At 40.2% G+C, this 91,529-nt stretch carries 86 protein-coding genes and 1 tRNA gene (1 of these 87 running past the window's edge); 57 read left to right on the forward strand and 30 right to left on the reverse strand.

From position 1 onward, the window contains the following. Positions 1-685: the 5' portion of an aspartyl protease family protein gene (locus ABJF11_RS09945; RefSeq protein WP_348119683.1), read on the reverse strand. 482 nt of this gene lie to the left of the window's left edge; 685 of the gene's 1,167 nt are visible here — the first part of the coding sequence; it begins with the start codon at positions 683-685; its stop codon lies beyond the left edge, outside the window. Between the two features lie 78 nt (positions 686-763). Further along, a complete protein-coding gene (locus ABJF11_RS09950; RefSeq protein ID WP_348119684.1) occupies positions 764-1,363 on the reverse strand; it encodes a sigma-70 family RNA polymerase sigma factor in 600 nt (199 codons plus the stop codon). A gap of 287 nt (positions 1,364-1,650) precedes the next feature. Between ABJF11_RS09950 and gldJ the strand changes: the two genes are divergently transcribed. Beyond that, complete coding sequence (gene gldJ / locus ABJF11_RS09955) at positions 1,651-2,880, forward strand: gliding motility lipoprotein GldJ (RefSeq protein WP_348119685.1); 1,230 nt, start codon at positions 1,651-1,653, stop codon at positions 2,878-2,880. Positions 2,881-3,998: 1,118 nt separating this feature from the next. Here gldJ and ABJF11_RS09960 read toward each other — a convergent pair. The 11 genes from ABJF11_RS09960 to ABJF11_RS10010 form a co-directional block, all read right to left on the reverse strand. Next, positions 3,999-4,535 carry an OmpH family outer membrane protein gene (locus ABJF11_RS09960; RefSeq protein ID WP_348119687.1) on the reverse strand — a complete coding sequence of 179 codons (537 nt, stop codon included), beginning with the start codon at positions 4,533-4,535 and terminating at the stop codon, positions 3,999-4,001. A 13-nt stretch (positions 4,536-4,548) separates the two neighbouring features. Continuing rightward, positions 4,549-5,100: an OmpH family outer membrane protein gene (locus ABJF11_RS09965; RefSeq protein ID WP_348119688.1), complete on the reverse strand. Its 552-nt coding sequence runs from the start codon at positions 5,098-5,100 to the stop codon at positions 4,549-4,551. Positions 5,101-5,158: 58 nt separating this feature from the next. Continuing rightward, positions 5,159-7,813 carry a POTRA domain-containing protein gene (locus tag ABJF11_RS09970; protein ID WP_348119689.1) on the reverse strand — a complete coding sequence of 885 codons (2,655 nt, stop codon included), beginning with the start codon at positions 7,811-7,813 and terminating at the stop codon, positions 5,159-5,161. 31 nt (positions 7,814-7,844) lie between these two features. Beyond that, entirely contained in the window at positions 7,845-8,609 is a 765-nt protein-coding gene (locus ABJF11_RS09975) for an isoprenyl transferase (RefSeq protein ID WP_348119690.1), read from the reverse strand. Between the two features lie 57 nt (positions 8,610-8,666). Next, the gene (locus tag ABJF11_RS09980) at positions 8,667-9,392 is read right to left on the reverse strand and encodes a DUF6089 family protein (RefSeq protein WP_348119691.1); all 726 of its coding nucleotides are present in this window, start codon (positions 9,390-9,392) and stop codon (positions 8,667-8,669) included. Positions 9,393-9,403: 11 nt separating this feature from the next. Then, the gene (locus ABJF11_RS09985; protein WP_348119693.1) at positions 9,404-10,471 is read right to left on the reverse strand and encodes a DUF6089 family protein; all 1,068 of its coding nucleotides are present in this window, start codon (positions 10,469-10,471) and stop codon (positions 9,404-9,406) included. An 84-nt stretch (positions 10,472-10,555) separates the two neighbouring features. Further along, positions 10,556-11,434 (reverse strand): NAD kinase, encoded by an 879-nt coding sequence (locus ABJF11_RS09990; RefSeq protein WP_348119695.1) that lies wholly within the window; start codon positions 11,432-11,434, stop codon positions 10,556-10,558. Between the two features lie 11 nt (positions 11,435-11,445). Next, on the reverse strand, positions 11,446-12,111 hold the full coding sequence (locus ABJF11_RS09995) for a CBS domain-containing protein (RefSeq protein ID WP_348119697.1): 666 nt from the start codon (positions 12,109-12,111) through the stop codon (positions 11,446-11,448). Then, entirely contained in the window at positions 12,108-12,878 is a 771-nt protein-coding gene (locus tag ABJF11_RS10000; protein ID WP_348119698.1) for an alpha/beta hydrolase, read from the reverse strand. The genes ABJF11_RS09995 and ABJF11_RS10000 overlap by 4 nt, the downstream gene beginning before the upstream one ends. A 53-nt stretch (positions 12,879-12,931) precedes the next feature. Then, positions 12,932-13,471, reverse strand: coding sequence for a CvpA family protein (locus ABJF11_RS10005; RefSeq protein ID WP_348119699.1), 540 nt, complete (start codon positions 13,469-13,471; stop codon positions 12,932-12,934). Beyond that, positions 13,472-13,921: a GatB/YqeY domain-containing protein gene (locus ABJF11_RS10010; RefSeq protein ID WP_348119700.1), complete on the reverse strand. Its 450-nt coding sequence runs from the start codon at positions 13,919-13,921 to the stop codon at positions 13,472-13,474. A 108-nt stretch (positions 13,922-14,029) separates the two neighbouring features. Here ABJF11_RS10010 and ABJF11_RS10015 point away from each other — a divergent pair, with 108 nt between their 5' ends. From ABJF11_RS10015 to ABJF11_RS10045, 7 genes are all read left to right on the forward strand, one after another. Then, entirely contained in the window at positions 14,030-14,743 is a 714-nt protein-coding gene (locus tag ABJF11_RS10015) for a pyridoxine 5'-phosphate synthase (RefSeq protein ID WP_348119701.1), read from the forward strand. Beyond that, the gene (locus ABJF11_RS10020; RefSeq protein WP_348119702.1) at positions 14,744-15,505 is read left to right on the forward strand and encodes an alpha/beta fold hydrolase; all 762 of its coding nucleotides are present in this window, start codon (positions 14,744-14,746) and stop codon (positions 15,503-15,505) included. After that, a complete protein-coding gene (locus ABJF11_RS10025; RefSeq protein ID WP_348119703.1) occupies positions 15,502-16,206 on the forward strand; it encodes an SAM-dependent methyltransferase in 705 nt (234 codons plus the stop codon). The genes ABJF11_RS10020 and ABJF11_RS10025 overlap by 4 nt, the downstream gene beginning before the upstream one ends. Positions 16,207-16,282: 76 nt before the next feature. Beyond that, positions 16,283-17,533, forward strand: coding sequence for a methionine adenosyltransferase (gene metK, locus ABJF11_RS10030; protein WP_348119704.1), 1,251 nt, complete (start codon positions 16,283-16,285; stop codon positions 17,531-17,533). A gap of 62 nt (positions 17,534-17,595) precedes the next feature. Continuing rightward, positions 17,596-19,569, forward strand: coding sequence for a thioredoxin family protein (locus ABJF11_RS10035; protein WP_348119705.1), 1,974 nt, complete (start codon positions 17,596-17,598; stop codon positions 19,567-19,569). A gap of 10 nt (positions 19,570-19,579) precedes the next feature. Continuing rightward, complete coding sequence (locus tag ABJF11_RS10040) at positions 19,580-20,881, forward strand: peptidoglycan DD-metalloendopeptidase family protein (RefSeq protein WP_348119706.1); 1,302 nt, start codon at positions 19,580-19,582, stop codon at positions 20,879-20,881. Between the two features lie 12 nt (positions 20,882-20,893). Then, complete coding sequence (locus ABJF11_RS10045) at positions 20,894-21,475, forward strand: nitroreductase (protein WP_348119707.1); 582 nt, start codon at positions 20,894-20,896, stop codon at positions 21,473-21,475. A gap of 1 nt (position 21,476) precedes the next feature. On the opposite strand, the gene ABJF11_RS10050 is transcribed toward ABJF11_RS10045, so the two are convergent. Further along, entirely contained in the window at positions 21,477-22,184 is a 708-nt protein-coding gene (locus ABJF11_RS10050; protein ID WP_348119708.1) for a methyltransferase domain-containing protein, read from the reverse strand. 1 nt (position 22,185) lies between these two features. Further along, positions 22,186-23,325, reverse strand: a complete 1,140-nt coding sequence (locus ABJF11_RS10055) for a type III polyketide synthase (RefSeq protein WP_348119709.1) — start codon at positions 23,323-23,325, stop codon at positions 22,186-22,188. A gap of 69 nt (positions 23,326-23,394) precedes the next feature. Between ABJF11_RS10055 and ABJF11_RS10060 the strand changes: the two genes are divergently transcribed. The 7 genes from ABJF11_RS10060 (at position 23,395) to ABJF11_RS10090 (ending at position 30,370) form a co-directional block, all read left to right on the forward strand. Continuing rightward, on the forward strand, positions 23,395-24,261 hold the full coding sequence (locus ABJF11_RS10060) for a UbiA family prenyltransferase (protein WP_348119710.1): 867 nt from the start codon (positions 23,395-23,397) through the stop codon (positions 24,259-24,261). A gap of 4 nt (positions 24,262-24,265) precedes the next feature. Further along, on the forward strand, positions 24,266-24,847 hold the full coding sequence (locus ABJF11_RS10065; protein ID WP_348119711.1) for an RNA polymerase sigma-70 factor: 582 nt from the start codon (positions 24,266-24,268) through the stop codon (positions 24,845-24,847). 55 nt (positions 24,848-24,902) lie between these two features. Then, on the forward strand, positions 24,903-25,883 hold the full coding sequence (locus tag ABJF11_RS10070; RefSeq protein ID WP_348119712.1) for a FecR domain-containing protein: 981 nt from the start codon (positions 24,903-24,905) through the stop codon (positions 25,881-25,883). Between the two features lie 30 nt (positions 25,884-25,913). Then, positions 25,914-28,502 (forward strand): TonB-dependent receptor, encoded by a 2,589-nt coding sequence (locus ABJF11_RS10075; protein ID WP_348119713.1) that lies wholly within the window; start codon positions 25,914-25,916, stop codon positions 28,500-28,502. Positions 28,503-28,571: 69 nt separating this feature from the next. Further along, a tRNA-Pro gene (locus ABJF11_RS10080) sits at positions 28,572-28,648 on the forward strand. A 218-nt stretch (positions 28,649-28,866) separates the two neighbouring features. Next, on the forward strand, positions 28,867-29,454 hold the full coding sequence (locus ABJF11_RS10085) for a hypothetical protein (protein WP_348119714.1): 588 nt from the start codon (positions 28,867-28,869) through the stop codon (positions 29,452-29,454). A gap of 58 nt (positions 29,455-29,512) precedes the next feature. Then, a complete protein-coding gene (locus ABJF11_RS10090) occupies positions 29,513-30,370 on the forward strand; it encodes a bestrophin family protein (RefSeq protein ID WP_348119715.1) in 858 nt (285 codons plus the stop codon). 4 nt (positions 30,371-30,374) lie between these two features. On the opposite strand, the gene ABJF11_RS10095 is transcribed toward ABJF11_RS10090, so the two are convergent. Together ABJF11_RS10095 and ABJF11_RS10100 are read right to left on the reverse strand one after the other, a co-directional pair. Next, a complete protein-coding gene (locus ABJF11_RS10095) occupies positions 30,375-31,358 on the reverse strand; it encodes a glycosyltransferase family 2 protein (protein ID WP_348119717.1) in 984 nt (327 codons plus the stop codon). Between the two features lie 84 nt (positions 31,359-31,442). Next, the gene (locus tag ABJF11_RS10100; RefSeq protein ID WP_348119718.1) at positions 31,443-32,114 is read right to left on the reverse strand and encodes a hypothetical protein; all 672 of its coding nucleotides are present in this window, start codon (positions 32,112-32,114) and stop codon (positions 31,443-31,445) included. Positions 32,115-32,226: 112 nt separating this feature from the next. Here ABJF11_RS10100 and ABJF11_RS10105 point away from each other — a divergent pair, with 112 nt between their 5' ends. Beyond that, positions 32,227-32,778: a hypothetical protein gene (locus ABJF11_RS10105; RefSeq protein ID WP_348119720.1), complete on the forward strand. Its 552-nt coding sequence runs from the start codon at positions 32,227-32,229 to the stop codon at positions 32,776-32,778. A 25-nt stretch (positions 32,779-32,803) separates the two neighbouring features. Here ABJF11_RS10105 and ABJF11_RS10110 read toward each other — a convergent pair whose 3' ends face one another. Continuing rightward, positions 32,804-33,592, reverse strand: coding sequence for a class I SAM-dependent methyltransferase (locus tag ABJF11_RS10110; RefSeq protein ID WP_348119722.1), 789 nt, complete (start codon positions 33,590-33,592; stop codon positions 32,804-32,806). A 266-nt stretch (positions 33,593-33,858) separates the two neighbouring features. Between ABJF11_RS10110 and ABJF11_RS10115 the strand changes: the two genes are divergently transcribed. The 3 genes from ABJF11_RS10115 to ABJF11_RS10125 all read left to right on the forward strand — a co-directional run bounded on the left by ABJF11_RS10115 (position 33,859) and on the right by ABJF11_RS10125 (position 37,551). After that, a complete protein-coding gene (locus tag ABJF11_RS10115) occupies positions 33,859-34,260 on the forward strand; it encodes a hypothetical protein (RefSeq protein WP_348119724.1) in 402 nt (133 codons plus the stop codon). Then, positions 34,257-36,983 (forward strand): outer membrane beta-barrel protein, encoded by a 2,727-nt coding sequence (locus ABJF11_RS10120; RefSeq protein ID WP_348119725.1) that lies wholly within the window; start codon positions 34,257-34,259, stop codon positions 36,981-36,983. Before ABJF11_RS10115 ends, ABJF11_RS10120 begins: the two co-directional genes overlap by 4 nt. A gap of 136 nt (positions 36,984-37,119) precedes the next feature. Beyond that, entirely contained in the window at positions 37,120-37,551 is a 432-nt protein-coding gene (locus ABJF11_RS10125) for a lipocalin family protein (protein WP_348119726.1), read from the forward strand. Positions 37,552-37,670: 119 nt separating this feature from the next. Here ABJF11_RS10125 and ABJF11_RS10130 read toward each other — a convergent pair whose 3' ends face one another. Then, a complete protein-coding gene (locus tag ABJF11_RS10130; RefSeq protein ID WP_348119727.1) occupies positions 37,671-38,030 on the reverse strand; it encodes a hypothetical protein in 360 nt (119 codons plus the stop codon). Between the two features lie 217 nt (positions 38,031-38,247). Between ABJF11_RS10130 and ABJF11_RS10135 the strand changes: the two genes are divergently transcribed. The 3 genes from ABJF11_RS10135 (at position 38,248) to ABJF11_RS10145 (ending at position 40,860) form a co-directional block, all read left to right on the forward strand. Further along, positions 38,248-39,327 (forward strand): sensor histidine kinase, encoded by a 1,080-nt coding sequence (locus ABJF11_RS10135; RefSeq protein WP_348119728.1) that lies wholly within the window; start codon positions 38,248-38,250, stop codon positions 39,325-39,327. After that, complete coding sequence (locus tag ABJF11_RS10140; RefSeq protein ID WP_348119729.1) at positions 39,324-40,037, forward strand: response regulator transcription factor; 714 nt, start codon at positions 39,324-39,326, stop codon at positions 40,035-40,037. Before ABJF11_RS10135 ends, ABJF11_RS10140 begins: the two co-directional genes overlap by 4 nt. 88 nt (positions 40,038-40,125) lie before the next feature. Further along, complete coding sequence (locus ABJF11_RS10145; protein ID WP_348119730.1) at positions 40,126-40,860, forward strand: DUF6503 family protein; 735 nt, start codon at positions 40,126-40,128, stop codon at positions 40,858-40,860. Positions 40,861-40,875: 15 nt separating this feature from the next. Here the strand turns inward: ABJF11_RS10145 and lipA are convergent, their stop codons facing one another. Together lipA and ABJF11_RS10155 are read right to left on the reverse strand one after the other, a co-directional pair. Beyond that, a complete protein-coding gene (lipA, locus tag ABJF11_RS10150) occupies positions 40,876-41,763 on the reverse strand; it encodes a lipoyl synthase (RefSeq protein WP_348119731.1) in 888 nt (295 codons plus the stop codon). Positions 41,764-41,853: 90 nt separating this feature from the next. Further along, positions 41,854-42,591 (reverse strand): hypothetical protein, encoded by a 738-nt coding sequence (locus ABJF11_RS10155; protein WP_348119732.1) that lies wholly within the window; start codon positions 42,589-42,591, stop codon positions 41,854-41,856. Positions 42,592-42,721: 130 nt separating this feature from the next. Between ABJF11_RS10155 and ABJF11_RS10160 the strand changes: the two genes are divergently transcribed. Next, complete coding sequence (locus ABJF11_RS10160) at positions 42,722-43,129, forward strand: OsmC family protein (protein ID WP_348119733.1); 408 nt, start codon at positions 42,722-42,724, stop codon at positions 43,127-43,129. A 59-nt stretch (positions 43,130-43,188) separates the two neighbouring features. Continuing rightward, positions 43,189-44,679: a cysteine--tRNA ligase gene (gene cysS / locus ABJF11_RS10165; RefSeq protein WP_348119734.1), complete on the forward strand. Its 1,491-nt coding sequence runs from the start codon at positions 43,189-43,191 to the stop codon at positions 44,677-44,679. A gap of 71 nt (positions 44,680-44,750) precedes the next feature. Here cysS and ABJF11_RS10170 read toward each other — a convergent pair whose 3' ends face one another. Beyond that, positions 44,751-46,682 carry a cation:proton antiporter gene (locus ABJF11_RS10170; RefSeq protein ID WP_348119735.1) on the reverse strand — a complete coding sequence of 644 codons (1,932 nt, stop codon included), beginning with the start codon at positions 46,680-46,682 and terminating at the stop codon, positions 44,751-44,753. 93 nt (positions 46,683-46,775) lie between these two features. Between ABJF11_RS10170 and ABJF11_RS10175 the strand changes: the two genes are divergently transcribed. The 8 genes from ABJF11_RS10175 to ABJF11_RS10210 all read left to right on the forward strand — a co-directional run bounded on the left by ABJF11_RS10175 (position 46,776) and on the right by ABJF11_RS10210 (position 56,401). Beyond that, positions 46,776-47,684, forward strand: coding sequence for a TIGR01777 family oxidoreductase (locus ABJF11_RS10175; protein ID WP_348119736.1), 909 nt, complete (start codon positions 46,776-46,778; stop codon positions 47,682-47,684). An 84-nt stretch (positions 47,685-47,768) separates the two neighbouring features. Beyond that, positions 47,769-48,494 carry a TIGR00730 family Rossman fold protein gene (locus ABJF11_RS10180; RefSeq protein WP_348119737.1) on the forward strand — a complete coding sequence of 242 codons (726 nt, stop codon included), beginning with the start codon at positions 47,769-47,771 and terminating at the stop codon, positions 48,492-48,494. Positions 48,495-48,501: 7 nt separating this feature from the next. Next, positions 48,502-49,428, forward strand: a complete 927-nt coding sequence (locus tag ABJF11_RS10185) for a lytic transglycosylase domain-containing protein (RefSeq protein WP_348119738.1) — start codon at positions 48,502-48,504, stop codon at positions 49,426-49,428. Then, positions 49,428-52,304 carry an excinuclease ABC subunit UvrA gene (uvrA, locus tag ABJF11_RS10190; RefSeq protein ID WP_348119739.1) on the forward strand — a complete coding sequence of 959 codons (2,877 nt, stop codon included), beginning with the start codon at positions 49,428-49,430 and terminating at the stop codon, positions 52,302-52,304. The genes ABJF11_RS10185 and uvrA overlap by 1 nt, the downstream gene beginning before the upstream one ends. 37 nt (positions 52,305-52,341) lie before the next feature. Further along, complete coding sequence (locus tag ABJF11_RS10195; protein ID WP_348119740.1) at positions 52,342-53,088, forward strand: rhomboid family intramembrane serine protease; 747 nt, start codon at positions 52,342-52,344, stop codon at positions 53,086-53,088. Positions 53,089-53,187: 99 nt separating this feature from the next. Further along, positions 53,188-54,531 carry an NAD(P)/FAD-dependent oxidoreductase gene (locus ABJF11_RS10200; RefSeq protein ID WP_348119741.1) on the forward strand — a complete coding sequence of 448 codons (1,344 nt, stop codon included), beginning with the start codon at positions 53,188-53,190 and terminating at the stop codon, positions 54,529-54,531. A 110-nt stretch (positions 54,532-54,641) separates the two neighbouring features. Next, complete coding sequence (locus tag ABJF11_RS10205) at positions 54,642-55,679, forward strand: histidine kinase (protein ID WP_348119742.1); 1,038 nt, start codon at positions 54,642-54,644, stop codon at positions 55,677-55,679. A 2-nt stretch (positions 55,680-55,681) separates the two neighbouring features. Further along, positions 55,682-56,401 carry a LytTR family transcriptional regulator DNA-binding domain-containing protein gene (locus ABJF11_RS10210; RefSeq protein WP_348119743.1) on the forward strand — a complete coding sequence of 240 codons (720 nt, stop codon included), beginning with the start codon at positions 55,682-55,684 and terminating at the stop codon, positions 56,399-56,401. Here ABJF11_RS10210 and ABJF11_RS10215 read toward each other — a convergent pair. Further along, entirely contained in the window at positions 56,398-56,739 is a 342-nt protein-coding gene (locus ABJF11_RS10215; protein ID WP_348119744.1) for a hypothetical protein, read from the reverse strand. The genes ABJF11_RS10210 and ABJF11_RS10215 overlap by 4 nt on opposite strands. Positions 56,740-56,874: 135 nt before the next feature. Beyond that, complete coding sequence (gene hemW, locus ABJF11_RS10220; RefSeq protein WP_348119745.1) at positions 56,875-57,999, reverse strand: radical SAM family heme chaperone HemW; 1,125 nt, start codon at positions 57,997-57,999, stop codon at positions 56,875-56,877. Positions 58,000-58,025: 26 nt separating this feature from the next. Between hemW and ABJF11_RS10225 the strand changes: the two genes are divergently transcribed. From ABJF11_RS10225 to gldN, 9 genes are all read left to right on the forward strand, one after another. After that, a complete protein-coding gene (locus tag ABJF11_RS10225; RefSeq protein WP_348119746.1) occupies positions 58,026-59,711 on the forward strand; it encodes a BamA/TamA family outer membrane protein in 1,686 nt (561 codons plus the stop codon). A gap of 47 nt (positions 59,712-59,758) precedes the next feature. Further along, positions 59,759-60,784, forward strand: a complete 1,026-nt coding sequence (locus tag ABJF11_RS10230) for an MraY family glycosyltransferase (protein WP_348119747.1) — start codon at positions 59,759-59,761, stop codon at positions 60,782-60,784. Beyond that, positions 60,777-61,907: a DUF4271 domain-containing protein gene (locus ABJF11_RS10235; RefSeq protein WP_348119748.1), complete on the forward strand. Its 1,131-nt coding sequence runs from the start codon at positions 60,777-60,779 to the stop codon at positions 61,905-61,907. Before ABJF11_RS10230 ends, ABJF11_RS10235 begins: the two co-directional genes overlap by 8 nt. Before the next feature lie 32 nt (positions 61,908-61,939). Beyond that, positions 61,940-62,725, forward strand: a complete 786-nt coding sequence (locus tag ABJF11_RS10240) for a uroporphyrinogen-III synthase (protein WP_348119749.1) — start codon at positions 61,940-61,942, stop codon at positions 62,723-62,725. Between the two features lie 115 nt (positions 62,726-62,840). After that, the gene (locus tag ABJF11_RS10245; RefSeq protein WP_348119750.1) at positions 62,841-63,809 is read left to right on the forward strand and encodes a type IX secretion system membrane protein PorP/SprF; all 969 of its coding nucleotides are present in this window, start codon (positions 62,841-62,843) and stop codon (positions 63,807-63,809) included. A gap of 297 nt (positions 63,810-64,106) precedes the next feature. Continuing rightward, positions 64,107-65,051: an SUMF1/EgtB/PvdO family nonheme iron enzyme gene (locus ABJF11_RS10250; protein WP_348119779.1), complete on the forward strand. Its 945-nt coding sequence runs from the start codon at positions 64,107-64,109 to the stop codon at positions 65,049-65,051. Positions 65,052-65,091: 40 nt separating this feature from the next. Further along, positions 65,092-65,925, forward strand: coding sequence for a gliding motility protein GldL (gene gldL / locus ABJF11_RS10255; RefSeq protein WP_348119751.1), 834 nt, complete (start codon positions 65,092-65,094; stop codon positions 65,923-65,925). 35 nt (positions 65,926-65,960) lie between these two features. Next, complete coding sequence (gene gldM, locus ABJF11_RS10260) at positions 65,961-67,547, forward strand: gliding motility protein GldM (protein ID WP_348119752.1); 1,587 nt, start codon at positions 65,961-65,963, stop codon at positions 67,545-67,547. A gap of 11 nt (positions 67,548-67,558) precedes the next feature. Further along, a complete protein-coding gene (gene gldN, locus ABJF11_RS10265; RefSeq protein ID WP_348119753.1) occupies positions 67,559-68,425 on the forward strand; it encodes a gliding motility protein GldN in 867 nt (288 codons plus the stop codon). 30 nt (positions 68,426-68,455) lie between these two features. Here gldN and uvrC read toward each other — a convergent pair whose 3' ends face one another. From uvrC to ABJF11_RS10280, 3 genes are read right to left on the reverse strand one after another with little or no spacing between them, the layout of a single operon-like run. Further along, positions 68,456-70,255, reverse strand: a complete 1,800-nt coding sequence (gene uvrC / locus ABJF11_RS10270; protein ID WP_348119754.1) for an excinuclease ABC subunit UvrC — start codon at positions 70,253-70,255, stop codon at positions 68,456-68,458. A 16-nt stretch (positions 70,256-70,271) separates the two neighbouring features. Beyond that, positions 70,272-72,533 carry a transglycosylase domain-containing protein gene (locus ABJF11_RS10275; RefSeq protein WP_348119755.1) on the reverse strand — a complete coding sequence of 754 codons (2,262 nt, stop codon included), beginning with the start codon at positions 72,531-72,533 and terminating at the stop codon, positions 70,272-70,274. Then, positions 72,530-75,046 (reverse strand): methyltransferase, encoded by a 2,517-nt coding sequence (locus tag ABJF11_RS10280; protein WP_348119756.1) that lies wholly within the window; start codon positions 75,044-75,046, stop codon positions 72,530-72,532. The genes ABJF11_RS10275 and ABJF11_RS10280 overlap by 4 nt, the downstream gene beginning before the upstream one ends. 183 nt (positions 75,047-75,229) lie before the next feature. Between ABJF11_RS10280 and ABJF11_RS10285 the strand changes: the two genes are divergently transcribed. The 16 genes from ABJF11_RS10285 (at position 75,230) to ABJF11_RS10360 (ending at position 87,084) form a co-directional block, all read left to right on the forward strand. Next, positions 75,230-76,096, forward strand: coding sequence for a M23 family metallopeptidase (locus tag ABJF11_RS10285; RefSeq protein WP_348119757.1), 867 nt, complete (start codon positions 75,230-75,232; stop codon positions 76,094-76,096). A 24-nt stretch (positions 76,097-76,120) separates the two neighbouring features. Further along, entirely contained in the window at positions 76,121-76,543 is a 423-nt protein-coding gene (locus tag ABJF11_RS10290) for a polymer-forming cytoskeletal protein (RefSeq protein WP_348119758.1), read from the forward strand. 202 nt (positions 76,544-76,745) lie between these two features. Next, positions 76,746-77,135, forward strand: a complete 390-nt coding sequence (locus tag ABJF11_RS10295) for a hypothetical protein (protein ID WP_348119759.1) — start codon at positions 76,746-76,748, stop codon at positions 77,133-77,135. Between the two features lie 14 nt (positions 77,136-77,149). Beyond that, positions 77,150-78,169, forward strand: a complete 1,020-nt coding sequence (gene atpB / locus ABJF11_RS10300; protein ID WP_348119760.1) for a F0F1 ATP synthase subunit A — start codon at positions 77,150-77,152, stop codon at positions 78,167-78,169. A 36-nt stretch (positions 78,170-78,205) separates the two neighbouring features. Continuing rightward, a complete protein-coding gene (gene atpE / locus ABJF11_RS10305) occupies positions 78,206-78,412 on the forward strand; it encodes an ATP synthase F0 subunit C (protein ID WP_348119761.1) in 207 nt (68 codons plus the stop codon). Positions 78,413-78,483: 71 nt separating this feature from the next. Beyond that, positions 78,484-78,978, forward strand: coding sequence for a F0F1 ATP synthase subunit B (gene atpF, locus ABJF11_RS10310; protein WP_348119762.1), 495 nt, complete (start codon positions 78,484-78,486; stop codon positions 78,976-78,978). A 1-nt stretch (position 78,979) separates the two neighbouring features. Further along, positions 78,980-79,537 (forward strand): ATP synthase F1 subunit delta, encoded by a 558-nt coding sequence (gene atpH / locus ABJF11_RS10315; RefSeq protein WP_348119763.1) that lies wholly within the window; start codon positions 78,980-78,982, stop codon positions 79,535-79,537. Positions 79,538-79,591: 54 nt separating this feature from the next. Next, the gene (gene atpA / locus ABJF11_RS10320) at positions 79,592-81,172 is read left to right on the forward strand and encodes a F0F1 ATP synthase subunit alpha (protein WP_348119764.1); all 1,581 of its coding nucleotides are present in this window, start codon (positions 79,592-79,594) and stop codon (positions 81,170-81,172) included. A gap of 8 nt (positions 81,173-81,180) precedes the next feature. Then, entirely contained in the window at positions 81,181-82,080 is a 900-nt protein-coding gene (atpG, locus tag ABJF11_RS10325; protein ID WP_348119765.1) for an ATP synthase F1 subunit gamma, read from the forward strand. 70 nt (positions 82,081-82,150) lie between these two features. Continuing rightward, the gene (locus ABJF11_RS10330; RefSeq protein WP_348119766.1) at positions 82,151-82,981 is read left to right on the forward strand and encodes a hypothetical protein; all 831 of its coding nucleotides are present in this window, start codon (positions 82,151-82,153) and stop codon (positions 82,979-82,981) included. Beyond that, positions 82,978-83,604, forward strand: a complete 627-nt coding sequence (locus tag ABJF11_RS10335) for a methyltransferase (RefSeq protein WP_348119767.1) — start codon at positions 82,978-82,980, stop codon at positions 83,602-83,604. Before ABJF11_RS10330 ends, ABJF11_RS10335 begins: the two co-directional genes overlap by 4 nt. Before the next feature lie 27 nt (positions 83,605-83,631). Then, positions 83,632-84,228 carry a sigma-70 family RNA polymerase sigma factor gene (locus ABJF11_RS10340; RefSeq protein WP_348119768.1) on the forward strand — a complete coding sequence of 199 codons (597 nt, stop codon included), beginning with the start codon at positions 83,632-83,634 and terminating at the stop codon, positions 84,226-84,228. Continuing rightward, positions 84,221-84,727: a hypothetical protein gene (locus ABJF11_RS10345; RefSeq protein WP_348119769.1), complete on the forward strand. Its 507-nt coding sequence runs from the start codon at positions 84,221-84,223 to the stop codon at positions 84,725-84,727. The genes ABJF11_RS10340 and ABJF11_RS10345 overlap by 8 nt, the downstream gene beginning before the upstream one ends. Before the next feature lie 26 nt (positions 84,728-84,753). After that, entirely contained in the window at positions 84,754-85,875 is a 1,122-nt protein-coding gene (locus tag ABJF11_RS10350) for a hypothetical protein (protein ID WP_348119770.1), read from the forward strand. A gap of 14 nt (positions 85,876-85,889) precedes the next feature. Then, a complete protein-coding gene (locus tag ABJF11_RS10355; protein ID WP_348119771.1) occupies positions 85,890-86,420 on the forward strand; it encodes a hypothetical protein in 531 nt (176 codons plus the stop codon). After that, positions 86,410-87,084 (forward strand): hypothetical protein, encoded by a 675-nt coding sequence (locus ABJF11_RS10360; RefSeq protein ID WP_348119772.1) that lies wholly within the window; start codon positions 86,410-86,412, stop codon positions 87,082-87,084. The genes ABJF11_RS10355 and ABJF11_RS10360 overlap by 11 nt, the downstream gene beginning before the upstream one ends. A 29-nt stretch (positions 87,085-87,113) precedes the next feature. Here the strand turns inward: ABJF11_RS10360 and ABJF11_RS10365 are convergent, their stop codons facing one another. The 3 genes from ABJF11_RS10365 to recJ are packed head-to-tail and all read right to left on the reverse strand — an operon-like array spanning position 87,114 to position 91,125. Next, positions 87,114-88,604, reverse strand: a complete 1,491-nt coding sequence (locus tag ABJF11_RS10365; RefSeq protein ID WP_348119773.1) for a GH3 auxin-responsive promoter family protein — start codon at positions 88,602-88,604, stop codon at positions 87,114-87,116. Between the two features lie 38 nt (positions 88,605-88,642). Continuing rightward, positions 88,643-89,374 carry an LPS export ABC transporter ATP-binding protein gene (lptB, locus tag ABJF11_RS10370; RefSeq protein ID WP_348119774.1) on the reverse strand — a complete coding sequence of 244 codons (732 nt, stop codon included), beginning with the start codon at positions 89,372-89,374 and terminating at the stop codon, positions 88,643-88,645. 59 nt (positions 89,375-89,433) lie between these two features. Further along, on the reverse strand, positions 89,434-91,125 hold the full coding sequence (gene recJ, locus ABJF11_RS10375) for a single-stranded-DNA-specific exonuclease RecJ (RefSeq protein ID WP_348119775.1): 1,692 nt from the start codon (positions 91,123-91,125) through the stop codon (positions 89,434-89,436). Between the last annotated feature and the right edge of the window lie 404 nt (positions 91,126-91,529).

Here is a 91,529-nt window from a genome sequence, read left to right on the forward strand (position 1 = left end):
GTTTTGTTTCATCTTGCGATATACTTTTCACATAGTAAGAATAATGTTTCCCTGTTTTGTGAATTACATCATATTGCTCGGCATATGGTGAATTAAAATCCAATGTTGTACCTGCACCAGTCATTACAAAAAAAGTGCCCGGGTGTGGTTCGCCGTTATTTAGCACGACATTGCCCTGAATAGTGGGTATCGCAGTGTTTAGTTTGAAAGGAATTGCTTCGCCTTTTTTTGGATGTTGACCATGATCATAAATTTCAAAGGTACGATTGTCATAGTCAATACGCACTGCATGGTGATACAAAAGGTCATACCCAATAATTCCGTCGAAGTCTCTGCCTAAACTGATTTCTAAATGATCTAAATCAGTAGAATATACTTTGATGTTTTTTTCTAAAAGATAATCTCCTATTTCGAGCTTGTTATGCTTAATCAAGGAACCCGTAACTGTCCCTTGATTCAAGATTACTTTTTGTTTTACCAAATGTAGCTGCTCAGCTATATCTTCATCAATTACAGTAATCCCATCTCCAGAGTCAAAAATAAAATCTAATGGTTCCGAGCCATCTACGCTCAGTTGGATGATAATATGATCCCCGAATAGTTCAAAGGGAATACTTTTTACAGGTTTTTGTCCAAAAGCAACGGACGTACTGATGCATAAAAAAATTAAGACAAGATTCTTCATGATAGTTGGGAATTGATTTTTAACGATAATTTAAAGACTCTTGCTAAGGAAATAAAATTATTGGCGAGATATCAGACTCTAATCTTGCTGATTTTCACCACTCATATCCTCTTTTAGGTTTTTTATCAAACCTTCAAATTCACCCAGAGTGGCTTTCTTAAAATTATTTAAGAGAGCCTTAAGCTTATGTGGCTCTAGACTAAAACGTTCTTTTTCTTGCGACAACTTTTGTTGTGCTCGACTTAAAAGCTGACGGCAGTTATCAGATTTTTTTCCTAAAATCTCAGGTAGGTCAGAATATTCGAAGTTAAATATCTCTTTCAACACAAAAACTGCGCGTTCCGCCGGAGCAAGTTTTTTAAGCAAAATAGCCATAGAATCAGAAATATCCTGTTTTATGTCGAGGTAGGATATATCTGTACTAATAGAAAAGGAAGGTAAATTTGGAGTCAGATTTTCAAAAAGCTCATCTTTCTTCTTTTTCAAGTGATTGATACTCAAATTTCTCACAGAGGAGATCAAATAGGCTTTTGCGTCATTTACCTCCTTGCGCTCATATTTGAACCAGTTGAAGAACGTGTCTTGAACCAAATCTTCAGCAATAACCGAGCACCCTACTATTTTTTGGGCGATATGGTGTAACAATGGGCGATATAGTGTTGCTTCTGCTTGTGACATGATTTAAGTGCAAATTTAAGTAAAATATTTTAGGGTGATTAGCGACTGTCTTTCAGAATTAAATCGAATTCCAATTTCATTATTACTTAAAAGGTGTGTAGATGAACAATAAATTAAATATTTTTGAATTCTATATGTATATGTAAAAAAGTGTTAGTCTCCTAAGACACAGCAATCGTAGATTACATGGAATAAATTGTGATTATTTTCCTTGTAGTCATTTTACTATGTTTGTTTTAAGTAAAATTGTCTTTATTTTAGGAGCTTGAATAAAATTTAAGTGTGTTATGAAAAAATTTGTTCCTTACTTAAACGCGTCAGCCATTCTTATTGGTTTCACATTGGGTATATCCTCTTGTGGATCTCTCGGAGGAGGGGGGCATGCCACCAGTAGTGATCCAGGAGGATACAGTACTGCTACAGGCCTTGCCTACAATGAAGAAGAGGGTGATTTTCAGGTCAATGACTTTAGAGGTCAGCCAGAAGGACCCAACCTTAGGTTTATAGAAGGTGGAAGAACCATACTCGGTAGCTTCGAAGAAGATATAGCAAACACAAGTGACAATCACGAAAGAACAGTTACCGTTGCTTCTTTCTACATGGACGAAACTGAAGTAGCCAACATCCATTGGTTGGAATACTTGCACTATGTAAGATTGGATTCATCAAGAGAATTCTATGAATCAGCCTTGCCAGATACTACAGTATGGGCTAAAAACCTAGCATACAATGATCCCTATGTAGATCATTACCTTAGATATCCTGGTTTCAGATTTTTCCCTGTGGTAGGTGTGACTTGGCAACAAGCACAAGACTATTGTCTGTGGAGGTCTATTGTAGTCAATCAGAAATTGGCTGAAGAAGCAGGGTACTATGACGAAGCCATAGAAGCAGAAAGTGACTTGCCATCTGCAGGCAGAATTCCTTTGGAATCTGGCTTTGTTCTACCCAACTACCGTCTTCCAACTGAAGCAGAATGGGAGTATGCAGCACAAGCTTTAATTGGCACGCAGTGGTTAGATGAAAATCAAACTCACAGAAGATTATATCCGTGGGATGGTCATGCGCTTCGAAATCCATATGGAAAACAACTCGGTACATTCCTTGCCAACTTCAAAAGAGGTAGAGGTGATTATGCAGGTATCGCTGGTAAGTTGAATGATGGAGCAATGATAACTACGTATATATATGATTATCCTCCAAACGATTTCGGTCTATACAATATGGCTGGAAATGTAAATGAATGGGTACAAGATGTATATCGTCCATTATCATTCCAAGACTTTGACGATTTGAATCCTGTAAGAAGAGATGGATTTCTTGATGAAGAGGATGGTTACGATTTTTCTAACTACAACTCTTTAATTAATGACAGAGTTAGAGTCTACAAAGGCGGATCTTGGGCAGATGTAGCGTACTGGATGTCGCCAGGTACAAGAAGATACTTGGAAGAAGATTCAGCAACATCTACAATTGGTTTCAGATGTGCAATGATCAGAGCTGGTACTAACTACTAGTATTTGCTGCAAAAAAAAGCCTTGTCCTGAATAGGTTGACATAAATGTAACTTATTTATGAAAAAGGAAACTCCTTGGAAAAACTGAGCTCAAAGAGATTCATTTTGGTTTAAATGAGCCTTTGATCAAGCAGGCTCAAAAGGTCTATGGTATTCGTAAGCCAATGGTTCATTTGATTGTAGTCCAAAACGTAAGGAAACACCTGTCCAAAAGATTAGAGCGTCAAGCTAACGGATGAGAAACTAAAGGAGATATTGATTACCATGATTGATATCTCCAATCAACAACACGGCACCCAATCAGAATTTTTTTTACCCAAACAATTTGACGCATTCGGTCAACAAATCCATTAAGTCTCCCGCATAGTTGTTGTTTGTTTGGGATCAGCAGACAATCCATATATCAACAAAAATCTAAATCGACCTCGACAAATGGGTATAAAAATAGGAAGGATGCCCTCTTTTGACTACCTACGCTCAGAACATTTGCTGATATACCCTAAGAAGAATTACACTGAAACCACCTACAGCAATCATCGGTTGAGCAAGTATCCCACCTTGATGAAAGACCATTAAGCCTCAGCTCCGGAATAAGTCATTTTTAGCGACATCACCAGAAAAGACTCATTGCCTATCCCTGGTCACGGAGACCTTTAGTTGAAGTTTCATGGCCCTCAGTACGATATGGCCCCGAGCAGGTAGTCAAGGCACTCAAAATGCCATCTTTCAAAGAGTAAGTAGTGATGAAGCCTATCCATCATTCTGATAGAGGATTGCAATATTGCTCATCGCTATATCAGAATCAACTCAGTAAAACAAAATCACTCTGTCAGTGACCTATGAATAAGATTGCTATCAGAATGTATTAGCTGAAAGAATCAATGGAATACTCAAAAAAGAATTCCTGCTACACAATTCCAACACTGGCAAGGAGCAGGAAGAGTTGATCCAAGAATCCATTGATAACTACAACATCAAAAGATCCCATTGGAGTCCCAATCTAAAAACACCCAATTTTGTGCATGAAAAAAGCCTGCGAAAAGCATTCCACAGGCTTTAAATAATTACTTATAAAAACCGTCAACCTATTTTAGGACGAGTCATTAATTCTGCTAACTATTACTTCACAGGAGGTGTGATACCCATTTTCTTGAAGATCAAATCAGAAATATCATATTTCTCATCAGCATCCAATAAAATATCAACACCTGGCACGCCAGTGCTAAAAATCATGTCATACCCATTCTCGATTCTGACAGCTTTTACCGCTGTACCTACTTTTTCAAAAAGTGGGGCGTATAGCTCACCTTGTTTCTTTTGCAATGAAGATTGAGCTTCTCTTTGGAAAGCTTCGAATCTTTGATTTAAAGATTGCAATTCAGCTTCCTTATCGGCTCTTACCAAGTCAGTCATAGTAGATGACCCCTGCTGATATTCTTGCAACTTAGTTTGCAATTCAGTGCCTTTTGCTTGCAATTGATTCTGTAGTTGAGCCTCATAAGCTTTGAATTCAGAATCTACTTGTTTAGCCTCTGGCATCTGGCTAAGAATGTACTCTACATTGGTATAGCCTATCTTCATAACTACACCCTGCGCACTTGCAGTCAGGCTAAATGCAGACAATACAACTGCAAAAATTATCGATTTAATTTTCATAATTCAGTTCTAATTAGTTGTTACTTATTACATCGTTTTTATCACCGAGACCGAGCTCTTCCAGCACATAGTCTGTATAGTCATGAACCGGATCGGTATAAATCATTACCAAATCACCAGACTTGTCAAACACTATTTGCAAGCGATGGTTTTTGGCTATCCGTTCAACCGCATCAAACACTTGATCCTGAACGGGTTTTATTAATTCTTTCTTTTTTAGGAAAAACAGGCCCTCAAATCCAAATACTTTTTTCTGATATGCCTTCACTTCATCCCATTTTAGATCGATTTCTTTTAATCGATCATCTTTCATTTCCTTGGTCAATAGTACCTCTTCAGCTTTTAAGGAGGCTTCCATTTCTTCAATGGATTTATACATGTCCTGTATTTCCTGCTCCCAGGCTTTGGAGATTTTCTCAATCTCACTCTTGGCCTCGCTGTATTCAGGCATCTGGCTTAGGATATAATCTGTATCCACGTAGCCAAATTTCTGTGCAAATGTATCATTTAAAATGAAAACAAAAAGCAACAAAGTTAGGGTTGTGTATCGATTTACAATTTTCATACCATAAAATTAGCTCCTGCCTTCTATTCTATCTACTAATATCATGCAATATTCTTCATTATCTCAATTGCTGACCAATAGAGAAGTGAATTTGGCCACCTGGATTAGAAGTTTGTCCTGGCAGCTTATCATATCCGTATCCCCAATCTATTCCTAGCAGACCAAAAGCAGGCATGAATATTCGAACGCCAAATCCTGAAGATTTGTACAATTTGTTTGGGTTAAAAGTTTCAAAACCATTCCAATTATTACCAGCTTCAGAAAAGGCCAATAAGTAGATAGTAGCCGATGGATTTAATGATATTGGATACCTCAGCTCCATTACAAATTTGTTGAAAATATTACCTCCCGTAATGTTGGTGAGAGGGTCATATGGTGTAATTGAGTTGTTGTCATAGCCCCTAAGCCCAATGACATCGTTACCCAAGAGGAAGTTAGTTCCTGTAAGTCCGTCACCACCTAATTGAAATCTTTCAAAAGGGCCTACACCTACGTGCTTTTGATAGTGACCCATAAAACCCATATGAGCTCTCGCTTCGATAACTAAATCACCCACCAATTGCATATAGTATTTAGCATCAAACATCCATTTGTGATATTCTACATACCTATACTTCTCACTGTTTTCAGCGTTTTCGTAGTCTACATCATTCCAAAGAGACCAAGGCGGTGTAAGGGCGAGACTGAGCGACACAGAAGACCCACTTCTTGGATACATTGGATTATCAATACTGTTTCTAGCAATTGTCGTGTTGAAGGTAAAGTTGTTGGCAGCACCAGTACTAAACCCAAGGGTGTTTCCATAATTGAATAAATTATATCTCAGATACGACAGAGAATTGCTTACTGTAAAATAATCATCGGGCCACCTTACTCTTCTACCCAAACTCACAGTAGTACCAAATACCTGGAGCGACCCTGTAGTTCTATCAGTGAAGAAATCGATACTTCTTTGTACAGAATAATTAAAACTAACTCCGAACGAGTTAGGTTTTTTGCCTCCCAACCAAGGCTCTGAAAAGCTTACAGAGTAGCTTTGAAATCTTTTGCCATTTGCCTGCAGTCTTAATGATAGCTTCTGTCCGTCACCTACAGGTAATGGTCTCCATTTATCAAAATGGGGGATGTTTCTAAGCGAGAAGTTGTTGAAGGTAAGTCCCAAAGTCCCTACAAATCCAAAAGCACCTCCCCATCCACCAGACAGCTCGATCTGATCACTTGGTCTTTCTACAAGCTCCCATTCAATATCAACCGTCTCATCTATTGGATTTGGTAAAGGCTTGGGATTGACTTGCTCCGGATCAAAATAACCTAACTGTGATAGTTCTCGCTGGGTACGTATTAATTCCGCTCGACTAAATTTCTGTCCTGGTAGCGTTCTAAGTTCTCTCATGATCACATGATCATTTGTACGATCGTTTCCGGTTACAAAAACTTTTCGGATGGTGGCTTGAGCACCTTCATAAATTCGCATTTCAACATCGACCGAATCTCCATCAATTTTCACTTCGACTGGAGTTACACTAAAAAACAAATAACCATTGTCCATGTACAATGAGCTGATATCTGGCCCATTCGGGTTGAAGTTCAATTTTTTATCTACTAATTCTAGATTGTAGATATCGCCTTTTTCTATAGCGAGAATCCTATCGAGTGTTTTATCGTCATGGATAAAGTTGCCTACCCAAGTGACATCTCGAAAGTAGTATTGTCTTCCTGGGTTTACTTTTAAGTTGAGATCTACAGATCTTCGATCTGCAAATACTATCGTATCAGAAATAACCTCAGCATCGCGGTATCCTTTGGAGTTATAAAATGCAATCAGAGTTTCTTTGTCTTCTTCGTATTTTTCCTTTACAAACTTTGATGATTTAAAAACATTCAATTTTACGTTTTCATTGATAATCTCAATGACTGATTTTGACACATTGTGAGAAACTTCATCGTCGAGCATTTTTACTCTCTCTTGCTTAGGACCCACTACTTTTGCCCCAATTGCGACGATCGCACTGACAAGCTTAAACCTTGGCCGCTCTCCAGAGTTTTTCATTTTGCTTTTCAGCTTGGTAGCAGAGTAATTTTGATTTCCTACAAAATTCACATCTCTGATTTTGACCTTACGATTTCTTTCAATTTGCACATTAAGAAGCACGCTATTATGAATAGTTGTATCTTTTTTATAGGTAATGTCTACTTCGGTATTCAGAAAGCCCTTTTCATAGAAATATTTCTTCACGGTGAGTTCGGCATTTTTTCGTATGGCGTCTGTCATGACTCGGCCTCGAATCAGATTTATTTTTTCTCTTATGTCTGATTCTTGACTCTTAGAAATACCGCTAAATTCGAAACGGCTTAGTCGAGGCCTTTCGGCTAGTGAAATGGTTAGATAAATATCTTCCCCAACTACTTTTGAAGCATAAATTTGAATGTCGCCAATGAGGCCTTGTTTCCAGAGTTTTTTTATGGCAGAGGTGATCCCGTCTCCAGGTACTTTTATTTTGTCACCTACTTTTAGTCCTGAGATGGAAATGAGTGCAATCTTATCTAAGAATTCCGCACCTTCTACTTCAATATCGGCAATTGTAAATTCTTGAGGATTAGAGTAACTGATATTTACATTATTAGCATCGGTTCTTCCCTGATTCCCATATCTAATCTGACCAACAGCTGCTGTTGTAATGCATAGAAGAATTAAAAGTAATTTGGATCTCATTGTTTTCCTGACCTAATATATGTGCTCTAGTCTATTTTTGAATTAATTGTTCACTGGTCTTTCCAAGTCTTCTTTCCCGATTTTGGAAGTCCAAGATGGCATTGTATAAGTGTTCTTTTCTAAAATCTGGCCAAAGCGTTTCTGTAAAATGCAGCTCTGCATATGCAGCCTGCCACAATAAAAAATTGCTAATGCGATGTTCTCCACTAGTGCGAATCATTAATTCTACATCCGGACTGGTATGCTCATCTATATATTTGTTAATGGAGTCGACACTTATAGTATCAACTTCAGTATTGTTTTCCTCTATTTCGTTGATCAGCTTTTTCACCGCATAACTTATTTCCCATCTCCCACCATAGTTCAATGCCAATGATAAAACCATACCGGTATTGTCCTCTGTCTGCTTGATGCCAAGGTCGAGATTTTTTTGTGCGTCTATTGGTAAATGCTCTATATCTCCTATTGGTTGCAAGCGAATATTGTTTTTCACCAGAGTAGGAATTTCTTTTTTGATGGTAGAGATCAACAATGACATCAAACCATCCACTTCTAGCTTTGGTCGGTTCCAGTTTTCGGTAGAGAAAGCATATAAGGTAAGATGCTCGACTCCCAATTCTGCACAACCTTCTGTCACATCACGAACAGCCTGGATGGCATTCTTATGACCAAACAGTCTGGCTGCTCCGCGCTTCTTAGCCCATCGCCCATTGCCGTCCATTATTACGGCGATATGTGCAGGAATTTTTGCTGGATCAATCTTCTCTTTCATGCCCTCTTGTTGGCCCTTAGCCAAAACCAAACCGCAAATTTGTGCTTTTTTTTAGTCAAAAGGAATTTATGATGGATTTAATTATTTGTACAGAGAATTGTTTGGAACGTACTTATACTGGCAAGGGATTTTATAAATGAGATAGGAGATTGATATCCCGAAAAAATGATACCAATCTTTGTCGTTGGGATTACCAAATTGGGTGTTTGTTTTGTCGAAAACGTCTCCATCTGAAATGCCATCCAGCTGGTCAAAAAAGGTCTTTCGAGCCCCAAATTCTACTGCCATACTAAATTGTTTACCGATCAGATGTTTGATACCACCACCAAAAGGCAATACGGGTTGCAGGCTGCTAAAACTGTCGTTTTGTGCGTCCAAATTCAAAAATTTGGTGAGTCCGAAACCGGCAAAGAAGTAGGGAGACCACTTAATCGTTGAGTTTTTATTTTTGTAGTCAAGGAAATGATATTCAAAAGAGGCTGATGCTTCTAGAAAAGTTCTGCTGAAAGATGCGTTTCGGATTTCACCCAGTGCATCAAATGGATTGTCATCATCACCTGATACTTTCCCATAGAGCAAGGCGATTTTAAAGCTGACATCTTTTTCAATGTTGATTCTGTATATTCCCTGAATTCCCGGACTTTGATTGAGAAATTCATACCCTCTGTACAAATCACCTGCATAACTTACCCCACCTATGCCTAATCCAAATTCAGTTTTTTGACCTAAACTTATCATATGTATCAAAAGAAAAGCCGATAAAATCGGCAATTTTTTTTGAATCGTATGATGGATGAATTTCTTCAAATAGGAAATGATTATCTAAACTTCCCCCTGGTCACGCCTTTTTGATCAAATATGTAGACCAATCTAAGTTGAGTAACAAGGTACATGTCGTTGTCGGAAGATCCACCACGCGGGCTTTCGCCAGTCGGACTGTAATTCTCACCCACGTAGTAGCCGGCCCAATCGGCGGCATTGTAATATTGAGTATCTCGAGTCTCACCTTCCATAGCAGCAATCGCTTCGCCTCCTCTTTCAGACATCGCTCTGGCCAATGGGTCATCGAACAAGGCCAAGTCAACATAGTTACCACTTACATCGTCGATATAGTCGGTGAACAGCTTTCTCAATCCTACTTCTACATTTAAATCAAAGTTGCCAGGCAGTCTGACTTTGACGCCCAGACCAACCGGAATTGCAAAACTGAATTTACCATAAGGGGATAAGCCCGTAGTGTCCAGTTGTTGACCTTCGGTGCCCAAATCCCTTAAGTCGACCCACTCTCCGGCTTGTTCAAGAACAGTACCGGCCTGATCGGTTGCAGGGGCAATAGCTTTTGGAGCGTGCGAAAATACAGCTACGCCTACAAACATGTATGGGTTGATTGGAAATCTACCTCTGGCTCCACCATTGTTTGGAATCAAATCAGCCTCAAACCCTATAGATAGTTCGTGAATGTTGTTTTTGAAATGCAGGTTTCTAGCATATCTCCCTCGTGAACTATTGTCGCCTGTCGGATCTGCAGCTGAGAAGTCATCGCCCTTAATCGAGCCAAAATTATAACCAAGTCTTAAGAAAATCCCAGGATATACCATTCTGGAACCAGTGACGCCAAATCCGGCTCGAGTGAAACTCAAATCGGTACTGAGTTTCTTAGGCGTAGGTGATAAATCACCAAAGTAGTTCATGGCATTGAGACTAAAGCCTACTGTCCAATATTTGGTATTTCCTACTCCTTTATAACTGGTCCTACCACCACTATAATTGGAATATTTTTTGTTCTTGCTTTTGTTATAACCATAGCGTCGCTTCTGACCATAGGAATCAGTAGTGCAGGATATTACTAGCAGCAGAATAAATGTGATTAATAAATTTTTACGCATTTCCAATAATCAAACGACCAAAAATCTCTTTAATGTATAATTAGGCGCAATTTAATTCAACGCTAAAATTATTGCTTTTAACTTCTAATTCCTAACGTCTTGTCCCCAATTTAGCTTATTCCGCAGCGTATCAAAAAAATTGGAACCTGATATTTTAACAAGTTTAGCTGAAAAAGGTGCTTTTGTTAGTGAAATTTTAACCGCACTATTCACGGTATGAGACCGTGAGTCTAAGGAAATTAAAAAGGATCGGCCTTTACCTTCGATTTCAAGAGTTATTTCGCTTGAGTCAGAGACTACTAAAGGCCTCACGTTTAAATTGTGTGGGCTTACGGGCGTAATGATAAAACTGGCAGATTGCGAGTGCATTAATGGCCCTCCACAGCTTAATGAGTATCCAGTAGAGCCCGTAGGAGTGGACACCATCAATCCGTCGGCCCAGTAGGTGTTCACAAATTCACCATCTATATAGCATCGAACGATAATCATAGAAGAGGTATCCCGTTTGATAATGGCGACTTCATTCAGTGCAAATTTCTTTCCTTTGAACAAATTTGCCTCACTGGTCAAATTGATCAATGTACGCTGTTCTAACTCGTATTTCCCATCGAAAAAAAGATTCAATGCATTTTCGATATCATTTTTTGCTGTTGTAGCCAGGAATCCCATTGTGCCCAGATTGATCCCTAGTATGGGTATTTCCAGAGCGCCTACTATAGATACTGTTTCCAGCAGTGTGCCATCTCCACCTAGGCTAAAGAAGAAATCAACGGAGTCGAGGGTCTCTAATACTTTTACTTCTGGGTGTGAATTCAGGTAAGCTTGCGCTTCTGGTTTGTTTTCTTTTGCGCAGATATCAGTGATGAAAACTTCATGATTGTTATCGAGCAATTTTTTGGCGATAGTTTCAACGTATGGGAAAGATTCTTTGGAGAATCTTCTTCCATGAAGTGCTATTCTCATTAATTTAATTTTTAAACCTTGAGGTATCTCATCAGCGTATCAAGCCTTTCTTTTTCGATCAGCTCTTCATCACCTTTGCCAAAGATAGAACTTATAGTATAGCCAAAACGCTCAAGAGAGGATATTACCACAGATCCATTTTCCAAATTGAGCTTGATGGTCACCCGGATTTTTCCAGGTTGTTGCTCATTATCCTCAACAAAACTACTGAGTATTTTCCCTCCCTCAGATTCTATTATTCGGCTAAGTTCGGTCATCGAATAGTCAGCTTGCATCATCGACAAAACGATGATAGTACCTGGACTATGGATGGATGACATTTTGGAGAAGGCCTCTACCACATCTTGTATGGTGACAGCGCCCAGATATTTTTCATTTTCGTCGAGTACCGCGACCAAATTTGAGCTTGCCTCATAGGCCTTCTTAAGTAGTTCGTAGTAGTGCTCGTTTTGATCTACGTAAAGACTGGTTCCTATATACTGATAGTCTTCTATTTTTTCTGCACCCGTAAAATGATCAAATAGCAAATTTTCATTAAAAAACCCCAAGAAGTCTCCATCGGTGACAATGGGGAGCTCATGAACGTGAAATTCGCTCATCCAATCCTGAGCCTTCTCTATGCTGTCAGAAGGCTTAAGAGGTGGGATTGTATAATTTATTAAGTCTTTCGCTCTCATGCAGGTACCTTTACGCTCAAAAATTCTGCCACAATATCATTGAATTTTTCTGGCTGCTCCATCATGGGGGCATGACAGCACTCATCTATGAATCGTAAGGTTGAATTTTTAATGAGACGGTTGAAGTCGTGTCCGACCCGTGGAGGGGTAATGGTATCGTTGAGACCCCAAATTAGAAGCGTTTCGTTTTCGATTTTATGAAGTTCGTCTGCCAAGTTATTGCGCTGTGCTGATTTAGCCATTGCGATGATGCGCAAGCATTTAGGTACATCATTGGTGGTTTCAAAAATCTCATCAATATATTCCTTAGTGGCGGTATTCGGATCATAGAAGGTGTATCTAACTTTTTCTTCTATATAAGCATAATTGCCTCGCTTGGGGTAAGAACCTCCCATGGAGTTTTCAAATAATCCTGAGCTACCTGTCAGAATCATTCTGTCTACTTTATCTGGATGTTTAAGTGCATACATAAGTGCGACATGCCCACCAAGCGAGTTTCCCATGATATCAAAATTGTCATAACCCCTGTAATCGATAAACGATTCACAAAACTCGGTCAGTTTTGTTAATCCCGTTTCTCTAACTGGAAGCTCATAAATAGGCAACATGGGAATTACGACTTTAAACTCACTAGAAAATCTATTGACTACCGCTTCCCAGTTACTAAGTGCACCAAATAATCCATGTAGCAATAGCAATACTTTGCCTTCGCCTTCTTCGATGTAGGTAAACTCGCCTTCCTCTTTGATCTTGGGTAATGATAGCATTCTCAAATTATTGTTTTACTAATATTAGGTATAATATATTAAATTCTAATGAATCAGGCATTAAGTTCTTGTTGTTTTACCAATTCTTTCGATTGTTCGAAAAAGTCCATAAAATACGGAAAGAAGGCCGAGAGCATGTCGAATAACTTCGGAGCTAAAACTGCTACAGGATCAAATAGCATACTGCCCTGAGTGGCTTCTTCGCTGATTCTTCCTCCAAATGATTCAAATATCCAGATAAAAATACTGATAAACAATGCCCATTTCACTATTCCGATGATACTGCCAATTATATCATCCACACTTCCAAGTAAGGTAAGATCAAGTATTTTCTTGACCATTTTACCAAGTAAATTCAGGGCTATTATTATACCAATAAAAATAATACTGAATGCTATAATCGGTAAGAGTGAATCATACCCTTCAATGTAGTTCTCCAATATTGCTATTCCCCAATCCAGCAACTTGATGCCTGCAATTAGAGCAATAAAAAAAGCGATTAGAGAGATTAATTCCATCAACATCCCCTTCCTGAACCCCGTATAGGCTCCGATGAGTAAGAAAATTAATATGGCAATGTCAATGGTATTCACCTATGATAAGAGCTTCTTGATAATCGTTGAGATGGTTTTTCCATCTGATTTTCCATCCAGCGCTTTGGTAGCGACTCCCATTACTTTTCCCATGTCCTGTGGTCCTGATGCGCCGACTTGATCTATTACTTTTTGCAATTCTACGGTCAACTCCTCTTCCGAAAGCTGTTTTGGTAAGTATTGGCTAATTACGTCTAATTCACCCTGTTCCTTATCTGCAAGGTCGTCTCGTCCCTGTTCACGAAATAAGTCAACCGAATCCTTGCGCTGCTTGGCAGCTTTCATCAAAAGCTTCAGCTCAGCATCATTTGTGAGTTCTTCAGACGCTCCTTTTTCCGTTTCGGCTAGAAGAATCATTGATTTGATTGCTCTCAATGCTGTCAGTTTCTCTTTTTCTTTGGCCAGCATGGCAGTTTTTATATCGGCATTTATTTGGTTTTTCAAGCTCATCTTCTTGGTTTCTTTAATCCGTGAATTGATTATTTTTGCGGCAAATTTAATCAGAAAGAATTCTAACCCAACGATCGGCCTAAGTTACAATAGGCTCGTATATCTAGTATGACAAAACTGAGCGTGAACGTAAACAAATTCGCGACCCTTCGTAATGCGCGAGGCGGGAATAACCCTGATCTGGAGCAGGTAGTAAGGGATTGCGAAAAATTTGGAGCAGAAGGTATTACCGTACATCCGAGACCGGATGAACGTCATATTACCACTGACGATGTGTTTAATCTAAAAAAGGTGGTGACCACAGAGTACAATATAGAGGGATACCCAGATGAGCGATTTCTAAAAATAATAGAAGAAGTGAAGCCTGCCCAGGCAACACTGGTGCCTGACCCACCGGAGGTACTCACGTCCAATGCGGGATGGGATACCATCGAGCATGAAGAATTTCTCAAAGAGGTGATTGCCAGGATAAAACTGGCAGGAGTGAGAGTTTCAATATTCATTGATCCAATACCGGAAAGAATCGAAGGAGCAGCCAAAGTAGGAGCGGATCGGATAGAATTGTACACTGAGGCTTATGCCAGTCAATATCATTCGGATCGAGAAGATGCTATACGTTCATATGCCAATACAGCAAGATTGGCTAAAGATTTAGGCATGGGTGTCAATGCTGGTCATGACCTTGATCTGAAAAATCTACATTACCTAAAGCAACAAATTCCATTTTTGGATGAGGTTTCTATTGGTCATGCCCTAGTTTGCGACGCTCTTTATCTTGGGTTGGAAAATTCAATTCAGCGCTATAAAAGACAACTGGTCTAGATGGAAAGCTTAAACTATAAAAGGTTCGGGGCTGGTCAACCGCTTGTGATTCTACATGGCTTTCTTGGTTCTCTAGATAATTGGCAGACTTTGGGCAAGCAATTCGCAAAATCTTATGATGTCATATTAGTTGATCAAAGAAATCATGGGAAATCGTTTCACTCTGCAGCATTTAACTATGATGAGATGGTGAGCGATCTTGAAAACCTTATCGATCAGCTTGAGTTGAATGATCCCATCTTGTTGGGTCACTCGATGGGGGGTAAAACTGTAATGCAATATGCAGCATACCATCCTCAAAAGATTGACAAACTCATAGTGGCCGACATTGGCCCGAAGGCTTATCCTGTGCACCATGATCAGATACTGGAAGGCTTACAATCAATTCCTGTAAACGATATAGAATCCAGACAGGCGGCGGACGAGATTCTCTCGAAATATGTTGCTGTTGAAAGCACCCGAGTATTTCTATTGAAAAACTTGAAAAGAACAAACAGCGGATTTGCCTGGAAAATGAATTTACCTGTCCTCGCAGACAAAATAGAGGAGGTTGGCCAGGCACTTTCTTATCATTTACCAATTGAAACAGATACACTATTTATAAGAGGTGGAGCTTCAGATTATATACTGGACGAGGAGTGGGATGGCATAGAAGAAATATTTCCTAACGCAAAATTGGAAACTATCATTGGAGCGGGACACTGGCTCCACGCTGAAAAGCCAAATGAATTTTATCAGCACGTAATCAACTTCCTTTCATGAATCAAAGAAAAATATATCTGATCCCAATGGTAATCGCTGAAGACACAGAAGAGGCGGTAATCAGCGAAGAAGTCAAGAGAACAATTAAATCTCTCGATTATTTTTTGGTTGAAAACGTAAGAACGGCACGAAGATTTATCAGTAAGCTCAGGTTGGGTTTGACTATAGAGGAGTTGACTTTTGAAGTGTTGGATAGAAAAACAAAGCCTGAGCAAGTAGCAGAATATTTTGTACAAGCTGGAGACAAAAATATAGGAATACTTTCCGAGTCAGGCTGCCCGGGTATAGCTGACCCTGGGGCTGTAGCAGCAGCTGTAGCACATAAACAAGGACTGAGAGTAGTGCCGCTGAGTGGACCTTCGTCCATTTTTATGGCACTAATGGGATCTGGATTCAATGGGCAATCCTTTGTTTTTCATGGATATGTTCCTATTGATAAGAGAGAACGCGAGACCAAAATAAAATCTATGGAGGAAGCAGCCGTGCGTCTTCGCCAGACTCAGATTTTTATGGACACTCCGTATCGCAATCAAAAACTCTTCGATCATCTTTTGAGTGCATGTCACCCAAACACTTTGCTATCTGTGGCAAAAGGAATCACTGGTAGCGAAGAAATGATAGCAACGAAGCCTATCTTTGAATGGAAGAAAGAAAAAATTAATCTTCATAAAACACCAACCATTTTTTCGCTTTATGCGTGAGGATTCTAGGCTAGTTTTCAGATGAAAATCATTTGGCCTAAATTTGCCGACTTCAAATTAGAAATATCAATATTATATGCCTTATCTATTTACTTCCGAGTCTGTATCAGAAGGACACCCAGACAAAGTAGCTGATCAAATCTCAGATGCACTATTAGACCACTTCCTGGCTTTCGATAATGAGTCAAAGGTGGCTTGCGAAACTTTGGTTACTACAGGGCTGACCGTTTTGAGTGGAGAAGTGAAGACCAACTCTTATGTGGATGTCCAACAAGTGGCAAGAGAAGTAATCAACCGAATAGGATATACAAAAGGAGAATATCAGTTCGACGGAAAATCCTGTGGTGTGATTTCGGCCATTCACGAGCAGTCTCCTGATATTAATCAAGGAGTAGTGAGAGCAAGCGAAGAGGAGCAAGGTGCTGGCGATCAGGGTATGATGTTTGGCTATGCTACTAATGAGACGGAAAATTATATGCCGCTGGCCTTGCAGCTGTCTCATATGCTTTTGATAGAGCTATCTAAGCTTAGACGAGAAAATGACGTTATCAATTATTTGAGACCAGATGCCAAGTCCCAAGTAACAATAGAATATGATGATGATAACAAACCGGTCAGAATTGACGCCATCGTGGTCTCTACGCAGCATGACGATTTTGCCGAAGAAGCTGAGATGTTGGCAAAAATCAAAGCTGATATTATCAACACGCTGGTGCCTAGAGTCAAATCTCAACTGAAACCCGAGATTCAGGCATTATTCAATAACGATATCAAATATCATATCAACCCAACCGGTAAGTTTGTTATTGGTGGTCCTCATGGAGATACAGGTTTGACAGGTAGAAAAATAATCGTAGATACCTACGGTGGCAAAGGTGCGCACGGAGGAGGAGCCTTCTCAGGAAAAGATCCTTCTAAGGTGGATAGATCTGCGGCTTATGCCACACGCCACATAGCAAAAAACCTCGTGGCAGCTGGTGTAGCTGACGAGATTCTTGTACAAGTATCCTACGCGATCGGCGTATCCGAGCCAATGGGCATCTTTGTAAACACCTATGGGACATCTAAAGTAGATATGAATGATGGCGAGATAGCCAGGAAAATTTCTGAAATCTTCGATATGCGGCCGGCAGCACTAATAAGAAGATTGAAATTGATGAATCCTATCTACTCTGAGACAGCGGCCTATGGACATATGGGAAGAACTCCAGAGATAAAAACGGTAGCGTTTAGTAGCCCAGCTGGAAACACGGAAATGGAGGTAGAGACTTTCACTTGGGAAAAACTGGATTACGTAGATCAGGTGAAGCAGGCTTTCGAATTGTAGAGTTTAATCAAACCTTTCATGTATGGTTTTCGATTACATGCTTTGACAACACATCTAAGGAAATGAAAAAGATAATTGCGGTTGCCCTCTTAGTATTAAATACACAAAGCTGGGCTCAAATTCTCGAACCAGCTAAGTGGTCTATAGAAGTATCAGACTCTGCAGCTACAGTTGGAGACGAAGTCGATTTGATATTCAACGTAACCATAGATGATGATTGGTACCTGTATTCGACCGATTTTGACCCCAACCTTGGGCCCATGGTTACCGAATTCGAGTTTGTTCCCCATGGCAGCTACCAATTGGTTGATTCATTGATGCCAATCGGTGCGAAAAGAAAGTACGATGACTTATGGGAGGGTGAGTATACCTATTTTCGACATACAGCCAAGTTTGTTCAGAAAATAAAGCTTCTATCAAAAAATCCTGAAATAAAAGGCAGTTATGCCTATCAGGTTTGTACCGATGTGGATGGAAAATGTATTCCATTTGATGATGAATTTGATTTTGGAAAGCTCCTGGGCTCTGGTACTGGCAGCGAGAATGATCGCACCAGTGACAATGCATCAGTAAGCAAAGTTGAAAAAAAGGCTCTTCTTGAGCAAAGAGATGTAAATGACCCTTACAGTCTATGGGCTTTTATGATCGCGGCATTTTTGGCAGGAATAGCTGCAATCTTTACCCCTTGCGTGTTTCCAATGATACCTATGACCGTAAGTTTTTTTACTGGAAAAAAATCAAAAGGACTTGGAATTTCATATGGGCTATCGATTATCATCATCTATACGCTGATTGGCTCATTGCTGGCTCCTTTTATGGGTCCAGAGACTGCCAATGAGCTGGCCACCAACTGGTTGCCAAATGTCATCTTCTTTGCCGTATTCGTCATCTTCGCATTGTCATTTCTAGGCCTGTTTGAAATTACTCTGCCTAGCAGATTTGTCAACAATATGGACAAACAAGCAGATAAGGGTGGTTTGGTAGGGGTATTTTTTATGGCATTTACTTTAGTACTCGTCTCCTTTTCATGTACAGGTCCATTAGTAGGTACCATATTGGTGGAGTCTGCAGGTGGACTCATTCTGAAACCTATCCTTGGGATGTTCGCCTTCTCGTTAGCATTTGCCTTACCATTTACTGTATTTGCTTTGTTTCCAAGCTTAATGAACAATCTGCCTAAATCTGGTGGATGGTTAAATAGCGTAAAGGTGGTCCTTGGATTTCTAGAGCTTGCCTTTGCGTTCAAATTTTTGAGTATTGCTGACCAGGCTTATCATTGGAACTTACTGGATAGGGAAATTTATCTCGCTATTTGGATAGTAATTTTTACCCTGATGGGCTTTTACCTCTTGGGTAAAATTGAAATGCCGCACGATAGTAAAAACGAAAAGACATCAGTGGGAGGATTGATTCTGGCTATCATTACCTTTTCATTTGTGGTTTACTTGATTCCAGGAATGTTTGGCGCACCGCTAAAGGCTCTTTCAGGATATCTACCTCCGCAAACCACGCTGGATTTTGATTTGAGTGTTTCAAATCAGACCGAGGCTAACGCTATTTGCGAAGCGCCTAAGTATGCTGATTTTCTACATTTACCTCATGGCATACAAGGTTATTTCGATTATGATCAGGCTTTGGCCTGCGCCAAAGAACAAAACAAACCTTTGTTTATTGATTTTACAGGACATGGATGTGTCAACTGTCGAGAGATGGAAGCCAGAGTTTGGTCCGATCCTCAGGTGCTCAAGCGATTAAAGGAGGATTTTGTGGTAGTGGCACTCTATGTAGATGACAAAACTGATCTTCCTGAATCTGAGTGGTATAAGTCTTCCTATGACCAAAAAACAAAAAAATCGATAGGGAAACAAAATGCAGATTTTCAAATCACAAGGTTCAATAACAATGCTCAGCCTTATTATGTGATATTGGATACGGATGGTGAGTTGATCCCTCCGATCAAAGCATATGACCTGGAAATTGCTAATTTTGTACGGTTTTTAGATGAAGCTAAAGCAGAATTTTTAAAAAGAAATTGATCCGATAAATATGCAGTTTTTGAGGAAGTGGGGATGGGGCATTGTGCTCATTGGCGGGTTGATACCAACGTTGATATATTTTGCATTTTTATATCAGCCCATTCCTCAGTCTGAATTGGTAGATCTCCCAGTCGAAGATACTGTGGAAGTCTATATACCAAAAAAATATTTTGGTATTGTAGTAGACTCTTTACAAATCGACAAAGGCAAAATAAAACGGAATCAGAATCTGGCCGATATTCTTAAGCCTTATAATGTGCCTTATGAAAAAATTCATGAAGTGGCCAAAAAGTCTAAATCAGTATTTGACGTTAGAAAATTTGTTTCTGGGAAAGCGTATTCCATGCTCTACAAAGGAGATAGCTTGAAGGAAGCCACACACTTTATCTACCAGCCCAATTCTATAGACTATGTAGTGATTGATTTTCAGGATTCAGTCAGCATGTACCAGGCCAGCAAGGAGATCATTCTCAAAGAAGTCGAGATGATCGGAGAGATCAATACCTCTCTCTATGTGGACCTGCTCGAGTCGGGTGGTCAGGCCGATCTGGTCAACAAATTAGTAGATGTTTTTGCCTGGCAAGTCGACTTTTTTGGCATTCAGAGAGGAGATAACTATAAACTCATCTACGATGAAAAATATGTAGACGACGAGCTAGTAGGGACAGGAGATATCAAGGCTGCATATTTTGAGCACATAGGTGATTCTTATTATGGTTTTCGATATGATCAGGGTAATGGAGGCGACTATTTCGATGAAAAGGGGCAAAGCCTCAGACGCGAATTTCTAAAGGCCCCGTTGAGCTTTACGCGAATTAGCTCCCGATACACTGGGCGAAGATATCATCCCGTGCAGAAACGATACAAGGCACATTTGGGAACAGACTATGCGGCCCCCCGTGGTACACCGATCAGAGCGGTGGCTGATGGTAAAATAATTGCTGCAAAGTACCACCGGTTCAACGGCAACTTTGTAAAAATCCAACACAACGGCAACATCGCTACACAATACCTGCACATGTCAAAAATAGCCAGTGGAATAAAGTATGGTGGAAAAGTAAAAAGAGGCCAAACGATTGGATTTGTGGGCTCCACAGGGTTGGCGAATGGCCCACACCTCTGTTATCGGTTCTGGAAGAATGGCGTACAAGTCGATGCCCTCAAGGTAGAGCTACCTCCATCTGAGCCTATACTTGCTGACCACACCAAAGCTTTTGACTCCGTGCGACTAGTCTGGCAGGAGAGGCTCGACCTACTGCAGCTACCAGCTGTAAAAGAAGACAGTGTGGTATATGCAGGCATAAGACTATAACCCCCAGAAAAGATGACTTTCGATCCGGTACAAGTTTCGCATTTGATAAAAAATCGCAGATCTATTTTCCCAAAAAATTATTCTGGAGAGCGAGTAGCTGATGAGGTCATCATGGAAATGCTCGAAAATGCAAATTGGGCCCCGACACATAAAATGACAGAGCCTTGGCGGTTTACTGTATTTTGTGATGAAGGCATTGAATCGTTTGCAGACTATCAGGCAGAGAGATATCTCAAGTCTGCTGGCAAGAAGCCAGACGCTGACCGATTGAAAAAATTGAAATCGAAGCCCCTGATGTGCTCTCATATTATTTCAATAGGGATGAAAAGAAACAAATCAGTTCCGAAGATGGAGGAGGTTGCTGCGGTGGCTGCGGCCGTACAAAATATGCACCTGACCGCTACGGCCAACGGTGTAGGTTGCTACTGGAGTACCGGTGGGGTCACTTATGACAAAAAAGCCAAAGCATTTTTTGAACTTGGGGATAAGGATCTTTTAATGGGGTTTTTATATATAGGCATACCTAAAGCTGATAAGTGGCCTATTGGCAAAAGAAAAAGCATCGACAAAAAAGTACGCTGGATCAAAAAGTAGCCTATTTCCAAATGATAAGTTCCCAGCGGTATGCCCACCGCCATCGCACGGTGTAATTTTCAATTTCAGCAAGCTTCAGATAACGTTCAAGTTCGGCCTTGGTAAATGATCTGGCTACCGACAATACTGAATCAAATTTTACCATTTCTGATTTAGACCAACGAGTGAGTAGATGCTTAGTGAATAAATAGGACACCCAATGACGGTGCAGATCATTGATCACAACCCCAATACGTACCTGGCTCACTAGCTGCCTCAGCAACTCGACGATTTCCTCCTCTTGTAGGTGATGTAGAAAAAGACTTGCATGGGCAATATCGAAGGATCTATTTCTAAAGGTATCGCTGAGTATGTTTTCTGCTAAGAAGGAGATATTAGGTTTCTTCCGACAATTTTTCTTAGCGTATTCGATTATATATTCGTTGGCATCTATCCCAATCAGATTGAGGTTTTTTTTCTTTCTTTTACCCCAGTTGGAAAATAGCTTTAAGGTATCTCCACCCCCACAACCCAGATCTACTATTTCATAGTTTTGTTGTGGTTTTTGTGCGATTAATTTTTTAACTGCTTGTAGCGAGATCTGATCTCCACCTAGATAATTATTGATCTGATGAAGTTCTTTCAAAGTCTGATCTACCACCTCCCCCTGGCAAAAAAAATCATCCATTATTTCTTCTTGTAGCGAACGTTGGATAAGATTTTTCAACATGTCATATAGTTTGGAATAATATACTTTCCATGGTCAGGCCAGGACCGAAAGCAAAAGAAAGGATGTTTTTGTCGGGCTCATCTTCGAGCTTGGACCATACCCTTTTAAGAACAAAAAGAATAGTAGGCGACGACATATTGCCATAGTTTCTGAGGACATCATAGGCGACCTCATTCTGAGATTTAGCGATCCCTAATTGCTTTTCAATGGCTTCAAGTATTTTTTTCCCCCCAGGGTGAATGGCAAAAGCATGAATCATAGAAAGGTCAAGATTGCTTTGCTCCAAAAGCTGATCGGTAAGCTTTTTGATTCCACCTTCGATAATATCAGGAACATATGCGGTAAGCGCCATTTGAAAACCAGAATCACCAATTTGCCATGCCATATCATTTTTCCCTTGCATGAATAATTGACTGGCAGTTTGTTTTATCGCCAATGCTGATTCATTAGGGCGAGCAATACTGGACATCACCAAGGCAGCTGCCCCATCTGCAAAAAGTGAATGCGCGAGTAAGTTGTCTTCAGTTTGCATTTTTTGCAAGTGAATACTGCAGAGTTCAACACTTACAATAAGCACCTTAGCGTGACCATGACTATCGCAAATATCCTTTCCAATACCTATTGCATTCATAGCCGCATAGCAGCCCATAAAGTTTAGGCTGTTGCGCCGAATAGTAGGCGAAAGATTGAGTGCTTTGACCAGATCCACATCCAATCCTGGTGCATACATGCCCGTGCAGCTTACCGTGATTAGGTGAGTAAATTCTGATAACTGATGTTGGTCACCGAGGCATTCAGTGACGGCTGATATAGCTAGAGGCAGGGCTTTGTCGCGATAGGTCTGCATCCTTGCATGCGTAGATGGAAACTCTGTGGTCCCGTCCTGGTTGGGGTAGAAGGTGAAAGACCCCTTCTTCTTTTTGTAATCATCCAGAACAGAATGACGCGTAGTAATGCCAGTGGCTCGATAGAGTACCTTAAGTCGTTTTTGCTCGGCGTCGTCCAAATCCAGATGATCACACATGAATTGTGCAAGATCCTTTTGCTGGTACTGATTGGCCGGATTGGCGGTGCCTATAGCTGTAATGAACGCTCCCATTTTCTGAACTGGAAAATAAGGAATTTTTAGGGATTCGAACACTTTAATAAAATGTTTGAATCAGAAAATTTTCGTTCCAATTTTGGTAAATTGATGAAATATGCTTTGGCAATGAAAAAATCAACTTTTCTTCATCTTAGACTTTCTTTTTCCTTCTATCTGCTACCGGTATTTATATTTGGGGTGGCCCTTTCCGAATGGGAAAATTGGATAAGACTGTTGCTAGTATTCTTTATTCTGCACTTCTTGTTGTACCCAGCGAGTAACGGGTACAACTCATATTTTGACAAAGACGAGGGGAGTATAGGGGGTTTGGAAAACCCTCCTGCTACCACCAAAGATTTATACAATTGGTCTCTTTTGCTTGATTTGGCTGCTTTGGGCTTAGGGTTACTACTCAGCTGGTCATTTTGTCTGATGTTATTGATCTATGGAATAGCCTCAAAAGCCTACAGCCACCCAATGGTGAGACTCAAAAAGAGACCCGTTTTGGGATGGTTGTCAGTTGGGATTTTTCAGGGGTACTTTACCTTTTTGATGACAGTACATGGTGTATCAGGTATCTCTTTAGGTAGTTTGATGGAGTGGAATTGGCAACTACCGGCTTTACTTAGTTCATTTTTGCTGCTCGGCAGCTATCCGATGACACAGATTTATCAGCATGTAGAGGACGAAAAAAGAGGAGACATTACAATAAGTCTGATTTTAGGAGTGCTCGGCACTTTTTACTTCACAGGTATATTTTTCTTTAGTGCAGGATTGGGATTTTTCATTTATTTCATGGAAACCTTTTCTTTGCAAATAAGTCTTTTATTCGTTTTGCTACTATCTCCAGTTACTTTGTATTTCTTATATTGGTTTACTAAAGTATGGTCAGATCAGACCAAGGCTGATTTTAGACATACAATGCGATTAAACTTCGTGTCTGCATTGATGTTGAATCTCTTTTTTATAATTTTTGCGATAAATCTTCGCTAGAGTCATGACGGCCATTTCTGAACAAGATACATTGGATCAAAAATTCAAAGCACTCTACTTCAAGTACTATTCTGTGGCGCTTCGGACTGCCATTTATATTCTAAAAAGTGAAGAACCAGCGGAGGATGTGGCACAAAATGTCTTCCTCAAACTTTGGGACAGGCGTGAGCAGATCGAAGAACTCAAAAATCCAAAGGCTTATATCGTGCAGATGGCACGCAATGGAGCCTTGGACGCACTCAAGAAAGATGACACCCTAGGAGAGGAGTTTCTACCCTTAGAATACGCAGAAGACTTGGGCAATGAAGGCCCTCCAAACCAAGATATGCGAACGGCAATAGAAAAAGCAGTAGCAGACCTTAGTCCTAAATGCCGCCTCGTATTTTCTCTTAGCCGTTTTGAAGGCCTCACCAATCCAGAAATTGCGGAACACCTGGATATTTCTATACGAACAGTAGAAACTCAAATATCTAACGCCTTAAAATTGCTCAGAACCGACTTAAGGCACTATTTTGTTGAATTTCTGGGATGGGGTATCCTGGTAGGGTATCATTTTTTTCAGCTAACAACAGAATTTATTTCTTAGATACTACGTGTATTTATTGTGAGTATGTCTATAGGATGTACCTATTGGTAAAAACATGAATGATCAAAGATTTTTTGACCTAAGTGCTAAGCGGCTTTCTGCCACTATCTCCTCTCAGGAAGAGGATGAACTGACACAATATCTGGAAGAGCAACCAGATCAGCGCATCGTTTTTAGAGAGTTGGAAAATCACTGGAACGAAAGCGGCAAGCTCAGGCTCAAATACACCGATGATCCGCAGGGAGCATGGGAGAAGTTTTCCGGGATGAAATCAGACCACCAACCTAAAACAGTTCGCTGGGTACATTTTGCGTATCGCCTGGCAGCTATGGTTGTATTGACCGTAGGGTTGGGTTTCCTATTCCGAGAATTCGGCAAGACCGAACCCTACCATTATGCAACGTTCGAAGGGGAGATCAAATGGATCATGCTGCCTGATAGTAGCCACATCCGGCTCAACGAGTCAACTTTGCTGACCGTAGCAAGTGATTTCAATGAAAATGACAGAAATGTGATACTCGAAGGCGAGGCATTTTTCGAAATAGCTAGAGATGAAAATAGACCATTTATTATTGAGACCAATGAGGCAAAAACGCATGTTCTAGGTACCTCCTTCAACATTAGAGCCTTGGAAGAAGAGCCTCAAGTAGAAATATATGTGGTGAGTGGCAAAGTATCTTTTTCTGCCGGTGAGAAAGAATTGATCCTTACTAAAGGTATGGCAGCCAATTATAATAAGGCTGGAGAAGAGCTGGCATTGATTGCTGAAAGTCAAAACGCACTTGCCTGGCATTCGCAAACCCTCAAATTTGAAGATACTCCGTTGGGAAAAGTATTTGCAGACCTTGAGCAGTACTTTGATGTGGAAATAGCTGTGACCAATGAAAACCTCAAAAATTGTCGATTCACAGGGGAATTTAAGAAACCTAATCTAGAAGAGATATTAAAAATAATCTCGATATCAGCTGACATAACCTATTCAAAAAATAACAATCGCTATACGATTGATGGGGAAGGATGCTCCCCAGTCAAATAGTCAAAAATTCAAAACTCAAATCAAAAACCAATGAATAAGTTTTATTGCCTGATATTACTATATCTACTCTGCGGCACATTAGTAGCACAGGAGAGGCAGGACATCAGAATCAACACCTTTTTTCATGAACTACCTCTTGTAAAGGTGCTTGAATATTTGGAACAACAATCTGATTATACTTTTTCCTATAGCTCCAATACCATTCCAATGGACGAAAAAGTGACGCTAAAGGAACAGAATATTTCGCTCTGGACAGTCTTGGACGAAGTGTTCAAATACATGCCCGTCACCTATGAGATAGTCAATAAAAATATTGTACTGAAATATAATGAACTCACCCAGACCATCCGGGGTACCATTCTCGATAAGGACACTCAGCAGCCCATATTTGGTGCTACTGTGATCATTGTCGGCACCACTCCGCTCAAAGGAGCAACTACGGATGAATATGGTAGATATCGGATACCAAATGTAAAAGTGGGAAGAAAGACGATTCGATACAATTACCTCGGATATGAGGAAGGTATCATTCCTAATGCACTGCTTGGATCGGGCAAGGAACTGATCCTGGACGTGCAACTCGTAGAGTCTGTAATCAAAATGGAAGAGATAGTGGTGAGTGCGGTAGGCATTGGTTCTCAACCGCTCAACGAAATGGGGATGATCAGTGGACGATCTTTTACGGTGGAAGAGACTAAACGATACCCAATCAGTATTGGAGATCCGATGCGTCTGGCTTCTTCGTTTGCCGGTGTCATGGGTACAGACGATGGCAATAATGAAATTATCATCAGGGGCAATACTCCGCGCGGAATTCTGTGGAGGATGGAAGGCGTGGAAATACCAAGCCCCAATCACTTCTCTACTGAAGGAGCCTCATCGGGCGGTATCAGTATGTTTAGTACACAAGTAATATCCAGATCCGATTTCTTCACTGGAGCCTTTGCTCCTACTTATGGCAATGCTTTATCCGGGATCTTCGATATCAATTTAAGAAAAGGAAACAACGAGAAAAATGAGCACACAATTCAAGCAGGATTGCTAGGCCTGGACCTCTCCTCTGAGGGGCCGATCAGCAAAGAATCCGGGAGCTCTTATCTTTTTAATTATAGATATTCCACCTTGGCTATCTTAGGTGATTTGGGATTGGTAGAAATGGGTGAGAATGAAAGAAATGTCTTTCAGGACTTAGCGCTAAAGATCAACCTTCCCACTCGCTCTGCTGGTACCTTTTCCCTATTCGGAATGGGTGGTCTTAGCAAATACTCTCAAACAGGGTTTGGGTACAAACAAGATATCGAAAAGTACAATATGGGTGTAGCTGGGATCAATCATGACCTGATACTCAATAAAAGCACTTTCCTAAAAACGACTTTGTCAGTGTCTGCCACAGAGGTGGGTAATAATGAATTTGTGAAGTTTGTGAATGAGCGCGACACGGTAGATTTTTTTAATAGGGAGTCATTTAAAAAAAGCTATACGCGTGGAGCAGTAGTACTCAACAAAAAATTTAATTCTAGACACATACTTGAGACTGGTATCACAATCAGTCGTCTGGACTATGATTTTGTGGAAACGGAGCACAATATCAACAACACGGAACCATTTATAGATTTTGAATCATTCAACGATGAGGGTTCTTCCGGCACTCAACAGGCATTTGCTTCGTGGAAATTTCGCATCAGCGATCAGCTCAGTCTAGTGAATGGGTTTCACTATTTTCGATTCAGTTTTACAGGTGAGCAGTCCTTTGAACCTCGCTCCAGTCTAAAGTGGCAGTTTAGAGAAAATCAGTCATTTACGGCTGGATTTGGAGTGCATAGCCGTATCGAATCACTCGAGTACTACCTGGGCAATCATATCAATGCAGACGGGACTACGGTAGACAACAATCCGAATCTGGGAATGGCGAAGACCAATCATTATGTGATCGGGTATGATCGAATTCTGAGCCCGAGTTTATATTTCAAAACAGAAATATATTACCAGCATCTATACAACATTCCTGTAGCCGCAGACTCTCGCTTTGGCTGGTATTCATCTCTCAACTCAACTGATGACTATGCTACTATACCGCTGGTCAACGAAGGCACTGGCACCAACTATGGGATAGAAATGACCCTGGACAAGAAGTTTTCGCGCAACTATTACTTTATGGTGAATGGGGCGCTTTTCGAGTCAAAGTATAAAGGAGGCGACGGAATTCAACGAAATACCCGCTTCAACGGCAATTATAATTTTCATGCCCTCGGTGGAAAAGAATGGAATGTGGGGAAAAACGGAAAGAACAATATTTTTGGATTGAGTACAAAGATTTCATATGCTGGCAATCAACGTAATATTCCTATAAACTTAGAACAATCCAGAGCGGCTGGTACGCAGATCAATGATTTCGATAGAGCATTTACAAACAGAGTAGGCGATTATTTCCGACTGGATTTGCAAATCAGTTTTAGAAAAAATAAGCCTAAATCTACTTCAGAATGGCGTCTGGATATCCAGAACATGACAAATCGATTCAACTATGGTGGTGAGTATTATGATGCTGGCTTACAGCAGATTGCTGTAGACGATCAAATTGGAATCATACCTGTTTTGAGTTATAGAATTGAATTTTAGATAATCTCAGAACGCTATTGATATACACTTAATTTTTTAATTAAATTTGCCACCCCAAAGGATAAAATTCGGGATGTGGCGCAGTCCGGTAGCGCACCACGTTAGGGACGTGGGGGTCGCAGGTTCAAATCCTGTCATTCCGACCAGATGAAACCAAAGACAGTCAATCAAGGCTGTCTTTTTTTAATTTATTAAGGCAGTGCCACCACTTAGGAGTGGGGGTGGTAGCGGCCAGACGGTCTGCGGTCAGACGATCTGCGGTTCGGCGTTCCGATTCAAATCCTGTCAAGTCCGTTCATATAAATCCTCCAACCTTCTTTCAACAATGTGCGTTATTTTTCACCAACTCTACTGATCATCAATTATGAAAAAACTAGTATTCCTACTATTACTTGCCCAAACTGCAGCCCATGCGCAAGACTCTACTGACTACTATTACAAGATTCCCGAATATCCTGACAATTACAATGCCGGTACCGTTGCTGCACGAGTGGTGGATGGTCTGGGGTTTAGATACTACTGGGCAACGGTGGGACTAAGAGCGGAAGACTTGTCATATAAACCATCAGAAGAAGCCAGAACAGCCGATGAAACGCTAAACCATATCTACGGACTCACGAGGATCTTATTCAAGGCCACCAAGAAACTGCCTAACGATTTCACTCAACCTGAGGAAGAGCCTTTGAGCTACGAAGAAAAAAGAAATCAAACGCTGCAATTTATAAAAGAGGCAAGCTTGGTTCTTCGGGAAAGTACCGCTGAGGATCTTGATGCCTATCAGATGATATTTATTAGTGATCGTGGAAAATCAGAATATCCTTTCTGGAATCTACTAAATGGCCCTATCTCGGATGCCGTCTGGCATGTAGGTCAAATTGTTTCGTTTAGAAGAGCCTCTGGCAATCCATTCAATGGGAAGGTAAGTGTGCTTAGAGGAAGGCTAAGAGATTGACCAAAGCTAGCTACTAACAAATGGTTTGTAATTAGCCATTTTTACATAGTTTTGGCACATGGTAGAATACAACCCTAAGAGCTGGCTTAACTTACTCTTTCACAGCTATAGTAGATACGTCTTTAAGCGGCTTTTGCCCGCGCTCATATACGTCACAGTTTATACTTCTTCGATCACTTATGTATTTTATGAATTGAATATTGACTTTGTCAGTACCAGTTCAGTACATAGTATCTTAGGTATTGTCCTTGGATTCTTTTTGGTATTTAGGACCAACGGCGCCTATGACCGATGGTGGGAAGGCCGAAAGGTTTGGGGTGAGCTAGTCAACGAGACCAGAAATATGTCGCTGAAATTTTCAGTTTTGGTGCCTATGGGTCACCCAATGAGAGTTTACATTACCGAGTGTATTTCTGCCTATCCTAAAGCCCTCAAAGAGCACCTGAGAGAAGGAGTGCCGACTGATATGGCGGAGGAAATGGTTGCTAAATTAAAAATCGAAAACCTCTATCATATTCCCAATGCAATAGCCAAGAAGCTATTCGTCATCACCAATCAGTTAAAAAAAGAGGGCGTACTAGACCCTGAGCAGTACAGGGTGATGGATAATGAATTAAGTGCACTTACAGACATCACAGGGAAGTGTGAGCGGATCAGAAATACTCCTATCCCGTACTCATACAGTATGTTTATGAAGAAATTTATCTTCACTTTCATCGCCACCTTGCCATTCGCGTTTGTGACAGTCTATCACTACTGGACCATCATTATTGTTGTATTGATTTTGTATATCCTCATGAGTATAGAACTGCTTGCCGAGGAAATTGAAGATCCATTTGGTTCGGATATCAATGACTTGCCTACCGATATTTTGGCAAACAAAATTGAGAAGAACGTAAAAGAGATTATGGGCTAGACCCTTAGGCAAAAAACCAATAGTCCTGGACTGGTTTTTTGCCCCATTCCTCCAACTGGGTTTTGATCTCGACCTGTCCATCAGGCGAAGCGACCACAATCATTATTTGTGGATTTTCCAAGGCAGTTATGTGCTCATAGTGACGCAATCGAATCCCGTAGACGTCCCTGCCTATTTTGTTTGTATTGTCGCAGACCCAATGAAATTTGCTCTCTCTAGCCAGGAGCAACTTAGCCATATCCTTCCCATTTCTACCTGCACCCCATAGTACAATAGGGCGACTCACATCTCGGTCCAAAGAGTAGAAATTATTCACCTTGAGTCCAAAATACCTATTGTCTTTATACTCCTCCCAAGTTCGGGAGATACGATTAGAACGATCCCTCCAATAATGAAGAACCTTATCTATGCCAATGACAGTTAATTTTTGCCTATAAAATCGAAAGGTCAGATCGTAGTCTTCTGGATAGATTTCTGAATCGAACGCACCGACAGCATCAAAATCCTCCTTATGCACCATCCAGCTGTGCGAGGGAATAACACATTCTTTGTAAATTTCCTGATAATGCAGACTTTGACGAGCCACCTCGTTGAGCCATCGCTCATATCGCAGAAACCCACCACCGACCTCTCCCTCGTCGACAAAGTGCTCGGTACCCCCGGCTATAATGTGTCCACGACCATATTTTTGCCACTCTTTTACTAATACCTCGATCTTATCCAGAGGCATTTTGTCATCCGAATCCATCCTGTTGATTAGGCTGCCACGCACATGCCTGTACCCCTCCTGAAGGGCAGGAATAAGTTTTGATTTGATGCTATGAAAAACCCTGACCCTACTGTCTTTCTCAGCGTAAGCGCTTAGAATTTCTGGTGTATGATCTGTAGAATGGTCATTGACTGCGATCAGCTCCCAATTCTGATAACTTTGATTGATGATAGAGTCGAGGCAATCTGGCAGATACGGTTCCGTATCTTTGGTTGCCATTATTATTGAGACTAGCGGACAAGAATCTGCAGTATTTGTCATAGTGCAAACCTCAGCAAATCTGCTGAACAAATCTACTACAACTCAAATCTCTTTGAAAGAGCCGGCTTTGAATGAAAGCGTTTTGGAATGGCCTGATTCATTATAGGTCAAATCAAAATCATTGAACTCCGCGGGCAATTGGGTAGGCAACCAGTGGCGACCTGTCTCTACCACTATAATGGCCCCTTCATGGTCACCAATCCAGCAAAAATTGGATCTAAATGCAGAAGGGTTGATAGGTATGATGCCTGGGCCATCTTCCGCCAGCAGTTTTGCACTTTCTTCTAATGGATTGATTACAGGATGACCGATTTCATTGATACGGATGACGTCAGAAACTGCAAAAGACTTCTTTTTAGGGTAGTCGATCTTCGGACGTTCAATAAATTCAGCAATGTTTCCCTCAGGATCATAAAAGTAGATGGCTCTTCCTGAATCAAAATGTATAATTTTCTCACCCTTTAATGGCAGCAATTTGATCCCTTTTGACTCAATTAAGTCTATGGCTGATTCTAGACTGCCGGTCGGAATCAAAAAGGCAAAATGATACAAAGGTTTATATTTTGTGGCTCTAAATACGAGCTTCGTCTCTCCTGCCTCAATCATCAATTCTTCAGAATTGCTATGTCTTACCTGGAAGCCGATTAGACTCTCGTAAAAAGATTGCTGTAGAGCAAGATTTGCACTAGCTAAAGTAAGTATCTCAATTTTCATAAAGCCTCATTTTATCTATTGCCATAAGCCACGATTTAGTTTTGAATATTGTGTCGGCTGATTTCCTCAATATTCTTATATTTGAAATTAATCAATCTAATATCGTTTTACTATGCAAGTACGAGGGTCAGTAATAAAAAGTATCGATAGCTTCGTTTCCGATGTACATGGAAGTAAGTATGAAGACTGGAAAAAGAACCTTTCAGAAGCCTCCAGTCTTCTCTTGTCTACGGTATCCTCAGCCAATTGGTATCCTGTCGAGCCAGGCGTGATTGCGCCCACAAAAGTACTATGCGATATGTTTTATCAGGATAAGAAACAAGGCGCATGGGAGTCTGGTAGATATAGCGCAAAAATGGGATTGACAGGGATATATAAAGTTTTTGTACTGGTTAGTTCTCCTGCATTTCTGCTGAAGAGAGCATCGCGTGTCATTGCTACTTTCTATGACCCAACGGATCTAACAGTAGCACACAGTACAGACAAATCTATGATCATTCAGTTTACACAGTTGCCTATCAAGAATGAATTCATCGAGTATCGAATCGCTGGATGGATGGAAATGGCTTTGGAAATTTGCGGATGCAAAAACCTCTCCGTTCAAATTAGCAAGTCTATGGCCCGTGGCCACGATATGTTTGAAACCACAATCAACTGGGATTAAAGCAGCCCTGATAAAGGAGGAGAGACTAATTTTTTTGTGCTTTTACAAATAGGTAGTCCCCTAGATCATTTTCATAGCGACTCATTACGTTTTGAATCTCGTGATTGTCAATATCTGCTGCCAGTTGTTTTATGCCGGCTGTCACTTCTTTTTGATTAGCAAGGTCCGAAAAGGAGGATATGCCATGTCGTACTTCTGGATCAAGATATAGTGAAGGTCTTTGTTTTCCGCTGTATAAAAAGAGGTCCTGTAATTCAGAGGTGACAAAATATTTTTCAATTGCATCTATCTTAAACCCAGCATTCGTCAGAGACTGAGTGATCAATTCTAATCGCGGCATTTGGATCATAGAATCTGAAAGCATCTTGGGAAAGTAGGCATTGAGCCAATATCCTTTCATCTGATCTGGCGTAGATGTAAACAAGACCAAATCGCCATTAGGCCTCATTACCCGATACAATTCCCGGAAGGCGTCATCCAGATTCTGCCAGTGGTGAATGGTAAGACTTCCTACTATACCATCAAAAAAGTCCTCGTCAAAACCAGTGTTCTCAGCTCGTCCCTGTTTCCAAATACCCTCTGGACAATTTCTTTGTGCTTGTCTGAGCATATGTTCAGATGGATCCATTCCTATGAAATTTAATCCCGCTTTTATAAATGCGGATGTATAGTTTCCTGATCCACACCCTATGTCCAAAAATGATTGATCTTGTTGGCCATTCAAATGGTAAATAAGACTCTGACAGATGTAGGGATCTGCCTTACGGGTATTGTTGTAACCAACTCCTATTTTGTCATACTTTTCTCTTTCCAATATTAATAGCTTAAATTTATGGATAAGTGATTCTATAATTAGCAATAGAACGCCAACCTACCTCTCGATTACAATCTTTCTTGTTGAGAAATTCAACAAGATCGTTTACAAGTTTCCCCTCTTGGTTGAATAGTTGAAAATCAGCGCGACTCAACACCTATTATTGCCGTCTATAGTTACAATTTAATAAACGGAGTCGATATGCCATCTGCTTAATGAAGCAAACGCATGATCTAATTTATAAGGTTGATTAAAAATAAAGAAAGATGAATAAGAAATTGATTTTAACCGGTTGGATATTGTTTATGACGTTGGGGATAACCCTGGCCCAGCCACCACGTGGTCCTCGCATATCTCCAGATGAAATGGCACAGCGAGAGAAACAGAATTTGTATAAAAAAGTGACTGATCTGTCAGGGGATCAGAAATTATTGCTCGATGGGATCTATCAGGAATTTGGTGAAACTGCCAGTGAGAAATTTGAAGAAATACGAAAAACACGTGATCGTGAGAAAATGAGATCAGAAATGACCAAGCTACAGGAAGAGAAATATCAATTGGTTTCTGATGTACTCAACGAGGAGCAAATGAAAATCTATGACGAAATTGTACAGAATCAACGAAAACGGATGGAAGAAAGGCGCGAAAAATCAGGCGTTGGTCAATGATGACTAGGTGGCTAGTCGTTCTGTTTCTAGTGTTTGTAGTATTGGACACTCCTATGGCTCAAACTGTGGAGATAAATGTAAGTGGGGTGGTAGTGGACAAAGAGGATCTTTCCGCTCTTGTAGGTGCACGTGTTCTTCTAATAAATATCAAAGATTCGACTCAGTCTAAATATGGGATTGCGAATGACAAGGGTGAATTCTTGATTCAAAATCTGCAACGAGCCTTCTATCGCCTTCATATCACCAGCCTTGGCTTCAAGACCCATACACAGATTCTCAGAGTTACAAATAGTGAGCTTGATCTGGGTCAGATCAGACTTACAGCAGATGTTGAAATTCTTGATGAGGTTCAAATTAAGGGAGCTGTCATACCTGTAGAGCAAAAGGGAGATACCGTACTTTACAATGCTGAAGCTTTTAGTGTCAATCCTGATGCGAGCACCAGGGATCTTGTAACCAAGATGCCGGGAATTATGGTGGACGATAGTGGGGTCACAGCAAATGGTGAGAGTATTCAGCAGGTATTACTGGATGGCAAAAGATTTTTTGGTCAGGATCCCTTACTTTCTTTGAACACCATTCCGGCCGAAGTGGTAGAAAAAATCGAGGTATTCGATCAGCAAAGTGAGCAGTCACAGTTTACAGGATTCGATGATGGCAATACGACCAAGACGATGAACGTGGTCACGAAGGTCGATCGTGGCCAAGGTCAATTCGGTAAGCTTTATGGAGGCTACGGATCTGATGACAGGTATAAAATAGGCGGTCAGCTCAACTCGTTCAAGAAAGAGTCTCGATTGACGCTACTAGCCATGTCCAACGATATCAACCAACAAAATTTTAGTGAAGAGGATTTGGTGGGAGTTGCGTCTGCACGATCAGGCAGGAGAGAATCTGGCGGAGCCTTGATGACCGGTATCCAGAATGGAATCACAGAAACGAACTCATTAGGGAGCAACTTGAGTAAAGAGTGGGGTGAAAAAGTAAAACTCGAGGGTAGTTATTTTTTCAACCAAACCAATAACGTGCAAGATCAGGAGCTAAGTCGAGAAACTTTCTTGGAAGACCAAAGCCAATTCTACACAGAAGAGCAAATCAAAGAGGCGGACAACTACAATCATAGATTCAATTCACGTTTTTTTTATAACATCAATGAGAACAATAATTTAATTGTTCATCCATCTTTAAGTTTTCAGAAATATATAGGGCAGGAGAGTACTTTGGGCGAAACTTCAATTGATGATGGGGGTTTTACAAACCAAACACAAAACAATTTCACTTCCGAGGATGAGGCTCTCAGTTTTGAAAATAAACTTATATATCAGCATAAGTTTGAGAAAATCGGAAGATCTATCTCGTTGGAGTTTGATATGGAAAGAAATACGAAGAAGAACAGCAGCTTATACCATGATTTGACAACCGATTCTGTCATTATTTATTCTACCGACAGAAATGAATATGAATTCGGGGGTTCGATTTCATATGCTGAGCCTATTGGTAATACAGCATTGTTAAGTGCCTCCTATGAAATAGATTATGATAATCGAAATTTGTCAAAAGAGGCATTTGATGGTCGTTTTGGTAGTACTGAGACGGAGTCAATTTCTTCATTGACCAATGATTTTGACAGTGATTATACCAGGCATAGGTATTCACTTGAATTCAGCAATCGCTCCTATGACCTTTTCTATCGTTTTGGAGTTACCTATCAATATGCCACCTTGTTGGGCGAAGATGGTTTGCCTGGTAATACTCGCTTTCAACAATCGTTTCATAACTTCTTACCCATAATAGTCGGGAGATTGGAATTTGGCGATGGAGCCAACATCACTTTTAGATATCGCACCAGCACAAGTGCACCTTCAGTCACCCAATTGCAAAATGTGTTGGATAATAGTAATCCGCTTTTCTGGTCAATTGGAAATCCGCTTCTAAAGCAAAGCTATACACACAACATTTTTCTCCGTTATACAAAGACCAATTCGGACAAAAACACCACCTTTTCAAACTTTACTTATACACAAATACTTGAAGACTACCTCACGAGTGCCACCTATGTACTTACTGAAGATAGCGTCTACACCGAAGATCTATACATTCCTCGTGGCACACAAATATCCCAACCGGTGAATATGGATGGGTATTGGCAAGTGTCTAACAATACCAGCTTTGGTATGCTTTTGCCAGCAATCAAAACGAATATCAACACCACGGTAGGCGTGAGCTATACCCGCCAGCCCGGCATGACCAATGGTATTCTCAATCACTCAAATACCTACAGTGGGAATGTCCGACTGGCGCTGACAAGTAATATTGATGAAAATACAGATTTTAATGTCTACTATGATCTCAGTACCAACAAGGTTACTAATTCTATACAGGAGGTTTCTAATAGTAGATATCTGACACATGTACTTGGTGCAAAAGCGAATATTATTTTTTGGAAGATGTTTGTCTTCAGGACAGATTTGACTTATGAAAACTATCAGGGAGTAAACGAATCTTTTGACACAGAATATTTCCTTTGGAATATGAGTTTGGCGAAGAAATTTTTGAAGAATAATCAGGCCGAACTGGAATTGTCAGTTTTTGATTTACTCAATCAAAATCGTGATGTATCACAGACTGTTGGATCCTCTTATCTACAAGAAAAACGAACGGAAGTTTTGCGTCAGTACCTCATGCTCACCTTTACCTATCAACTCCGAAATTTCAAATCATAGCACAAATCTCGCTATGTACAGCATGTCTTATCACTCAGCTTTGAGCTATATTTTCTAAATCTAAAAAGAGGTTAATATTAATAGTCCTCATTAACTTGCATTTAGTTTTTCACTTTTCAACTCAAAAAAAATAGTTATGGAAAAATTTAGACCGACCTTGAATAGAACGATTTATATACTCCTGGCAGTAGTGCTTCTGGTATCCTGCAAGGATGACGAAGATCCTGTAATCGATAAAGCTAACCTTACAGGAGATACTTGGACTTATGATCATGCTGATGCCGGTGACCAAATTGCCTCAGCGCTGGTCGATGCCTTTTTGGAGGGCACTCAGTATACCTTTAATACTGACGGCAGTTATGTGCAGCTTACCACTATATTTGGAGAAGCTACCGTTGAAGGTACCTGGGAATACAGTCAAGCGATGATCACATTAGATGCAGGAGAGGAGTTGGAAGAAGTGTGGGAGGTAATTGAACTGTCCAGCACGACTTTGGCCTATATATCTACTACTGTGGACGACGAATCCGGCGATGAGTCAACAGTCACTTTTATATACACGAGATAAAGGTTATATACCATTAAAAAAAAGCCCGATGATCTAAATCATCGGGCTGTGCCTCCTACATGTGCATTCTACGCCTAACTCAGCATGCAGAAAGCATTACTACTGAACTAATCTAAAACCTATTCTTTGCGGCTGGCCTTCCATTGTTTGCGCTGTAGATTCAAATACTCTTCAAATTGTGTTTTTGAAAGCAGGCTACTCATTTCTCTATCTTTGGCTACTTTCAATTTGCTCGCTTTCTTAAGCTTATTCTCACGACTTCCTCCTGCTTTTTTGAGTCGTTCCAGCCTCTTCGCATACCTTAGAGATATTTCTGAATACACGGAAATCTGATAAGTGGTTAATCCCAGACTTGCATATTCTGTTCTGAGGTCATTGGTTCTCTGCCCTTCGACATGCTGATATCCAGACTCTTCCTGACCCCATACCTTTGGAGTTTGGCAGATGAGCATGATGACGATTAGAGATATAAACTTCATGGATCAAAAATCATCATTAATGGAGATAACCAAAAACATATTCAACTGACTGGAGCGATACCTCAACGAAAGCTCTTTTTTTGTCTACAGCTTGCTTTTAAAAGGATTGATTGGCTCTAGTACGCCCTACATTGAGATTTTAGCAGTGTACGTTGAAAATATGGTAGCGCAGACAACCAACTGTCTAATATTACATTTAATCTACTTTGGACCTGTAATGAAAAACGTCAAAATTTTCCTTATTCATGCCCTTGCTTGGGTTGGCTACTTCAACCTTATAGCGTGGTCATTTTTATCCTTTCAGGACTGGCAAGAGTCTGTGACCCGTGCGCTGGTCATCGTATCCATTCACGTTTTTCTCTTCTATCTCAATGGAAATCTACTTATGCCAAAATTTTTGGATAAGCAGAAGGTTATTACCTATGTGAGCCTGCTATTGATGTCTCTAGGTGTTGTTTTTGTGCTGCTCTATGGACCCTTGAATTCTGTGATGCCAGAGCGAAGGCCAAAATTTAGTCAGAATTTACAAAAAACCGACCCTGCCCAGCAGGAGATAAGGCCACGTATTCCGAATCGTAGAAAAAGAGGATGGGTGGACCCCAGAGTGATAGGCATTTTGGTATCTTCAGCAGCAGCGCTTTTTGTGAGTGCTATTTATTTCAATATTAGAAATAAGAAAAGTAAAGATGAAGAGATGCTTAGATTAACGAATCAGTCCCTGGAAGCAGAGAAAAAATTTCTCAAATCACAGATCAACCCTCACTTTCTCTTCAATACACTCAACAATCTGTATTCTCTGGCCACAGTCAAATCAGATAAGACAGCAGACGCCATTCAGCAATTATCAGAGATTTTGAGATATTCCATTTATGATTCGGAAAGTAAACTGGTGACCATACAAAAGGAGCTGGAATACATTAGCCATTATATACATCTCCAATCGTTGAAGGACGAGGGCTATGCTTCTAAAATATCACTAAAAGCGAAAGAGGTAAATGGACAGTTGCAGCTACCGCCAATGCTGTTGTTGCCTTTTATTGAAAATGCTTTCAAACATGGCAATCTAGCGACGGCAGAGAATGGCTTTATTGCCATCGAGGTGATGTCTACAGAAAACGCCGTTCATTTTAGCTGTGAAAATTCTACTTCGGAGCAAAAACAGCCCAAAGATCGTGTTGGTGGTATTGGCTTGAAAAATGTAAGAAGAAGACTTGAGCTTTTTTATGGAGAGTCCTTTGCGTTGGATATTATAAGAGGATCTAAGTCTTTTCGGATAAAACTAATTTTGAAAACATGAAATTCACCTGCTTGATAATAGACGACGAACAGCCTGCAAGGGAGCTTTTGGAGCAATATGTCAAAAAAGTGCCACAGTTAGAATTGATCCAATCGTGCAAGAATGCCATGGAGGCCATTGAGGCTATCAATAGTCATCAGGTTGATTTAATTTTTTTGGATATACAGATGCCTGATCTCACCGGTATAGAGATGATCAAGACACTCAGAAATCAACCAGCTACAATTTTTACTACAGCCTATCAGGAATTTGCTCTGGAAGGTTATCAGCTTAATGTTGTAGATTATTTATTAAAGCCATTTCCATTTACTCGATTCATTCAGGCGGTAAACAAGGCCTGTAATGGTTTAGAAATTGGAACAACGAAAAAAGGGAAAGATAACTCTGTAGAGAGTAAGGATGAGTCTATGGTCATCAAGGCTGAGCACAAACTTTATAAGGTTGAAATATCCAATATTCTGTTTATCGAAGGACTCAGAGAATACGTGACCTACCACCTCGTAGATCGCAAGATTATTTCACTTCAGGCACTCAAGGACATCGACCTTAATCTTCGAAGTCACGGATTTGTGAGAGTACACAAGTCATTCATAGTGAATAAACATTGGGTGGAGGTATTGGACGGTAATCGCCTCAAAATCGGTGAACGTTCTATTCCTGTCGGCGCTGCATATAAGGAAATTGCGGTCAAGGGAATTTTTGAAAAGTAATGCGGGTTTCGAGTAGGTGAGATCACAGAAGAATTGAAAAACTCATCTTTGATATTCACGTATGTGCAACAAACGGAATTCAATTTCAATGAAAAATTTCATCCTCTTCATTCTGCTACTGGCGATGGCTGCAGCCTGTACTCCCAACAAAGACCCACAAAAAATCATTGATAAAGCCATAGCTGCACATGCAGGGCAGCTATTTGAAGGGAGGAAAGTCTCCTTTGATTTTAGAGACAAGCACTATGCAGTGCAGCGCAAACCAGAAGGTGTCATCTATTTGAGATTATTTGAAGATGATAGTCTGGGTAGAGTTAAGGATGTTCTCCTCAATAGCACAGAACTGACTCGCTATGTCAACGACACTTTGGTAGAGCTCACAGATGAATGGAAGTTTAAATATGCCAATTCAGTGAATTCAGTATTATACTTCTTCCAGCTTCCCTATGGGCTCAATGACCCAGCGGTCAATAAAAAATATCTTGGCCAGAAAGTGATCAACGAGCAACTTTATGAAAAGATCAGAATCACTTTTAAGCAGGAAGATGGAGGCAAAGACTACGAAGATGTTTTTGTCTACTGGATTAATGCCAAAACCTCGACTTTAGATTTTCTGGCCTATTCCTATCTGACGGATGGCGGAGGTGTCAGATTTCGTCAGGCAATAAATCGCCGTAAAATAGGTGGGATGATATTTCAGGATTATATCAATTTCAGGCCGATCGATGACAAAGCTGACGTAGAATCTTTGGATGAGATGTTTATTAGCGCCTCGCTGATAGAGCTATCTATGATAGTTAATGAAAATATTGAGGTTGAGTAAGCTCGTCGGTCCTCACTAGATAGGAACGTTGACATGACGCTCCGCGTGATAAGATGATCTGACAAGTGGACCAGACTCTACATATTTCAGTCCTCGTCTTAATCCTTCCTCCTTGTATTTTTCAAACTGATCCGGGTGAATAAATTCGGCCACTTCAATATGCATTTTCGTAGGCTGAAGGTATTGGCCAAGAGTTAAAATATCCAGGCCATTTTCTACCAAATCATCCATGGCTTTGTGTACCTCATCTATTTTTTCACCTAGTCCCAACATGATACCGGATTTGGTTCTTTGACCATACGCCTTGGTGAGTTTGATCTGCTCCAGGCTACGGGCATATCTGGCCTGAGGTCTTACTCTACGATAGAGACTCTCTACCGTCTCCATATTGTGTGACACCACCTCTTGACCACCATCGATCATTCTATATAGTGCTTCCCATTTTCCTTTTACGTCTGGGATCAGAATCTCAATGGTTGTCTCTGGAGACGCTTTTTTAGTCTCTACGACTGTCTGGTACCAGATTTCGGCCCCACGATCTTTCAGTTCATCACGATTTACAGAGGTAAGCACTGCGTGCTTTACGCCCATAGTTTTTATAGCGTCCGCTACACGTTTTGGTTCGTCCGTATCATATTCGGGTGGACGACCTGTGGCTACCGCACAAAATGTGCAACTCCGGGTACAAACATTTCCCAGAATCATGAATGTGGCTGTACCAGCACCCCAGCACTCCCCCATATTTGGGCAATTGCCACTTTCGCAGATAGTGTGAAGTTTGTTTTCATCCACAATCTTACGCACGTTGGCATAGTTTTGCCCAACAGGCAATTTTACACGCAGCCAATCAGGTTTGGTGCGCTTTCTGGCCTGTTTTCCGTCAATTACTGGTAGCTCTATCATGAAACTTGAAATTTGTGCAAAGAAACAAACAAGTAGACTAATTTGAAGGGTTTACGAGTGGTTTTTTAAAAAGGTCGGCTGTATTGTGAATTATTTTCTGTGGCCGTAAAAGAGAGTAATAAAGGCAGAAAGGAACGTAGACTTGTTGCTTTCGGCTGGCATCAATTCTATACCGCCAGCATAAGTTTCAATCATCGACCCGATCTCAAATCCGGTAACGTTGCTCTTGAATGCGCCCATTTCAAAAGTGAGTGAGGCCTTCAAATTTACTCCAGGTTTGATAGACGATTGACCCAAACCTTGAAAGAGGTGTCCTGTACCTGCTATAGATTGATATGAATAGAGAGTCGGGGTCTTACCTGCACCCACAGTTTGCGGATCAAAACCAAAAGGGACTGCTTCGCCTTCGCCCAACTTAACAAAGTAAGGGGCGATTATGCCAATGGTAGGCCCAGCGGCAATAGATGCGTTTATTTGTACACCTTGCTGCGGTGCTTTTTTGAATAGAATAAAGTCGCGGCCATATTGTGCTCGTATCGCATAGAGATAGTTAGACTTACCATAAATAAATGGATTGCCGGATACCGAATTTCTGCGATGTTCCTTTGGATGTTTTACATTCATCAGTTCAAAACCAATCGTCCTGAACTGTGTGTCGCTTATCGCGCTTGAAAATTTCATTACAAAACCGCCAATCAGCCCTCCATTAGTATTCTTGTTGATCCCCCAGATAAACTCCTTGGTGTAATCATATTGACCAGAAGACTGAGCCATTCCTGCAGTAGCCAAAAGGACAAAAAATGATATGAATAAAAACTTCTTTAGCATGTTTCAATAAATCTAACAACTTAACTTGCTTATTACATTATCCTGAGAAAATAAAATTCTGATAACTTTTGATTTGAACTACAGGTGCTTAAGCTTTGCAAAATAACGTTTTTTAAAAATTTAAAGTTTAATGGGAACTCTAAAAAATGAATATCTGGGAAACCTTCGAACAGAAGGGCTCCATATTCCATCTGGAAATAAGATCATAACAGATGCCCCCGTGGACAATATGGGAAAAGGAGAGGCTTTCTCTCCGACGGACCTTATGACCTTCTCATTAAGCGCCTGTATGATGACCATCATGGGTCAGGTAGCAGACCGTGAAAAAATTGATATGAGCGGGCTCAAAACTGACATCACAAAAGTGATGGCAGCTAACCCAAGACGTGTGGCTGAAATTCACATCAGTTTTGCATGGCCCAACCTTGTCTTGTCTGACAAACAGAAAACGATGCTTATCAATGCAGCACGTACCTGCCCCGTTGCTCAAAGCATTCATCCGGATATCAAATTAGAGGTGACATTTAACTTGTATTGATACACTTTTTTTGACTAACATCGTATAACCCTTTTTTATTCTAATAAATCATTCTATTCATGTTGAAGGACCTTCGTATCAATAATTCGCTGACAGGGAAAAAGGAATTATTCAAGCCCATACACGCACCTCACGTAGGTATGTATGTGTGTGGTCCTACGGTATACAGTGATGTTCATCTTGGCAATGTCAGAACTTTTCTTAGCTTCGATGTGATTTTTAGATATTTGACGCATTTGGGTTATAAAGTCAGGTATGTTAGAAATATTACCGATGTTGGACATTTGGTAAATGATGAGGATGAAGGAGAGGATAAAATTGCCAAAAAGGCAAAGTTGGAAAATCTCGAACCCATGGAGGTCGTACAGCGCTACACTCAGGATTTTCATCATGTGATGGCTATGTTCAACACTCTTCCGCCAAGCATAGAACCCTCCGCGACAGGCCATATCCTTGAGCAAATCGAAATGATCCAACTACTCCTTGAAAAAGGACTCGCCTATGAGGTCTCAGGATCTGTTTATTTCGATGTAGATGCCTATCAAAAGGACCATGACTATGGCAAACTATCTGGCCGTAAAATAGAAGAACTGCTTTCCAATACCCGAGAACTGGATGGACAGGATGAAAAAAGAAATTCAGTGGACTTCGCACTTTGGAAAAACGCATCACCTGAGCATATCATGAGATGGAACTCTCCCTGGGGAATAGGCTTTCCGGGCTGGCATTTAGAGTGTACTGTAATGGGTAAAAAATACCTGGGTCAGACTTTTGATATTCATGGTGGTGGAATGGATTTGAAATTTCCTCATCACGAATGTGAATTAGCACAATCGGTGGGTGCACACGGTACAGACCCGGTAAAATATTGGATTCATACTAATATGCTTACCGTAAATGGGCAGAAAATGAGTAAGTCACTCGGCAACTCTTTCTTACCAAGAGAACTGTTCTCTGGTGATCATATGCTCCTTGATAAAGCCTATAGTCCGATGACGACTAAATTTTTTATGCTGCAATCTCACTATGCAAGTACCCTGGACTTTTCAAACGAGGCCTTAGGTGCCGCGCAAAAGGGATATAGAAAACTTATGAATGGCCTAAAGACACTCAGAGGAATATCAGAGGAATCTATAACTGAAGGAGAGCTAAACGATAAAGCCGTGCAGCAAATTAATAGTCTATGCGACAATTGCTACAGAGCTATGAACGATGACTTCAACACTGCATTGACCATTGGCCATTTATTTAATTTGCTCAAAAAAATTAATTCTATCCATACAGGAAGCCTGCAATTAGCTGAGGTGGGAAGCGATACGTTCAATAGGATGAAGACTACATTCGAAACGTTTGTGGTTGATATTCTTGGATTAAAGGAGGAGAACAATGTTGATTTTGATGGCCTGATCAATGTTTTACTGCAAGTCTATAAGGAGGCCAAAGAGGCTAAAGATTATGACAAGGTAGATGAAATCAGGAATAGTCTTAAAGCTCAAGGGATTGTACTCAAGGATATGAAGACTGGTATAGATTGGGCCTATGAAGAGTAATTGGGAAGGCAGAGTTCTTTGTCTCGCAAGCTATTTTTGATTAATCTCTTTTTGCCTGAGCTTCAAACAGATCAATAGTCAAATCTTCTGGTCAGATCGTCCAGACTTTTTCGAGACCCTACAAAAGTCACCAGATCTTTGAGACGCAATCGCGTATATCCGTGAGATATAATCATCTGTCCACTACGCTTAATAGATAAAATAATGACATCCGCCGGTAGACGCAGGTCACGCAGAGTCACACCGTGCAAGTCAGGATTGAGTACTTCCAGATCTCTAGAATCCTGACCAGGTTCCATGCCAAGAAGAAGTGATGTAGCCTGAGGCGACCTTACATAATGATCCATGAGACTGACCATAGCCATAGATGGGTCTACCACCCTTGCACCAAGGCTCAAAAATTTGTCGTAATGGACCCTTTCATTGAGGCGCACAATAATGTCCGGCGTGCCAAAGTGATGGTAAAAAAGCTCACAGATCTGTAGATTCTCTCGATCAGAAAGCATGCAGACGATGGCCTCAGTCTTAGCAGCTCCCATACCCTGTATTTTTTCGAGGTCAAGTTCCTTCATATAGTGAATAGCAATACCTTCCGGTTCTACGATGCTATCTTTGTCCATCATGGTCACCATCTGAACCTTCCAGTTGCTGCTCATTAGTTGTTTGGCTAAGGCCACAGATTGACTTTCAAATCCAAAAATGATAGCATCTCTAATACCGTCAGTTTGAAATTTGGCCCGGGTTCTGTCTTCACCGATTTTTCTTAGTGCAAATTTGAAAAGCGGTGGACCCACGATTTGATTAAGTACAATACAACCAATCATGATAGTGGCAAACTCCGTTCCCCACTCAGGAAATTGGTTAGAAACCAAGGCAGTAAGCCCAAGCGCAACTCCTGCCTGTGTCACATAAGGCATCCATCCCACATTGACGAACCGCATTGGGTCCTTTGCCATCATACCGCCAGCATATGAGCCGCCGATGATAGTTAGTAATCTAATACCAAAAAAGAATAAGGCCACAGGCCAAATCCCAAACAGTACATGTATATTGAGAGAAGCCCCTGTAAGCGTAAAAAATGCAGCGTAAATCATCGGTCCGGTCTGATCCAGAATAGACAAAAACTCAGGTTTGTACTTTGAATAATTGGTGATATAAAGACTGGCGATAATACAAGTGATCAGCGGTTCCAGTCTTATGTGATGATCAGGAATCAGGTTGATATCTTGCATCAAATGGTTAGCAAAATAGACAGAGTAGCCAAGTGTTACGATCAGAAAGGCTTTGGCTTCAGACATGATTCGTAGTGCCAATACGAGATTCAACAAACGTCCTAGTAAATAACCTATACCGGCAGAAATTGATATTTCCAGCACCGGTAATACCACACTTATATATTTGAACTCGTTGCCAGAAACCAGCGAAATGCTGAGGGCAAAACATAAGGCAAATAAAATAATGACCACAAAATCTTTGAGTACAGTCACTCCCATTACCGTCTGGGTAAATGGGCCTTTGGCTCGTAATTCGTTGATCACTGCAATAGCTGAGGCCGGAGATCTGGCAACAAAAACTGTCCCAGACATCAGAGAGACCGCCAAACGTGTATTAAAATTCATCTCCTGCATAAAAGAGATGTGATCAGCCAAAAAGAACACAATGATACTTCCCAATCCAAATGAGAAAAATAGCTGCCCTAAAGTATTCCACTTGATACTATTGATTTTAGAAATCAATTCCCTGAAGTACAATTCAGCCCCAGCCGCAAAGGCTATGAAAGCTAACGCGAGCTCATTGATAAAATTTAGTCTGGAAATGGATGCAGAAGGAATCAGGTCCAATACAAAAGGACCGCAAAGAATACCTGTCATCAAAAAGCCTGTAATGATAGGGAGATGAATTTTTTGAAAAAAAACAGCAATCTTATTCGCGGCAACGGATACAACACCGAACCCGGAGATCAGAATGATTGTTAGTTTTATGCTTTCAAAATCGAGATCCATTAACAGGTCTTTAAGTTGGACTAAATTCTAAAATAGTCAATATCTTTAAAAGGCCTCAGCATCTTAACCATTTTAAAAAACTTAAATTTCAAAATGCATATTCTAATAACAGGCGGTACCGGGCTTATTGGCCAAAGATTAACATCATCCTTGCTCAAGCAAGGCATGTATCCCAGATTGCTGAGCCGAAAGGCTAACCATTCTGGCGAAGTACCACGATATCAATGGAGTATTAAAGAAGGTAAATTGGATCCGACTGCTCTAGATGGAGTAGATGTGGTTATCCATTTGGCTGGTGCCGGAGTGGCGGACGAAAGATGGACAGCTAAGCGCCAAAAAGAGATACTTGATAGTCGTATTTTATCTACCCGTCTTTTGTATGATACCATCAATCAATTAGAATCTAAGCCGAGTCTGTTAATCTGTGCTTCGGCCACCGGATACTATGGAATTCACGACCATCAGCATATATCCAGAGAAGAAGACTCCGCAGGCACTGATTTTTTGGCCAATGTTTGTGTTCAATGGGAAGCAGAAGCTGATCGATTTGAAGCGCTCGATATGAAAGTAATAAAGGTGAGAACAGGGGTAGTATTGGATCCCGAAGGCGGAGCTCTACAAAAAATCGCTCAACCTATAAAATATTATGCTGGAGCACCGTTAGGGTCAGGTAAGCAGCAAATCAGCTGGATACATTGGGAAGATTGGTGCCGTGCTGTATTGCATTTTTTGTCCAAAGAGGCCCAATCTGGAGTCTACAATTTGGTAGCTCCAAACCCTGTAACTAATGCTCACCTGACTCGTTTGATAGCGAGGGCAATAAATAAGCCTATTTGGTTGCCTAATGTGCCAGGATTTGCGCTGAAGTTGATGCTCGGAAAAATGTCCTCGGTCGTACTTGAGGGACACAGCATCTCCGCAAAGAAATTGCAGCAGTCAGGGTTTCAATTCAAGTTTGAAACGGCAGAAGAAGCTATTAATGAATTGTTAGGGCCGGATTGAAGCTTTGGCTAATAATCTCTAACTTTGCCGGCTTGGTGTTTTTTGTGTTCCAAGCCAAAATAAAACCAAAATAAAGAAGATAACATGGGAAACGGAAGTGAGAAAAAAGCGCATGTAGAAAAGATTACAAAAGCCTTTAAGGACAAAGACTGGAATGAAATCAAGAGTGCAGATTCATGGGTAATATTTAAAGTGATGTCTGAATTTGTTGAAGGATTTGAAAAACTGGCCAAAATAGGACCGTGTGTTTCAATTTTTGGATCTGCCAGAACCCACGAAGATCACAAATATTATAAGATGGCAGAAGAGATATCTGCTAAGCTGGTACGACATGGATATGGTGTCATCACTGGTGGAGGGCCTGGTATTATGGAGGCAGGAAACAAGGGCGCTCATAGCGAGGATGGAAAATCCGTAGGCCTCAATATTGACTTACCGTTCGAACAAAATAATAATGTATTTATTGATCAGGACAAACTGATCAACTTCGACTATTTCTTTGTGCGTAAAGTTATGTTTGTCCGCTACTCACAGGGATTCATTGTAATGCCTGGTGGATTTGGTACACTAGACGAAATGTTTGAAGCTCTTACGCTTATTCAGACGCAAAAAATCGGGAGGTTTCCTATCGTAATGGTTGGGACAGACTACTGGGGAGGTCTGGTAGATTGGCTGAAAAATGTACTATTGAAAGAAAAAAACATCAATGCTGAAGATCTAGATTTGTTCCATTTGGTAGATACCGAATCTGAAGCCGTTGCTGTTATTGATGATTTCTACAATCAATTCAAACTCTCTCCGAATTTCTAGAAAAATAATGTTGAAGAAATACCACTATTTTCTAATCGGAATACTGATTGGAGGTCTACTGATTTACAGCATTGAAAAACTTAGGTCGGATACCGGCAAACCTAATTTAGCTACTGCTGCGATTGTGTCTAATCAGCAGCCAAACAATCAGTCAATAAAAGGTTATCCTTTGCCAGAGACGATGACTTTTGCTGGCGAATCCGTACCGCTGGATAGAATAGATGTCAGGGAGAGACTAGATAGAGAGATACAGGTGAATGCCTTTTGGCATTCAAATTCAATCTTACTGATTAAACGGGCTCAGCGCTGGTTGCCATTACTGGATTCCATACTTGTGGCCAATGATATCCCCCGAGATTTTAAATATCTGGCAGTAGCTGAAAGTGGACTGGATCAGGTGGTTTCCCCTGCCAAGGCCGTTGGCTTTTGGCAAATCATGAAAGGAACCGCTGGAGATATGGGATTGATAGTCAATAAGCAGGTAGATCAAAGATATGATCCTGTACGATCGACGGAAGCAGCCGTAAAATACCTTAAGCAAGCCTATGAGAAGTTTGGCAACTGGACAATAGTAGCCGCCTCCTACAATATGGGTATGAGTGGCGCTGCCTCGGTCATTGACAACCAAAGAGCCTCGTCCTACTATGATATGGTGATGTCAGAAGAGCCATCGAGATACGTATTTCGAATATTGGCATTAAAAATAATGCTTGAGAATCCAGCTAATTTCGGGTTTGACATAGATCAATCATACCTACCCGAAGCGCTCACCAATGTTATTGTCGACACTAACGTATCTAGTTGGAACGATTTTGCCGAAGAGTATGGCACGAACTACTATCAGCTGAAAAGGCACAATCCTTGGATTCGCACTTACGAAATGAGTGTAAAACCCGGACAAAAATTTGAAGTGAAAATCCCTGTAAAAAAATAATGGCGAAGTCAGAACAAATATTAGAGGACACAGAAGCGACAATATTAGACACTCTTGAGGGAGAGCATACCGATTACATAGAAGTCTACGGCGCCAGAGAGCACAATCTCAAGGACATTGACGTGAAGTTTAAGCGGAATCAACTGGTGGTCATTACTGGAATTAGCGGAAGCGGAAAGTCGTCACTTGCTTTTGATACCATCTACGCTGAAGGACAGCGTCGATACATGGAGAGCTTCTCAGCCTACGCCAGAAGTTTTCTAGGAGACATGGAACGCCCCGATGTAGACAAAATCAACGGCCTTTCTCCGGTGATATCCATAGAGCAAAAAACAACCAGCCGAAATCCAAGATCCACAGTAGGTACAGTTACAGAAGTATATGATTTTATGCGTCTATTGTTTGCAAGAGCAGGTATTGCTTACTCATACATGACGGGTGAAAAAATGGAGAAGCAGACTGAAGAGCAAATATTTTTTCATGTCTTGTCCTTTTTTGACAATCAAAAAATTGCAATTTTGGCGCCTGTGGTCAAAGGGAGAAAAGGTCACTATAGAGAGCTATTTGTTCAAATAGCTAAGATGGGCTACACAAAAGTCCGAATCGATGGTGAGCTACAGGACCTGGTACCCAAGATGCAAGTAGATCGATACAAAACACATGACATCGAAGTCGTGATCGATAGAGTACAGGTCAAAGAGAAGGATAAAATTCGAATCAATGCCTCTCTCAAAACGGCCATTCAGCAAGGCAAAGGAGTCATGATGATATTGGATGAGAAGGGTGAAATCCACCACTTCTCAAAGCATCTGATGGATGCCAAGTCTGGATTGGCATATGACGACCCGGCGCCCAACAATTTCTCGTTCAACTCACCGTATGGCGCTTGCCAAACTTGTAATGGATTAGGAGTCATCGAGAAAATTGAGAAAGAGAGTATTATTCCAGATGACACCCTAAGTATCAGTAGGGGAGCTATTCTCCCTTTAGGAGAATTTCGTGATATCTGGATTTTTAAGAAGGTCGAAGCGATACTCAAGAAGCATAAATACAGTTTGACGACAGCTGTGAAGAATATCAAACCTGAGGTATTGGACATATTGTTATACGGAGATGATGAGCCTATTTCAGTAGACTCAAAAAAATATCCAGGCACTGAATGGAATACCCAGTTTCAAGGCATTGCCAATTTTCTTGAAAAGCAAAAAGAAAGTGGGACTGAGAAAATCCAGAAATGGATCAAAGATTTCACCACAACTACCGTATGCCCAGACTGTGAAGGCGCAAGGTTGAGAAAGGAGTCTCTACATTTTAAAATAGCAGACAAAAACATTTCTGAGTTATCCCGACTCAACATCAGCGATCTCACCGAGTGGTTCACGGATGTAGAAAGCCGATTGAATGAAAGGCAGAATCTAATTGCAGCCGAAATATTGAAGGAAATCCGCAAGAGATTAGGGTTTCTTCTCGACGTAGGACTCAACTACCTTGAGCTCAACAGGCCGCTAAGGACTCTATCAGGAGGTGAAGCTCAAAGAATACGACTAGCCACTCAAATCGGGACCCAGCTGGTAGGTGTACTTTATATCCTGGACGAGCCGAGTATTGGACTTCATCAGCGAGATAACGTCAAACTAATCAAAGCGCTTAAAGATTTACGTGATTTGGGGAATACGGTCATTGTAGTAGAGCACGACAAAGACATGATGCTGGATTCGGATTATGTGATTGATATTGGTCCTGGCGCAGGGAGACATGGAGGTCAGATTGTAGCCCAAGGTGCTCCTGCCGAGTTTATTCAAAACCCGACGACCACTGCAGGTTATCTGAAAGGAGATTTGAAAATAGAGGTGCCGAAAAAGCGCAGACCCGGCAATGGAGAAAAAATCGTGCTGAAAGGAGCTAGTGGGCATAACCTTAAGAATGTGAATCTTACCTTGCCTCTCGGCAAAATGATTTGTGTTACCGGAGTTTCAGGAAGCGGTAAATCATCCCTCATCCATGAAACGTTTGTACCGATCCTAAACAAAGAGTTCTATCGATCAAGAAAAGAGCCGCTTCCTTATAAAAGTATTGCCGGTGTAGAGCATGTTGACAAAATAATTGAAGTAGACCAGTCACCTATTGGGCGTACGCCCAGGTCAAATCCAGCGACCTATACTGGAGTATTTACAGATATTCGAGCCTTGTTTTCTCAGCTGCCAGAGGCTAAAATTCGCGGATATAAGCCTGGCAGATTCTCATTTAATGTAAAAGGTGGTCGTTGCGAGACCTGTGAAGGTGCAGGAATGAAACTCGTAGAAATGGACTTTCTCCCAGACGTATATGTGCCTTGCGAGACATGCAAAGACAAACGCTACAATCGGGTGACCTTAGAGGTAAGATTCAAAGGCAAGTCTATCTCAGATGTGCTGGATATGACAGTTGAGCAAGCGGTTGATTTCTTTGAACATCAGCCTAAGATTGTCAGAAAAATCAAAACATTGAACGATGTAGGGCTGGGGTACATTACACTGGGGCAGCATGCTACCACACTTTCGGGAGGCGAAGCCCAGAGGGTCAAACTGGCCACCGAACTATCCAAAAAGGATACGGGTAAGACATTCTATGTACTGGATGAGCCTACTACAGGACTACATTTTCAGGACATACAGCACCTGCTCGATGTCCTAAATATTCTGGTTGAAAAAGGTAACACCGTAATGATTATAGAACACAACATGGATGTAATCAAAATCTCAGATCACATTATTGATCTCGGTCCCGAAGGTGGAAATGGCGGTGGCCAAATCATCGCCGAAGGCACTCCTGAGAAGGTGATTGATATAAATGCAGGATATACTGCCAAGTTTTTGGCTGAGGAATTATCATCTTAAAATATTTATCCTATTTTGGCGGCTTCGAATAGACGACATGAATAATACTGAAAGCGCACCTGCTCAAAAAAACCATACCTCCAAGCAACTCATTCCCTACCAGTGGTTTTGGACGGATGTCTATGGTCAGCGTATGGGATTTAGCGATTGGTTGAAATCCAGACCTTTTACTTTAGTCTATTTGGTCATTGCCTGGGCCATTGTTAGTGCACTGGGATTTGCTTCCACCCGTAATTGCGACGAAACCTGGCAGCTTGCGTTTGCTTGCGATCAAGCAATTTGGATGATAAAAATGATGACCGAACCAGTGTCCTATGTACTCAGCTGGTTTACTGCACCGTTTTTTCACAACGGGCTTGATCATATTCTCTTCGTTACCATTTTTGGATTTTTACTTCCGGTGCAGTCCTTTGAAGTGCAGCATGGCCCAAAAGCCACGGCTATTATCTTTTTTGTGTCATACATTGTAGTTGGGATTTTCTTTGGCTCGCTTTTTAACTGGGGGATTGCGTATTGGCCTGAAAGCGAATTTTTTCAATTCGGTTTTGTAAGGAATTGGATGGGAGGTTCCGTAGGGTTTTATGCTCTCATCGGTGCGTTGGCTTATACCAGCCAAAAGCAGTGGTTTCTGCTCCTGCTGGTAGCTACGTTCGAGGTGATCAATCTTACCATAATTGGCATTGATATACATATATCATTTATTCATGTGATTTCGCTTTCGAGTGGATTTATAACCTGTTTTGTCTTGAAAAAAAGAGGTTTGGTTGTGCTTGGCCATACTTAAAAATTCACTTTAACTCTGAGCAACAAAATAGTTTCAAATCATAGAACTTCACTGCTTGAGAAACGTTAGCTTCTAAAGTTATCAAACCGTACAGAAGTCATGGTTAATGAAAATGAGGAAATAAAAATTTCTCAATCAGAATTGCCCAGAATAGTGGTCGTTGGTGGAGGATTTGGCGGCCTTAGGTTTCTCAAGAAAATAGACACCAATCAGTATCAGGTAGTACTACTAGATAGATATAACTACCACACCTTTCAGCCCCTTTTGTATCAGGTAGCCACAGCTGGCCTTGAACCGGATTCCATTGCGGGACCTTTAAGAAAGAGTTTTCAAAATAAGAAGAATTTCTACTTTAGAATGGCGACTGTGAGTTGCATTAATTCAGACAAGCAAGAAGTAGAAACTAACATTGGCAGAATAAAATATGATCAATTGGTGTTGGCTTGTGGGTCACTGACCAATTTTTTTGGCAATGATGAATTTGAAGAAAAAAGCTTTCCACTCAAGCAAGTTCCCCATGCACTGAACCTAAGAAGTCAGATCCTTCAAAATTTTGAAAAAGCGGTACTCAAAACTGATGAGAATGAGATGCAGCGCCTCATGAATTATGTCATAGTAGGTGGAGGTCCTACGGGAGTAGAAGTGGCTGGTGCGCTGGGAGAGCTAAAGAAACATGTACTTCCCAAGGATTTTCCCGAGCTCAACCTCAACAAAATGCAAATCTATCTTATAGAAGGCCAAGAGAGACTATTAGGGGCGATGTCAGAATTCTCAGGTAATAAAGCATTTGAGTACCTCAAAAAATTTGATGTAAATATCTATGTAGGAAAAATTGTGAAGTCCTTCGATGGAGAGACTGTGACCCTCAATGACGGAATGCAGATACCTACCGAAACCCTGGTTTGGGCAGCTGGAGTAAAAGGCAATGCTATATCAGGACTGACTTTGGATATTACCCCAGATAATCGGTTCAAGGTGGACGACTATTGCCAGGTGGTAGATTATGAAAATGTTTACGCCATAGGTGATGTTGCCAGTATGTTTAGTGAAGGATATCCTAAAGGCCACCCTATGTTAGCGCCAGTGGCCATTCAGCAAGGAGAGTTGTTGGCTAGTAATTTAAATAGTCTCAAAAAAAATAAGCCCTGGAAGTCATTTTCCTATCAGGACAAGGGCACCATGGCTACTATTGGGCGCAACAAGGCCGTCACCGAGTTGCTTGGCAAATTCAAATTTGGAGGATTTATGGCCTGGCTTACATGGATGTTCGTGCACCTTATTCTTATCGTAGAATTCAGAAGCAAGATTGTAATTTTTGGAAACTGGCTTTGGAATTACTTCACATACGATAGAGGTACCAGATTGATCATCAGGCCGTTTGTGAAGAATAAGGCAGGCAAAAAACCTAAGAAAGAAAGCCAAGAGGAGGTGCTAGTAGCCTGATGATTCAGACCATTGGGTCAAAGGTTAGTACCGTTTCCATAGACCGCTTTATTTTACCACTTGTAAAATCTCTTCTTTCCTATAAGGCGGTTTAGCTAAATTTGGTGGGTATGCAGATAACTAAGCAACGTGCGTATTGGTTGTGCCAAATATTGGGTTGGTCTTTTTGGGGCCTGCTCAATTTCGCTGCGTTTCTTATGCAAAGCGAACGAGTGGAAATTGCAGATCTCTTTGGAGCCATATTTCAGGTGGCATTTTATATTGGCTCCTCTCATTTTTTACGCATGCAGATCAAAAGAAAAAAGTGGTTTACTTTTTCTTCAATTCAACTGATACCCAGAATACTGATTGCCGATTTTCTATTGGGATTGACCAACTACTTCTCGCTGATTCTTGTGTCTTACCTGATGGGCACTTTGATTGTATCTATAGAACTTCGATCCATCAATATTTTCTTAGGAATACTCGGCCCGTCAGCTATGTATTTTTTGTGGTCATTGGTTTATTTCACCTATCACTACTTCGAAGAGTACAACAAATCACTACGGTATGAAGCAGTGATTCGCGACACCGAGCTCAATAACCTCCGGGCTCAACTCAACCCACACTTCATATTCAACTCACTTAATAGTATAAGAGCACTTGTCGATGAAGATCCTCGAAAATCTAAATCTGCTATTACTCAGCTCTCGAATATTCTGAGAAATTCACTGCAGGTGGACAAAAAGAAATTAGTGCATCTGCAAGATGAGATGACTACTGTGGAAGATTATCTTAGCCTGGAATCTATTAGATACGAAGAGAGATTAAATATTGAACTGGAAATCAGTCGGCGTACACATAAAGTGAAAATCCCCCCACTTATGATTCAGACGTTGGTTGAAAATGGTATAAAACATGGCATTTCTAAACTCAAAAAAGGAGGGACAATCAATGTCATGGCCAGAATAGAAGGAGATTTCCTGGTGGTTCAAATTAGAAATTCAGGTGTATATTTAAATAACAAACCCTCTAAAAACAGAGGATATGGCTTGGACAACACAAGAAAAAGAATTGAGCTGATCTATGGTGACCAAGCAAGGTTTACCATTAAAAACGAAAGTGAAAACACTGTTCTTACCGAACTGGTTTTACCCAAAGGATATTAATTATGAAGACAATTATCATAGACGACGAGAGACTAGCAAGAAAGGAATTAGCAAATATACTGGCAGAGTTTCCAGAAATAGAAATTGTAGATGAAGCTGTCAATGTAGATGAAGCTGTGGAAAAAATTCAGCTCCATGATCCAGAGTTGATATTCTTGGATATCCAGATGCCAGATAAAACAGGTTTTGAACTGTTGGAAATGCTCGATAAGACCCCAATGGTGGTCTTCACCACTGCCTACGATCAATTCGCAATCAAGGCCTTCGAATTTAATGCTCTCGACTACTTGCTTAAGCCCATCGACACTAACCGTCTTGCAGATGTCGTGAAAAAAGTAATGGGCCGAACGGAGAAGCCAGCTCAAGTGGATGAATCAACTGAGCAACTGAAATCTACTGATCAAGTTTTCGTAAAAGACGGAGAAAAATGCTGGTTTGTCAAACTTGAAAACATAAGGCTTTTTGAATCTGATGGCAATTACATCAAGGTTTTCTTTGATGGCTTCCGACCGATGATACATAAGTCATTAAATGCGCTCGACGAAAAGCTCGACGACAAGTCTTTCTTTAGGGCTAGCAGGAAGCATATTATTAATCTTGGCTGGGTGGAATCCATAGAGCCATGGTTTAATGGAGGGCTTATGGTACAACTAAAAGGAGGAGAAAAAGTGGAGGTGAGTAGAAGACAAGCATCAAAGTTCAAAGAAAGAATGAGCCTCTAGCCTTCTCTAACCTTCTCCATAAGCTCGGTTTGTATTTCCCAGTCCTTGGCTAGATGGATCATCGCCGTGGCTTCCATCTCAGTCATATATCCTTTCTTGTGGTTGTCTTGCCATACTCCGATCAGATAATCAAGTTTTTTCTCTTTAGGCATCACGCCAATGACTTTGTTTAGAAACTCACGCGCACGCTCAAATGCAGATATAAAATCTTCAGCAATGAAAGCGTTGGCCCAGTCAAGCTCTCGTTGTGCACCATATTGATCAGCACTTTCATCTAATATTGCCTTTTCATCTTCGTCCAATCCATGATAGTGAAATATCAAGGATTTGAGTAACATCAATGCACGTTTTTCTTGTCTTGTCATATTGAGAGGCTGCTCACATTTTTGGCCTGAGTATCGTTAGTTCTTTCGATTCAATCGCCCTACCTCTATGAGTATAGAAGAGAAGAAATTAAATATTCATGAATATAATCAGATTATGAGTTTTTCAGTAATGAAATCAGCAAGTAATTTACCTTTTGAAGTTAATCGCAGAAAATTATTAGACAATTCCAGTAATTTGTGCTCAACAAACTCTTGAATAAAAGAACTCTTTACTTCTAATATGTCGTATCCATAAAGCTCCTTAAGTATAGAATAGTCCATTCCTGACTTCAATCTTAATCTAATTAGGATAAATTCGTTAATTAGATTCTCTCTAGAAAGTGTTTCGACAGTACAAGGAATCTTGCCATCATTGATTTGACGAATGTAGCGCATATTATGGGCATCATTTGATTGCCTTTCTATGCCATTGTATGAATGAGCCGAAGGGCCAATGCCGAGATATTTTTCCCCAGTCCAATAAGAAGAGTTGTGACGAGATGTAAATCCTGGTTTACTGAAATTTGATATTTCATATTGATCATATCCTGCCTTTTGCAGTGTTGACATGATTAGTTCTAGTTGCTCCCCAAATAGATCGTCGTCTATCGGATCCAGCTTGTTTTGTGCCTGCCATTTTCCAAACACAGTATTTTCTTCTATAGTCAACCCATAGATTGAAATATGTGGAGTCTTTAATTCCAGCGCTTGGTCAAGGTCGTATTTCAAATCCTTGATGGATTGATTGGGGCTTGCAAAAATCAGATCTATCGAAATATTATCGATGCCAATTCTTTGAGCAGCACGAACAGCTTCAATTGCCATTTTCGAGTGATGGGCACGATTAAAAAATCTTAATTCCTCATCTCTGAAAGATTGAATCCCAATACTTAATCGGTTGACTCCTGCTACTTTTAGCTCTTTCAGCTTATTAGTGGTCAGATCGTCCGGGTTTGCTTCAAGTGTTATTTCTGGAGTAGCGGTTATAGTAAAATTTTCCCTGATTTTATTTAGAATAGAACTCAATTCCTTTGAGCTCAGTAGGGACGGAGTGCCACCGCCGAAATAGATAGTTTCTATAACTTCTCCCGAGAGATATTCCTTTTGCAATTCAATTTCCATGAGAATTGCAGTTATTAAATCTGATTTGGTGTTTAGATTGGTGGAAAAATGAAAATCACAATAATGACAAGCCTGTTTGCAAAAGGGAATATGTATATAAATTCCTGCCATAATTCAGGGATTGTTTTGAGGCGCTAATGTATAGAGTATTTGGAAAATATTTGAGTTTACTTGGGCTTGCGCTCATAATTAATCTTAATGCCTGGTCTCAGCTAGATACCACAGTCTTTAATGTGCGCTTTATTGGAATGGAGCAAAATTATATACCAAGACAGAATTCATATGATTCATCCAGCTTCAAGCTGGCTTGCAAAGTGGTGCTCAAAGAATTAAGAAATGATGGATATTGGCTAGCTAGCATAGATTCATTAACTCAACAAGAGGACATACTGGTGGTCCATTTTTTTCAAGGAAGGAAATTCGATCATGTGCGGATCGAAATCATCGATGATCAAGGAGTGTTCAATCAATCTAGAACCTTGAATAAAGCTTCCTTGCAAAAGGTGCCTTCCATATCCCTCATAGAATCCTCCGTTGAAAATGTACTGGATCAATTAGAAGAGAGTGGTTATCCTTTTGCAAGCTTGTCTATTGATTCTTCACATGTAGAAAATGAAAACCTCAACATTCAACTACGTCTGGATGCAGGGGCAAGAATTACTTACGATAGCATAGCTGTGAAACCAGAAGGGCTAATCAAGCCAGTTTTTTTGAGTAAATATTTGAAAATGGAATATGGCGCTGATTACGACGAACGTGATTTGAGTCGAGTGGAGGAAAAAATAAAGCACCTGCCTTTTTTAGATCTTCAGAAAATCTATACCACTTTTCAGTTGAAAAAGGCAAAGGTTCATTTAGAACTTGAGCCTCGCAAGGTCAACCATTTTAATGGATTGCTTGGATTGGTTCCTGGTGCTGACGGCGAAGGGGTCGAAGTCACAGGAGAGTTGGATCTAAGTATCAGCAATTTATTTCAATCAGGAAAGAAGATTGAAATCAATTGGACCAAACTTCAACCCGGATCGCAACAATTACACGCAAGCTATCTTCATCCAATCTTACTCGGGTCACCACTCGATTTCTATTTTGCAATAGATCAGATTCGTCAGGATACTATTTATTCCAATAGATCCCTGCAGCTGGCGTTTGACTACCGACCTACAAAAAATTTGGAGCTTAGAATGAGTTATGAAGGCCTAATAGGCAACGCGTTGAATGATCAACAAGACCTTAGTGGAGACTTTGATATTAACTACTACGGACTTGCAGTTACCTGGTACAACCTCGACCGGCTGATCAGCCCCAAGAGAGGGGTCAAACTGCGTTCAGAGATAAGTGTAGGTAGAAAATCCATAATCGGAGCAGTATCCATTCCTGAGTCGACTCAATACCGCATGCAAAGCGCAATGGAATGGTACAAACCAGTAAAATCAAGATCGGTGATTTACATGGCGGCAAAAGGAGGTGCGTTGCTTAATGATTTCCTGTATCTAAATGATTTGTTCCGATTAGGCGGACTCAATACAATACGCGGGTTTAATGAGCTCGATTTTTTTGCGTCAAGGTATCTTCTATTCAATATGGAATGGCGCTATTACCTTGATCCCAATTCCTATATGGTGGCCTTTTATGATCAGTCCTTTATGGAGTATTCCATTGTGAATGGATCATTCGACGATGCACCGGCAGGCTTAGGGGTAGGTATGGAATTCGCGAATGATCAAGGTGTTTTCAAAATACTATATGGACTGGGAAAACGGGACGGTGATCCATTTTCATTTGCAACTTCAAAAATTCATTTTGGATATACCGCCATTTTTTGAAAAGGTATTGACTTTTGACTTACTTTGAGCCAAATACGCACTTGCATATGATCGAATCCATACTGATTTTTTTCTGGGCGCTTCTTATTTCTATGTTTTCCATACCCACAATTATCAGCGTGGCACATAGCAAGAGAATCTTAGATGAGCCTGACTTTAGAAAATTTCATGATATAAATACTCCTCGCCTAGGCGGTTTGGCCATTTTCGCGGGATTTATGACCGGTGTCGCAATTTTTGGTCAGATGTCACTTGGAATCCAACAATTGCTCGCAGGCAGTTTGATTATATTCTTTGTAGGTGTCAAAGACGATATCAACGGGGTATCTGTATTCAAGAAGTTCTTTGTGCAGGTTCTGGCAGCAGGCATAGTGCTTTTTTATGCAGATATTAGAATATCAAGCTTTCAGGGATTTTTAGGAATTTATGATTTAGAGGTTGGAATAAGCTATGCCTTTAGTTTTTTAGTAATTCTTTGTATTACCAACGCCATCAATTTGATTGATGGAATAGATGGGCTGGCAGGAGCCATAGTAGTCATTATCTGCATGACCTTTGGTACTTATTTTTATATGGCTGGCGAGGCTAGCTACGCCTATGTTTGTTTTGCACTTACAGGATCTATGATTGGTTTCTTGAGATATAATTTAATGAATGCACGAGTCTTTATGGGAGATACAGGAGCATTGGTAAGTGGATTTATCATTTCCATTTTAGCCATTCATTTCATAGAAATGGACAAAATAGGATCAGCACCAGCTTTATCAATAAGTGTTTTGTTCATTCCTATATTCGATACTATAAGAGTTTTTATAATAAGAGTGTATCGTGGAGTTTCACCATTTATGCCAGACAGAAACCATATTCACCATTACCTATGTGACTTTGGCTTATCTCACATCCAGGTAGTGCTGGTTTTGGCCTTCGTCAATCTAATGGTTATTACGTTTTCAATTTTATTTTCTGACCTTGGCAACTCCGCCTTATTACTCATAATAGGTGGCTTCGCAGTTATATTTAGTATGGCTCTAGAGGTATTAATTAAAAAAAGACGAACACAATTGGATGCGTAAGTATCTCTTATTTCTATTGTTGATCCATCATCTGGATTCTGTGTGCCAGCCTGAAAAAGACTTGTCATCCGACGTGGAACTGCTGAATTTGCGCTGGGATTGGGAAGTATACGATGCAGAAATTGGACACTACACCCCGTATTATAACCACACCAAAACCAGCGCCATATTTTTTGCTTTAGATCTAAACAAGTATCGAAAATCCTCAGTAAAATTGACACTCCCCGTCGGATGTTTTGTATGGCTGGACCAACAGCTAGTCTATCATTCTATGTCTGAAAGGCCGATTTACTGGAGTTTAGATAGTTTATACAACATCTATGACAAGAATAAGCTTGAGGTGACAATTTTTAGCAGTCAATTCAATGATCGAAGCACCGAAACTAAAATAGTCACAAGAAGTAAATCAAACAGCGCTGTATTAGATGAGGTCCTTTACAAAAAAAGAAATTCAAGAAATCGTTCTGGCATTTTCATTTTGATATCAATCCTGACCCTGTCAGTTATTGCCGTATTTAGAACCTCCCACTATCGCTTGTTTCAGGAGTTTTTCTCAATTGATAGAGCATTTAGGGCCAGACAAAATTTTGATCTGATAATAGCTAAATCACCGATGGCATGGCCCAATATTGGTTTTATTGGATTTTATGCACTTCTGATCGGTAGCTCGTTTGTAAGTATTAGGTTATATCAACCGGATTTTGATATTAAATCACTTGTGGGCCTTACGACAGAAAACAACCTTTTGTTGGGTCTTGCGGTCAGTTCATACTGTTTCGTGTTTATGTTGCTTAAACTTGTGCTGATTGCGATTAGTTCAGAGCTTTTCAAAATAAATAAAATCAGACTGGTTCATTTTTACACCTACTTCAGACTATCCTTAATTATTGCGATTGTCATTTTTACTCTAAGCATTATCAATGGAATTTTAAATGGCGATTTGATCGCTTCAGGTTGGTCGGTCTTTAAAGTGGCCGTTGTACTTTTATGGTCTGTGCGATTGCTGCTAATATTTTTTGTTTTAAATAAGATTTATACCTTTCGAAAACTTCATTTATTTTCTTACCTTTGCAGCACAGAATTGATCCCACTACTACTATTCTTTAAGATATTCTTAAAATAGTTACATAATAGTTTTCAAAAAGGTCCATTGGAATGAGCGAAGAATTATTGATTGAAGACAAAGCCAGGCTAAAAAAAGTTTCGAGTATTTTAGTTTCTCAGCCAAAACCAGAAGGTGATAAATCACCCTACTTTGATCTGGCAGAAAAGTACAATATTAAAATTGACTTCAGGCCTTTTATTCAAATCGACCCAGTCGATATAAAGGAGTTTAGGCTACAAAAAATTGACATTTTGAAGCATTCAGCTGTGATATTCACTAGCCGAAATGCTGTCGATCATTTTTTTAGACTCGCTACAGAAAACAAAGTGGAGATTCCTTCTGATATGAAATACTTCTGTATCTCTGAGCAGACCGCAAATTATCTACAGAAGTATATTGTGATTCGTAAGAGAAAGATTTTCACAGGTTCCAGAACCGCCAATGACTTAATAGAGGTGTTGAAAAAACACAAAAACGAAAAATACATTTTCCCATGTTCCAATATCAGGAAAAATGATATTCCTGATTTCCTGAACGATAACGGGTTTAGTTGTACTGAAGCTATTATCTATAGAACAGTGGCAAGTGACCTGTCTGATTTGGCTGATGTAAACTATGATATTATAGCCTTTTTTAGCCCATCAGGAATCAATTCTTTGATGGTTAATTTTCCAGATTTCAAACAAAATAATACCAGGATAGCTACTTTTGGACCGACTACGGCAAAGGCTGTTACTGATGCGGATTTAATTTTGGATATTCAGGCTCCTTTACCTAATGCCCCTTCGATGACAGGCGCGTTAGAGTTATATATCAAAAAGGCAAATAAAATTTAAGCCTTGATTATCGAGCATTTCCCTCGAACTTAATAAGGGTATTTTCTTTTTTTCGTTATTATTACATAAGACATTGGGCATTTCGCTAGTGTTATAGTAATAACTTCAAGGCTTTATGAGGAGACCTATATTTGTTGTATTGATTTTTGCGCTGATAGGCGTCAATGCGCAAGCACAGCAAGATCCGCATTTCAGTCAATACATGTTCAACAACTCTTATTGGAGTCCTGCGCTTACAGCTCTTGATGGAAAAGGTAGTGTCAGCTTAATTAGCCGTGCTCAGTGGGTTGGCTACGAGCCAACTTTCGAACAAGATGGAGGTGCACCATCAACACAATTCCTCAATTTCTCGACCCCGATTACTTTAAAGAAACTACCCCTGGGTGTGGGCGTCAATCTTATATACGATAAGCAAGGAGTACTCAACAATGTAGGCACACAAATCTCAATTGCCTATCACAAGCAACTTAATAGAGGAACATTAAGCTTTGGCGTTAGACCAGAAATATCTAATCAGACACTAGATTTTTCTAAACTACGGTTTGTTGACCCTTCCGATCCAAAAAACACACAGACTAAAGAATCTCAAACCGTATTTGATCTGGCTTTTGGCGTAGGCTTTTCGACTGAAAATTTCATTCTTGGAGCTGGTGTCAATCATTTGCTGCGACCCGAAATTAATTACGGAGTAGATGTATCAAATAATAGCGAGAATAAACGAAGCATGATATATAATCTATACGGCGAATACACATATCGTCTGACCTATAACATTGATCTTACCCCTTCTATTTTGATCACTTCAGATATAAACACTTACTCTATAGATTTGAGTGCTATCGCCACCTATAATGAAAAACTATGGGGAGGTTTATCCTATCGCAACAATGAAGCAATGGCATTGCTGATGGGTTATTCTTTCCTAGATAATAATCAATTGAAAGCTGGTTACGCATTCGACTATGTAATAAAAGAGCAATCTGCAAAGCAGCCAACATCTCATGAAATCTTCATTAGATACGACCTGCCTTCGATTTCAACAGGAGTCAAAAAAATCATACGCACGCCAAGGTTTAGATATTAATCGAAAGATTTGTTTCTTGAAAAACGTTCGAATGAGAGCGCTTTTCTTATTTTAGCCGCGTGAAATAATTTTTGTTCAAGAATTAATGTATCTTGAATTGTAAAGATTATATTTATGGTTTAAACCGTGCAATATATTTTGTGTATACTTGTTATGTTAAAGTATGAATATTATAAATTTTGTGTTATGAATAAATTTTGTGTAAGCCGAATTTTTTCGTTTCTATTTCTATTCACTGTTCTTATTGGTACTCAAGGTTGTAGCCTTCTCAATATTTTTGGAGGTAAGGGCGATCAGATGGATAGCAATGGGGAGTTGATTGGAGCTCAGGGACGTGAAGGTTGGGAAATGACTCGGCCGTTTGGCATGGTAGCTATACCTCCGGGGACATTTCATATGGGACAGGCAGACGAAGATGTGGCTGCCACCCAGATTAACTATAATAAGCAGGTGACGATCGGTCCATTTTATATGGACGATACTGAAATTACAAATAATGAGTATCGACAATTTGTTGAAGATATAACTGAGGGCTCAGAGACTGATCTTCCAGAAGGATTTGTAGTTGAAGATTTAGTCCCGGATTCTACAGTATGGGTAAGAGATTTTACACACCACATGGGTGATCCTATGATGGTGTACTATTGGTCCCACCCGGCGTTCGACCAATACCCTGTGGTAGGAGTAGATTGGGAAGCAGCCAAGTACTTCTGTAAGTGGCGTACTGATCATTTGAATAACTTCCGAGCCGATAGAGGTCTATTTCCAATGCCAAACTTTAGACTTCCGTCTGAAGCAGAGTGGGAATATGCAGCTAGAGGAGGCAGGGACATGAATAAGTACCCTTGGGGTAGCCCATATATCAGAAATAAAAAGGGATGTCTTTTGGCAAATTTCAAGCCTGGCAGAGGAAACTATTTTGATGATGGTTTTGCTTATACCTCACCTGTTGGAACATTCTTCGCTAATGACTATGGCCTATATGAAATGTCAGGTAACGTAGCAGAATGGTGTGAAGATGCATTTAACCCCTCAGCAATGCCATTGGTTTGGGATTTGAATCCAACCTATTTTGACGAGGATGAACCCAAAAAAGTAATTAGAGGAGGGTCTTGGAAGGATATAGCCTATTATCTAGAGACCGGAACCAAAACCTATGAGTTTAAAGACTCAACTAGAGCTTCTATCGGATTCAGATGTGCAATGACACATTTGGGAAGATCTGGTGGAAATGAATTTTAATTGTTATAACTGTATTAAATAACCTAAAATATTAAATAATATGAGTGCGAAAAAAGGTGGATTTAAAGAGCTTTTGTTTTCAACGATCATGCCAAAGGTATATGGTATTGGAGCAGCTGTTGTAATTGTAGGTGCCATGTTTAAAATTCTTCACTTGCCTGGCGCTAGTGAAATGCTGACCATCGGGTTAAGTACTGAGGCAGTAATATTTTTCCTAAGTGCATTTGAACCGAAGCATGCCGAAACTGATTGGTCTAAAGTGTATCCAGAATTAGCGGATGACTATGACGGACCAAAAGCTCAACCACGTGCAGCAGTACCCGCTGCAGCAGGAGGAGCCTCTCAGCAAATGGACAAAATGCTGGCGGAAGCTAAAGTCGGTCCAGATCTAATTAAGAGCTTGGGCGATGGCATGAGAAATATGGCAGAATCAGCTAAAAAGATGTCAAACTTAAGTGACGCAGCCGTCGCTACTAATGAGTACGCAAATAATGTCAAATCTGCTTCGAAGTCGCTTATCGAAATGAATAAATCGTACGCAACTACTGCTACATCAATGTCAGATATGGCTAATGCTTCTAAAGACGCTTCTGAGTATCATTCCCAGGTTAAAAATGTCACTAAGAACCTTGGAGCACTTAATGCAGTCTATGAAATGGAACTTCAAGATGCAAACAGCCATGTTAAGGCAATGAACAAGTTCTATTCTAATGTGACTTCTGCAATGGAAGGAATGGCTGAAGCAGCGAAAGATACTGAGAAATTTAGATCAGGAATGACAAGTTTAAATACCAATATCACTTCATTGAATAAAATCTACGGAAGTATGTTGGCAGCTATGAGAGGTGGGGGAGATACTTCATCAGCTAAATAAGTTAAATTATTTTTTAACCTTAAAAAGCGAAAATTATGGCTGGAGGTAAACAATCCGCAAGAGACAAGATGATTGGCATGATGTACTTGGTACTGACTGCCTTGCTTGCTCTGCAAGTAAGTAATAGTGTATTAGAGAAATTTATTTTCATTAACCAGGCGTTTGAAGCGACTAATGACGACAAGGTAAATGATAACACTAAAAAAATTGAGAGTATTCAAAAAGCTGTTTCTGATGCTGGCGATAGAGAAAAAGATGTAGCTGTTTTAACTAAAGCACAAGAAGTTAGAGCGAGAACTGCAGCAATTCTTAAGACAATTGATGGATATAAACAAGAATTGGTTGATAGAACTGATGGACTCACTGAAACAGGTGCATATAAAGGTCAAAAAGACATAGATGCTGCCCCTGCATTGTTTGTTAATGAGAAGGAAGGTGATGTTTTGAGAGATAATCTTAATGGCTATTCTGCATTTTTAAGAGAAATAACCGGAGATGAGTCTATTACTGATTTGGCAAAAGATGCGAAAGACATTAAGGTGTTCGCTGATGATCCTAATCAAAGAGATAAGGGATTTGCTGAGTTGAATTTTGGTCACAATACACCAATGGTAGGGGCTCTGGCTTCCTTAAGTCAGTTTCAGTCTGACGTGATTACGGAAGAGACTAAAGCTCTTGAAGACCTGGCTCGTCAGGTAGGTGCAGAGGATTTGAAATTCGATCAGATTGTTCCTATGGTGAAACCGCACTCTAAGGTGGTTGCTGCAGGTACTAAGTATGAAGCGGACATGTTCATCGCTGCATCATCGTCTTCTGTATCGCCTACCATGACAGTAAATGGAGAAGAGATAGAAGTAGTAGGAGGTATGGGTAAAGTATCCTTTACTGCAAGACCAGGTAACTATGATAAATCTGGAAATTCTACTCAATCCTTTATTGGAGCAATTAGTGTGAAAATGCCTGGAGGAAGAGATACTGTATTTGTAGACACTATTGAATATATCGTATCTAAGCCAGTAATGCAGATACAATCTGCTTCTGTTCAAGCACTATACTTGAATTGTGGTAATGAACTCGATGTACAAGTACCGGCAATGGGAACTTCATATAATCCGTCATTTTCAACAAAAGGTGGCACCAATATAGCTGGCTCTCAAAAGGGTGAAGTGGTTATTATACCAAACTCTGCGAAGGTTACGTTAAGTGTGTCTAGTAGTGGTAATTTGATTGGCACACAAGAATTTAAAGTTAAAAGAATCCCTAAGCCAGAAATTGTTGTTTTCGGCAAAGGAGGTCCAGTTAACTTGAAGCGTGGAGTGAAAGGTGCACCGAGATCATTGAAATTGGCTGCACAGCCGGATGAAAGTTTTGCTCAATTTCTACCCAAGGATGCCAAATTTAGAGTGGCTGAAAGTGAAATTAACTTGGTAAGAGCAGGAAGATCGGTTGGAAGTGTTAGACCAAAAGGACCAGATGTAAATCTTTCTTCTTTGGCTTCACAAGCAAGAGAGGGTGATGCTCTTGTGATTGAAATAAAGAAGGTTCAAAGAAGAAATTTTAAAGGTGATGTTGAGAATTTCTCGAATTTTGGCCCACGAATTATTACGATAAGAATTAACTAAACAGATAGGTTATGAAAAGAATTTGTTATGTAATTGGCCTTTTTGTATGTGTTGCTTTACTTGCTTCAAGTGCAAGTTATGCGCAGGAAAAATCTGACGGATATAATAAAGATTCTGTCCGCCCTGTAAATGAGGCATACAAAATGTTCAAAAAAACTGTTTGGAGAAGAATGGATTTGGAGGAAAAGCAAAATGCTCCGTTCTTTTCAAGAAATGGAGAACTTTCTACCATCATTATAAATGCCGTTAAATCAGGTTTGCTGTTTCCATATACGAATGATTCCGTAAATACGAGAATGTCTAAAGAGACTTTTTTGGAAAACATGAAGTTTGAAGAAGAAGGAGGAGGATTGACTCAGGAAGAAATGGATATGGGATTTGGTGCAGAGTCCGATGATGACTTCTTCGGCGGTGGAGGAGACGAAGCGGAAGAGCCTGAAGAGGAGATAATTGATAGTAATGAGTTTGCAACTCGTGACTTTTCCATTGCTGAATTAAAAGAAGAAGTGTATTTTGATCGAATGAGATCAAGAATTTTCTATGATATTCAAGCGATTACATTGTTTCTTCCTGCTGATAGAAACCCAGCTCTATTTGAAAAGCCTTTGGCTTCATTCAAATACAAAGATTTAGTAGCCTTGTTTAGAAGCATGCCTGATGAAGCGATTTGGTATAATGCACAAAACATGTCGGAACATAGAAATATGGCCGATGCGTTCAATCTTCGACTTTTTGGTTCTAATTTGACCAAGTTTGCTAATCCTAAGGATGATCGAATTGTTGACATCTATACTAAGTCGAGAAGAGATGCTATCTTAGCTTCCAAGCAATTAGAATACGATATGGTAGAGTTTGAGAATGAACTTTGGGAATTCTAAAATTCAGCGCATTCATAAAATACAAAGGGATCAATTTGATCCCTTTTTTTGTACATAATCAATAATGATTTTGGCCTTTGCCTTCCCTATTAACTGAATCAAATCAGAATCAAGAGCTGATTGGATTTTGTTAAATGATTTGTACTCTTTCAACAGAGTCATTTTTGTTTTCTCACCAATACCTGAAATATCATCCAATTCGGATTTTATTTGGCCTTTACTTCTCAGTGAACGATGGAAGGTGATTGCAAATCGATGGGCTTCATCACGTAGTTGCTGGATCAGTTTAAGGGACTCTGATTTTTTACTAATATGTAGAGGGATGCTGTCTTCTGGATAATAGATTTCTTCAAGCCGTTTGGCAATTCCTATAATAGGAACGTCAGAGTATACACCGAGCTCTTTTAATGCATCGCAAGCTGCGTGCAACTGACCCTTTCCTCCATCTACAATTATCAAGTCAGGAAAGTCAAGTTTTTCTTCCTGTAGTCTCTTATATCTACGGAATACGATTTCCCGCATTGACCCAAAATCGTCTGGACCTTCTACAGTTTTTATTTTAAAATGGCGATAATCTTTTTTGGACGCTTTACCATTTTTGAAGCAAACCATTGAAGCGACTGGATTTGTACCTTGAATGTTCGAATTATCGAAACACTCTATGTGGTTCGGTACGGTTTTCAGCTTCAAATCTTTCATGAGCTGTTGTGTCACTCGGCTTTCTCGCTGTTTGGATTTTTCTGTTTGTGAAATTGATTCCTTCTTGTGGAATAGTGCATTTTTGAGGGACAATTCTACAAGTTTTTTCTTGTCTCCTATTTGCGGAACGATTACCTCAAGTGATTCATCCCAGCACTCAAATTGTTTGTTGCTTAGAATAGTTTTGGAAGAGCTTTTAAAGCGCTCCCTCAACTCTATGATTAGCAGTTCGAGAATTTGCTCATCTGATTCGTCAAGTCGTTTATTTAGAGTAAGTGAATCCGAAATATTTATAATTCCATTGTCTACTCTCATGTAATTCACAAAGGCCTTTTTCTCTGTAGACGTTACTGTTAGAACATCGATTTCTTTTAATTTCTTATTTACAATTACTGTACGAGATTGAAATTTATCAAGAAATTCGATTTTTGATTTATATTCCTGAGCCAACTCAAAATTTAATTGTTCCGAGGCACTCGTCATTCTTGAAAGAAAGTGATCTTTTACTGTTTTGAGGTGTCCTTTGATAATATGGCGAGCTTCATTTATCTCCAGGAGATAATCAGCTTCGGATTGGAGTCCTTCACATGGGCCCAGGCAGTTGCCAATATGATACTCCAGACAAACCTTGAATTTATTGTCGGCAATGTTTTTCTCTGAAAGTAAGTAGTTGCAAGTCCTTACTTTATATAACTTTCGAATCAACTCAAGGACATTGTTGAGTGCTTTTACACTTGTATATGGACCATAGTAATCACCTTCATTTAGTTCATCTCTTCGTGTCGAAAATATCTTAGGAAAACGATCTTTGGATATACAAATGAAAGGAAAGCTTTTGTCATCTTTTAGCAGGATGTTGTACTTAGGTTGGTTCTCTTTGATGAGATTATTTTCGAGTAGCAGTGCATCGTATTCAGAATCTACAATGATATACTCAACCTTTTCTATTTCTTTTACCAGCTTGCGAGTTTTTAGACTTACTCCTGATTGTTTGTTGAAATAGCTAGAGACTCTTTTCTTGAGATTTTTAGCCTTGCCTACGTAGATTAGCGTTTCTTTATTGAAATATTTGTAAACACCCGGAGCATTTGGTAGGACTTTTAAATCTATGGGGGGTGTTTGTGATTTCAAAACAAGAGTTTGGTAATTACATTATACCGTCGTAATCCAATACTTCTAGAGTGTCAGTCTCTGCCGTACTACCTTCGTAAAGATCACAATCCAGTTCTACGCCAAGAGGAGTACTTGGTTTCTTGAAATAGCCTTTTTCTACACCAGTTCTGGGGTCATCATAAACCTTGAGCATGAAGTTTTCCCATATTGGCCTTGCAGTTTTGCCGCCTTGGCCCAAGGCCCAATGTTTGAAATGGATACTTCGATCATCTCCGCCGACCCACGCACCAGCCACCAAATCGTGGGTTACGCCCATGTACCAACCGTCGGAAGCATTTTGAGTCGTGCCAGTTTTTGCTCCTATTTCATTGTTTTGTTTTAGACGATAATCTAAGGCATGTGCAGATCCACCCCTTTCCTCCATAGCGCCTTTGAGCATATGTAGCATGAGATAAGCAGTTTTTTCGTTGAGAGCTTCTCTCCTCTCTGGAATGAAGTCTTGAATGACTACACCATTTTTGTCTTCTATTCTTGTGATAAAGAATGGTCGAGTCCATACTCCTTGATTTGCGAATGTAGAATACGCGCCAACTAATTCGTAGAGAGAGACCTCTCCGATTCCTAAGCAGAGTGCTGGCACTGCAGGCAGGCTACTTTCGATACCGCAGATATGTGCCATGTCTACTGCTGCTCTAGGGGTTATTTTTTGCATCACTCTTGCTGTAATAGAGTTGACAGAGGAAGCCATTGCTCGCCGAATAGTCATTGTCTCACCAGTAAATTTTCCATTTGCATTTTGTGGAGTCCATGTTGGGTTTTCAGGATCGTCTAGCATCCATGTTACGGGAGCATCTACTGCTGTATAACAAGGCGAGTAACCTAAGTCGATCGCAGCGGTATAGACAAATGGTTTGAACGTAGAGCCGGGTTGACGTTTGCTCTGTTTTACATGGTCAAATTTAAAATATCTGTGGTCGATGCCTCCAACCCAGGCTTTGATATGGCCGGTTTGTGGATCCATTGCCATAAAGCCAGCTTGTAAGAAGTGTTTGTAATATTTCAAGGAGTCAATTAAGCTGAAGGTTGTGTCAACCTCTCCTTCCCAGCTAAATACACTCATGTCTCTAGGGTAATTAAGCCAATAGTTTAATGAATCAGAGTTCTCCCCGTATTTTTTGGCTAGTGACCTATAGTTAGGAGTTCGTTTTATAGCCTTATCTACAAAATCAAGAATTTCATTTCCATCTTCATCAATCCATGGGCTGTCTCCGTTGAGATGATCAATAAATACTTGCTGTAGGGTGTCCATTTCTTCGATCACTGCCTGTTCTGCATAGAGTTGCATTCTACTGTCGATGGTCGTGTACACTTTTAACCCATCTGCGAAGAGGTCATAACCATTTTTTTCTGACCAGTTCATTAGAAAATTTCGCATGACAGTTCTAAAGTAAGTGGCTAGTCCTTCATTTTGATCTTGTACTTTGTACTGCAAGCCAAAGTCTGACACTTTTAAGGTGTCATAAGCTTCGCGATTAATTTTGCCATATTTTAGAAGATTGTAAAGAATTTCCGTTCGTTTTTCCATGGCAAATTCAGGGTTTCTGATCGGATTATAGCGTGTTGGTTTGTTGATGAGTCCAACTAATATGGCAGCTTCTTTGTGCGTGAGTTGACTTGGTAGTTTATTGAAGTAGGTTTGGGCGGCCACCTTGATGCCGTACGTATTATTACCATACTCTATGGTATTAAGATACATGGCAAGTATTTCTTCCTTCGTGTACGAAGCTTCTAATTGAACAGAAACGATCCATTCTTTCATCTTAATAATAAAAATGCCTAGTCCAGGCACATCACTCAACTTTCCGCCCAGATCTCTGGTTTTGAATAAATTTTTAGCCACCTGTTGGGTTAATGTACTTCCGCCACCGGCATTTTTATTGCCCATTAGTATCGTTTGAAACAATACCCTCCCGAGCCCTCTTAAATCTATTCCGGAATGTTTTGTAAATCTTATATCTTCAGTAACAAGTAGAGCATCTATTAGCTCCTGAGAGAGGTCATTGTAGGAGACTTCCGTTCTATTATGTCTGAAATATTTTCCAAGTGAAACACCATCCGCAGAAAACAGCTCTGAAGAAAGGTCAGGATCTGGTTTTTCAAGTGATTTTGTGCTAGGCAACCCTCCAAAGAGTCCAAAGGCGTCAATTTTGATGGAATAAAACATGAGTAAAATTGCCACTACGCCAGTGACTAGTAAGATCCAAACAAACGCAATTAGCTTTTTGTACTTATTCATTGCTGGTAATTTTTCCTATAGAATTTGAGATATGTATCCAACTCCTTCGTCTGATAGAGAATATTAAAATTGTCTTTTGTAATTACGAAATTAAAGAATTTGCCAGTCTTATTGATTTTTTCAGCTGGGTTTTCGGCTTCCACTAGTTGATTGAAATCTTCTGCTGTCTTTCTCAGTTCAAACTCCGATATCAAAATCATGGAGTTAGTTTCATCAAGGATTAAGTTGCCTATTTTCAAGTGGCTATCATCATTAATTAGTGTTTTGAAATATTGTGGTAGAGCGTCGGACAATTCTTGATCCGGCTGGTACATAAATATGAAAAAGTGTGGTTTCTCTAAATCGTTTATGAATTTTGCTTTGGTGCTATTCACCATATTGATTTGATATTTTTCGGATGCTGAAACCAATGAATTGGCATAGGGCAAAAGTTCACTTTCCGAATATGTTTTGATAAAATTATTCAGTTCATATTGGTATTTATAGATAGATTCTGATTTGCCTTGAACCAATATTTTAAGCAAAGCCATATTGTCTACAAAATCGTTGTCAGGGTAGTTTCGAAGGCCATCATTAATCAAATTCATAGCCTGCAAATAGTCCCCTGCCTGGTAGCTGGCGTATGCTTCATAATAGACTTTTTTCAGCTTCTCACTTGCCGCTTGTGATTCTGCCCGGTAGTTGGGGTTTATAATGATCTTAGCATAGATACTCTCAGGTGCCTCACCGAGTAAAAGGTTTTTGTAGTATTCTGACTTTGGAATATTATTGAGATCGCCATAGATTATATATAGTAAATACATCACTTCGTGCCGATACTCCGAGGCTGGAAATCGTTCGAACAGATTCACGAATGTTTCAGCAGAATTGTCTTTTTCGTCTAGATCGAAATTATAGATATTACCCAATTGGTATGACGCCTCCTCGATCTCGTCTAAAAGCTTTTGCTTATCTTCTTCTGTTTGGGGGAGTGTTGCTATGAGTGCCGATTTGTCTATTTTGAATTCTTCATCCTCCTTGCCTTTGGCACCTTTGGTGTCTTCACTTTCCTCATTTTCATCATCGCCTTTTGGACTGCCGTCTTCATTGGAGGAGTTCGAGCTGCTATTTGACCTACGCCAGTTATCTTCGAGTGTACGGTCCCCCCATACACGCTTAAAATCTGACTTTCCTTTGGATACAGCGGCTGGATTATAAAAATACCAAATGGCTCCTTCAAAATTGTTGCTTCCAATGTCTCTATTCGTCTGATCAAAACTATTAGAACTGTTGGCGGCAAGCCGTGCTGCGTTACGCTTCCTTTTTTTCTCCTCTTCTCTTCGTTCCTTCTCTATTGCTTCTGCCTTGGTAATATGGTCTGTTAGAAAGCGGTCAAGAGAGTCTTTTGACAAGCTTGCAAGATACAAGAGGCTATCGTTTACCTGAATTATGGTATACTGTTTCACGAAATTCTCCAATACTTTCTGTCTAGCCTCTATCTCAGCATAATCAAGTTCATCTTTTGGTAACACACTCAGGGTACTGTCATAGTAGAGTTTTGCGATTTTGTATTTAGCCAGGCTGTCGTAATAAATCTTTCCCAGACTCAGGTAGCTATGTGCCTTTTGTCGATTGTTGTTTATACTTGACCTTACAGATAGATTATAATATGCAATGCCCTGATCCAGATAACCATGGCGTACTTCGAACTTTGCCATTTCGTAATAGATCTTATCCTTGAACTCCTCATTTTTCCTATCTTTTAATAGTTTTCTGAAGTACTTTCGAATTTTCTTGGCATCGTTGCTTTTGGCCAATTGAGTCACCTGAGCCATATTTAGCTTAGTATAGAAAGATAGCTCGTAGGGGGGGTTGTTTTTAAGTGTCTGACGATAATAAGCATAGGCCTCGCCATCGAAACCCAGCGATTGATAGACTTGACCAATAATAAAATTGATGCGAGCTCTTTCTTTGAAATTCGTAATCAACGCTTCTGCTTGGATCAGATTCTGAACCATATTATTATAATCGCCACCTTTTTGATGTAAGTAGCCTCTGGTCAAATAGAGATTCTTTAAATTTTTCTTGTTGAGTTTTTCTTTTTTCAGATAGTCTGATACCGCAATGGCATTATTACTTTCCTTGTATTCAACAAACGTCCGCATTAAGGCCACGAGTGCTTCATGCTTGGCATTGTCATCCTCTCCTTTAGTATTTACATATTTGAAAGTTTCTACCGCATTTTGATAGTCGAGACTGTAGAAACGTGCCTTGCCTACGAGCACATAAGAATCATCTTCCCACTTAGAACCTTTGTGCCTTTGAATGGCAAGCGAGGCTTTTTCAACACAATCTTCAATCTGTGGAGTAAATGCACTGGCGGAGGTTGAGTCAAACTGTGGAAAAATAGGCAAGATCAAATTATAGTTCCAATCGTATTGATCCTCAATGCTCGTTTCGATCGCCTTGATGTGTTCAAGTGCGATGAAGTAGGCATTATAATGAGCTGTCATGTTATGGTAGGAGTTACTCATTACGTTATTCTTTTCAGCGGCACAAGAAGAAAGAATAACGGCTAGGCCAAGTAGTAGATTTAGACTTCGATGGATCAAATTCAATGTTTTCGAATAAACGCCAATTCAGATGCAATTAATACAATAATGGCTTACTAAATATCTATTAATATATATTTTTACCGCAAATCAGAAGCAATTTCCTTGGAACAAAAAAGAACTTTATCAAGTCGGCTCACTACCAAGTATCTTCTCATCATAAGAAATGAGGAAAATTTCGCCGAAAAATCCACGTATAGCTTTACCTATTCTAAGATTATTTTGGCACTGGTATTGGCTTTTATCGGTTTTTTTGGCCTTAGCTTTTACTTATCAACTTCTTTACTTGAGGCATGGTTTGACCCAAGATTTGCCGAGCTGAAGGCTACCAAGGAGGTATTGGAGTTGGCTTCCAGAGTTGACTCACTACAAGTGGAGATGAAGAAGAAAGATGATTTCATCAATAATTTTAAAACTATCATTTCAGGAGAAGATGCATCCTATACTGCTGTCGAAAATACAGGGTCTATAGGAAGTAGTGAGATCACTGAAATTGTTCAATCCGAAGTGATAAACCCTATAGATTCTCAATTTAGAGAAGAATTCGAAAAAGGAGGTTTAGAGTTTCAACTCACCGACAACCGACTATCCGAGGAACTTCAGGACTTCTTTTTGTTCAAACCTGTCGATGGAATTGTGTCTGAGCATTTTGATCCTCAGATAGATCATTTGGCCATAGATATAGTGGCTAAACAGGACGAACCGGTAAAATCTGTAGCTGACGGAACAGTTATTTTTGCCTCCTGGACGCAAGACAGTGGCTATGTAATGGCTATACAGCATCGAGGCAATCTAATATCTATGTACAAACACAATTCGGATTTGTTGAAAAACGTGGGTAATTTTGTGACCGCGGGAGAAGTGGTCTCTATTATCGGCAATACCGGAGAGCTTACTTCGGGTCCGCATTTGCATTTTGAGCTCTGGTATAATGGCAATCCCATTAATCCGGAAGAATTGATTAGATTTTAGTAAACACCTGTATTAACCAGTATTATGTTCAACAATAAGCAAGAAACGAGAGAAGTGGAAGAACTTAGCAACTCTAGTAACATCATCGGCAAGGGAACCCTTCTGAATGGAGACATCGAAACTTACGGCAATATTCGGGTAGAAGGCAAGATCGTAGGCAACATGAAAACCAAATCCAAGGCAGCCTGTGGGCACTCTTCTCACATAGAAGGCAATTTGGTAGCACAAAACGCTGAAATTGCTGGCCACGTGACAGGCACAGTCGAAGTATCGGAACTGCTGATTCTAAAGGCATCGGCTATTATCAACGGAGACATCATTACCAACAAACTCATTGTGGAATCTGGAGCTACTTTCAATGGCGGATGTAAAATGGGCGTAACCATCAAAGAAATTCAAATTGGAGACCAACCAGAATCAAAATCGCAACTCCTCAAAGCCGAATAAGGAAAAAGATAATTCGCCCTCTTTTCTGAAATTTACCGGGATTGCATTCGAAATGCTTGGATTTGTCCTGATAGGGTACTGGATAGGGAGCCAGCTTGATAAGTACTTTGAGACGGGCCCAATACTCACTCTGGTGGGTATCATGCTCGGGATCACGGGAGCTATGATCAATCTTTTTCGAAAACTCCCAAAATACTAATTCATGAAAGAACTCTCAAGAATCACTGTTTTTACAGGGATTTTGATCCTAATATGCTACTGTTTGCTGGATTTGATCGGCCTTTCATTTGTGCACCCGGCAGTTTATCAAGTGATAGGCTTCTTGTGGTTTCTCTATACAAGCATACATATCACCTATCTATTAGCTGCCAAAAACCCAAATATTGAGACCGCAATACTACCTCTGGTTGGGCTTGGGTTGAGGTTTGTTGTGACCCTTTTTACGCTTATGGTCTGGTTGATGAGAAACCCAGCTGACACTGAATTATTTGTGATCAATTTTATGGTAATCTATTTCGCCTTTGTAGTGTTTGAAATCACAGCCTTATTGTCTAACTTGCGACGAAATTCAAGTCAAGATCAAAATACATGATTAACGGTCGAATTATGACATCATTTAAGCATCTGAAAATCAGCATTTTATTTACGGTTTTCGGTCTGTTGGTATCACAGGCAAGTTTTGCAGGAGAAACAAAGGAAGGAGAGAAATTCGACCCAAGTGTGATGATCAATCATCACATCATGGATGCTCATTCATGGGAAATTTACCATGGGCTGACCCTACCACTTCCGGTGATTCTCTATTCTGAAGAAAAAGGGCTCGATATTTTTTCCTCGGCTAATTTTTATGATGCGGACCACAACGTGGTCCCTTATAATGGCTATGTGATGGAACACGAGCATATTTCATTAGAAAGCGGCGCTCATGTTTATGACATTTCTATTACCAAGAACGTTTTCTTCCTGTTCATCAATGCACTTATCATGATACTCATATTTTTGGCAGTAGCCAGAGGGTATAAGAAAAATGCAAAGCGTGCACCAAGAGGAATTCAATCATTCTTCGAGCCAATTATTATATATGTGAGGGATGAAATAGTCAAGCCAAACATTGGAGCAAAATACGAGCGGTATCTGCCTTATTTGTTGACCTTGTTTTTCTTTATTTGGTTCGGAAACTTATTAGGATTACTACCTGCAGCGGCTAACTTGACAGGAAACATTGCAGTTACACTTGTTCTTTCTGTGTTTTCATTGATTATCACCCTAGCATCGGGTAGAAAAACATATTGGTTGCACATATTGGACCCCTTGGGGAATAGTATGCCATGGGTGGCTAAGATTCCATTATATCTTATCCTATGGCCAATTGAATTAATTGGAATTATTACAAAGCCTTTCTCATTGATGGTTCGTTTGTTTGCGAACATCACAGCAGGGCATATTATCATATTAAGTATTATAAGTCTTACCTTCATCACCCAAAGTTTGGTGGTGGGATTGGCATCAACTGCATTTGCAACTGTCATGAACATGTTGGAATTGTTTGTGGCTTTGCTACAGGCTTATGTGTTTACACTTCTGACCTCCATGTATTTTGGACAGGCGGTAGAAGAACATCATTAAGGAATTATTTTTTTTTAACCATATAAATTAACTGTAATGGGAGCAATAGGAGCAGGATTAGCAGTACTAGGAGCAGGTCTTGGTATCGGAATGATCGGTAAAGGAGCCACTGAAAGTATCGCTAGACAACCTGAAGCAGCTGGAAAAATCCAGACAGCAATGATTATCGCAGCAGCCTTGATTGAAGGTGTTGCCTTATTTGCTGCAGTAATTGGATTTATGTCCGTTAACGCAGGAAATTAATTTTTTTGACATGGCTCTGTTTGCATTAGGCATCAGGGCCATGCCTTATAGTTATTTAAAATAAGAAAAACGTGGAACTAGTAACCCCCGGTATAGGACTAATAATTTGGCAAACGATAGTATTCCTTGCAGTCTTTGGAATATTGGCTGGATTTGTTTGGAGGCCCATCACAGACGCATTGAGAACAAGAGAGTCTTTTATTCAAGACTCATTAGATGCAGCTGAAAACGCCAAGAAGAAAATAGAGGAGCTTAAGCAAGACAATGAATACTTGCTACAAGAAGCCCGAATAGAAAGAGACAAAATGATCAAAGACGCTACCGAAGTGGCTAACAAGATCAAAGAAGAGGCCAAGGAGGAGACTTCGAAGATTACTGCCAAAATGGTGGAAGATGCTAAGTCAGTAATCAACACTGAGAAAAACGCAGCCTTAGCGGATGTGAAAAATCTTGTGGCTAATTTATCTCTTGATATCGCTGAAAAAGTCTTGAAAAACAGCTTGGCTGACAAGAAAGCTCAAGAGAAGTTGGTAAAGGATTTAGTAAAAGACATAAAGGTAAACTGATATGTCAGAATTTAGAATAGCATCGCGATATGCAAAGTCCCTTCTTGAGTTAGCCAACGAAAAGAAGTCTCTTGACAAAGTGTTATCAGACATGCAGATGTTTTCTGATATGTGTGACACAAATCACGATTTGGTATTAATGCTCAAAAACCCAATCATAAGTCATTATAAAAAACTGTCTATTCTAAAGGAGATTTTCAAGGGCAAAGTCAATGATTTGACCATGTCAATTTTTGAAATTCTAGCAAAAAAGAATAGAGAAATGTATTTGCCAGAGGTGGCAAAAGCATTCAAGTCTCAATACCACGTATTTAAAGGCATAGTAGAGAGCACCATCACTACCGTACATCCACTTTCGGCAGCAGTGAGAAAAGATATCAATGCTATCGTGAAGAAACTCACAAATAGCGAAGTGGAGCTAACCGAAAAGACAGATCCGAATTTGATAGGAGGATTTGTTTTGAAAATTGGCGATAGACAAATTGACGATAGCGTAAGCGGAAAATTGAAGGAACTTAGACTTCAGTTCGTTGACAAAGGATATGTAAGTAAACTATAATCACGAAAGTGATTTTATAATAGAAAATTAAAAGATCTAAAATTAACTACAGTAATGGCAGATGTAAGACCAGATGAAGTTTCATCAATATTGAGAGAGCAACTCTCAAACTTCAGAACAGAGGCTGAATTAGAAGAGATAGGTACAGTACTACAAGTAGGTGATGGTGTAGCCAGAATCTATGGCTTGACACAAGCACAGTCTGGAGAGCTTCTAGAGTTTGAAAATGGCTTAAAAGCTATGGTTTTGAACCTTGAAGAAGACAATGTAGGAGCCGTATTGCTAGGTGAGTCTTCTGGAGTAAGAGAAGGTGATACAGTGAAAAGAACCAAGCAAATTGCATCCATCAAAGCCGGTGATGGTTTGTGTGGGAGAGTAATTGACACCTTGGGAAATCCTATCGACGGGAAAGGCCCGGTCGCTGGTGATCTTTTTGAAATGCCATTGGAACGTAAAGCTCCAGGTGTAATCTATAGACAACCAGTTGATGAGCCGCTTCAAACAGGTATTACCTCAATTGATTCCATGATTCCAATTGGAAGAGGACAGCGAGAGCTTATCATTGGTGACCGTCAGACTGGAAAAACAGCCGTTGCGATTGATACAATTATCAATCAAAAAGAATTTTATGACAAAGGTGAGCCTGTATTTTGTATCTACGTAGCCGTAGGACAGAAAGCCTCTACTGTTGCGGGTATCTATAGCTCATTGGAAAAAGCCGGAGCGATGGATTATACAGTAATCGTGTCTGCTTCAGCTTCTGATCCAGCACCGATGCAATTCTTTGCTCCATTTACAGGAGCTGCTGTAGGCGAATACTTCAGAGATACAGGAAGACCAGCACTTGTCATATATGATGATTTGTCAAAGCAAGCTGTAGCATACAGAGAAGTTTCTTTATTGTTGAGAAGACCTCCGGGACGTGAAGCTTACCCTGGTGACGTATTCTATCTTCACTCAAGATTGCTTGAAAGAGCTGCAAAAGTGAGTCAGAATGATGACATCGCTAAAGAAATGAATGACTTACCTGAGTCGTTGAAAGGTAAAGTAAAAGGAGGCGGGTCATTGACAGCACTTCCAATTATCGAAACTCAGGCGGGCGACGTATCAGCCTATATTCCTACTAATGTAATTTCTATTACAGATGGACAGATTTTCTTGGAAACTAATCTGTTTAACTCTGGTATCAGACCTGCGATTAATGTAGGTATCTCCGTATCTAGAGTAGGAGGTAGTGCTCAGATCAAATCAATGAAGAAAGTAGCTGGTACCTTGAAATTAGATCAAGCGCAGTTTAGAGAACTTGAAGCGTTCGCAAAATTTGGTTCTGATCTCGATGCAGCAACTCAGTTGGTAATATCTCGAGGGCAGAAGAATCAGGAAATCCTGAAACAGCCACAATATTCTCCGATTCCAGTAGGTGAGCAGGTAGCCACTATCTATGCTTCTACAAAAGGATTTATGGATAAGGTGCCTGTAGAAAAAGCAAGAGCGTTTCAGTCTGAATTTATTACAGTAATGAGAACTCAGTATCAGGACGTTCTGAATGCACTAGCTGCCGGAAAATTCGATGATGCAGTTACGACTAAATTAGGTGAAGTAGCTAAAGATGTAGCTACCAGATTTGAAAACTAAGAAGCTGCATGGCTAATTTAAAAGAAGTAAAAAATAGGATAGCGTCTGTTAGTTCGACACAGCAAATCACAAGTGCCATGAAAATGGTGGCTGCTGCCAAGTTGAAGCGAGCTCAAGACAAAATCACTCAAATGCGACCATATTCTCAAAAACTCACGGGTCTTTTGCAGAATGTTTCGGCCGGTTTGGATGAAGGATCCGAAAATATTTTTGGAGATGAAAGAGAAGTCAACAACGTACTCATTGTAGTTGTTTCTTCAGACAGAGGTTTATGCGGGGCTTTCAACAACAATGTATTCAAGGCAACAGTCGCTCTAATCAAAGAGAAGTACTCATACGAGGATAAGCACGATGGTGTGCACATCCTGCCTATTGGCAAAAAAGCGTACGAATATTTCAACAAGCGCAACTATCAAGTCATCGATACATACTATTCACTTTTTTCTGACCTTACTTTCGAAAAAGCCAAAAAAGCAGCTGAGTTTGTAATGAAATCTTTCGTGGATGGTGAATTTGATAAGGTAGATTTGATCTATAACGAATTCAAAAATGTAGCCACTCAACTTCTTCAAGTAGAGCAATTCCTACCTATTGAGCAGCTGGTAGTTGATGAGGATGCCTCTCAAAGCGAATTTGCTAATCAAGAGTATATTTATCAGCCCTCCATGGAATACATCATTGAGGAATTGATTCCAAAGTCTTTGAAAATTCAATTTTATAAAGCCACTTTAGAGTCAAATGCTTCTGAAAATGGTGCAAGAATGACTGCCATGGATCAGGCCACCGACAATGCTGGTGAGATGCTCAAAGCGCTGAAACTCGATTATAACAGAACTCGACAAGCGGCGATTACTAAGGAGATTCTTGAAATCGTAGGTGGTGCAGAAGCACTGGCGAGCGATGGATAATTGAAATTAAAATACAACAAAAAGGCTGAGCTTAATTAATAGGTTCAGCCTTTTTTGCTTTCATTAGAAGATGAATCGAATCTATCTCATCATCTCAGTAGCCAGATGGCTATCACTCGATGTGGCCCTCGGTGGCGTGATATTTACACTTGCGTCCGGGAAAGTTGCAGAACTCAACTTGCCCTGGACTGTCGTCGCAGCTTTGGGATGCTGTATTTGGCTGATTTATACGCTAGATCATCTGATAGATGGCAATAGTTTGGATAGGAGTCCAAGTATTCCACGCCATAATTTTCATCGAAAATTTAGAAAACCAATCTTCGTTCTTTTTTCCATTGTAGCTGGGTTTGGTTTATGGCTACTCTTCTATCTTCCCTACCTCACCTTAGTTTATGGATGTATCATGCTAGGTTTGGTAGGGCTGTACTTTTTGTCAATATGGCTATTCAAAATCTACTTTGCCAAAGAGCTCTTTATAGCTATTTTATATTCTTGTGGGATATTCTTAGGTATTTTCTCAATGAAGGCCAGTATTGATTTTCCTATCTACGTGATGTTTTTTCAGACCATGATCATGGCATTTATCAATCTGTTGCTATTCTCATATTTTGAATTAGAAAATGACGTCAAAGATGGCCACCGCTCTTGGGTGACTTATTTTGGAGTTAGCAAAACCGTGATTCATCTAAAAGCACTTTTTGCACTATTGATAGTGTCGATTATTAGTTCTTTACTGTATTTCAAATCTGTGGAACTTATAGCTATGGAAGCCATTTTTATGGGAATGGGAGCTACCTTATTTATGATTTTTGCCAGACAAGAATTATTCACGGATCATGAAAGGTTTAGATGGATAGGTGACCTGGTGTTCTCCTTTCCTGTGTTGATCTACTTATTATGACGGGATATGATTACATCGCTTGGTTGTATGATTTCATAGCATCTGCTATATTCCGAGGCAGTATACTTGAATCACAACTCCATCACTTAAACCTCATAAAACCCAACCAAAAGGTTTTGATTGTAGGAGGTGGAACGGGCCAGATATTGTCAAAACTAGATGAACTTGACATTCCTCTGGTGGTGGATTTCTTGGAGCCATCAGGCCAGATGATCAGCCGTGCCAGACGTTGTGCCAGGCACTGTTCAAATATCACTATTAATTTTCATCAGACCAGATTAGAATTATTCAATAAGTCGAGCTCTTATGATGTTATTGGTTGTTTTTACTTCCTCGACCTATACCCAACTTCGGAATTGGATCAGACGGTAAGTGGACTATATGCAATCATAAACCAGCAAGGGTTTCTGCTGGTATCAGATTTTCAACTTAAAACTGGAGCCTATTGGCAAAAGACACTATCTAGAATCATGCATTTGTTTTTTAGATTGACGACTGGATTGCGAAGCAAATACTTAAAAAAGATTGAAGCAGTCATTCTAAGCCATAACTTTGAAAAGGTTGATGGCAGAGAATATTTTCATCAGTTTATCTTTAGTGCTGCCTACAAAAAAAATGTCTAGAAGAATGGAAACCATTCATAATTGAAGATGTCTATAGAGTATTCTGTAAAAGAGGTGAAAAATATTCAGTACGATATACATAGAGAACTTATACTAAGATGCCAGGCTGACGATCGGGTGGCACAGAATGAGTTGTACAAAAGGTACGCTGGAGCTATGTACAATATCTGCCGCAGAATGTTGAATGATGATGATGATGCTAAGGACATGCTGCAGGAGGTTTTTGTAGAAGCCTTTTTAAAAATTGGTAGCCTCAAAGAGCTCACTACCTTCAGCGCATGGATCAAGAGAATAGCAGTAAATAAGTGTATCAATGCGATTAAGAAAAAGAGAATTTTTGCTATATCCATCGATGAAAGTATAGATCCTACCGAAGAGACTGAGAGTATTGATAAGGACATTATAGGGAATGATGCCAAAAAAGTCATGAAAGCACTAGAGCAAATATCAGATGGTTGTCGTACAGTGTTCAATTTGTATTTGTTTGAAGGCTATGATCACAAGGAGATTAGCCAGATAATGGGAATATCAGAATCGGCATCTAAATCCCAGTATAGCAAAGCCAAACAGAAAATTCGTGATTTATTGAAAACCAAAAAATTCCACAGCTATGGAAATGAATGAACTTAAAAACTATGTGGATGTCAACCGTGAGTCGTTTGAAGTCTATGAATATGCGCCTGAGGACTGGAATGCCATTGCAGCTAAACTAGATGAGACCAAATCGAAGCATAAAAGTGTCAACATCCCTCTAAAGTATATTTGGAGAGCCGCCGCCGTTGTCCTTCTGGCATTCGGAGCAGTATTTTATACAAGCTGGATCAATTGGAGATCACAGAACCTGGACATGATGATGAGCAATGAGCTCAGGGAGGCAGAATTTTATTATAATGACCTCATTGCCGTTAAAGTTGCCGAGATAGGTAGACTGGACAGAAGTGCTGAGGTAGAAGTATTCAGGAATATGGAAGAACTGGATCAGGCTTTTCTTGAGCTCAAAAGAGACCTGGAAGACAATGCTGACAATGAAGAGGTATTGCTCGCTATGATGAATAACTATAAAATTAAACTCGAAATATTAGAACAAATCCTTCAGCAGCTAGAAGCTAGAAAAGCACTATGATCCAGACACAAACATATCGTTTGATAATGCGAGTCGCACTGACTTTGATAGGATCGACTATTCTGTTTTATTCTAGCCATGGCCAATCCAGAACGCTGGTCAAGAATATCACTCAGTCTTTTCAAGTGGCAGCCAAACCCACCATTGAGCTCACCAATAAATATGGAAAGGTTATTGTAGATACATGGGATAAGGACTCTGTAAGTGTGAAAGTGAAAATCACAGCCTATGGCAAAAATGACGAGGCCCTATCCAAGAACATGGAACGTGTAGACATCGAATTCAAAAACTTTGGCGATCTACTCAACATTGAAACTGTGCTGGATAGAAATTCCAGCGTATTCAAAGAAGTGCTCAACAGCCTGGGGGATTATTCGAAAACGCTGATTAGTAAAAACAAAATTAGCATCGACTATGACCTTATCATTCCTGCCAACTCAGCCCTGATATTGGATAATAAATTTGGAGACGTATATGTGCAAAGCCTGAAAAATGAAGCCAAAATCACTTTGGCACATGGAGATTTCAAAGCACAACAATTGACAGGGGTAACACGACTAAATCTGAGCTTTGGCAAGTCGTGGATTAAGAAATTGGATAAAGCCTTTGTTGAACTTAAAGGATCCGAGTTAGAGCTCGACGAAGGAGGAGATATAGATCTTACCAGCAGCTCCTCAAAATTTGAGGTGAGACACATCAAAAGTCTGAAGATAGATTCTCGAAATGATAAAATATACCTCGAGAAAGTCACAGCCATAAGAGGGTATTCAAGTTTTTCAAATGTGCTGATTGATAGTATTCTTGACCGAATAGACATGGAGCTCAACTATGGCGACCTGAAGGTTATGAGTGTGAATAGTAATTTCAACACTGTGAATCTGAAGAGCAAAAGTGCGGATATAAATGTCAGCTTGGATATGGGATCCTATTTTTCAGCAGTTTTGACTGGCCGTGAAGATAGGATGTTTCTCACCAGAAATTTCATGGGAATGAACAAGTCAAGAGATTCAGAAAACGAAAAATTAATCACCTTGACAGGGAGTGTAGGAACAATAAAACCAAAACAAAGCCAACTGAGTATCGAAGGAGAATCGGGAGAATTAACCGTATACCTCGAAGAAACAGGAGGCATTACCAATAAAAGATAATCAGGTCAATCTCGATGAATTCAAATAATCAAAACTCAATTTTCATAGGCCTCATACTATTGCTGATGCTCAGCTCAGTCCATGGCTATTCACAACAATATGACCGATCTGCTGGTATCAGGCTGGGAGGAAGTTCGGGACTCACATTCAAAAAGTTTATTGTTGAAGAAGAAGCTTTCGAAGTCATAATAAGCAATCGTAAGCATGGAATCCAACTCACAGGGCTGTATTTAATTCATCAGCCCATGGATGTTTCTTTCAATGACAATTTCTATTTCTACTACGGAGTCGGAGGGCACGTAGGAGCCGAAAAGCATGGTGATATTAGTAAAGTATTGTTCGACAGCGATCCTTCAATATTTATGTACGAAGAAAAAAGCTATCTCACCCTAGGCATCGATGGAATGATCGGTATTGAGTACCGGATGCTCAGTGTGCCCATCACGCTGAGCCTTGATTTAAAACCATACCTAAACTATGTGGGGATGAGAAAAATAAAAGCTGATTTCTGGGACGCCTCCATTGCTATTAAATATGTATTCTAAATTTCCGATGATGACCAACATTAAATATATACTAATCATCCTTAGTTCTCTGTTTTACACTACTTCGCAGGCACAGCAGTATACTGACGATCCAAAGGCCAACGAAATAAAATCTCTGATCGGAAAGGAAAAAGAAATTACCGGCTTTGGGAATGTGGATCTTCGCGTTGGCGAATTTGTGTCGCAGCAGGTATTAATTGTCGGTGCGTATGGAGGCATACTGATCAATAAAAATGTAATGTTCGGCGTAGGTGGGTATGGCATAGCGACGGAATCTCAATTCGAGGGATTCAATCCAGAGACCAATGAACAAAGAGATCTTAATATCTACGGAGGTTATGCAGGTATGCTACTAGGATTTAAGGTTGCCTCCAAAGAAATCATTCACCTAAGCGTACCTATACTTTTGGGTGCAGGGCATATTGATATATCGGATGACAACTATTTTGATCTGTCCAACGGAGACAATGATTTCACAGTGGAATCATCGGCCTTTTTCGTGCTAGAGCCATCTGCACTACTTGAACTCAATATTTCTAATCATTTTAGGCTAGGGTTTGGAGCTGGATACCGAATAGTCAAAGGCTCAAGCCTGGAAAATTTAAGTGATGACGACCTATCAGGATTCACAGGAGTGGTATCCTTTCAGCTTGGAAGATTTTAGATCTACCCTTAGACCAGTATTAGGAGATACTAGCCTTCATTAATCAATTCTAGAATATCGTCCAGATACTCCCGATCATTTGCTAGTCGAGGCACCTTATTTTGTCCACCAAGCTTCCCTCTCTTTTTCATCCATTGGTAGAAGGTCCCTGGTGCCGCTGCGTGGATCAATGGCATTTTTAAAGCAATGTCCTTATAGCGTTTGGCATCATAATCAGAATTAACCTCCCTCAATTTTTCGTCAAGAATTACCGCAAATCTTTCTGCGCTATCAGGAGGAGATTGAAATTCGATGACCCATTCGTGCCCGCCGCTTGATTGATTTGTAAAATGAATAGGTGCCGCTGTGAAGTTTTCAATAACAGCTCCGGTGATTTCACAAGCCTCTGTGATGGCCGATTCTGCATTTTCTACAACTAGCTCCTCACCAAAGGCATTGATAAAGTGTTTTGTCCTACCCGCAATTTTTATTCTATACGGACTCAGTGAGGTGAATTTTATGGTGTCACCGATGCTATATCGCCACAGACCTGCATTGGTGCTAATCACTAAAGCATAAATCTTTCCTATCTCTACCTCGTCCAGACCTATTGTATTGGGGTGTTCCTTTTGAATCTCCTCATAAGGGATAAACTCATAAAAAATTCCGTAGTCCAACATGAGTAACAATTCATCCGAATCCGATCTATCCTGAATTCCAAAAAAACCTTCCGAAGCTGTATAAGTCTCTACATAGTTCATTTGATCAGACGGAATCAATTGCTTAAAAAGAGAACGATACGGCCCAAAAGCCACTGCACCGTGAAAAAACACCTCCAGGTTTGGCCATACCTCAAGAATATTAGAAGCACCTTTCAGCTCAACGATTTTTTGAATTAGAGGAATCGTCCAGGTAGGCACACCAGAAATGTTAGTTACGTTTTCGTTGGCAGTAGACTCAGCCATTCTTTCAATTTTCTCTTCCCATTTGTCCATCAGAGCCACATCTAGAGAAGGGGTCCGAATAAACTGGGCCCAGATGGGTAAATTTTGCATGATTACTGCTGAGACATCCCCATAGTAAGAGTCCATTTTTGGGTCAAGCTCGTTGATCTGGTGACTACCACCTATAGCCAGACCCTTGCCTGTAAACATCTGAGTAGTGGGATTGTTATTTAAGTAGATAGAAATCAAGTCCTTTCCTCCCTTGAAGTGGCAATCTTCGAGTGCTTCGGGAGATACAGGGATAAACTTGCTACGGGCATTGGTCGTGCCGGAAGATTTTGCAAACCATTTCACATCAGACGACCAAAGTAATTTTTGCTCACCCTTCATCCTTCTCTCTATATATGGAAAAAGCGCCTCATAAGCCTGGACTGGAACGGTAGCTTTATACTGATCATAAGATTTGATGTTTTTGAAATCATATTTTTTCCCAAACTCAGTATCCCGAGCAGAATGCAGGAGCTTTGAGAAAATCTCTTTTTGAACATCATGCGGGTATTTCATGAAAAGTTCTATCTGATGGATTCGCTTTTTCATTACCCAAGAAAGGATTGAATTAAAAAGAGGCACGCTAATTAAATTTTTCTTTTTAGTTCGAAATGTCTTCCAAGATATACACGTCTGACTTGCTCATCGGCCGCGAGCTCCTCAGCCGTACCTGATTTCAAAAGTTTACCTTCAAACATAAGATAAGCTCGATCTGTAATCGACAATGTTTCTTGCACGTTGTGATCAGTGATTAAAATACCTATATTTTTATTTTTAAGCTGAGCTACTACCATCTGAATCTCCTCTACCGCTATTGGGTCCACACCCGCAAAAGGTTCATCCAGCAATACAAAATTAGGATCGATGGCTAAGGCACGCGCTATTTCCGTCCGTCTTCTCTCTCCACCCGAGAGCGCAATACCAAAGTTTTTTCGAACATGAGTCAAGCTAAACTCTTCCATCAGGGCCTCAGCTTTTTCCTTCTGCTCTTTTTTCGTATAATCCTTCATCTCCAGTACAGCAAGGATATTTTCTTCCACAGTCAATTTTCTGAACACCGAAGCCTCCTGCGCCAAATACCCGATCCCTAGTTTTGATCTTTTATACATAGGGAGGTCAGTGATGTCCTGATCATCGAGGTAAATCTTTCCGCTATTGGGTTTGATCAGACCTACCGTCATATAAAAACTTGTGGTTTTCCCCGCACCGTTAGGACCGAGTAGGCCTACGATCTCTCCCTGATCTACCTTTACAGAGATTCCCTTTACCACTGTTCTACTCTTATATTTTTTAACCAGGTTTTCTGCCCTCAACTGCATATGTCGTAGTTACTTTTGCTTTCAGCAATTTTAATGATAATAATTTACTTTAAGAGCCCTCAGACTCTTATATCCTTCAGCATCAGTTGCAATGTAGTATTGCCCTTATAATGATTTTCTTCTATGGTATAGACAATGTCAAACGGGGCATCCAGCTGATCATGGAAATGACCTAAGCCAAATCCAATCACGTCAAAGTTGTTTGCACAGCCTGCTTGCGATATAAACAGTTTGAGATGTTTTTCTTTAAGCACTCTAGGGTCCTTTTTCAAAAACACATTTCTACTGCAAAAAACCGGTTGCATATTCATTGGGCCAAAAGGTCCCATCTGTTTAAGGATGCCGAACATCTTGAAGTCAATATCCTGAAGATCAATCTCCGTATCTATATTCACAGTAGGCTTCTTTTGAGATTCCTCTATTAGTTCTGATACAGCTTCTTCAAAGGCTACTTTGAAATCATTGATACGGTCTGGCTCCATGGTGAGGCCAGCAGCATACTTGTGCCCACCAAATTGTATGAGATGATCACTGCACCTTTCTAACGCGAGATATACATCGAATCCTTGGACCGATCTGGCTGAGCCAGTAATCATTCCATTGGACTCAGTCATAATAATAGTCGGTTTATAGTATTGTTCAATGCACCTTGAAGCCACTATCCCAATGACACCCTTGTGCCAATCTTTTTTGAAAAGCACCGTACTACACTTATGTTCTTGACCCTCAGTTTTAATAAGCTCAAGGGCTGCGATGGTAATGTTCTCATCGTAATTTTTTCTTTCCTGGTTTTCTACGTTCAGTTTTTCCGCATATACATAGGCCTCCTCCTTTGTTGATTGTGTCATAAGGTCTAGTGCTGTTTTTGCATGACCAATACGTCCGGCAGCATTTATCCTGGGGCCGATGCCAAAGACCACATCAGAGATGGTCAATGGAACATTCATACCGGCTTTCTCGATGAGTGCAGCAAACCCTGGCAGGGGTGAGTTGTTAAGTTTTTTCAAACCAAACCAAGCCAACAGTCGATTTTCACCAGTGACCGGCACGATGTCAGAAGCAATGCTTACTGCTACCAAATCCAACAAGCCCAGCAGCTTGTTTTGATCGATACCATTTTGAATAGAGAACCCTTCCAGTAGTTTGTATCCTATGCCGCAACCAGATAATTCGTTGTATGGATAACTACAATCGTTTTGTTTTGGATCCAAAATAGCGACAGCAGCAGGCAACTCCTCTCCGGGCAAGTGATGATCACAAATGATGACATCGATACCCCCATCAGCGGCAACTTTGATATTTTCGGTAGCTCTTATTCCACAATCCAGTGTGATGAGCAGCTTTATGTCATGATCCAGTGCCCAATCTATACCCTTGCGGGAAACTCCATACCCCTCAGTATATCGATCAGGAATATAAGTGAAGATATTAGGCGAAAAATCCTTGAGAAAATTATAAGCCAGAGCTACACTGGTTGTGCCGTCTACATCGTAGTCTCCATAGATTAGAATTTTTTCTTCTTCAAAGATGGCTTGAGTCAGCCGCTCAACCGCCTTATCCATATCTCTCATTAGAAATGGGTCATGCAACCGATCTAGCTCAGGCCTAAAAAATGATTTGGCATCTTCAATATTTTTGATTCCTCTTTGAATTAAAAGAGCACAGAGGATAGGGTGAATATTAAGTTGATTTTGAAGTTCTTCGATTTTGGTTACTTCCGGTTTGATCTTGACGACCCATTCTTTTATCATATCGACAAAACTATTTAAGTAATTCCCCAAGAAGGTCTATAAAGCCAGAAAAGATTAGCACATTTTATTACCCTATTGGAGCTAATACGAAGTTTCCGTATGGTTTTGAAATATTTCTCAAAAACTTTATAGATGTATTTGGAATTGGCTGGGAGTTGTTGGTATCTTTGCGTCCCTTTAGGGGGGAAGGCACTTAGAGTAGTGCCAAATAGATTGACATTTTGAGGTGAGGGGCGGATCATTATTGGGTTTATTTTGCGTGAGTAAAAGGGGCTTCAAATTTTTTCCAAAACTTTTTTCTAAACCATTAGGATTAGGAAAAAATTACTTCTTATCTTTGCATCCGCTTTCACAGGGAGGCAGTTAACACGAGGTTAGCTTCTCATAAAAAAGTGTAGTAAAAT

It is taken from the genome of Reichenbachiella sp., from assembly GCF_039941815.1.
Classification (GTDB): domain Bacteria; phylum Bacteroidota; class Bacteroidia; order Cytophagales; family Cyclobacteriaceae; genus Reichenbachiella.

What these genes read in the sequence shown, in the direction of transcription:
- ABJF11_RS10200 (WP_348119741.1), top strand. Translation starts at nt 53,188, where the DNA reads ATGGTTAATGAAAATGAGGAAATAAAAATTTCTCAATCAGAATTGCCC.
- ABJF11_RS10340 (WP_348119768.1), top strand. Translation starts at nt 83,632, where the DNA reads ATGTCTATAGAGTATTCTGTAAAAGAGGTGAAAAATATTCAGTACGAT.
- ABJF11_RS10155 (WP_348119732.1), bottom strand. Translation starts at nt 42,591, where the DNA reads ATGCTAAAGAAGTTTTTATTCATATCATTTTTTGTCCTTTTGGCTACT.
- ABJF11_RS10140 (WP_348119729.1), top strand. Translation starts at nt 39,324, where the DNA reads ATGAAATTCACCTGCTTGATAATAGACGACGAACAGCCTGCAAGGGAG.
- ABJF11_RS10290 (WP_348119758.1), top strand. Translation starts at nt 76,121, where the DNA reads ATGTTCAACAATAAGCAAGAAACGAGAGAAGTGGAAGAACTTAGCAAC.
- uvrA (WP_348119739.1), top strand. Translation starts at nt 49,428, where the DNA reads ATGGCGAAGTCAGAACAAATATTAGAGGACACAGAAGCGACAATATTA.
- ABJF11_RS10105 (WP_348119720.1), top strand. Translation starts at nt 32,227, where the DNA reads ATGCAAGTACGAGGGTCAGTAATAAAAAGTATCGATAGCTTCGTTTCC.
- ABJF11_RS10090 (WP_348119715.1), top strand. Translation starts at nt 29,513, where the DNA reads ATGGTAGAATACAACCCTAAGAGCTGGCTTAACTTACTCTTTCACAGC.
- ABJF11_RS10145 (WP_348119730.1), top strand. Translation starts at nt 40,126, where the DNA reads ATGAAAAATTTCATCCTCTTCATTCTGCTACTGGCGATGGCTGCAGCC.
- ABJF11_RS10205 (WP_348119742.1), top strand. Translation starts at nt 54,642, where the DNA reads ATGCAGATAACTAAGCAACGTGCGTATTGGTTGTGCCAAATATTGGGT.
- lipA (WP_348119731.1), bottom strand. Translation starts at nt 41,763, where the DNA reads ATGATAGAGCTACCAGTAATTGACGGAAAACAGGCCAGAAAGCGCACC.
- ABJF11_RS10240 (WP_348119749.1), top strand. Translation starts at nt 61,940, where the DNA reads ATGAGCGAAGAATTATTGATTGAAGACAAAGCCAGGCTAAAAAAAGTT.
- ABJF11_RS10095 (WP_348119717.1), bottom strand. Translation starts at nt 31,358, where the DNA reads ATGGCAACCAAAGATACGGAACCGTATCTGCCAGATTGCCTCGACTCT.
- ABJF11_RS10070 (WP_348119712.1), top strand. Translation starts at nt 24,903, where the DNA reads ATGAATGATCAAAGATTTTTTGACCTAAGTGCTAAGCGGCTTTCTGCC.
- ABJF11_RS10345 (WP_348119769.1), top strand. Translation starts at nt 84,221, where the DNA reads ATGAATGAACTTAAAAACTATGTGGATGTCAACCGTGAGTCGTTTGAA.
- ABJF11_RS09990 (WP_348119695.1), bottom strand. Translation starts at nt 11,434, where the DNA reads ATGAGAATAGCACTTCATGGAAGAAGATTCTCCAAAGAATCTTTCCCA.
- atpE (WP_348119761.1), top strand. Translation starts at nt 78,206, where the DNA reads ATGGGAGCAATAGGAGCAGGATTAGCAGTACTAGGAGCAGGTCTTGGT.
- atpA (WP_348119764.1), top strand. Translation starts at nt 79,592, where the DNA reads ATGGCAGATGTAAGACCAGATGAAGTTTCATCAATATTGAGAGAGCAA.
- hemW (WP_348119745.1), bottom strand. Translation starts at nt 57,999, where the DNA reads ATGGCAGGAATTTATATACATATTCCCTTTTGCAAACAGGCTTGTCAT.
- ABJF11_RS10035 (WP_348119705.1), top strand. Translation starts at nt 17,596, where the DNA reads ATGAAAAAGATAATTGCGGTTGCCCTCTTAGTATTAAATACACAAAGC.
- ABJF11_RS09970 (WP_348119689.1), bottom strand. Translation starts at nt 7,813, where the DNA reads ATGAGATCCAAATTACTTTTAATTCTTCTATGCATTACAACAGCAGCT.
- ABJF11_RS10125 (WP_348119726.1), top strand. Translation starts at nt 37,120, where the DNA reads ATGGAAAAATTTAGACCGACCTTGAATAGAACGATTTATATACTCCTG.
- ABJF11_RS10280 (WP_348119756.1), bottom strand. Translation starts at nt 75,046, where the DNA reads ATGAGTAACTCCTACCATAACATGACAGCTCATTATAATGCCTACTTC.
- atpH (WP_348119763.1), top strand. Translation starts at nt 78,980, where the DNA reads ATGTCAGAATTTAGAATAGCATCGCGATATGCAAAGTCCCTTCTTGAG.
- atpB (WP_348119760.1), top strand. Translation starts at nt 77,150, where the DNA reads ATGACATCATTTAAGCATCTGAAAATCAGCATTTTATTTACGGTTTTC.
- ABJF11_RS09985 (WP_348119693.1), bottom strand. Translation starts at nt 10,471, where the DNA reads ATGCGTAAAAATTTATTAATCACATTTATTCTGCTGCTAGTAATATCC.
- ABJF11_RS10160 (WP_348119733.1), top strand. Translation starts at nt 42,722, where the DNA reads ATGGGAACTCTAAAAAATGAATATCTGGGAAACCTTCGAACAGAAGGG.
- ABJF11_RS10245 (WP_348119750.1), top strand. Translation starts at nt 62,841, where the DNA reads ATGAGGAGACCTATATTTGTTGTATTGATTTTTGCGCTGATAGGCGTC.
- ABJF11_RS10010 (WP_348119700.1), bottom strand. Translation starts at nt 13,921, where the DNA reads ATGAGCTTGAAAAACCAAATAAATGCCGATATAAAAACTGCCATGCTG.
- ABJF11_RS10045 (WP_348119707.1), top strand. Translation starts at nt 20,894, where the DNA reads ATGACTTTCGATCCGGTACAAGTTTCGCATTTGATAAAAAATCGCAGA.
- ABJF11_RS10275 (WP_348119755.1), bottom strand. Translation starts at nt 72,533, where the DNA reads ATGAATAAGTACAAAAAGCTAATTGCGTTTGTTTGGATCTTACTAGTC.
- gldM (WP_348119752.1), top strand. Translation starts at nt 65,961, where the DNA reads ATGGCTGGAGGTAAACAATCCGCAAGAGACAAGATGATTGGCATGATG.
- ABJF11_RS10000 (WP_348119698.1), bottom strand. Translation starts at nt 12,878, where the DNA reads ATGCTATCATTACCCAAGATCAAAGAGGAAGGCGAGTTTACCTACATC.
- lptB (WP_348119774.1), bottom strand. Translation starts at nt 89,374, where the DNA reads ATGCAGTTGAGGGCAGAAAACCTGGTTAAAAAATATAAGAGTAGAACA.
- ABJF11_RS10330 (WP_348119766.1), top strand. Translation starts at nt 82,151, where the DNA reads ATGAATCGAATCTATCTCATCATCTCAGTAGCCAGATGGCTATCACTC.
- ABJF11_RS10120 (WP_348119725.1), top strand. Translation starts at nt 34,257, where the DNA reads ATGATGACTAGGTGGCTAGTCGTTCTGTTTCTAGTGTTTGTAGTATTG.
- recJ (WP_348119775.1), bottom strand. Translation starts at nt 91,125, where the DNA reads ATGATAAAAGAATGGGTCGTCAAGATCAAACCGGAAGTAACCAAAATC.
- ABJF11_RS10180 (WP_348119737.1), top strand. Translation starts at nt 47,769, where the DNA reads ATGGGAAACGGAAGTGAGAAAAAAGCGCATGTAGAAAAGATTACAAAA.
- ABJF11_RS10130 (WP_348119727.1), bottom strand. Translation starts at nt 38,030, where the DNA reads ATGAAGTTTATATCTCTAATCGTCATCATGCTCATCTGCCAAACTCCA.
- gldL (WP_348119751.1), top strand. Translation starts at nt 65,092, where the DNA reads ATGAGTGCGAAAAAAGGTGGATTTAAAGAGCTTTTGTTTTCAACGATC.
- atpG (WP_348119765.1), top strand. Translation starts at nt 81,181, where the DNA reads ATGGCTAATTTAAAAGAAGTAAAAAATAGGATAGCGTCTGTTAGTTCG.
- ABJF11_RS10065 (WP_348119711.1), top strand. Translation starts at nt 24,266, where the DNA reads ATGACGGCCATTTCTGAACAAGATACATTGGATCAAAAATTCAAAGCA.
- ABJF11_RS10075 (WP_348119713.1), top strand. Translation starts at nt 25,914, where the DNA reads ATGAATAAGTTTTATTGCCTGATATTACTATATCTACTCTGCGGCACA.
- ABJF11_RS10050 (WP_348119708.1), bottom strand. Translation starts at nt 22,184, where the DNA reads ATGTTGAAAAATCTTATCCAACGTTCGCTACAAGAAGAAATAATGGAT.
- ABJF11_RS10365 (WP_348119773.1), bottom strand. Translation starts at nt 88,604, where the DNA reads ATGAAAAAGCGAATCCATCAGATAGAACTTTTCATGAAATACCCGCAT.
- ABJF11_RS10295 (WP_348119759.1), top strand. Translation starts at nt 76,746, where the DNA reads ATGAAAGAACTCTCAAGAATCACTGTTTTTACAGGGATTTTGATCCTA.
- ABJF11_RS10175 (WP_348119736.1), top strand. Translation starts at nt 46,776, where the DNA reads ATGCATATTCTAATAACAGGCGGTACCGGGCTTATTGGCCAAAGATTA.
- ABJF11_RS10210 (WP_348119743.1), top strand. Translation starts at nt 55,682, where the DNA reads ATGAAGACAATTATCATAGACGACGAGAGACTAGCAAGAAAGGAATTA.
- ABJF11_RS10235 (WP_348119748.1), top strand. Translation starts at nt 60,777, where the DNA reads ATGCGTAAGTATCTCTTATTTCTATTGTTGATCCATCATCTGGATTCT.
- ABJF11_RS10225 (WP_348119746.1), top strand. Translation starts at nt 58,026, where the DNA reads ATGTATAGAGTATTTGGAAAATATTTGAGTTTACTTGGGCTTGCGCTC.
- ABJF11_RS10185 (WP_348119738.1), top strand. Translation starts at nt 48,502, where the DNA reads ATGTTGAAGAAATACCACTATTTTCTAATCGGAATACTGATTGGAGGT.
- ABJF11_RS10135 (WP_348119728.1), top strand. Translation starts at nt 38,248, where the DNA reads ATGAAAAACGTCAAAATTTTCCTTATTCATGCCCTTGCTTGGGTTGGC.
- ABJF11_RS10250 (WP_348119779.1), top strand. Translation starts at nt 64,107, where the DNA reads ATGGATAGCAATGGGGAGTTGATTGGAGCTCAGGGACGTGAAGGTTGG.
- cysS (WP_348119734.1), top strand. Translation starts at nt 43,189, where the DNA reads ATGTTGAAGGACCTTCGTATCAATAATTCGCTGACAGGGAAAAAGGAA.
- ABJF11_RS10115 (WP_348119724.1), top strand. Translation starts at nt 33,859, where the DNA reads ATGAATAAGAAATTGATTTTAACCGGTTGGATATTGTTTATGACGTTG.
- ABJF11_RS09950 (WP_348119684.1), bottom strand. Translation starts at nt 1,363, where the DNA reads ATGTCACAAGCAGAAGCAACACTATATCGCCCATTGTTACACCATATC.
- gldN (WP_348119753.1), top strand. Translation starts at nt 67,559, where the DNA reads ATGAAAAGAATTTGTTATGTAATTGGCCTTTTTGTATGTGTTGCTTTA.
- ABJF11_RS10355 (WP_348119771.1), top strand. Translation starts at nt 85,890, where the DNA reads ATGAATTCAAATAATCAAAACTCAATTTTCATAGGCCTCATACTATTG.
- ABJF11_RS10085 (WP_348119714.1), top strand. Translation starts at nt 28,867, where the DNA reads ATGAAAAAACTAGTATTCCTACTATTACTTGCCCAAACTGCAGCCCAT.
- gldJ (WP_348119685.1), top strand. Translation starts at nt 1,651, where the DNA reads ATGAAAAAATTTGTTCCTTACTTAAACGCGTCAGCCATTCTTATTGGT.
- ABJF11_RS10100 (WP_348119718.1), bottom strand. Translation starts at nt 32,114, where the DNA reads ATGAAAATTGAGATACTTACTTTAGCTAGTGCAAATCTTGCTCTACAG.
- ABJF11_RS10025 (WP_348119703.1), top strand. Translation starts at nt 15,502, where the DNA reads ATGAATCAAAGAAAAATATATCTGATCCCAATGGTAATCGCTGAAGAC.
- ABJF11_RS09995 (WP_348119697.1), bottom strand. Translation starts at nt 12,111, where the DNA reads ATGAGAGCGAAAGACTTAATAAATTATACAATCCCACCTCTTAAGCCT.
- ABJF11_RS10360 (WP_348119772.1), top strand. Translation starts at nt 86,410, where the DNA reads ATGTATTCTAAATTTCCGATGATGACCAACATTAAATATATACTAATC.
- ABJF11_RS10230 (WP_348119747.1), top strand. Translation starts at nt 59,759, where the DNA reads ATGATCGAATCCATACTGATTTTTTTCTGGGCGCTTCTTATTTCTATG.
- ABJF11_RS10015 (WP_348119701.1), top strand. Translation starts at nt 14,030, where the DNA reads ATGACAAAACTGAGCGTGAACGTAAACAAATTCGCGACCCTTCGTAAT.
- ABJF11_RS10195 (WP_348119740.1), top strand. Translation starts at nt 52,342, where the DNA reads ATGAATAATACTGAAAGCGCACCTGCTCAAAAAAACCATACCTCCAAG.
- ABJF11_RS10350 (WP_348119770.1), top strand. Translation starts at nt 84,754, where the DNA reads ATGCGAGTCGCACTGACTTTGATAGGATCGACTATTCTGTTTTATTCT.
- metK (WP_348119704.1), top strand. Translation starts at nt 16,283, where the DNA reads ATGCCTTATCTATTTACTTCCGAGTCTGTATCAGAAGGACACCCAGAC.
- ABJF11_RS10040 (WP_348119706.1), top strand. Translation starts at nt 19,580, where the DNA reads ATGCAGTTTTTGAGGAAGTGGGGATGGGGCATTGTGCTCATTGGCGGG.
- ABJF11_RS09965 (WP_348119688.1), bottom strand. Translation starts at nt 5,100, where the DNA reads ATGAAAATTGTAAATCGATACACAACCCTAACTTTGTTGCTTTTTGTT.
- ABJF11_RS10170 (WP_348119735.1), bottom strand. Translation starts at nt 46,682, where the DNA reads ATGGATCTCGATTTTGAAAGCATAAAACTAACAATCATTCTGATCTCC.
- ABJF11_RS10060 (WP_348119710.1), top strand. Translation starts at nt 23,395, where the DNA reads ATGAAAAAATCAACTTTTCTTCATCTTAGACTTTCTTTTTCCTTCTAT.
- ABJF11_RS10215 (WP_348119744.1), bottom strand. Translation starts at nt 56,739, where the DNA reads ATGTTACTCAAATCCTTGATATTTCACTATCATGGATTGGACGAAGAT.
- ABJF11_RS09960 (WP_348119687.1), bottom strand. Translation starts at nt 4,535, where the DNA reads ATGAAAATTAAATCGATAATTTTTGCAGTTGTATTGTCTGCATTTAGC.
- ABJF11_RS10335 (WP_348119767.1), top strand. Translation starts at nt 82,978, where the DNA reads ATGACGGGATATGATTACATCGCTTGGTTGTATGATTTCATAGCATCT.
- ABJF11_RS10020 (WP_348119702.1), top strand. Translation starts at nt 14,744, where the DNA reads ATGGAAAGCTTAAACTATAAAAGGTTCGGGGCTGGTCAACCGCTTGTG.